This window comes from Natronococcus roseus (assembly GCF_043677095.1).
In the GTDB taxonomy this organism is placed as follows: Archaea; Halobacteriota; Halobacteria; order Halobacteriales; family Natrialbaceae; genus Natronococcus; species Natronococcus roseus.
In genome coordinates, this window is the sequence record NZ_JBHLJR010000003.1 from 1 (window position 1) to 110,550 (window position 110,550).

Below are 110,550 nucleotides of genomic sequence, written 5' to 3' on the forward strand. Positions count from 1 at the left end.
AATGCGTACGCGGAAACAGCTGACGAGTGGCTCAGATCGTTCGCCTTTGCGTGGAATCAGCTTATCTGAACACGATGTCGTCCTCACGGCTAACCTTTATATCGACTACCCATATGATGTGAATTGTTGGCATGTGCCAATAGATATGCTCCTATGCCAGAAACACGATTTAGCGTCGATACGGAACGAGACCCGGACGAACAGCCCGACAAGACACCGCACAATCGATGGCACCCGGACATTCCGGCAACTGTCTCGGTAAAACCGGGGGACACCTTCCGGCTGGAGATGCTCGACTGGACGGGTGGACAGATCCACAACGACGAGAACCCGAACGATATCCGAGACGTCGAACTGGAACAGGTCCACTATCTCAGCGGACCGGTCGAGGTAGACGGCGCCGAACCCGGCGACTTGCTCAAGGTCGAACTGCTCGATCTCGGACCGCTTCAGGAGATGGAGTGGGGGTTCAACGGTATCTTTTCCCAGCAGAACGGCGGCGGCTTTCTGACGGATCACTTCCCGGACGCCGCGAAAACGATCTGGGACGTCGACGGCACTGTCGTCTCATCCCGACACATCCCGGACGTTCAGTACGAAGGGAAAATCCATCCCGGACTGATCGGAACTGCCCCGTCACACGAGCTCCTCGAGGAATGGAATACGCGCGAACGGGAGCTGATAGAGAAACACGAGGAAGATCCGGAGTCGATTCAAAACCATCCGACCGGCGAGGAAGACCCACCGGTTGCGAATCCGCCGACCGAAACGGCCGCACTGATGGGTGAGATGGACCCCGACGAAGCCGAAGAAGCTGCGCGGGAGGGAGCCCGCACCGTTCCCGGCCGTGAAAACGGTGGCAACTGTGATATCAAGGACCTCTCGCTCGGAACGACCATCTACTTCCCGGTCTACGTCGAGGGTGCCAAGCTTTCGATGGGCGACATGCACGCATCACAGGGCGACGGCGAGATCTCGTTCTGCGGTGGTATCGAAATGGCAGGGTACGCCGATCTCCGCGTCGACGTCGTCAAAGACGGAATGGAGAAACACGGCGTCGATCATCCGATCTTCCAGCCGGGTCACCGCGGTCCCGACTTCTCGGATTGGGTCACGTTCGAGGGCTACTCCGTCACTGAAGACGGAGAGCAGCGGTACATGGACGCCCACGTCGCCTATCGAAGAGCCGCACTCGAGGCGATCGATTACCTCGCGAAATTCGGCTACAGTCGTGAGCAAGCGTACATGTTGCTAAGTACCGTCCCGGTCGAGGGACGGATCAGTGGAATCGTCGACGTTCCAAACGTCTGTGCGACGCTTTCGATTCCGAACGAGGCCTTCGAGTTCGATATTACTCCCGACTCGTTGGGCGAGTCGAAAAACCGAAGCAAGAGTGTCGTTACTGACGATCCCCTCTAGTCAACTTGATTTTTGAGAGTCGACTGAGAGTGCTGCGAAGTCGTCTATAGTAGCCACTGAAAATCAGTGCGCACCCGCTCGCACGGCGGCTGTACGATCGGTGTGCAAACCGTTTCAGTTGTTACTGTAGAGTTCGGAGCGGTATCGATACGTCCTTGCTCGAGATCACGTTCGCTCGAGACGGGATACTCTGACGTCTCGATAGACGGTACCGAATCGAGTATCAAACACCCCCTGTCGACACCAGTGAGTCGACGTGACGGAGAACTCTGTGCTTGCCTCTAGAGTAGCTTGCTCTTCGACCAGTAAAAATATTGGAACGCGGTCACTGTTTGCGGGCGCTGAGCGAGATGCTCTTGACGCCGTACTTCCCGCAGGCGTTCGCCGCCTGCTCCGAGACGAACTCGTACTGCGTGTTCTCCCGGAGTTCCAGTACCTCGAGGCCGGCGGCTTCGATCGCGCCCGTGTACTCGCCGGTCCGTTCGGCGCCGCCGATACACGCCGCCCAGAGATCCGCGTCGGTCTTGATGCTCTCGGGTAGCTGCCGTTCGCTGATGATGTCGGAGAGGGCCAGCCGTCCGCCCGGTTTGCGTCCTCACTATCGTTCACCCGGCTTCCGCAGTGATCGGACAGTTCTGGCGAAAGTCGCGTACGTCGCGCGCCAAACCATCTCTCCGCAGGTGTCTTTGTTCTCCTCCCAGCGCTCGAGAACCGACGGCTCCCTATATGGGCTGTGCAGTCGGACGATGTTGCATGAGGATTCTCGTTCCGCTCGACGACTCCGAACCGGCACGGGCAGCACTCGAGCACGCGTTCGAAACGTTTCCGGAGGCCGACGTCACGGCGTTGCACGTTGTCAACCCGTCCGTCTCCGCGTACCGAAACGACGCCCCCTACAACTTTCCGCGAGCCGTCGAGCTCGAGGAGGAGAAAGCCGAGACCCTGTTCGAGATAGCCCACGAAATCGCCGACGAGTACGATCGAACGGTCGAGACCGAAACCGTCGTCGGCTCGCCGCCTCGAGGGATCGTCGAGTTCGCCGAGGAACACGGCGTCGACGGCATCGTCCTCGGCAGCCACGGTCGGTCGGGCGTCTCGCGCGTCCTGCTGGGAAGCGTCGCGGAACAGGTCGTGCGACGCGCACAGGTTCCGGTGACGGTCGTCCGGTAGCGACGCGGCGAGCGATTGCGGCCGCTCGAGAACGCGTCGACCATCGCCACGAACGACGCGCCGATCGCCGTTCGTATCGGTATCGACGATTCCAGGGAATCGAGAATCGGGTTGCAGTTCACTACCGACGGTCCCCTCACTCTCGACCGATGGAAACGAACGAATTCCTCGACGGCGAGGCACTTACTGGAACGCACGCGGCGATCGTTTTCGGACTGTGGATCGGACTCGTGGTCGTCGGCGCCTTCGTCCTGACGTTCGTGGTGTAAGCGAACCGTCGCTCTCGGAGATACCGAGACGGCCCTTCTTACGGTGACGTGACGGAACAGCAGAGAAGTATCCGGTCCTGGCGCGGGACCGTTTCAGCAAACTCTACCCGAGATCGGTCGGAGTGAAAGGCGAGAATCTTGGGACGATCTCGAGACGGGGCGAGTTCAATCGTCGCCGGCCAGCCGCCTGAAGACGACGTAGAGGACGGCGAACATCACGAGGAACGTGAGTAGTCCCTGTGTGGCCTTCGCGAACGCGCTCTTCCCGTCGGCCTCGGTTTCGGCTTCGGTCTCGTCGTCCTCGTCAGCCGGACGCTCGTCCTCGCCGCCCTCGTCGATCTCGAACTCGTCCTCGCTGCCCTCGAGCGCTCCGTCGGTCGTCCCGGCCGGCTCGTCGATCGACCCCTCGACGGCCTCGAGGATCGGTTCCTGTAGCGGCGTCTCCATCGCGGCGCGGACCGCCTCGTGGGCGAGTAGCTGAACCAGTTCGTGCTCCAGGTCGAGTTCCTCCATCGTCGGTCTCATCGTGACGAAGGCTTGAACGTACAGTCGGATAACTGTTGCAACTTGCGAGACGACGGTCAGGCCTGCTCGAGAGCGTAGGCCGCGTTCAGCGCCGTGGCGTCGTCGAACCTCGAGGAGACGAGCATCAGTCCGACCGGAAGCCCGTCGACCTCGCCGGCGGGGACGCTGACGCCGGGGTGACCGGTTCGGTTGAACGGCGTCGCGTTGTGGACGATGTCGCTCTCCCGCAGGCGCTGGTGCTGATCTCGCTCGGGCTGGTGTTCGGGCGGTTTCGTCACCGCCGTCGGCATCGCCAGCAGGTCGTACTCCTCGAGGGCCGCGTCGTACCGTTCGGTGAGGTCGACGACGAGGTTCATCGCGCGGGCGTAGTACCGCGAGTGGTACTCGGTGTTGGTGTACGACCCCATGAGCAACAGGAGCTTGAGCCGCGGCGGGAAGTCGTCGCTCTGGGCCCGCCGGTACTTGCCGAAGGATTCGATCCACGAGCGGTTGTACCACGCCTTCCAGCCGTGGCCCAGTCCTTCCCCGGAGATGGCGTCGAGCAGCCCCTCGGAGGTACAGACGTCGTGGATGTCCTTCGCGTCGAGGTGCATCGGTATCGAGACCTCCTCGACGGAGGCGCCCTCGGCCTCGAGCCGGTCGATCGCATCCCGCGTGGTGTCGAGGATCTTCTCGTTGGCGCCCTCGCGGTCGAACCCTTCCTCGAGCACGCCGATCGAGAGCTCGGAGACGTCGCCGTCCAGTTGCTCCGCGTACTCTTCGACCGGGACGGTGCTGTGGTTCCGGAGGTCACGTTCGTTGCTCCCCGCGATCGTCGTGAGGGTGCGCGCGACGCTCTCGACGTCGGGACCCATCGGTCCCGGGTGGTCGATCGCGTGCTCGATCCCGATACAGCCGGTGTAGGGAACGAGACCGTACGTGGGCTTGTGGCCGACGATCCCGCAGAATGCCGCTGGGACGCGGACGCTGCCGCCCTGATCGGAGCCGATCGCGACGTCGACCTGGTTTCTCGCGACGGCGACCGCGCTCCCCCCGCTCGAGCCGCCAGCGAGGTAGTCGTCGTCGTCAGGGTGGAGAACGGGACCGAACGCGCTGTGACCGGTCGAGGTCATCGCCATGTCGTCCATATTCGTCTTCCCGACGATATCGGCCCCGGCCTCCAGCAGCCGCGTGGTGACCGTCGCGTCCCGGTTGGGGACGTAGCCCTCGACGACGTAGGAGCCACAGGTCATCTCGACGCCCGCGACGGAGACGTTGTCCTTGATACCGATCTCCCAGCCGTCGAGGTCGCCGCCGTCGTCGCCGCCGACGAAACACTGGGTCACCCAGGCGTTGTGTGGGTCCTCCTCGCTGGTCACGCGCCGACCCGCGTTTCGCGTCCGGTTCTCGTCGCCGCCCAGTCGCGGCTTCGGATCGTACGACATGACCGTCTCGTACGAACCCATCTTCTCCTCGGCCATCTCTACGAAGAACTCTAACTCCTCGTCGGTGAGATCGAGAAACAGGTCCTCCCCTAGCTCCGCGAAAACGTCTTCCGTCGGTACCCGCAGTGGCATACTCGAACAGTGGGCCGTCCGGTGGAAGTGAGCGGCGGTGGCACGCGCAAGCAGCAGGGTCCGAAGTCAGGAAGAGCGAGTGGCGGCGAAAGCGGTTCGTCGACCGATCGGATTCGGCGTCCGACCGGAACTAGGTTCGTTTCAGGCGGATCTCCCGATCGGTGACCGCCTTTACGTTGTTGTCGTCGATCGGATACGACTCCTCATCGTCGGCGTCACCCCAGCCAAGCTGGGATTTGAGCGTGTCGGTCATACCCGGATCCGGGTTCACGTAGGCGGTTCCCGCGTCGACCTCGCTGACGATGCCGATCTGGTCGCCGTTGGCGTTGACGACGTCCTTACCTTCGTCCTCCTCGGTGAACGTTGCACACATACATCGAAATCATCGGATGCCGCCTGGGAATAGCCACCGCAGGAGACTGCAGGGGACCGTGACCCTCTCGGATTAGCGAGTGTCTCGATCGTCGACCGGTTCGGGGGAACGCTTTCGTCGCTCGAGTTCGCATCGCTACCGATGACACGACTGGTCGAACTCGAGGCGATCGGGCCGCGAAAGCTCAAGCCGTCGGATATCGACGACGGGAAGGGCGACGTCGCGGTCTGTCAGTGCGGGCTCTCGAAATCGTTTCCGTTCTGTGACGGCAGCCATCGACGGACGGCCGACGAGGAAGAGGACACGACGTACGTCTACGACGACGACGGCGAGCGGTCGGTCGTCGAGCGGGTCGTGACTCGAGAAGACGTCGACGGAAGCGACGAGTAGTCAGAGCGAGCGAGCCGAGTTCAGCACGACGAGCAAGCTGCTCGTCGCCATCGCGACGGCCGCGAACAGCGGGTTGAGCAGTCCGGTGATCGCCAGGGGGATCGCGACGGCGTTGTAGACGAACGCCCAGCCGAGGTTCTGGCGAATTCGCCGGTTGGTGGCGGCCGCGACGTCGAACGTCTCCGCGACCAGTCCGAGGTCGTCACTCACGACGACGGCGTCTGCGGCGTCAGTCGCCAGTTCGGTACCGCTTCCCAGTGCGATGCCGACGTCGGCGGCGGCGAGCGCCGGTGCGTCGTTGCTGCCGTCGCCGACCATCGCGACCCGACCCCGCGATCGGAGCCGTCGAACCGTCTCGGCTTTCGCCTCGGGCGGGACGCCCGCGAAGACCTCGTCGACGCCGTCGACGTCCCGAAACCGGTCCGCCGCGGCGCCCTCGTCGCCGGTGAGGACGACGACCTCTCGGTCGTCGGCGAGGGTCGCGACCGCCTCCTGCCACTCCGCTCGAGGCGCGTCACCGACCTCGAGGACCAGCGGCGCGTCGGTGACGACGGTCCCCCCACGGAGGGAGTCGCCGGAGACCGTCCACCTCCTCGCGTTCGTCCTCGAGTCCCACGCGACGGAGGCACTCGAGTCGATCGCCTGGCTGGGGGTGAACCGGTAGTGCGGATCTCGAAGGCCGGGCTGTTAGTCGTCCTGGCGCTGCTCGCCCCGCTGCTCGTCGAGTTACGGACGGTGTTATCCTGGGTGAACGTTGAGCTGACCGTTCTCGAGACCGCGGTCGTCGGCGCCGTCCTCATCGTCGTGATCCTCGTCTGGGCGTTTCTTCCCGAGAACGGAGACGGGAAGACGGCCGAGGGGGACGCCTCGAGCGAAAACTGAACGGTTCTCCCCTACCAGGTTTCGATTCGACCCTCGCGAACGTCCTCGACGCAGCCCTCGCAGTCGGGATGGCCGGCCTCGTAGCAGGCCGGGCGGTACTCCTCGTCGAGTAGCGCGGCCCGTCGCTCGGCGTAGCGTCGACAGACGATCTTCGCGCGGTCCCGCTCGTCGGTCGGCAGCCCGCGGGCGTTTCTGGCCGACTGATAGGCCTCTCGGGCCTCCCCGAGCTGACCGTCCGTCGACTCCCGTAGCTCCTCGTACTGCTCGCCCGCCTCCCGGAGCTTCGTCCGGAGGAACCGCTCGAGCCGACGACGGTCCGACATCGTCGTTCGGTTAGGCGGGCGGACACATAGTCCCGTCGCCGGACCGGGCTACAGCTCCTGGCGGGTCGGCCGGAGCAACAGCTCGTTGACGTCGACGTGCGTCGGCTGGCTCACCGCGAAACGGATCGACCGGGCGACGTCCTCGGGCTCGAGCGGCGTTATCCCCTCGAGCATCTCGTCGACCATCTCCCGCTGGTCCTCGTCGGGGATGTGTTCGGGAAGTTCGGTGTCGACGAAGCCGGGCTCGATGCTCGTCACTCGGATGTCCGAATCGGCGACCTCCTCGCGAAGCGACTCCGAAAAGGCCGTCACGCCGAACTTCGAGGCATTGTACCCGCTCGAGCCGGCGTAGGCCTTCCGGCCCGCGACCGACGAGAGGTTGACGATGTCGCCCTCGCCCGACTCCCGCATAACGTCGAGGGCAGCCTGGGAAGCGACCATCACCGCCTGGACGTTCAGATCGAGCATCTGCTGCCAGTCGTCGGGATCCGCAGTCGCGACCGGCTCGAGTAGCATAACCCCGGCGTTGTTGACGAGCACGTCGAGTCCGCCCAGCTCCGAGACGGTGGTGTCGACCATCTCCCGGACCTGGGTCTCCTCGGTGACGTCGGTCGGGACGACGAGCGCCTCGCCGCCCGCCGTTTCGATCTCGTCGGCAAGGGACTCGAGGCGGTCCTCGCGGCGGGCGGCGAGCGCGACCGACGCGCCCGCGTCGGCGAGTTCGCGGGCCGTCGCCGCGCCGATTCCGGACGATGCGCCGGTTACGAGTGCGACCTGGTCGTCGAGTGGATCGGTCATCATCACCTCCCTCGAGGGACCTCCCACGGAAAGGCCGCCGGGAGCCAGCAATCCGCCCGGGGACCGGCAGACGGATCAGTGCGCGTACGGTGCGGGCAGGCGGGTCGGTACGTACGGACCGAGGGGACGGCTCAGTCCGTGCAAAGCGGGAGATCTGGGGGATTCCGTGACGAAATCGAGATCGACTCATGGAGAAACGTTTTTTCGATCCGTGTTGCACGGAACCCATGGGCACCGAAGAGCGCCGAGCGAGCCGTCACGACGAGATCGAAGCGATCCTCGAGCGGAAGGGCGGCGCCGAGGAAGCCAGAGACGACGCCGACAAGTACACCGTCGTCGGCGCGGCGAACAGGAAGACGTACGCGAACTGGCTGACGCCGATCGAGGAGCACTTCGTCTGCCACCGCAACGACATGCCGGAGGCCGACGGAGACGGCGAGTGGACGATATCGCTGACGGGGTATCTCGAGGACGCATACTCGGTCGCCGAGATCAGGGAGGAGTTCCCGACGGTCGCGGTCGCACACACGATGGAGTGTGCGGGCAACGGTCGGGGCCAGCACCGCCCGGAGACCGGCAGCGTCCAGTGGGGGTACGAGGCCGCCGGGACCGCGGTCTGGTCGGGAACACCGGTAAGCTCCGTACTGCGCGGGGAACTCGAGGACGTTCCCGACGACGCGTGGCTCACGGCGGTCGGCGGCGACCCATCGGACGGCGAGGATGTCTTCGCGCGTTCGATCCCGCTCTCGAAGGCGATCGACGACTGCATCCTCGCCTACGAGATGAACGGGCAGGTGCTGCCCCGCGAGCACGGCTTTCCGATTCGACTGATCGTTCCCGGCTGGTACGGCGTCAACAGCGTCAAGTGGCTCGACGAGCTCCGCGTGATGGACGAGATGGTCACCGCGGACTCGCTGGATCGCCCCGGCGAGCACGCCTACTGGCAACAGGAGGCCTACCGGATCCACCCCGAAGGGGTCGAGCCAGCGGTCAACGAGACCGTCGAGACCGTCGACACCTGGGACCAGCTCGAGGACGGCGAGCCCGCCCACCCCTACACCTTCGACCAGACGGTGATGTCGGTCATCGGCGAGCCCGACGGCGAGTCGGTCGTTACCGTCCCCGAGGACGGGACGATCGAGATCACGGGCGTCGCCTGGGCCGGCGACGACGACGTCGCGAGCGTCGAGGTGTCGACCGACGGCGGCGACAGCTGGACGGCGGCGGAGCTGTTCGGCCCCGACTACGCGGGCGCGTGGCGGCTGTTCCGGTACGACTGGGAAGCGACGCCCGGCGAGTACGTGCTAGCCTCCCGCGCGACCGACGAGCGGGGACGGCGCCAGCCGATGCGGATCTCGAACCCCGACGCGTGGCGCGACGCGCTCGACGACGACGAGTTCCCGTGGAACGAGGGCGGGTACGCCGCCAACTCCGTCCTGCCGAACGCCCTCGAGCTCGAGGTCCAATCGCCGTAATCGCCAGACGGGGACACTTTCGCTCCGGTGCCGGCAGTTTAAATACGATCGGGAGCGAACGTCGGTATGCCTCCCAGTGAAACAAAGAGGAGGCGTGACACAATGAGCGACGTACGACAGCATGCGGACGACATACACGACCAGTTTTCGGACCACATCGACGTCTCGGTCGACGACGTCGAGGATCGACTGACGACCCTCGTCGACGAGTACAAGGTGCCGATCGACGAGGCGCGCCGGAGCGTCACCAACCACTACCTCGAGGAGGCCGGCCTCGACCGCGAAGACCTCGCGGGCGGCTCGAGCGAGGCGGCCAACATCGAGGACGTCGACGAGCCGGAGCAGTGGATCGACATCACGGCCAAGGTCATCGAGCTGTGGGAGCCCCGCAGCGACTCGGTCGCGCAGGTCGGCCTGCTCGGCGACCCGACCGGGACGATCAAGTTCACCAAGTGGGCCAAATCCGAACTCCCGACGCTCGACGAGGGCGGCGTTTACGAACTTCGTAACGTCGTCACCGACGAGTACGAGGGACGCTACTCGGTCAAACTCAACAGCACAACCCTCATCGAGGAACTCGACGAGGAGCTCGAGGTCGGCGACGACACCAGCGTGATCGAAGGCGCCCTCGTGGACATGCAAAGCGGCAGCGGCTTGATCAAGCGCTGCCCGAAGGAGGACTGCACGCGCGTCCTTCAGAACGGCCGCTGTAACGAACACGGCGAGGTCGAAGGCGAGTTCGATCTCCGGATCAAGGCCGTCGTCGACGACGGGCTCGACGCCCACGAGGTCATCTTCGACAAGGACGCCACCGAGAACCTGACCGGGATCAGCCTCGAGGAGGCCAAGGACATGGCGATGGACGCGCTGGATACGACCGTCGTCGCCGACGAGATCCGCGACCTGGTCGTCGGCACCTACTACCGCATCGAGGGGCCGACGTTCGGCCGCTACGTCCTGGCCGACGACGTCGAGGAGCTCGACGGGCCAGCCGATGCCGAACAGCTGCTGATCAAAGCGAGGTCGATGTAAATGTCTCAGGCAGAACTCACCCGCGAAGTCGCACGTCGCGTCTTCGCCTCCGAATTCAACGACTCGACGTACACGTTCAAGGAAAGCGACGACGAGCGCGCCCCCAACTACGCCCTGCTGCCGACGGGCGACCGCGCGAACCGCGTGTTCGCCGTCGGCACGCTGACCGAGACCGAGGACGTCGGCGAGGACAGCGAGTACTGGCGCGGCCGCGTCGTCGATCCGACGGGAACGTTCTTCGTCTACGCCGGTCAGTACCAGCCCGAGGCCGCTTCGGTGCTGCGGGACACGGAGCCGCCGGCGTACGTCTCGGTCGTCGGCAAACCCCGAACGTACGAGACCGAGGACGGCACGGTCAACGTCTCGGTTCGCCCGGAGACGATTTCGATCGTCGACGAGGCGACCCGCGACCGCTGGGTCGTCGAGACCGCCGAGCGAACCCTCGATCGCATCGAGGAGTTCGAGGCCTGGCAGGACGAGCAGGAAGCCCCCGAAAGCGGCTCGACGGCGCCGACCAACGAGTACGCCCAGATGGCTCGCGAGCGCTACGACTCCCCCATCGAGAACTACCGCCGCGACGTGATCCAGGCCCTGGAGAGCCTCGAGAACGTCGAGGACGCCGAAGCGACGGCCTGAGCGGACCGTAGCCGTTTCGATTTTCGCTTGTTATTCCGCTCCGAGTGACTCGAGCAGCGCGCCGACCACCTCGAACTCGTCGTCTGTGACCTCGTGACCGACGCCGGGATAACGTCGTTCGGTAACGTCGGCTCCGGCGTCCTCGAGCGCTCGTGCCGTTTCGGCGACGTGCTCGAGGTCGATCCGAGAGTCGGCCGCGCCGTAGCCGACGAACGCGGGCGTTCCCTCGAGTTGGCCCGCCACCGCCAGCTCGTCCCCCGGGCCGCCCGGTATCCCACCCGAGAGGAGGAACACGCCGCCGTATCGTCCCGGCCGACGGCCGACGAACTCCGCGACGACCGAGGCCCCCTGAGAGAACCCGACGAGCACCGTCCGCTCGGCGGGGATTCCGATCTCCCGGGCCGACTCGAGCGCGGCCCCGATCGACTCGACGCTCGAGGAGAGCGCCGGCTCGTTGGCCGCTCGCGGCGCGGTCGCGGGCCGCGGATACCAGCTGTTGTGGCGAGCCTGCGGCGCAAGGAAGGCGACGCCGTGGCGGTAGACCGGCTCGAGCAGGTTCACCATCCCCTGTGCCGTCGCGCCGCGGCCGTGGCAGGCGACGACGGCGACGTCGGCAGCTGCGGCCGGTGCTCCCGCGGTGACCAGCGGCTGCTCCGCGTGCGGATCCAGCTCGTCAGGGTTTGGCACCGTCATCGCTCGCTCGAATCGGTCCCGTTCGGTTCCGGTTGGGCTCCCGTCAGCTCCGGCAGCTGACTCTCGATCAGATCGCGGTCCGGCTCGAACCACTCGGGCAGGTACAGCGACGGCTCCGAGGGAGAGTCTTCGACGGCGACGCCGTCGGTCTCCGTCGCCAGCTCGAACAGGATTCCGCCCGGTTCGCGGACGTACAGCGAGTGAAAGAGGTGTCTGTCCTTCACCCGGGAGACGTCGTGGTCCCGGTCGGCAAAGAGCTCGCGCCACTCGTGGAGCTGCTCCTCGTCGGGAACCCGAACCGCGACGTGGTGGATCGTCCCCGGTCCCTCGCGGCCGAACGGAGCGTCTCGAGCGAGCACGTCGACGACGGTCGCTCGCGACCCGGACGCGCGGTAGCGCACGCGGTCGCCTTCCTCGCCGATGGCGTCGAAGCCGAGCGTCTCGAGCGTGCCCGCCGTCGCGTACGGGTTGACCGACAGGAGCGAGACGCCGTGGAGTTCCCGGATCGCGGTAGCGCGGGGAATCGTCGCCTCGAGTCGCGAGGACTCGTCGGTCGACGCTATCGCTTTTCGGCCGTCGCCGTCGGAGGTGGCGACCAGCTCGAGCCGCGTTCCCGACGGATCCCGAAACTCGAGTGCCCGCTCGTCGAACCGTTCGGACGGTCCCTTGACCGCGACGCCGTAGCTCTCGAGTCTCCCCTGCCAGTACTCGAGGCTGCCGTCGGGAACGGCAAACGCGACCGAGGCGACCTGAGGCGTCCCGATCCGTCCCGGGTCGGCGTGGGGGTCGGGGAAGCAGGTAAACACCGTCCCCGGGGAGCCCCGCTCATCGCCGAAGTAGAGGTGGTGCTGGAGCACGTCCTCGAAGTTCACCGTCAGTGCGGAAATGTCGAGTCCGAGCACCCCGGCGTAGAAGTCGATCGCCGCCTGTCCGTCGCCGACGATTCCGGTCACGTGGTGGAGCCCGGGCGTGTCGGTGAGCATCGCTCGAGGGTTCGAGGGCGGCGCTGATAGCCCTCACGGTCGTTCGCCCCTGCGTCAGCGGTGCGTCGGCAGTACCGGCGAACCGATCGCTCGTCTGACGAATCGTTAAGTATCGCGGCCGAGGAGTATTGGGCGATGGGCAACAAGAACAAAACGATCTCGTTTCGCGTGAGCGAGGACGCCTTCGAGTCGCTCCAGGAGATCGCCGAGGAGCGCGACATCTCGTTGTCCGCCGTCTTCCGTGACTACGTCGACCAGCTCGTCGACCACGACGGCCAGGTCGCGGTCGTCCCCGAGGCCGATCTCGAGGACCGCGCCGAGGGAGACGAGGATCTCGCCTTTCCCCCGACCGTCGAGGTGCCCAAGAGCTTCATCCGCGAGCACGAACGCCTCGAGCTCGAGGCCGACCACCTCCGCGAACAGTTAGACGAGTACAAGTCCTACGTCACCGAGCTGCAGGACCGCCTCGAGGGCGAGGACGAGGTGCTCCTGCTGGACGATCTGGACGACGCCGACGAACCATCGCAGCTGCGCTGATACGGTCTACTGTAAGTCACGCAGGTGCAACCGCGACCGCCCTGGGTTACATCGGTACAGTGGTACAGCGAACCGTCTGACTACCTCGCGAGATCCCGCTTCGATTGTCGGATCTTCTCATGGGTTTCCCGCGTTCCCTCGACCTCAGCGAGCCCTTCCGCGGCCTCGAGAGTTCGGATCCCGCTGTCCAGAAACGAGAGGACGTCGCCGGAGTACGCATAGACCATGTAGTCGTCGGTCATCACGTCGACGATAGCGTCGGGGCCCAGCCCCTGGGCACGAAGCTCGAGCAGGTATCGGACGAACTTCCGCTCGGGACAGCCACAGTAGGGGTTGTTGTCGCAGCCGCAGTCGAGGAAGTCACTCGAGAAGTCGAGGACTCGTTCCTGGGTGGCCTCGTCGAGTTTCTCGAGACCTTCGCCCTGAAAGAGGATGTCCAGCGTCGCGCCCTTGAACGCCCCCTTCGGGATGTTCGTCTCGAGCTGGGAGGCGAGCTGGCGGTGGTTCTTGACGTAGATCTTGTCGGTGATAGCCACGGCGTTGCTCGAGGTAGGGGCGGTCGGCCAAAAAGCGTCTCGGTTGCGCAGTTTGAAGCGAGCGTAGCGAGCGAGAACTGCGTGCGGCGAGTAGCGCGGGACCAACGGTCCCGCGGACCGTGCGAGCGGGCGCTTGGCGCCCGCGAGCAGACGGGGAACGAAGTGACCCGCGAGCGTGCGCGGGGAGAACTGAGAAGACGAAGCCGAACAGGGCGAAGCCGAACCGCACTCGGAAGCGTGGCGGTCGAAAACGCACGACACGGAGTCGCACGCTCCCGTCCTCGAGTCGTAACGTATTTCAGGCCAACCGCGTGTAGGAATAGGTGTAAGCGTGTCCGGGTTGGGGTAGTGGTTATCCTTCAGCCTTGTGGAGGCTGAGACGCGGGTTCGATTCTCGCACCCGGACTTTCTGACGACGACTTCACGGAGGAGTCGAAAGTCCGATCGAAATCGAACTAGACGAGTCGCGCGCAGCGTAGCGAGCACGTCTCGGCGGAGTTCGATTCTCGCACCCAAATCTTCTGGCAACGAACCGAGCGAGAATCAAGACAAGCCCTCGGAGCTTCGATCGAACCTGGTGTCCGCCGTCGAGAGCAGCGGAAAACCACTGCTGGCCTCGTGCTTTCGGAAGAATATCGCTCGCTCTCTCCTCGAGCCGAACACACGGGATCGCCACGCCCTCCCCAGCCGACTCGTTCGTTCGCAGGTCTTCGACCGCTCACTCACTCGTCCCTCGCACGGTTTCGAACCGCAGTTCGCCGTCGGCTCACTGCAGTTCAGCACGCGCCGCCGCGACCACCGGCAAAACGGAATCTCATTCAGGGATCGGCCAGGCGGCCGTTTCACGACGTCACAGCGGCGCACCCGCCAGCACGAGCGTCGCCCGCTCGTCCCCGGCATTGCGGATCTGGCGCGACTCCCCGGGTTCGAGTCGGATCGCGTCGCCGCCCTCGAGCGACACCGTTTCCTCGCCGACGCTCACCTCGATGCTGCCCTCGACGACGTAGTACACCTCCTCCTGACCGGTGTCGGTCTCGTCGTGTTCTTTCCCTTCGACGCCGGGCTCGAGTTCGAGTACCGTGAATCCGAGCTCGTCGGTTTCGAGCGCATCCTTCAGGAACCACATTCCGCCGGCGTCCTCGGGGATGATCGACTCGACGTCGCTTCGCGAGGCGGTGTCGTAGCCCATATCCGAACCGTCTCGAGAAGCGACCAAAAGCGTACCGCCGCTTCAGTTCTCGAGGTCCGTAATCTGAGCGACCTCGTCGTCGGACAGCGAGAGCTGCGACGCCGCGAGGTTCGACTCGAGGTGGTCGGGATCGGAGGTCCCCGGAATCGGGAGGATCACGCCGGATCGCTCGAGCAGCCACGCCAGTGCGACCTGGCGACGGGTCGCGTCGTGGTCCTCGGCGATCTCGTCGAGGGCCTCGCCGTGGCTCTCGAGGTCGTCGCCGTCGATCGGTGCCCACGGGATGAAGCCGATGCCGTACTCCTCACAGGCCTCGAGGACGTCGGCTTCCGACCGGTCGCCGACGTTGTACCGGTTCTGGACCGTCGCCACGTCGACGTGCTCGCGGGCCGTCTCGAGTTGGTCGACCGAGACGTTGCTCAGCCCGACCTGCTCGACGAGCCCCTCGTCTTTCAGCTCGGCGAACGTCCGGACGGAGTCTTCGAACGGCGTGTCCGGGTCCGGACGGTGGTACTGGTAGAGGTCGATGGTGTCGGTCCGGAGCCGATCGAGCGAACACAGCACCTGGTTGCGGATGTAGTCGGGGTCGCCGTGGTGGAGCCACTCGCCCTCGCGGTTGCGCAGCAGGCCCGCTTTCGAGGCGACCAGCACGTCGTCGGGATCGTCGAGCGCTTCACCGATGAGCCGTTCGCTGACGCCCGGGCCGTAGGAGTCTGCGGTATCGATGAAATCGACCCCCTGCTCGACGGCGGTCCGAACCAGCTCCCGGGCGGCGTCCTCGTCCTCGGGCGGGCCGATAATCTCCTCGCCGCAGAGTCGCATCGCGCCGAAGCCGAGTCGGTGGACGGTTTTCGAACCGATCTCGAACGTGTCGCTTTTGTTCCGGGTCACGGTAGCAGTACCGGAACGGGGAGGTTAACTGTTGACCGCTCGCTTGCCGGCTGCGACCGTATGAGGCCGTCATCCGGTTTCTTCGACGTCCCCGTCGACCTCGGTCCGGGGATCGAGCGTTACCGTTCGGCCGACGACGTCGTCGTCGACGTAGCTTCGGGTACCGAGCTCGACGCTGCCGGTGGCCTCGACGCTGTCGTCGACGTACCCGTCGGCGCCGATCGAGACGTCGCCGCTACCCTCTACGTCGTCGTCGAAGGACGCGTTGTCGCCGACCTCGACGTTTCCGATGACGTCGACGCTGTCCTCGAACGAGACGTCGTCGTCGGCCAGCAACCCCCCAGTCGCTTCGACGCCGCCGACCGTCGATCCCGACCCGATCGAAACGGTCTCGACGGCGTCGACATCGCCGCTGACCTCGACGACATCGGCGAGTTCGATGCCGCGGGTCGTTTCCAGGTCGCCGTCGACGACGGTCCCGCGCTCGAGTCGTATCTCGCCGTCGCTCTCGAGGCTATCGTCGGCGTATCCGTGGGTTCCGATCTCGAGATCGCCGCCAGCAGCGGCGGAGTCGTCGAAGTAGACGCCGTCACCGACGGATAGCGCTCCGCCCGCGGAGACGTCGTCGTCGAAGGATACCCCGTCGCCAGCGGTCAGATCGCCGTCGACGGAGACGCTGTCGTCGAACGTGACGTTCGAGCCGGCGGTTACCGCGTCGGCGGTCAGTTCGCCGTCGACCACGGCCGCGGACTCGAGTTCGACTGCACCGGTCGCCTCGAGGTCGCCGTCGACCTCGACACCCCCGCGAACGACGACGTCACCGACGTGGTCGACGTCGTCGTCGGTGTCGGTAGCGATCTCGAGCGCGCTCGGATCGTCCGCTGCGGCGGAACCAGCGGCAGTTCCGATTCCGACGATGCTCGCTCCGAGTGCCGCCAGCGACTGTCTGCGGGATAGGTTTTGTTCCATAGGATACAACCATTCCCACACATAATCAAAATAGATTGTCCGGAGAGTGCAAGTCGGCCATGCGTTGCAATTTGTACGGACCGAGGGACCCGACCGGAGACATTGTCCGGTACTCGCTCGCCGCGAGAAAAGCGTCGGGAAAGCAACGATATCGTACGAGAGTCACGTACCGAACGTCTGACCGGGTTCTGTGTGCACCAATAACTTCGGTTGGTTGCGAGACGAGAAGCCGTTCGATTGCGCGGTTACGCGGATCCGCCGAGGCTCTACGTCACAGTTCGGGAAACTCCCGCTGATACTCCGTACCGTCGAGTCGGTCCTCCCGCAGCGGCCAGAACGCGAGCAGCGTCGCCGTCTCTCCCTCGAGCGCCCGCGAGGTATGGGGAATCTCGGGCGGGATTGCCAGCGTGTCGTAGGGCTCGAGTTCGACCCGCTCGCCGTCGACGAGGAAGTCGAGTCGGCCCTCGACGAGCATGTTCATCTGCTCGTAGGGATGAGTATGTGGCTCGCCGTCGGGCTTCTCGGGGCCGATCTGCGAGAAGCCGATCAGCTGGTCGATGCCGCGAAAGACCACCTGCTGGAAGCCGGGCTCGTCGCGGTAGGGTTCGACGCTCTCGAGATTGTACACCGACGGAATCTCCGATCGGTCGTAGTCGCGTGGCATGCGAAGGCGTCTCGTTCGTCCGGAGATAAACGTGTATGTTTTCGGTCGAGGTGGAACGGGAATCAGAACTCCGAGAGCTTCACGGACACCACCGCGATCCGGAACCCGGAAGCGACGGTCGCGGACGACGCTGGATTCCACCGGATCGTCACGGGCTCGAATCGGTGCCTCGAGTCAGAACTCCTCGGCGGTGTCGATGCTGACCACGACCCCGCGATCGCCGTCCGCGAAGCGCTCGTCGACGTCGACGGCGTCGGCAAAGACGAGCCGGGCCTGTTCGGTGTGAGCGAACGCGACCGCTGTGGCGATCTCGTCGTCGAACTCGAACTCCGCGAGCAGTTCGTCCCAGACGTCCGTCGGAACGCGGTACGCCCGCGTTCCGTCGACGGTGGCGTAATCGTGCTCTCGCTCGAGCTCGGCGTGGCGGCCGATCAGCGTCGAGTGGAGAACGACGAGGGCGTCGGCGATCGCCTCCGCATCCGCGTCCGAGCGGTCGGTGGCCCGCTCGAGGACGTCCTCGCTGATGGGCGCTTCGTCGGTTTCGAGCGACTGGTCGTCGGACATGGGTACGTCGACGTCCGCAGCTGTCACCAGCTTTGGGCTTGCAGCCCTACCAGCGTCCGAGCAAGACCGTTCTGCCGGACAGCCTCTGCCGTTGGAAGTAACACCTACCGTGGACGGGAGCGTAGTCGGTGTCGATGCCCGGTTCCGAGGACGGCCTCGAGTGTTCGACCTGTACCACCGTGGTCGACCGCGAGGACGCGATCCGAACGGAGACGATGGGCGGTCTCGATCCGACGCGGTGGCAGACGCTCTGCTGTCCGGACTGTGGAACCCGCCTGAAGACGGTGTTCGTCGGGGAGTAGCCAGCTCCGCCACGACCGGGGCTCGATCCAGGAGTCTGCACGAGATCGTCCTCGGATCGTCGACGTGACGACTGACGAGCGTTGCACGTCGATCGCGCGGATACGGGGACCGCTAGTGTGTGTGTGTGTGAACCGGCTCGTTTGCGTCGGACAGTCCTCGAGCGGAGAATCAAACGGGGCAAAGCTACTTGCACGAGTATTGCTAACGCGACTATCGTGAACGGTATCCACGACATGGGCGGGATGCACGGCTTCGGTCGCGTCCCCGTCGAGGACGACGCCCGGTTTCATTCGGAGTGGGAACGGATCGTCTTCGGGCTGGTTCGGACGGTACGCCCACAGGGTGTGTATAACATCGACGAGAGCCGATACGGAATCGAACGAATGCCTCCGGCGGAGTATCTATCGGCCTCGTACTTCGAGCGGTGGCTGGCCAGTCTCGAGCGCAATCTCGTCGAAGCGGAGGTCCTCACCGAGGCGGAGATCGAGGCCGCTTACGAGCGTGCCCGCGTCCTCGAGGACCCGGGCGACCTCGTCCCCGAACGCGAGGATCCCGAACTCGCCGCCCGCATCCGCGACGCGTTCGCGCAGCCGGCGTCGTTCGACCGGTCGGAAGGGGAGCCATCGTTCGCCGAGGGAGACCGCGTCCGGGTCCGGAACGCTCACTCGGAGGGGCACACGCGCTGTCCGCGGTACGTTCGGCGTACGTCCGGCGTGGTACGGGAGGTCCACGGCCGACACGTCTTCCCCGACGCGCGCGTCGACGGCGAGGACCGCGCCGAACCGCTGTACACCGTCGCGTTCGAGGCGACCGAGCTGTGGGGCCCCGACGCCGAGAGCCCCGACGACACGGTCCACGTCGACCTCTGGGAACCGTACCTGCGACCCGTCGGGGGTGGCGTCGATGAGTGACGGTCACGATCACGGCCACAACGACGAGACGGCCACGGACCCGCGTCCTCGTGTCCGAGCCATTCAGTCGTTGCTCGTCGAGAAGGGGATCGTCTCGACGGACGCGGTCGACGAGGCCATCGCCGCGTACGAGCGGGACGTCGGCCCACAGAACGGCGCTCGTGTCGTCGCCCGGGCCTGGGCCGACTCCGAGTTCAAGCGTCGCTTGCTCGCCGACGCGGAGGCCGCACTCGACTCGTTCGAGTTCGACGTCGGGATGCAACACATCGAGGTGAAAGAAAACACCGACGACGTACACAACGCGGTCGTCTGTACGCTCTGTTCCTGTTATCCGTGGTCGCTGCTCGGCCTGCCGCCGACGTGGTACAAGACGCCGTCGTACCGATCGCGGATGGTCCGGGAGCCGCGATCCGTCCTCGCCGAGTTCGGGCTCGAGCTCGACGAGGACGTCACCGTCGACGTCTGGGACTCGAGCTCGGAGATCCGGTACATGGTGCTCCCGCAACGTCCCGACGGGACGGCGGGGTACGACGAGGACGAGCTCACGGACCTCGTCACTCGCGACGCGATGATCGGCGTCGAGCGACTCGACGCGTCCTCGTCGGCGTCCGCCGAAACGGTGACCGACGGCGGCAGCGACGAGGACGACGCGCCGTTCGCGGAGCTGCTCGGCCTCGAGACGGAGCCGACGTTCGCCGCTCCGTGGCAGGCGCGCGCGTTCGGAGTGACGGTCGCGCTGTACGAGAACGGTTCGGGGTTCGACTGGTCGGCGTTTCAGGAGCGATTGATCGACGAGGTCGAGGCGACGCCCGCCGATGCCGACGGCGTCGACTGCGGGGACGCCGACGCGACCGAACGGACGTACTACGAGCAGTGGCAGGCAGCACTGGAGCGGCTGCTCGTCACCCAAACCGACCTCGACACGGAAACGGTCGACGCGCGAGCGACCGAGTTCGTGTCCGGCGAGCGAACCGCCGAGGAGTTCGTCGGCGGCAGCCGCGTGCACTGAGCGGAAGCGAACCGATCGGACCCTGCTCGCGGCAAAGAGTCTCTCTGGTCTGTGAAACGAAGAAAGCGGTCGTCTCGTTCCGGTCACGGATCGGGGACCGCTCGGTCGTCAGTCGAGGGCACTCGAGCCAGCCGACGGGACGTCACTCGACCGGGAATCGAAGGAGCGCACCGACGCCATCGAAGGCCTCCTGAAGCTGCTCGGCGCGATCGAGCCCCGTCGGGACGATGATCGTGCTCGCTCCCTCTTCTTCGGCCCGAGCCTCGAGAGTCTGGGCCTCCTCCGCGGAGAGTGACTCCGCGAGCAACAGCGTTTCGACGGCGCCGTACTCGAGGGCTTCCTCGACGTCTTCGACCCCGCCCGCCGCGTGCTCGTCCTCCTCGTCGAGCGCGTCGAAGAATCGGTCGAGCGCCTCGCGCGCGTCGGTCGCCTCGAGCGCACCCGCTGCCTCGGCCGCGTCCACGAGCTGACGAAGTCCCGTCTCGGCGGCGTACTCCACGTTGAACGGGCCGAGAACCTCGTCAGTGAGGGCCTCGGGCAGGTGATCGCCGTCGTGGAACCGTTCGGCGGTGACCTCGCTCCCGCCCAGCAACAGCCCTTCGAGGTCGTGACTGGCAGGCTCTTCCCCTTCGGGAGGGGAGTCGAGGAACACCCGTTCGACCGCGTCGCCGACCGAGTCGAAGAACTCCGTTCGGCGCTCTTCGCTCCGGCCCTGGAACCGATCCTCGTCGCGGCCCGTGGCATCCTGTTTGCTCGGAACGTCGCTTTCGATCGACTCGACCTGTTCGATCGTTTCCCCGTCGTAGCGACCGAGCGTCGCGCTCTCGCGTGCGACGATCAACAGTCCGTGAGTCGCCGTGCCGCTCGCACTGGGCTCGAGCGGCGTCGTATCGAACTCGTTAGCGTAGCCGTAGGTTCGGTCACCGATCGGAGCCGGCGGGTCGTCGAAGACGACCTCGACGAGGTCGTCGCCGACAGTACCGACGTAGACTGCGAGGCCGTTCTCGGGCGTCTCGTCGTACTCGTGGAGAATCCGCCGCGTCTCTTCGAGTGCCTGTTTGAGGGGCTTTCGGACCTCTTCCCGGTCGTTCAGGTACTCCGCCTCGGCGTGGTCCTCCTCGACTCGCTGGCGCATTTCGTCGACCGATTCCGTCGGCGGAACCGAAACCGAAACGAGCTGTTCGCCGTCGGCATCCGCATTGGATATCGTTTCGAAGCGCTCAGAAAACGTGGTATCGTCAGTCATCAAGGGACCCGATCCTACCCGTGGCCGGAGTAAGTATCTTGGCCATGAACGGGCTCACGAGGCTACAGCCCCACGGTTTGGTAGCAACGGACAGTCTCGATCGGATCGATGGTGGCGGATGGCTCGGTTGTTGTTAGAGTCGCAGCTATAGTAACGGTTGCTCGAGCAAGAAGCACGTGAAATCGGGATACCGCCTCCCGGATTTGAACCGGAGGAAGACGGTCGCTCACTTCGTTCGCGCTGCGACTTCCAGGGTTCAGAATCCGTTCGGCGCCAGTTTCCGCACCCGCTCGCTACGCTCGCGGGTTTGAAACATGCCGCCTCCCGGATTTGAACCGGGGACAGCTCGATCTTCAGTCGAGTGCTCTCCCAGTCTGAGCTAAGGCGGCTTACCCCTATCTCCGCCCATGATATAAAAAAGGATTTCGAATCGACTCGAGCGAGTTCGATCGTCGATCCCGTCTACCCGATTCCATCCGAGAGAAAAGAACAAACAGTAATGGAGAGAATAATACCGAGTATACCATCCGTTTACCACTGTGTATTGGTTTTTCAGATATTCAAGACACCCTTTTCCGCTCGGGCGGGTAACAGTGTGTTATGGAAGCGCTTGGCTCGGATCGGGACGCTCAAGAACTGTCAGCAGACACGATTCTCGAGTTGCTGGCAAACCGTCGGCGACGGTATCTCCTGTACGCGCTTCGCGGTCGAGAGGGACCGATCGAGCTCTCGAGGGTCGCCGAGCAGGTCGCCGGCTGGGAGCACGACGTTCCCCCGGACGAGGTCGCCAAAAACGAGTACAAGAGCGTGTACGTCTCCTCGGTCCAGTGTCACGTGCCGAAGCTGGCCGACTCGGGTGTCGTCGATCACGACGAGGATAACCACACCGTCGTCCTCTCGGACAACTTCGAACAGCTCGAGCCGTACCTCCGGGTCGTCGTCAAGGACGAACCCGAGGATTCGACGCTCTACGCGGCCCTCGACGCCGACTCCGGCGAGGGAATCCTGAATCAGATTCGGGAGAACGTCGCCCGGCTCAAGCACTGACTTCTCGATCCTATGCTCGCGCTACTCCGGCCAACCCTCGGCTACGGGCACCGGAGATCCAGTTCCGACCCCGCAGTCTGACTGTTTTCCCCGTTTCGGATCCGGCGTTCCCGCTCGAGTTTCGAGGATGGGGGGAGTCGGTTTCGACGCTCTCTTGGTAGCCGATAGTCGTTCGAGACGCTGGCTCGAGGAGAAACCACACGGTGGTTGGATTTCGTGCGATTCCAGCGCTAAGACAGAGTAAAACCCGATGCCTTGCTGGGAATCCAGAGCATCACTGCGGTAGTGGGCTCGGGCGGGTTCGAACTACGCCAAGACGTGCTCGCTTCGCTGCGCGCGTCTTGTCTCATTCGAACCGCCCTCGTATACATTTCTCTGTCTCACGGATTGTTCGCCAGAGAAATGGGCTCGGGCGGGTTCGAACCACCGACCTCGGCCTTGTAAAGGCCGCGTCATAACCAGCTAGACCACGAGCCCGTATCCGAAATCAGTGGCCCCGTCCGAATAACCTTTACTTTCTCGAGTCGGATCCCCAGTATGGCTCTCGAGCGAGTCTGGAAGGGGCTGCTCGTCGTTGCAGCAGTGGGCGTCGTCGCGCTGTTGCTCGTCCAGCTCGGCGTGGTCGGGACGCCCTGGAGCGACGACCGGACCGACGTCCGGGTCCTCGACGACGACGGCGAGCCGAAGGCGACGGTCGACGCCGAGATCGCGGATACGCCGGGCGAGCGCTACACCGGCCTGAGCGATCACGACTCGCTCGAGCCAGACGAGGGAATGCTGTTCGTCCACGACAGCGAGGGCGAGCGCACGTACGTGATGCGGGACATGGACTTCGGCATCGACATCGTCTTCATCGGCGCTGATCGCGAGATCACGACGATCCACAGCGCCCCCGAACCCGGCCCCGACGAGGACGGCGCGGATCAGGAGTACACCGGCGATGCGCAGTGGGTCCTCGAGGTCCCGATCGGGTACGCCGACGAGAACGGGATCGAACCCGGCGACGAGGTCGAGATCGGGTCCGACAACTGAGCGATGTATTTCGGTTCGTAGGGAACGCTTATTGGCGACGGTCCCGGAGACGAAGCAATGAGTAGCGTCGACTGGGAGAAAGACGACCCCTTCGAGGAACAACGGGAGCAAGTCGAGAGCCCGATGCGCCGGTTGATCTTCGATTTCGGTCGTCCCTACTGGTTCTCCGTGACGATCGGTCTCATCTCGAGCGTCTTCGCCCGGGCGCTGGATCTGCTGCCTGCCCTGATGCTGGCGGTCGCGATCGACGCGATCTTCAACGACGCCGTCTTCTCCGAGCAGGTTCCGCTGTCGGTGCTCCCGGACGCGTGGCTCCCCACGTCCCCCGAGGAGCAGTTCTGGTTCGTCGTCGCGGTCATCGCGGGCTCGTTTGCGCTGGGTGCGCTGTTTCACTGGCTGCGAAACTGGGGGTTCAACGCCTTCTCCCAGCACGTCCAACACGACGTCCGGACCGCGACCTACGACAAGATGCAGCGCCTGGACATGGAGTTCTTCGCGAACAAGCAGACTGGCGAGATGATGTCGGTACTGAGCAACGACGTCAACCAGCTCGAGCGGTTTCTCAACGAGGGGATGAACTCGGCGACCCGGCTGATCGTGATGGTCGTCGGAATCACGTTCCTGTTATTCTGGCTCAACCCGCAGCTGGCACTGGTCTCGCTGACCCCAGTTCCGTTGATCGCGATCTTTACCTACGTGTTCGTCAAGAAGATCCAGCCGAAGTACGCCGCGGTGCGATCGTCGGTCGGCAAGGTCAACTCCCGCCTGGAAAACAACCTCGGCGGGATTGGGGTCATCAAGTCCTCGAACACCGAGGAGTTCGAGTCCGACCGCGTCGAGGACGTCTCCGAGAAGTACTACGACACAAACTGGGAGGCGATCGACCTGCGGATCAAGTTCTTCCCCAGCCTGCAGCTGATCTCGGGGATCGGCTTCGTCCTTACCTTTCTCATCGGCGGCTACTGGGTCTTCACCGGAACTGGGCCCGGGCCGCTTACGGGGACGCTCCAGACTGGTACCTTCGTCGCCTTCATCCTCTACACCCAGCAGCTGGTCTGGCCGATGGCGCAGTTCGGCCAGGTGATCAACATGTACCAGCGCGCCGAGGCCTCGAGCGAGCGCATCTTCGGACTGATGGACGAGGAGGGACGCATCGAGCGCGACGAGGACGCCGACGAGCTCGAAGTACGGGAGGGCAACGTCGAGTACGACGACGTCGTCTTCGGATACGACGACAGCGAGCGCATCATCGACGAGATCAGCATCGACGTCGAGGGCGGCGAGACCGTCGCGCTGGTCGGACCGACGGGGGCCGGAAAGTCGACCGTCCTCAAACTGCTGCTCCGGCTGTACGACGTCGACGACGGCGCGATCCGGATCGACGATCAGGACGTCAGAGACGTCTCCCTGGCGAGTCTGCGCCGATCGATGGGGTATGTCGGTCAGGACTCGTTCCTCTTCTACGGGAGCGTCGAGGAGAACATCACCTACGGCACCTTCGAGGCCGACCGCGAGGAGATCGTTACGGCCGCGAAGGCCGCCGAGGCCCACGAGTTCATTCAGAACCTTCCCGACGGCTACGACACGATGGTCGGCGAGCGGGGCGTCAAGCTCTCGGGCGGGCAGCGCCAGCGGGTCGCCATCGCTCGCTCGATCCTGAAGGATCCGGAGATCCTGATCCTCGACGAGGCGACCAGCGACGTCGACACCGAGACCGAGATGCTCATCCAGCGCTCGCTCGACGAACTGACGGAAGAACGGACCACGTTCGCCATCGCCCACCGCCTCTCGACGATCAAGGACGCCGACCAGATCGTCGTCCTGGAGGACGGACAGATCGCCGAACGGGGCACTCACGAGGAGCTGCTCGCAAGCGACGGCCTGTACGCACACCTCTGGGGCGTCCAGGCCGGCGAGATCGACGAACTACCGCAAGAATTCATCGAGCGGGCCCAGCGTCGGCAGGCCCGAACCGAGGTCGACGTCGACGCGGACGACGATTAGAACGACTCCTGTTCGCTCTGCCCGTCCTGATCGGGGCCGCCTTCCTCCTGGCGCTGCTCGCCCGCCGCCGGAGGCGTTCGGTCGCTGTAGTTCTTCCGCCCGATCGCGTCGTCGCCGACCATGTTCATGATCGCCTGCTCGACCTCGTCGTAGGAGCCGTACTCGTCCTCGTTGAGCGGCTCGAGCAGTTCCTCGAGGGTCGCGGACTCCTCGCCCATGTCGATCTCCTCCTCGCCGTACTCCTCGAGGAGCTCGTCCTGTTCGATCGGGTAGTCGAGGTTCTCGAGGTCCTCCTCGACGTCGCTCAGGTCGACTCCGAGTTCGCGGCTTTCATCGGTCATACTCGAATAGTACGCCACGCGCTGCAAACAAGTTAACCCTGCGTACGCCACGACGGATCGGCCGCTGTCGTCACATCCGAGACGGCTCCGTCTCCGGGTACCGGGGGTACCGGGAGTTTCATGGCCGCACGCTCGGTTCGGTTCGGTATGCATCTCTCGGAGGCGACGTGGACGGAGGTACGGGAGCTCGAGACCGATCTCGCGGTCGTTCCCGTCGGCAGCACCGAACAGCACGGCCCGCACGCCCCGCTCGGAACCGACGTGCTGACCGCCGAAGCGGTCGCCGACGCGGCGCTCGAACGGGCCGATCGCGAGGTCGTCCGGGCGCCCGCGATTCCCGTGGGGATCGCCGAGGAACACCGGCAGTTTCCGGGAACGATGTGGGTCTCCGATGATACCTTTCGAAGCTACGTCCGGGAGTCGGTCGAGAGTCTCGCACACCACGGCTTCGATCGTGTCGTCCTCGTCAACGGGCACGGCGGAAACATCGACGCGCTCCGGGAGGTCGGCGGTCGGCTGACGCGAAGCGGCGAGGCCTACGCCGTTCCGTTCACCTGGTTCGAGGCCGTCGGCGACCACTCGGGCGATATGGGCCACGGTGGTCCCCTCGAGACAGCACTGGTCCGTCACATCGATCCGGATCTCGTTCACGAGGACCGACTCGAGGACGCCCGCGACGGTGGCGCCGACGGCTGGGGGGAGTGGACCAGCTACGCGAATCTGGCGTACGACTCGGCGGAGTTTACGGACAACGGTGTCGTCGGTGATCCGACCGACGGCGACGAGCGGCGGGGTGAAGAACTGCTCGAGCTAGCCGCCGACGCCCTGGATCGGCTCCTCGAGGCCGTCGCCGAGCGGGACGTCTCGCGACCGGAGCGGCGATAGGGTACCGACCGACGATATCGATTACTCCTCGCTTTCGTCGTCGTCCGCAGCCGTCTCGTCGGCATCGTCCTCACCGTCCGTCTCGTCGCTCGCCTCGTCCGCCTCCGCGTCGGACTCGGTTTCGGCCTCCTGGAGCGCGCCGCGAAGCGACGGGATCGTCGAGGCGAGATCTCCGACCTGCTCGCCGGCCGCAGAGACGTCGGCGATCGTCTCCTCGAGATCCTCGATCTCGGCCTCGAGGTCGTCGGCGTCCTCGAAGGCGTCGGCGCGCTGGCCCATCGTGTACCACTTCTTCGCGTCCCGGAGGTGGGCCTCGGCGTCGCCGGCATCGAGTGCAGACTTGAGCCCGTTGAGCACGCCGAGCGCGTTGTCGGCGTCGGTCTCCCAGACGTCGTCGGCTGCCGGCAGCTCGCTCCAGGCCTGCTCGAGCGAGGACTCGACGTCCTCGCGCATCTCGCTGGCCGCTTCGCCGAACAGTTCCTCGTCGTCACCGAGCGTCGCTTGACTCATGTCGTCCACTTCACCGGCGCCGGGTTTAAAAGGTAGCCCGAAAGTGAAAGTGAAAACGGGGGCTGGTAGGCCGGTACCGACGAAACGGCGGCCGAATTTCGAAAGGAAGGTCCTCCGAACGCGGCGGGATCAGGTGGTGTCGCGAACCGACTCGAGTTTCATCAGCGGATAGCCGTCTTCCATCGCCATCCGGGTGACGACCTCGCGGCCCTCGTAGTCGACGACGATCTCGACCTCGAGGAATCGTCCCGTCAGCTCCGTGTAGTCGGCGGACGATTCGGCGAGCTCGGCCTCGAGCTCCTCGCGCTGGATCTCGACGGTCACGCCTGCGCAGTGCGGTTGGTTCTCGATCGACTCCTCGATAGCCGTCTCGAGGCTGGCTGCGCTCTCGGGCGACACCGGCGTCCCCGCGAACTGGTGGTACAGCGAGCCGAACTTGATGCCGGCCTCGAAACACGCGGCCTCCGCGTCCGTCGGCGTCGAGTCTGCCATACGGGACGGGTCGAGCGCGGGCGAGAAGGGGGTTGCGGTCGGTCCGTCGGTGCGGTGTGAACCGCACGTTACTTATCGACGCTTTCCCTCACACCGAACGAATGGCACAGTCGGTCCTGCTGACGGGGGCTGCGGGGCGAGTCGGACAGGCCGTCCTGGGAGACCTCGCCGACGAGCACGAGTGGCGGCTGATGGATCGCGACCCGCCGACGGACGACCACCCCGGCGAGTTCGTCGTCGGCGACGTCACCGACGAGGGGACGGTCCGCGAGGCGATGGAGGGGATCGACGTCGTGATCCACCTCGCGGGCGACCCGCGCCCGGAGGCGCCGTGGGACAGCGTCCTGACGAACAACATCGACGGTACCCAGACCGTGTTCGAGGCCGCGGCGAACGCGGGCGTCGAGAAGGTCGCGTTCGCCTCGTCGAACCACGCCGTCGGGGCGTACGAAACCGAAGACCGCACGCCCGAGATGTACCAACCCCACGACGACTACCTGCTCGACGGCACCGAGCTGCCGCGGCCGGGTAACCTCTACGGCGTCTCGAAGGCTGCCGGCGAGTCCCTCGGTCGGTACTACCACGACGAGTACGGGCTCTCGGTCGTCTGCGTTCGGATCGGAAACCTCACCGAGGGCCACCCGCCGATCGACTACGAGCGCGGCCAGGCGATGTGGCTCTCCTACCGCGACTGTGCGCACCTGTTCGATCGCTGTATCCGGGCCGAGTACGACTACGAGATCGTCTACGGCATCTCCGACAACGACCGCAAGTACTACTCGATCGACCGCGCCCGCGAGGTCCTCGGCTACGAGCCGCGGGACAACTCCGCGCACCACGACGACGATCCGTCGGCGTAGCTACTCGAACAGTCCGTCGACGTCCGCCTCTCGAGCTTGCCGTCGCTCGGCGTGTTGGGACAATCGCCGGTAGACGAGTCCGCGGTGGTCGTCCTCGCGCACGAAGTCGAACAGCAGCGAAATAAATCGGCTGTCGTCGTCGCCCGCCTCCAGGTCCCGTCGTGCGTACGTCCGGGCGCGATCGACGGGTTCCGGATCGAAGCCGAGTTCTTCGGCGAGGACGACCGCGGCGAGCGCCGTCGTATCGAGATCCAGATCGGCCAGCCCCGGCGTTCGTCCCTCGTGTCCGATCGGCGGCGGCGACCGACGCTCAAGGACGGACGGATCGTCGGTGAGCATCTCCAGGGCGCGTCGAATCGGCTCGAGCCGAACGTCCCGGTAGTCGGCTGGCAGTCCGGACAGGTACTCGAGGGCGCTCTCGGCGAGCCCGGTCGCTCCCTCCCAGTTGCGGTTACGAGCGTGGTAGACGGCGGCGGTGAACTGGATCAGCCCGTGGAGCAGCAACTCGTCGTCGGTTCCGTCCTCGAGGTCGAGCCAGTGTTCCTCCCAGGCGTCGTGTGCCGCGTGGTAGTAGCCGTCGTTGTAGATCGCGACGCCGGCTCGGACCCGATCGCGCATAGCTCCAGTAGGGACTCGAGCGGTGTCAACGTCACGAAAGCGGTGAGTCGCCGGATACGTTCCGCCTCCGGCGGGGCGGGCAGACAACTGTGACAAACGGAGATCGGGACGTGCAGCGGTCGCCCCAACCGGTTACTGCCGCCACCGGTTATGGCGGTACTCGAATTGAACGACAGCGGAGGTATTTATTATGCAGTTGCTTCTGGCCCGATCTGACGGAAGTAACGATGCTAATGGATCCCTAACGGCCGATAACAGGGAGTTATACCCGCACTACCGACGCTCCTCGAATCCGTCCTCCCAGCGGAAGCTGCCGTTTCGCTGGACGACCTCGCCGTCGATCTCGAGTCGGGACTCCTCGCCGACGTCGGTGATCAGATCAGCGTGGACGGCCGAGTCGTTGCCCGACTCGCCGTCGGGAAGACAGGCGTCGTAAGCCCGCCCGACGGCGAGGTGGACCGTCTCGCCCATCTTCTCGTCGAAGAGGATGTTGTCCGTGTAGCGGTCGATTCCGCGGTTCATCCCGACGCCGAGTTCGCCTAGTCGCCGAGCGCCGTCGTCGGTCTCGAGAACCGCCTCGATAACCGACGCACCCTGCTCGGCGTCGTGGTCGACGACCTCCCCGTCGGCGAACTCGAGGCGGACGTTTCTGACCGGTTCCCCGCGGATCGTCATCGGAACGTCGAACGTGACCTTGCCCTCGGTGCCGTACGGCGCCGTAAAGACCTCCCCGCTGGGGAGGTTGTGGGAGTCGTAGGCGACGGAGGCCGCGCTGTTGACGGCGGTTCGGCCGTCGATCCGCATCGTGAGGTCGGTTCCCGACGAGACCAGCCGCACCTCCGAGCCCTCGTCGAGCAACTCCTTCAGTCGATCCATCTCCTCGGCCAGCGACTCCCAGTCCCGGAGGATCGCGTCGTAGGCGAATTCACGGTACTCCTCGTAGCTCATGTTGGCCTGCTGGGCGAGCGATCGGGTCGGGTGAACCGTCGACACCCAGCGTGTGTCGTATCGCGCCTCGCGAACGGCCGTCCGGGCGCTGCGGTAGGCCTGTCGGGTCTCGCCGGGAAGGTCCGCCGTCGCGCTCGTGTTGCGTCCGCCGCCCAGCGAGAGGTAGACGTCGGTCTCCTCGAGCAGCGCCTGTTCGTGGGTCGGCGCCTCGAACTCGTCGTCGTGAGCCCGAAGGTACGCCCGCGCCACCTCGCCGGAATCGTACGTCGCGAGCAGGTTCGCGCCGCGTTCGCCCAGCTCCTCGGCGACCGCGACCGCCAGCTCGTGGGCGTCCGGGCCGACCGAGAGCACGACGGCGTCGCCGGCCTCGACGCGGGCGCTCCACTCGACCAGCACCGCGGCGTGTTCGCGGGTGCGTTCGTCCATACTCGGAGGCTGGATCGCGGGCTACTAAATCCACCCGTTCCGGGCGATCAGGCTACGTATGAGTCTTCGGCCTCGTGGGGCTCCCGTGAGCGAACGAGCGCGACGACGGCGTAGACGATCGGCGTATCGAGCACCGCGATCGCGAGTTTGAGCAGATACTGACCGACCGCGAGCGCGGCCAAGACCTCCAGCGGGAGCACCTCGCCGACGCCGAGTGCGGCGGGCGCGATCGCGAAGGCGATCGAGACGAAGATGACGGTGTCGATCGCCTGGCTGGTCCCCGTCGACGCGAGGTTTCGGAGCCAGAGCTTCTCGCGTCCCGTCCGATCCCGAATGCGGTGGAAGAGCCAGACGTCCCAGTTCTGGCTGACGAGGTAGGCGAGCAGGCTGCCGAGCACGACGTTGGTCGAGGCGCCGAGGGCCGTCGCGAACGCGTCGGGGTCGACGCTCGTTTCGGCCGCCGGCGCCGCGATGGTCGACCAGACCAGCGCGAGCACGACGAAGTTGAGCGCGAACGCGACGTTGACGACGATCTGAGCCGCGCGGCGACCGTACAGCTCGGTGTAGCAGTCGCTCGCGAGAAAGGTGAGCGCGTAGGCGAGAGCCGCACCGGGGAGGACGAGTTCCGCACCCGTCACGGGAAGGGCGACGGGAAGGTCGAACGCGAGCACCTTCGACGCCGTCAGCTGAGCGGTAACGAGTGCTGCGACGAACAGCCCGATCAGCGAAACCTGGGCGATCGACGGCGCTCCACGACGGTCGTCCATGCATGACACCTCTCGAGTCGGAACGCTAAACGGTACCGTCTCGTCGTCCACGTTCCGCGGTTCGATCCCCGCCGGAGCCGAACATCCTCGCAATACCAAATATATTCGGTATCGTTCGATTTACGCAAACAGTCTCGCGTGTCGAACCATCTGCAACGGCGATAAAACATTACTAAGTGACTGTTTCGAAGTCCAAGGTGCCGTATTTGGGTGTGCTGATGGGTATATAGCATAATTCGTCGAAAGAGTGGACGTGACGGAAACGATCGGTGTATCATCCGATTACGGAGCGTATAGCCACCATCACGCCAGTTGCAAACGGCCTAGTGCATCACCAACCGCTGCAACGGACGTAATACGTGATTGATAACAAATAGAGTGTTTCTGGTAGGGGTTGATAGGTAACCTATGGACGATTTGACCGGCTTCCAGCGTGATCTCCTGTACGTCATCGCAGGGGCGGACCAGCCATCCGGCCAGGACATCAAAGAAGAGATCGAGACGTACTACAGTAGCGACATCAACCACGGGCGATTGTATCCGAACCTCGACACCCTCGTCAACAAGGAACTCGTCGAGAAGGGAGAACTCGATCGCCGGACGAACTACTACGCGATCAGCGACGAGGGCTACGAGGCGATCGAGGACCGGCGCGATTGGGAATCACAGTACGTCGATACCTGATCCGATCGGTACCGGCGGCTTTGGAGGGTCACAGAGGGGTCACTCTCTCGTCAACTGATAGCCGACCTCGAGCAGGCCCAGCGGTTGTAACGGCCGACGCTTGTAGCGTTCGCATCCTCGCTACGTCCGGAGAAGGACTCTACTGACCTCGAGGTGTTCTTCGAGACGCTCCCGAAAACGGGGAGAGAAAGCTACACGTCCGGAAGAAACCGGGCATTGTCGCGCTCGTGTCGGTGTGCAGCGTGGCGATGTCGAGTCGCGGCGGTAGCGGTGTCGGGTCGCGACCACGGTGAACGCGGGCGCGCCAGAAACCAAACCGCACCCAGAATAGCCTCACCTCGAGCTACTCGAGACCTCGGGCCGCACCGCCAGAGCTCGCCGTGTCGGGTGTTTCGAACGGTTTCCTCGAGAGTCCCGAACGGGCTTAGTCGCCGTTAGCGTCGCTACAGTCGTACTCCCCGCTTCCGATCACGGTGGAGCTCCCGCCGTCGATCGAAGCCGTAACGCTGACCGTCCCCGCTTCGTCGGCCCCCAACGCGTCGTCGTCATCGTTCCCACACTGGAGAGTGACGTTTTCGCCCACGCCGTCGATCCCGTCTACGTTGCCATCGTTGACGTCGCCGACGATCTCCCACTCATCGGCATTTCCTTCGGAAACGAGCGAGACCGTCATCACGCCCTCGTCCGCGTCGAAATCGAATGACGCTGCGCCGGTCGCTTCCAGCGAGTCCTCCATCCCGTCGCCCATCTCCATTACAAATCCCGCGATCACTGCCGAGAGGACGACCGTCACCGCGACCATGAGCACGACCCCGATGACCGGCGAGACCGCTCGTTCGTGTTCGGTACCCCGTTCGCTCCGTGTAGATGCGTTCGAATCCATAGCTGTATCCCGCGCCGGCGATCGCGGCGCGAGCAAACGCGGTGGAAGCGTTCCCACCCGTCGTCGCACCGTTGGCCATCGAACGCGGTCTCGCCGACATTACTGCCGTTATGAGTTATATAGTTCAGCGGTAGTGGCTACAGTGACGGCTTGCTTCGCTCGTCGTTGTCCGATTCGAACCGCTAGCGGTCCCGTACTCGCGGCTTACGGATTGTTCGCCGGGAGGTCCATGGGCCCTGACGGGGAACATCCCAAAATGTACTGGGGAGCCAGCTAGCTGTTATTGGGAGAAAGGAGCGCTCATACGCCCACTCACGTAATTGCTGTTTCGTGTCTTCGTAAGTGAGACAACTATGACAACCAACCTCGAACCACTTGCGCCGGAGACAGCCAAACAAATGTACCTCGACGAACGGCGACACGAACTCGCAGATGCAACCTTGCAGTCACACGACTACCGACTCGAGCAGTTTGTACAGTGGTGTGCAAGTGAGGAAATCGACAATCTAAACAACTTCTCCGCGTGAGACATCCATCACTTCCGAATTAAGCGGCGAAACGAGGACGAACTTGCCACGGCGTCGATGAAGGGACAGTTAGCAACGTTGCGTGTCTTTCTCCGGTTCTGTGTGAGTGTTGATGCTGTTCAATCAGGACTCGATGAGAAGATTATCCTGCCAACAACTACAGCAGCGGACGCACGCGACGAATTACTCAGTAAGGATCGGGCTCAGAAAATACTGGATCATTTGGAACGGTATCGCTACGCAAGACTCGAACACGCGCTGTTCGAAGTAGTCTGGCATACAGGTCTGCGCATCGGAGCTGCGACTGGAATTGACGTCGAAGATTACGATCCAGATGACCAGTACCTCGCTCTCGTACACCGACCGAATACTGGGACTTCTCTGAAGAACGGCTCGAAAAGCGAGCGACTAGTCGCACTGAACGAACGTGTTTGCCGGGTTCTGGACGACTGGCTCGCAGTTAATCACCCACGGGTCGTCGATGACTACGGTCGAACACCGCTATTCGCTACAAAGCGAAATCGTCTCAGCCGTAACCGTGGCCGAACAATTGCGTACCAGTATACGCGCCCGTGCGTATACGAAAATGATTGTCCGCACGACCGGGATATCGACGAGTGTGAAGCACGCCCAACAGAGTACGCACACAAGTGCCCCATCAGCGTTGAGTCCACATCCTGTTCGAAGGGGTTCGATTACACACCATCTTCAATCGGATACCCCCGAAAGAATTGTGAGCGATCGAATGGACGTTGGCATGGACGTACTGGAGCGACACTACGATCAGCGATCCGCTAGAGAAAAGCTTGAGCAACGCCGCCGATACCTTCCAGACAAATAGTCTCTATAGTTATTTCCGAAAGCCAAACATATATTAGATTTCTTGAAACCCTATTTTTGAGTAATGCTTTGCTGTGAAACACACGCTCACTACAGGACGCGTATCTTGCACGAAATGTTCTTCCGATTCAATTAGATTAAAATGTTGTTTTATTTATTGTTATAGCGAAGATCCAGACAACCCGTTACAGTGGGATTCCACTATGCTGGCTCAGTATCCTGTTGCAGATTCTTGCGCTTCCTCTCAAATTCTTCATCTGACATCTCACCCCGTGCATATACACGCCGAAGTTCCTCCAACGCCTCGTCCGTTTGCTCAATAGTCTCCGTGCCAAGTGACTGGTAGACAAGGTATCCGATTCCAATCACGACGAGTAGGGGAATACCCATCATCAGAACCATCACTAACCACCCGCCAGAACTGTCCCACATCCAGCCACCCATATGCGACCAGCCGAATGCCCCCATGGCTGGCATCATTACCAACGGGATGGCCAAGAGACCGAGCAGTGCCAGCAGTATCGTCCGTGTCAGAGTTTCTGTTTGACTCATGATGTATTCATTTCAGGTTTCAGCGTCTGTTGCTTCGTATCCGGCCTCTTCAATAGCAGCCGCGAGTTCATCGGCATTTGCCGATCCCTCAATAGTCGCCACCTCCGTTGTTCGGTCAACATCGACAGCCGTCACACCGGAAACAGCGGTTAGTGCTTCCTCGACATTCTCTTCACAGCCTTCACAGCTCATCCCGGACACCGTAATTCGTTGGCTCATACACGTGACTCTACGTGCTTCCCATTTTTGCCTATTTTCGTTAAAATTCCACAGCGAAGCGGAATCAAGTGTTGCGAAAATTAGCCTGTGATTTGAATACTTGATGGCGTCTACACCAGCACATGAGAGACAAACGTGATCTCGACCAGACCGACTTGGAACTTATCCGGTTGCTGGCTGAAGACGCTCGTCGTCCATATAACGAGCTTGCGGAGGCGGTGAATCTCTCTCCACCTGCCGTGTCTGATCGAATTGACCGACTACAAGAACAGGGCGTCATTAGACAATTTACGATCGATATCGACCGGCTCAAACTGCAGCAGCGAACCCCAATCATGATTGAGTTCGAGGCACATCCAAACGAGTCCGAGGAGATCTATCAGCGTCTGTGTTCACTCGCTGGTGTCGAACACGCGTTCAAACAATACGACGGCACAATCGTTGTCTATGGGAACGCCCCAAAGAGCAATCCAATCGAATGGCTTCGGGAGGAGGTAGACTTAGAGCACGTAACGGATATCGACTTTGAGATGATCGAGAAGTACGAGTGGACACAACAACTCGACAAAGCAGAGTTCTCGTTACCGTGCCAAGTGTGTGACAACACTGTAAAAAGTGACGGGATCACCGCTACAATCGGCGAACGAACTCTCGCATTCTGCTGTCCCTCTTGCAAAAGTACATACGAACGAGAATTTAAAGATTTTCAGACCAATTTCGATTGACTCGGGGGTTTCGATTCGAAGATTCACCCCATACGAACCTTTGCTTTCTTACTGAAAATGGGCATAAGACAGTAGCCCGTATATAGATATGAGGTGAACCCCAATGCCAGAAACCCCACATGAACGAACAGATCTCTCAGTAACGGGGATGTCGTGTGCAACCTGTGCGTCAACGATCGAAGAGCGTCTCGAGAGCGTCGATGGCGTCGACGACGTCTCGGTCAATTTCGCAACCGAACGTGCGGACGTCAGCCACGACTCGAGTGTCTCACAGGAGCAACTCGTCCAAGCCGTTGAGGATGTCGGATACGGAGTACGTGACGAGCTATTAGAAGATGAATTGGAAGGCGAGGAAGAGCTCCAGACGATCAAGCGAATGGCAATCCGGGCGTGGATTGTCACCTCACCGATTGTCCTTCTCATGGTGTTCATGTGGACCCCGCTTGATCTTCTAACTGGCCTCCAAATCGATGTCCTGCTGCTCATCTTCGCCACGCCGGTGGTCTTCTACTACGGGAGGACGACCCACGCATCTGCACTCAGAGCCATCAAAAACGGCACGTTCAACATGGACTCGTTGATCGCGTTGGGCACCATCGCGGCATGGGCGACTGGAGTGATGGTGTTCGCTATGCCAGTCGAGAACTACGCGGGCGTCGGTGCGATGATCATGGCATCCCACCTCGTCGGCACGTACCTCGAAGACCGAGCCAAAGGTCGAGCAAGTGCCGCGATCGAGGGACTGGTCTCAATGCAGGCGGAAACCGCCCGCGTCGAGCAGGATGGAGAAGAAGTCGAAGTCCCCGTCGAGGACGTTGCAGTCGGCGACGTGATGGTCGTCAGACCGGGTGAAAAAGTCCCAGTTGACGGCGTCGTCGTGGACGGACGCAGTAGCGTCGACGAATCGATGGTCACAGGCGAATCGGATCCCGTGAGCAAGGAGGAAGGAGACGAAGTCATCGGTGCGACGGTCAACGGCGCCGGTCTCCTCAAGGTCGAAGCACAGAAGGTCGGCGACGAAACGTTCCTCTCGCAGGTCGTCGAATTGGTGGAGGAAGCGCAAGGGACGAAAGTCCCGATTCAGGCGCTAACCGACCGTGTCACCAACGTGTTCGTGCCGGCGGTGCTGACGATTGCCGCGCTGTCGTTCGTGCTCTGGCTCGCGGTTCCGGGCGCGATGGAATCGGTGGCGAGTATGGGCGCGTGGTTGCCATGGGTCGATCTGGCACTTGAACCATTGACGCTCGCCATCTTCGCTTCGGTTGCTGTACTGGTGATTGCCTGTCCGTGCGCGCTCGGACTGGCAACGCCGACAGCATTAATGGCTGGTACCGGTAAGGCCGCCGAGAACGGCGTGCTGTTCCGCGATGGCGAGGCGATCCAGACGATGAAGGATATCGATACGGTCGTCCTCGACAAGACTGGGACGATCACCGAAGGGAACCACTCCGTGACTGATGTCGTTGTCGGTGACGACACCGGCGTTCGCGCAGACGGTGGAGTGTTAGAAGGTGAACAACGAGATGCGGAACGCGAAGTCCTACGGCTCGCAGCGTCGGCCGAGCGCGGGAGCGAACACCCGATCGGACAGGCTATCATCGACTACGCTGAAACGCAGGGAATTGAACTCGCTGAATTGAGTGACTTCGACAGTGTTCCCGGCAAAGGGATCGAAGCTGTCATCGACGATCGGACGGTCTACGTGGGGAACGTGAAGTTCTTCGACGAAGTCGGAGTCGAGATCCCACAGTTCTACGAGTCGAAGTTGAACGAACTCGAAGGGGAAGGAAAGACGACGGTTTTGGTCGGCATCAAAGACGAGATTGTCGGGGTGGTGAGCACTGCCGATACGATCAAGGACGATTCCTACGAGGCGATCGAAGCCCTCCACGATCGCGGTATCGAGACGTGGATGATTACGGGAGACAACGAGCGGACGGCCCGAGCGATTGCTGATACGATGAATATCGATCCCGCTCGGGTTATGGCAGGGGTGCTTCCGCAGGACAAGATCGACAAAGTACGCCAGTTGCAAGATGAGGGGAAGGAGGTAGCGATGATCGGTGATGGAATTAACGATGCACCAGCCCTGAAACAGGCGAACGTTGGTGTTGCCATCGGTACCGGGACAGATATCGCCATTCAATCGAGTGATGTGAGCCTCGTCCGCGGATCGCTCGGTGCGCTCGTGGACGCATTCACCCTCTCGGAGCGTATCTTCTCGAAAATCAAGCAGAATCTGTTCTGGGCGTTCATCTACAATACGCTCGCCATTCCGATCGCGTTCTTTGGGTTGTTACACCCAGTCATTGCGGTCGTGGCGATGTTCACCTCGAGTCTCTCGGTGATCACAAACTCTGCCCGACTCAGCAAAATCGAACTGTAGGAGACCGTACTCATCTTTTACAGTTAGAAAACATATTCGACAAACAAGATGGGAAGACACTCGTTGAACCCACACCGGGGAAGAGCTCCTGGAATATCACGCTTCGTTGAGTTAGAACTGATAACAATAGTCATGGTAGAACTGGGTTCAGGTAATACGAACAGATGATCGGAGCGATAGTGGAAACAGTCGGAGAAGGGCTCTACCTTGCCGGCGATTTCCTCTGGCAAGCGTTGTGGGCCTTGCTGCTGGGATTCATGATTTCGGGCGCGATTCAAGCGTTCGTCTCCAAGGAGGGGATGGTCAATTATATGGGAGAAGCCAGCCCGAAATCCGTTCTCTATGCGATGGGCTTCGGCACTGCCTCAACGTCTTGCTCGTTCGGGGACATCGCTGCGACGAAAACCCTGTTCAAGAAGGGCGCACACATCATCCCGACGATCGCCTTTAAGATCGCATCGACAAATTTCGTCATTGGGCTTACGTTTGTCATCTGGGCACTATTGGGGTGGGAGTTCGCCGTTGCACAAGCGGTCGGAGCGCCGATTTTCATTCTGATTGCGATCGTTCTCGTACATCTCTGGATTCCATACGATGAAACTCAACAAGCCAGAGAGCGGCTTCTCGAAGAGGAACAGCCGGTTGTCACAGATCCGGTCTGTAAGATGCGTCTCAACCGTGAAAACGGGATTCCCGTCGAACACAAAAACGAGACGGTCTACTTCTGCTCGGAGGGATGCAAGCGACTCTTTGAGCAGAACCCGGACACGCACACGACATCTTGGAAGGAAAAGATCACGTCGTGGAACGGATGGGTCGAAGCTGCAAATCAGACGAAGAAGGATCTCAAGATGCTCTGGAAGGAACTGGCGATCGGCTTCCTGTTGGCAGGACTCATCGCAGCCGCTGTTCCCCAGACTATCTGGACCCTCCTGTTCGAAGGCGGTGGAGCAGGCGTGACGCAGGTCGCCTACAACAGCGTTCTCGGACCACTTATCTCGGTGGCGACGTTCGTCGGATCGATGGGGAACGTCCCGCTCGCTGCGGTACTGTGGGGCTCGGGCTTCGCTTTCGCGGGCGTCATCGCGTTCCTGTACGCCGATCTGATCGTTCCGCAGTTGATCCGGATCTACCGGAAGATTTGGGGGAAGAAGATCGGGACGCGTATTTCGATCATCCTCTTCGTGTCGATGGCGACGACCGGATTTATTGTCTATTACCTGTTCGCAGCGGTCGGCCTCATCCCAGATATTGCATTAGAACCAACGGGCGAGGGCGTGACGATTCTTGGTTTCGATCCTGTGACAATTCTGAACGTGCTGTTTCTCCTGATTGGTGTCGGGTTCATCACTCTTCTCATAAGAGGGAAAAAAGGTGCCCCCGGCAATCGTGCCGTAGAAGATCCGGTCACCGGAACCGACATTACGGTTAAGAACGCGGACTACTGTACGGTACACGACGAATCGATCTACTACTTCGAAAGCGACGACTCACGGGCACAGTTCCGGGAGTCTCCAGAATCGTATCTGTGATTGTTTTGCTTTGTAACGGGGACCTCTTTTAAGCGCGCAAAAAGTTCCTGTGGTCGGTCTCATTCGGTTACTCGTCCTCAACGGGTGTTTTGACAATTGTCACTGGGTACTCAGTCATATTGGCGACTCGCTCGGCAACGCTTCCGAGTACCCACCGGATCGGTTCTTTGAGCCGATAACGGTCAAATCAATGTTCGCTTCTTCAATATAGTGAAGAATCTCGGCGTGCGGAACGCCGTGGCTAGCCACTGCAAGTCAATGCATACCTGATTACACGATACTGTGTGATCAGTGTACAAATGGTTACAGGGGATACAATATTATGGCCACTAGGATGAATCATCACTCCGGTCACGGTCTTGACGACAGGAATATCCCGACGCCTATCGGCAGTTGCACTCAGGGCGCTGGTGGAGGTATTCGCAGGAGTTATCGGTTTAGATCAAGAGGGACATCGTGATCAATCGTGGGATTACGATCGAACCATTCAGTTCGAAATTCTACCGAATACTTGGTTCATTGGTGTGAACGTGAATCAAATGTGGGAGTCATGCTGAATGCATGCTCTGGATGTTGCACGCTGTTTTTGCCAGTAGACGTATAGATTCAATTTCACGCAGTATATCGTATAGCTTTACTAACTGATTTGGTGCGCTGTATAGTGGCGATCAGCGATGAGTCATCGCTGCGAGTGCGCGCGTGGGATTGAGAGCCTGATCCGCCAAGCTAGAGCGTGTCAAACGAGTTAATCACGTCACTCGTCGAGTGCGTATCGACGAGGTCCTGTTCGTCGAAGTCAGAATCGTCGCTCCAGATGGCCCCATTGCTGGCGATCGCACACGCGAGGTACAGCACGTCGTCGGGGTCGGTGTCTCCGATTGCTTCGTCTGCCCTCTCGATAGCCGGATAGAAGTCATCGGCAGGAACGACCTCAATGTACTGAAACAGGAGGTCGATGAACTGTGCCACTCGGTCCGGCTCCATTCCGGACTTCTTCACAATCAGGTCTTCGTAGTTCTCAACTTCGTCGTGGACAAACACGGGCGTCAAAAGATCTGGTTCGAGTGTAACGATGAGTTCTCGCGTCTTCGAATCAGTAATAAGTGTAGAAATAACGACATTGGCGTCAATGACCAATTCATTCGTCGAGTCTACTCCGCTTCTTCTTCGACGCGCTTGCGTCCACGTTCGTTGATCTTGTCGGCGATTTCCTGAACGTCGCGCTCGGAGAGTTCGCTCTCGCTGGTGAGTTCGTTCATCATTTCGAGCGCCTCAATCTTCTCTTGGATGGCTTGTCGTGTGACCTCGCTCCAGTTGATCTCCGGGTGCTTTTCCATTCGCTGTTTGAGGTCGTCGTCCACGTTGACCGTGATACTGGGCATACAGAGATCTATGCGGACACAGAATACTGTGTCTTCCGGTGCACCCTATGTTGAATGCCATCGAGTTCATCGTACTAGATGGGACAGGAGAGTTCGAGTCGAGAGGGCTGCAAAGAGCCAAATTCCACTAGCTCAGACTCCGCAAATTTTGGATGATTCCCTCGCTCGGAAATGACCGAAATGCCAAATTTAGTCGCTTCAACGCCTCATCGCCAGTTTTACGGGTGGTATGGGCCCTGACGGATTCGTAACTACGCCGACGGCTCGCTGCACTCGCCGTCGTCTAGTTCGAACCGTCAGGCCGACATTCCGCGAGCCCCGAGCGGTGCTCGGCTCGCTCCATGGGCCCTGACGGATTCGAACCATCGACCACTCGGTTATGAGCCGAGCGCTCTAACCAGACTGAGCTAAGGGCCCTCGAGTCGAACGAACCCGGTCACAATAGTTAACGCTTGCTGTCTGTTTTGTCTGCGAAAAGGCAGCGGTTCGACTACGCGGTCAGCGCCTCGAGTTCGGCCTCGCTCAGCTCAGCCTCGAGCTCCTCGTCGGTGTGAGATTCGAGGACGTCCGTCCGTTCCTCGGCGTCGAGTTCGTCGACGGATTCGAAGTGATGGCACATAGCATTGAACACTGGGGTCCGAGCGCCAATAAGGGCTATTCAGGCGTTCCGACGGCTGCTAGTGAGCGTATCCGAAATAACAACACGGGAGGAGCGGCGTCACTCCTCGTAGTCGTCGAGCGTCTGCTCGGTCGTGCCCGCGCGGTGGCGCGTCGCCAGCCCCGCGAGGTGGGGCGTTTCGGGGACGATCAGCTCCTCGCAGGCTGTACTGCAGGCACCCGTGCTCCCGGGGAGACAAAAGACCGGCGTGTCGACGGCGATCCCCGCGGTCGCCCGCGAGGCCATCGCCCGGGTGCCGACCTCGTCCCAGGACAGCGAGCGGAACAGCTCGCCGAAGCCGGGGAGTTCGCGCTCGAACAGCGAGGACGTCGCCTCGGGGGAGACGTCGTCGGCCGTAACGCCGGTGCCGCCGGTCGTACAGACGACGTCGATGTCCCGGCGAGCGACGAGGCCCCGAACCGCGGTACGGATCGCGGAGTAGTCGTCGCGAACTAGTACGCGCTCTTGGACCTCGTGGCCCTCGTTCTCGAAACACTCCTGGATCGTGTCGCCGCCCGGGTCGTCGGGGTCGGCGTCGGCCTCTGCAGCGCGGGAACTCGAGACCGTGACGATCCCGACGTAGAGCGGGTCGATAATGTCGTGGCCGTGGTCGTCGGTGCTCCGCCGGTCTGCGCGGTCGGTCGTCATACGCGTACCTCCATACCGGAGGGCGATAACTCCTGTCCCCGAAGCGGTGCGGTCATCGGATCGGCGCCTCCGGGTCGTCGGCGCTCGAGATCGTCACCGTCTCGCCCATTCCCGTCGGGGCGGGGTTCTCGTACTCGCTCCAGTCCGTATCCATCTCCTCGTCGGTCAGCAGACAGTCGTCGAGCCGGGATTCGAGTGCGTCCCAGTCGACGCCGCGGCCGATGAGCGCCAGCCGGATCTCGCGGTCGCCGTGTTCCTCGTCCCACGCGAGATCGGGCTGGCCCTGTCGGTACGTTTCCTGCCGTTCTTCGGAGAAGCTGGCGATCCAGCGGCCGGTCACCTCGAGCGTGGTCTCGGCGCCAGCGGTGCTCGTCGTGATCGCCTGTTTCTCGCGGCCGGCGATCCACGTGAGCCCCTTCGCGCGAACCAGTCCGTCGGGGAGCGACCGCAGGAGTTCGGCGAACCGCTCGGGGTGGAACGGCCGACGTCGGTGGTAGCCCTCGACCTCGATCCCGTACCGTTCTGGGTGGTGGGCGTGGTCGTGAGCGTCTTCGTCACCGTGGTCGTCGTGACCGTGCTCGTCCGCCTCCGCGTCGGCCTCGATCTGGCGCTTCCAGCCCGCCGAATCCCGGACCGTCTCGAGCTCGAAGCGTTCGCTGCCGAGCAACGTTTCGGGCTCGAGATCGCCGTACTCGGTCGTCACGATCTCGGCACGCGGCTGGAGGGTCTCGAGCAGGGCGACGACCCGCTCGCGTTCCTCGTCGTCGACGAGGTCGCACTTGTTCACCACGAGCAGGTCACAGAACTCCACCTGCTCGAGGACCAGATCCGCGAGAGGGCGTGTCCCCTCCTCGTCGGCTCCCTGCTGGACCGGTACCTGATCGCCGTCGGCGAAGCGGTCGTGGAACCGCCTGGCGTCGACGACGGTGACGACGGCCTCGAGATCGTAGGGTCCGCCCGCGGGACCGCGAACGAACTGTCGGGCGATCGGTTCGGGCTCGCCGACGCCCGACGCCTCGACGACGAGGTGGTCGAACTCGTGTTCCTTCCAGAGCCGGATCACGGCTCGGGAGAGCTCACCACCGAGGCTACAGCAGATGCAGCCGTTCTCGAGGGCGACGACTTCGTCGCCGGTTTCGAGATCGGTGCGCGCTTCCACGAGATCGGCGTCGACGTTGACCTCGCCGACGTCGTTGACCAGGACGGCGATCTCGCTGTCCGCGGTCTCGAGCAGCCTCGAGAGCAGCGTCGTCTTCCCGGCGCCGAGCTCGCCACAGAGGATGGTAACCGGAACGGCCATTACTCGTTCGCGAGCGCGAGTTCACGTCGTTCTTCCGGTTCGAACGGATCGGCGTACGTCGACCAGTCGTCGTCCATCTCCGAATCGGTGAGCACGCAGTCGTCGAGTCGCTCGATCAGCGCGTCCTCGTCGAACTCGCGACCGATGAACACGAGGCGGGTCATGCGGTCGCCCCACTCCTCGTCCCAGTCCTCCTCGAGGCCGGGTCGGGCTGCGAAGTACTGTTCGCGTTCGGCCTCGGGGAGGGTCGCGAGCCACTGTCCCGACGGACCCGCGCGAACGGAGCTGCCGGCCTTGTCGACACCCATCGCGACGCCCTCTCGGCCGGCGCTCCAGAAAAAGCCCTTCGCGCGGATCAGCTCGTCGGGCAGCTCCGAGAGCAGCTGTGCGATCCGTTCGGGGTGGAACGGTCGATCGCGCTCGTAGACGAAGGAGGTGACGCCGTGTTCCTCCTGGGGGTCGTGGTGGTGGTCGTGCTGGAGTTCGTGTTTCCAGCCCGCCGAGTTCGAGGCGTCCTGAAAGTCGAACCGCTCGGTGCCGAGAATCTCGTCGGGGTCGACGTTTCCGAACTCGGTACGGACGATCTTCGCGCGCGGCTGGAGCCGCTCGAGGACGGCCTCGATCTCCTCGAGCGCGTCGTCAGGGACGAGATCGCACTTGTTCAACAGGAGGACGTCGCAGAACTCGATCTGATCGAGAAGCACGGTCTCCGGAACCCGACCCGACTCGCCGGTGGGGACCTCCGCCGCCAGCGCCTCCCCGGAGTCGAACGACTCCCAGAAGCTGTGGGCGTTCGCGACCGTCACCATCGTATCGAGTTCGTACGTGTCGGTCGGATCGAACGCCGCCTCCTCGAACCCCATGGCGAACGTCTGGGCAACCGGGATCGGCTCCGAGATTCCCGAGGACTCGACCAGCAGGTAGTCGAACTCCCGTCGGTCCGCGAGCCGCCCGACCTCGTCGAGCATGTCGCCCCGGAGCCGACAGCAGATACAGCCGTTGGACATCTCGATGATCTCCTCCTCGCCGCCCAGATCCGACTGCTGGGTGACGTGCTCGGCGTCGACGTTGACGTCGCCCATATCGTTGACGACGACGGCGACCTCGAGGCCGTGGTCCGCGGTTAGCACGCGGTTGAGTACGGTCGTCTTGCCGGCCCCGAGGCTGCCGCCCAGCACGGTCACCGGGATGCGTTCGTTGCTCATAGACAGTTGTGAATACAGGACGTGGTCTTGTTAATGTTAGTTATTATATCTTGTCCCGAAACTGAATAACAAATCCTATTAATTCACTCCCGAGCTTTATCATATGGCAGTCGTCAGCCTCTCGATGCCCAGGGAACTGCTCGAGCGACTCGACGCCCGCGTGTCGGCCCACGAGTACACGGTCGAAGCGAGGTCGTCAGGGAGAGCACGCGGTCGTTACTCGAGGCGTTCGAAGACGACCGATTCGAGGAGGGACCCCTCGCGGGAACCGTCGCCGTGCGCTACGACTTCGGAACCCAGCGTGTCGAGCGCCGTGTCGCAGAGCTTCGTCACGAGTTCGACGACGCGATCGCGGCCAACGATCACAGCCACGTCGCCGACTGCTGTCTCGATCCGTTCGTACTCGAGACCGAGATCGACGCGATCCCCTCCTTCGTCGAGAAGATACGGGCGATCGAGGGCGTCGAACACGTCGACTACTCGCTCGTTCCGCTGGACGGACACGATCGGTCGACCGACGGATGAGGACGGACCGGGAGGAGCACGGCTTCGGCGAACGCGAGCGGTCAACGTGGCTCGGTCGCCGACCGAGAGGTGTTTCGGCTCCGGTTTCTTTCCCCGCCGGCGCGTGGGTTCATGTAGGAAACCGAGGAATCGAACCTATGTCAACGTCCACTCCCCCATCCGCCGACGCCGATCCGGAGCTTCCCGGCCCTTCCTCCGCGATCGGGACCTACAATACGCAGGACGACGAGACCGTCATCTACGACGAGAACCGCTCCGAGGCGTGGATCAGTTCGACGTACGCCCTCTCGCTCGGCGAGGTCGAGTGACGATCCGGACCTCGGATACCGGCTTCGGCGGTAGAGTTGCATCTCCGAGCCTCGCTCGATACCTGACGTATCGGACGGACTCAGAGCCGTACTTCGTCCATCGCAAACGTGACCATCCCGCCCTCGACGTAGTACGTACAGCTTCGACAGTACCCCTCGAGGAGGAGCCGAGCGCTCAGCTCGTCGTCGTAGCGAACCTTGAGTCGACTCTCGAGTCGTTCCCGACAGCGAGGGCAGCGTCCCCCGAGGTTCCTCGAGCCCGTCGGCGGCTCGCTCGCGTCTCCGGTTCGGCCCCGGGAGAGCGACGGGTCCGCCGCGTCGGTCGCGGATCGACGGGATCGAGCCGACGTACCGGGGTCCGCCTCCCCGACTTGACGGCTCTCGGTTCCGGCTCGACCGTCAGCGCTCACACTGACCCTCCTCCCGAGATCGGAATCGATGGGAACGGGAGTCGGCACTCGAGCCGTCCGGTCGGCACTGCGTCTCGGCCGTACCCTCGTCCACCCCAGTGATCGTGTCGTCGAGTCGGATCATCTACTCCTTCTACTCGCTCCGGCCGCTTTAGCCCCCCACCGACGCCGTTCGATCGGCCGAACCGACGGATGTCGGTCGTAGTCGATCGGAGCCGTTCCAGTACGGTATCGTCTCCGCCACCGCATCACTCGTCGAGCGTCACCCGCTTGGTCTCGGTCGTGGTCTGCTCGAAGTAGTCGGTAACCGTGATCGTGACCTCGTGCTCCCGGCCCGCACCGTCGTCGGCCCCGGTGAGGCGGTGGTCTCCGGCGTCTTCATCCCCCCTGGCCATCGAACTCGCATCGTCGAGCACCTCGTCGTCGTCCGCGAGGCGCAACTCCAGCTCGAGATCCCAGAGCTCGCCGCCCTCGTCCGAGACGGTCCACTCGACGTCCGCGGCGGGCGTCCCGAGGAAGTCCGTCGCCTCGACCTCGAAGGAATCGATCGAGGGCGCCGGGGACCGCTCGTCGAGCGTGACTTCCTCGCTCGCGTCGGCCGCGTTGTCCTCGTGATCGGTCGCCCTGATCGTGATCTCGTACTCCTCGCCGGCCCCCTCGATCCGATCGGCGTTTCTGAGCGTGTGCGTTCCGCTCTCCTCGCCGCCCTCGAGCTCCGAGGTCGCGCTGTGGAGCACCTCCTCGTCGTCGGCGTACCGGAGCTCGGAGGTGATCTCCGCCAGGTCACTGTCCCGGTCGGTGACCGTCCACTGGACCGACGCGCCGACGGAATTTTGCGAGCTGTTGTCCGACACCTCGAACGCCTCGAGTTCGGGGACGCCGGGCTCGGGATCCGTCTCGACGGAGACGGCGTCGCCCGTCGCGGTCTCGTCGCCGTCCGTCACGACCGCCCGAACCTCGTAGGCGGTCTCGGGCTCGAGTCCCGATAGCTCCTCCTCGAACTCGCCGATACCGGCCCGTTCGGTCCCCTCGGTGTCCGTCCAGGAGTCGTCGTCGGCCGCCCGCCACTGGAACCCCGCCTCGACGGCGTCGGCGTCCGCGACCCCCTCGAGGGAGCCGACGCAGTGCAGCGAGCCGTGGTCGAGGGGGGTCGCGTCGTCGGTTTCGACCGCCAGCGAGTCGGCGCCGGTGGTAAACGCCGTGGTCTCTCCGGCTTCGTTCCCGGAGCCCGACTCGACGACCGCCCGGAACTCGTAGGCGGTCTCGGGCTCGAGCCCGTCGGCGGTCGCCTCGAACGTCTCGTCCTCGACGACGGTCTGCGAATCGGTCTCCGACCAGCCGTCCCCGTCCGCCGGTCGCCACTCGAAGAACCCGTCGGCGGTCCCGTCGTCCTCGAGCGACCGGACCGCGCCGGTGAGCGTTGCCCTCGACGCCCGTACCGCCGTCGCCCCCTCCGTGGCGACGGCCTCGATCGCCTCGGCCGCGCTCTCGGCGTCGACCAGTCCGTACCCCTGTTCGGTCTCGTCGACGCCCAGGTCCTCGGCGGTCTCCCGGAGGATTCCGCGGACGCCGCCCGGATCGTCCGGGTCCGTCGTATCCTCGGCGTGGGGAACGCCGGCGTCGAGCAGCCGCGCCGCGAGCCCCGCGACGTGCGGGACGGCCATCGACGTTCCATCCATCGTCTCGTAGTCGTCGCCCGGGGCCGTCGACACGACGTCGACGCCGGGGGCGACCAGTTCGAGGCCCTCTCCGCGGGCGGAAAACTCCGCGACCTCGTCCCGCGAATCGGTCGCCCCGACGGCGATGCAGGCGTCGTACGCGGCGGGGTAGTCGACGGTGCCCTCGTCGGGCCCGGCGTTGCCGGCGGCCGCGAAGACGAGGGTCCCGTTCTCGTAGGCGTAGGCGATGGCGTCCTCGAGGATCGGTCCCGGTTCGGGGCCGCCAAGGCTCAGCGTGAGGACCTCGAGCCCCTCGTCGGCACACCACTCGATGGCCGCGGCGATCTCGGAGTCGCGCCCGCCGCCGTCCCCGTCGAGTACCTTGACGGCGCACAGTTCGGCGTCGGGCGTGACCCCGACGACGCCGACGTCGTTGTCCGCGGCCGCCGCCGTTCCGGCGATGTGAGTGCCGTGGGTGCCGTTGTCCTCCCAGTCGTCGTCGCAACCGTCCTCGCAGTCGACGAACGAGGCGCCGTCGTCGACCTCGAGGCTCTCGTGATCCGGGTCGATCCCGGTGTCCAGAACGGCGATGGTCGCCTCGCGGCTCGAGTCGGTTTTCGCCGGCAGCGAGTCGACGCCGAGCCGTTCGATCCCCCAGGGGACGACCTGGTCGTCGCCCGGATCGGGCTCGAGTGCGGTACTCGCTGGCCCGCTCGAGACGGCGGCAGGACCGATCGCACGTCGACGGTGGTCGGGAACGACGTACCGCACGTCGCTTCGCGTCTCGTACTTAGCGGCCACGTTGTCGGTACACGTACAGACCGTCGCGCCCCCGACCGAACCGAACGAGAGCATTCGGTGGACCGCGACGGCGTCGCTCGAGATCGATCTGGTCGAGGCGTCCGGCGACGTTCCGACGACGTACCGGCGGCAGTCGTTGTCGGAGTCGTCTCCCGCGGCCGCTCCGATACCGGAGCCGGCGACGGGGGTGCTTGCCATCGTTCTGAGGACGTCTCGACGCGAAAAGTTGGTGGGAATCATCGTTCACTGTGGAGTGGAGTGGAAACGGAGCCGGTCCGGAGACGCCTCGGGACCGCGGCGATACAGACGGCCGCGGTCGGGACCGTGCCGCTCGAGGCCGTCGACCCCGACGCGAGCGCGGCGAGGCGGGACATGGACGCCGGAGGCGACCGCCACTCGGCGGTCGCGAGGCCGACGCGTCGCTTGGTTCGATAGTCTCATGGACGCTGGTCTCCGTCGATCGCTCCCGGCGATCGAACCGTCGGTCGATCCGACGGGCCCGCTCGCACGGAGCGATCGTCGTCGTTTCTTCGCCATCCGACCCGATTCGTCGCTACTCGGTGCATTTGGAGCGACCCACAAAGCGGTGGTAGCTGTTTGGATAGCCCCTGCTCGAGGGCGGGGCTATCCGTATCGGTCCCGGGCTCGAGCAACCGGGGGTTATCGAGCGGAAACACTCCGTTTCGATCAGGTGGCGCCGTGAGGTGGCGGTTGTCGGTCGCACTCGAGCGGGGTGAGTGGAGGCGTATCGAGGGGTACTCTGATCGTAGACGGGGGAGTGAAGCGTCCTCCGTTTCGTCAGAGTCGGGTTCCGCTGGACGGTGACTCCGAGCGGATCACGTGTCGCGGAGAGACTGACGCGCAACCGATCGAGCGGTGGATAGTTCGATCTCGTCGAATACGTCGTCGGCCTCGAGCGTCTCGAGAACGGCATCGACCGGTTCGGTGAACGCGAACACGAGATGAACCCCGCTTTTGAAGCCGTCGCTCGTTCGCTCGCTCTCGAGAACGCCGTACGTTCCCGCTTTGTTGATGTGGCTGTTGACAGTTTCCTGCGTGTAAACGTCCCGGTCGGTGCGTTGGCAGATCTCTCGGTACAGCGTATAGACCGCCGGACTCGGTGCCGTCCCGTCGCTTACGTCTGCGACGACGGCCGCGGCGTACAGCGAGAGTTTCTTCTGGAGGGACATTCCGCCGACGATCTCCAGCACGCGGTTTTTGACGACCGAGTCGTTGGCCGCGTGCACGTGTTGCTCCGTGACGACCGTCTCTCCGTTCCTGTTCGCGATCTCTCCCGCGTCGCGAAGCAGGTCGATCGCTCGTCGCGCATCGCCCTCGTTTTTCGCTCCGTACGCAGCGACGAGTTCGATAACGCCCTCTTCGAGGGCGTCGTCTTTGAACGCATCACGTCGGCGGTTGAGAATCTCGATTAACTCGTTTGCATCGTAGTCGGAGAAGTGGATACCGGTCGGGTTGTACGAGCTGTCGGTCCGACTATCCAGGTTCTCGCGGAATTTGGGATGGTTCGTAATAACGACCGTCGAGACGAGCGTATCGACGTGTTGCTCGGCCATAACTCGGCTCAGACTGTACAGCAACCGGGAGTACGCAGGTTCGTCGTCGCCGGCGTGACCGGTGAGGGTATCGATCTCGTCGAGGACGAACACGAGCGCGTCGAAGTGTCGATCGACGATCTCGTACAATCGGACGTACTTCGCGTCGGTAGAGACGCCTTTTCGAGGAATGTCCCACGCGATTCCGGCTTTTTTGGCGGTTTGGTGGCCGAGCTTCCAGACGGCGCGGTCCAGCGAGTGTGACTCCATCGTTTTGAAGTTGACTGCGACGAAGTCGAACTCGATACTGTTCTGGACGGCGCGGTCTTTGACTTTCTCGGCGACCGCTTTCACAGTGAGGCTCTTTCCGGTGCCGCTCGGACCGTAAAGCAGGAGATCCGGGGGACGTTCACCGTCGAGCGTGTCACGAAACGCGCGGGCCTCGGCCGCAAGTTGTTCGTCTCGACCGTAGATTCGATTATGATCGACGATCGTATTCGAGTCGACGAGCTGTTTGTTCTCGAAAACCGTCTTCTGCTCCCCATCCAGGATGTCGTCGACGATAGAGGGCTCGGAAGCGGGATCTGATCCATCATCGTTCCCGTCGCACGTCTCTGATGGATTGTGATTCACGGCTCGTGATGCACACTGGTTCGTAATACCTATTTCGAAATGAAGGGGCCGTGGTCGAATTGAAACGGGCGTCTCCGAAATGAGGACACCGATTTCGAAATGACCTGGACTCGGACCGGTATCGAAGTGAGGGGGTCATCATCGAGATGAGAACACCATAATCGAAATGAAAAGTCGGTATCGCACCTCCGTCGAAATGAGGGGACCAGCATCGAAATGAAATACGTGGACTGACCCACACACACCGTTGTCGAAATGAAATAGGGGAATGGAAGGGGAGGAAGTCGTTCCGTCGCCGCTCGAGGGTACGATGTCTGACCGTAACCAGTCGAGCGAGACACCAGTATCGGAATGATTTCCGAACGGAGACACACAGCGGCGAGGTATTCCGCTCCACCACCGGTGAACCGCTGCATCTGTATTTAGTCGGGAGATTTCATTTCGACAACGGTGTGTGAGGGAAATCCCTCTAGACCTTCCAAAGTGGATTTCATTTCGACAGTGGTGTGTGAGAGAATCTGCTTTAGACGGTAGCTGATCTTTCCATTATACACACGCATACACACATACACACACATACACACATATTATATTATATATACATCTATCCTATCTATCTATATTGTTTCATCAGTAGAACTACTGACGTAGTTCACGAGTGAACACGAGATCGGTTAGGGCTCGTGCTGGTTCTCCTGTCTGCGTTGGCTATTTTACAGCGGTGACAGCGCGAAATCCCACAGCTTCAGTCGTGGGAGAAAGTCACTCGCGGGTAGCTGACGACGAGTCGTCGCTCCGGACCGGCTTCTCGACCTCGAGGATCTCCAGTTCGAAGTCGGGAAACGGCTCCTCGGTCCGCAGCGACCAGCTCCCGCGGACGTCGACGCCGTTCCGACATGCCTCGGAGACGAGTCGCTGGGCCGACGCGGCGAACGCCGAGCGCGAGCGCACCACCGCCTCGTTTCGGACCAGGGCCGAGAGCGAGTCCACGGAACAGAGGAAGACGACGCCGGGTACGGCCTCCGAGAGCGGAACCGCCTCCTCGAGACGGAGCGCCCTTCCGTTGAGATCCGATAGCTGGTCGACGGCGTCGACGGGAACCGGGAACTCGTCCGAGCCGCCCGATTTGACGGCTCGTCGCTCGGCGAACTCCCGGATCGCGTCGGCGATCACGGTCGGAAGTTCGTCCGCTCCCGCGGACGGGTTCGCGTCGGTGTGGCGGTCTGTCGTCATCGTCGGGCTCTACTCGGTAGTAGCGCCGCGGGCGGGAAAGCGGGATAACTGAATGAGTAGCCACCAGCCTGCGGCGCCATCGACCAGTAGTACGGCACGTACGTCGGTAGCGCGTCGGCGACGGTAGCTGCCGTCGCGACTGTCGAGTGTTCCCGTCCGGCTCGACCCACGCAGGTCCGACGGGGCCGACAACTGATCCCGGGCGTCGAACGACAGCGGTCGGGCTAGCCACGTCGGTCCAGCCGTTCAACGATCGAAGGCCCTCCTTTCTCGAGCCTGCCCGTGAAATCCACGTCTAGTACAGACTCCGTTCCGACGGAGTTCGGACGGTTCCGGCTCGAGCCAGCGTCCGCGGATCGTCGTTCGCTCGCGGGGAACGGCGGTCCCGTTCTCGCGAAACGGCCGATCGCGCCGAGAGTCCTCGAGCGAGGAGCGTCCGCGCCACGAAAGAAACAATGGTACCGCACACGAGCCCGCAGTCGACTCGCCCCGTTCGGTTGCTCTACGTCGATCCGGACCGCGAGACGGCCGCCACGACGGCGAGCGCGCTCGAGGCGAGCGGGCCGATAGACGTGACGATGGCGACGGGGGCGGGCGACGCGCTCGAGCGGCTCACCGACGGCGGGTTCGACTGTCTCGTGACCGACGCCGACCTCCCCGGACGGGACGGCGTCGACCTGCTCGAGGCCGTCCGCGAGCGTCAGTCCGACCTCCCCGTCGTCTTGCTCGTCTGCACGGCGGACGACGCGACCGTCGACCGGGCGCGGGCGGCGGGCGCGACCGACGTCCTGCGAAAGGAGGACGCGACGCGGGGACGATGGCTCGCGTCGCGTATCGCGTCGCTGGTCGACGAGCGGGACCTTGGAATCGCACCCGGTGACGACGCGAGCGAAGGGTCCCTTCCGGCGGCGGGCGGGAGCTGTCTGTTCGACGACCGACTTCGCGTGATCGAGGTCAGCGAGCTGTTTGCGAACCTGTACGGCTACGAGCCGGACGCGCTGCTCGGCGAACCCTGGACCGTCCTGTTTCCGGCCGATCGGGGCCCGCAGACGGCCGAAACCGTCCGCGCGACGATCGATCGCCGGGGGTCGACGATCGACGACGCGCTCGGCGTACGGACGGACGGATGCGCGATCCCCGTACAGCGGTCGGTGACGGCGACCGACTCGGAAACGTACCTGTGTAGTGTGCTGGATCTCAGCGGAACCGACAGGGGGAGCGTCCCGATCGAACGGGACGCGCGCCGACAGCGCGCGCTCGCGGCGCTCTCGAGGGAACTCCGCGAGGAGTCCGATTCGGACGCGTTCTTCGAGAGCGTCGCGGCCGCGGTCGCGGACGCGGTCGGCGCCGACTGCTGTGGGCTGTTCGAGTCGCGCCCGGACGCGGTCGTCCTCCGGGCTGGCGCGGGCTGGCGGGACGGTATCGGCCGACTCGTCGGTCGGTCAACGACCCCATCTCATCCGAACCGAAAGGCTCGATCCGGCGACTCCGTGACGTTCCTCGATCGGGAAGCCGACGACCGCTCCGCGCTGTCCTCGCTGTTGCGCGAGCACGGGATCGAGGACGGTTTCGAGGCTCCCGTTGGAACCACCACCGATCGACCGTGGGGGTTCCTCGGGGTCTACACGGCGGTGCGCCGGGACTTCTCGGCAGCCGAAATCGCGTTCGTCCGGGGCGTAACGTCGCTGTTCGGCGCCCGCCTCGAGCGCGACCGGGCGGACGCGGCGTGGACGACCGTCGTCGCGCTCCGGACCGAGGTTCGTCGCGGCGAGTCGCCCCGCGACGTCACCCGCCGAACCGTCGACGCGCTCGTCGGGATTCCCGGCGCCTCGGCCGTGACGGGCTACCTGTACGACGAGCGCGGGGACGCGCTCGAGCGCTCCGCTCGAGCCGGAACGTTAGCCGAGACCGACGGGTGGCCGGCGTCGACGCTCGAGGGAGAAACGGCCTGGCGAGCGTTCGTCGACCGCGAGCGGACGCTCGTCCGCGAGGTCGCACCGGAGCCCGACGAGGTGGTCTCGGAGCCGGGACTCGCTCGCGGCGTCGTCCTCCCGCTCGGGGAACACGGGGTCCTCGTCGCGGCGGTCGACGGCGTCGACGAGCTTCTCGAGCCGCTCGCAACCGCCACCTCGATCGCACGGGCGGCGCTGGAACGGCACGGGGGCGAGCGGTTGCTGGCGGCTCGCGAGGAGACGATCAACGCTCAGGCGAAACGCCTCGAGCGGCTCGGGGCGAGCGCCGCCCTCGGGCGCCGGATCGACGGGGCGATCGCCACCGCTGCCTCGAGAGCGGAGCTCGAAGCGGCAGCGTGCGATCGACTGGTCAACCACGAGCGGATTGCGTTCGCCTGGATCGGCGCGTACGACATCGTCGGCGAGACGATCGAACCCCGGGCGTGGGCCGGCGCCGAGCGAAGCTACCTCAACACCGTCTCGATCGACACGACCGCTCCGCCGGACGAACAGGAGCCGACTGGTGCCGCAGTTCGGACGGGGAAGCCGCAGTGCCGCGAGCGGCTCCTGGCCGGCGACCGTCCGGAACGCTGGCGACGCGAGGCAGCCAGACGGGGCTACCGGTCGGCTCTGAGCGTGCCGATCGGCTACGCGGAGCTTCGGTACGGCGGGCTGACGGTTTATGCCGACCGTCACGACGCGTTCGGCGACGAGGAGCGACGCGCGCTCGAGGCGATCGGCGAGCGGCTCGGCCACGCGATTCACGCCCTCGAAGTCACCCGTTCGTTACTGGAGACGACCGACGTCGTCGAGCTGGAGTTCCAACTGCGGGACGCCGATCTCGCCTTCGTTCGGTGGGCTTCCGAGGCGGACGCCCGGGTCGAACTCGAGAGCGTCGTCACCCGGAGCGACGGCTCGATCCGTGGGCTGTTCACGGTCGAGGGGACGTCGGCCGAGCGCGTCCTCGAACTCGCGGGCCGGGCACCGGAAGTAACCGAGACGTCGTTCGTCACCGAGCGCAACGATACGCGACTGTTCGCGTGTCTGTTTACCCGGGACAGCGTCGTCTCTCGACTGCTCGAGTACGGCGCCGTCGTCCGGTCACTGGAGAGCGCTCCGGACGGCGCGACGGTCGTCGCCGAGCTGCCGGGCGATGCCGACGTCCGACGGGTCGTCGACGCGGTTTCGGCGTCGTTTCCCGGCGCGAAGCTCGTCCGTCGTCGCCACGAGGATCGCCGCTCACGGACGCGGTTCGAGTTCCTGGCGGAGGTCGAGCGCCGGCTCACGGACAGACAGTACGAGGTGTTGCGAACCGCGTACGCCAGCGGCTACTACGAGACGCCCCGCGAGAGCAGCGGCGCGGAAGTCGCCGCGCTGCTGGACATCGCCCAGCCGACGTTCAACCACCACCTCCACGCCGCACAGCGGAAGCTCCTGACGGTGCTGTTCGCCGACGACTGACCGGCGCTCCGAGCGGTCACGGATGCCGACGACGGGTAGAGGGCGACGACCGACAACGGATGGGAACGCCGACCGACAACAGTACCGAAGGGCGTCGGTTGGGGAACGTCCGACTACATAGGCCGCCCGTTCTTTGCCATTCGGGGCGTTCGAATACTCGGTGATCGGACGAGCGGGCACTCCCGACCGCCCCGTTCCGAGCCACCGACCGAGGCGGCTCGGCGGTCAGTCGACCAACCGATCGAACGCGAAAGGAGAGACCGATGACATCACACATCAAACTGTACGGATCGAAGAGCGACCGATTCGAGGAGATCAAACACCGAATGGAAGAACAGCTCGGCTACGAGCCATCGAACCCGGAGGTCGTCGGGCTAATGATGGCAACGTACGAGTCCGACGGCACGGACGGACTGCAGGTGAACAGGCACAGTCCCCGGATGTAGCGAGCAGGTTTTTCGGTCGCGGTTCGATCGAGGAGTTCCGGCTAGCGGAGCCGCCAGAACTCCTTTTCACCCTCCCACTCCGGCGGCTCGAGCAGCCAGTAGAGCTCCTCCCGGTCGCGCTCGAGGTGGTAGGCCATCGACCCGTCGTACTGCTCGCCGTCGGCGAGGGTGACCGTCTCGTCGAAGCGCTCGAGCGACGACAGCGCGTCGGGCTCCGACGGATAGCTCCGGCCGGTTTCGTCCTTCAGTCGCGTCCGATCGCCGAGTTCGAACTCCCGATCCCCATCGGTGTCGTTCGTCACGGTGACGCCGACGACGACGTACTCGTGGTCCGCCTCGGGTTCGAAGAACGGGCCGAGATCGTTCCCGGACCCCAGTCGATCGACGCTGATTTCGAGCCCGTCGCGTTCGATCCCGGTCCCGAACTCGGAGGTCGGCACCCGAAGCTCCTGCTCGAGGGTCACGACCTCGTCGGCCTCGGCTTCGAGGTCGACGACGACGCCGTCGGCTCCGAACACCTCCGGAGTCTCGGCGCCGACCGCCAGCGACGAGACCGCCCGGCCGCGCGGGAGTTCGTAGGCGAACTCGCCGCGTTCGACCTCGCCGGGCGCCAGCGAGCCGTCCGCGAGTGCGGTCTCGCTCACCGACCGAGCCTGCGGGTACGTGCGTTCTCGGGCGTCCTCGAGCACCGGCTCGAACGCGTCGCCCGTGGAGACGAGCTCGTCGCCCGCGTTCTTGAGGGCGAACTCAACGACGAGGAACTCCTCGTCCGCGCTCGCCTGTCGTCGGTCGTCGTCGTCCAGGAGCGGTCGATCCGCCTCGTCCACGACGAGTCCGTCGAAGGAGCGCCGACGGCTGACGTCGCTGACGACGAACTCCAGGTCCTCGCCCTCGACGAGTTCGCCGACCGCGGCCGTCCGCTCGCCCGTTTCGTCGTCACTGTCCCCGTCGTCATCGTCGTTCGTGTCATCACTGTCGTCACTCGCGTCGTCGGCTTCCGAGCCGTCGCGTTCGTCCGTCCCTGGCGTCGAGTCGGTCGTCCGACTCGAGTCGTCGCTTCCGTCGGCATCCGAACCCGTCTCCGTGCGGGTCCCCGTACAGCCCGCGAACGCGAGGAGGCTTCCTCCGGCGAGGCCGACGAACGTCCGTCGTTTCATTGGCCGTACGGACGGCTGCGAGGAGCCTATAGGGTCGGTGAAAGATGGGGTCGAATCGGGGTTCGCCGACCCGAGACGGCGGCGGCGAACCTGCTCGCCGATCCGGGCGCTCGCTGGCGGTGTGGTCGGTCCGAAGAAAGGGGCAAACGGGTGGTCGGTTCGCGTCCGTTCCGGGACGGTGTCAGTTCGCCGCTGCAGCCACAAGCGCTCCGGTGGCCGTCGCGGGCATCATCGAGGAGTTGAGACTCGAGCCGAACGAGTCGCAGTCGTCCTCGGAGCCCGAGGAGGAACTCGATTCCTCGCTCGTCGATTGGGAGCTCTCCCGGTCGCTGTCGACGTCGCTGCTGCTTCTGGTCGTCTCGCTCTCGTCGCGGTCGGCGTCGCTCTCGCTCTCGTCGAGTTCGCTCTCGGAGTCGCTCGAGTCGTCGCTCTCGCTTTCGGTCCGGTCGCTGGCGCTCGAGTCGCTCTCGCTGTCCGAGCTGCTCTCGCTGTCCGAGCTGGAGCGTTCGCTCTCGTCGAGGCCGGTGTCGCTCTCGCTGTCGGTGTCGAGTTCGGACTCGGAGCTCTCGCTGCGGTCGCTCTCGCTCGTGTCGTTGTCGACGGTGTGGGTGCTGCCGTCGCGCTCAGTGGTGACACTCGAGCTACCGCGCTCGCTCTCGTCGGATTCGCTCGAGTCGCGCTCGGCGTCGCTGTCCGACGTCTCGAGTTCGCTCTCGGCGTTGTCGTTGTTCGTCTCGCTCACGCTGCGGTCGCTCTCGTCGCTGCTGGTCGAGGCGCTGTCGCGCTCGTTGTCGCTCTCGCTGGCGTCGCGCTCGCTCTCGTCCGACTCGCTCTCGGCGCCCTGATCGCTGGATTCGGTGACGTCGCGCTCGCTCTCGTCGCTCGAGCTGCTGTCGCGCTCGCTGTCGCTCTCGCGGTCGTCGAGTTCGCTTTCCTCGCGGTCGCTCTCGTCGCTCGCGACGTCGATCGAGTCGGTGTCACTGGAGCTGCTGTCGCTGGCGCTCTCCGTGCGGTCGCTCGAGCTGGATTCGGTCTCCTCGCTGTCGCTCTCGCTGTCGATGACGTCGAAGCTGTCGCGGTCGGCGTCGTTGCGCTCGACGAGGTCGCGCTCGTCGTGTTCGGCGTCGCTCTCGCTTTCCTCGCGGTCGCTCTCCTCGCTCTCGGTCAGCTCGGAGTCGCTCTCGTCGCTCTCGGAGTCGCTTTCCGTGGACTCGCTGTCGCTGGCGTCGCGCTCGCTCTCCTCGCGGTCGAGGGAGCTCGAGGCGGCGTCGCGCTCGGAGTCGCTCTCGTCGCTGGCGTCGCGCTCGCTCTCCTCGCGGTCGAGGCTGTCGTTGTCGACGTCGCGGTCGGAGCTGTCGCGCTCGCTCTCGCTCGAGTCGCGGTCGCTCGAGCTCGCGCTTTCGTCGCTGTCGCTCGCCGTGACCTCGGTCTCGTCGAGGCTGCTATCGTTGTTGGAGCTGTCGCGCTCGCTGTGCGTGCTGTCGCTCTCGCTCTCGCTGTCGGAAGCGTCGCTCGAGTCGCGCTCGCTGTCGCGGTCGTCCTGGACGTTCTCGACGTCGGTGTCGTCGATCTCGTTCTCGCTCGAGTCGCGGTCGCTCTCGTCGATCTCGCTGACGTCACGCTCGCTCGAGCTGTCGCGCTGTTCGTCGCGGTCGTTCAGCTCGGAGTCGGTCTCCTCGCTGTCGCTGTCGCTGTCGCTGTCGCTCGCGCTGTCGCTCGAGTCGCTCTCGCTGACCTCGCGGTCGCTCGAACTGTCGCTCGAGCTGTCGCGCTCGGAGACGTCTCGCGTACTATCGCTCTCGCTACTATCGCTACTGGAGCGATCGGACTCGCTCTCGCTGTCGCTCTCGCTCTCGTCCGATTCGTCGGCGGAGCTGCTCTCTTCGTCGTCGTGTTCGCTCGAATCACATCGGTCGGTGTCCTGTGCGCTGAGTGCGGCCGGGCTGGCGTCGCCGCCGAGGACGCCTCCCGCTCCGACTGCACCGGCTAACACGAGAAGACCGACGAGTGTGATAACAATGATTTTTCGACTCATCTGTGCGGTCTCTGTACCTAGCTGTCCATCCCGACTGATCGGCCGCTAGGCTACTCGAACATCCGCGCAACGGCTACAAAAACCGGCGACGAAGGGCGACGAAGGATCGGGCCGATCGACGCCGTATGGGTTCGCTCCGACACCGACGGAGCCGCCGACCCGGTGGCCGGAACGGCCGCAACGATCCGAGGTCCTCTCCGGTGACCCGTGGCGTTTCGCCGACGATCGACCCGATTCCGCGCCGTTGGCGGTGGGCGCCCACCCACGGCTCAAGACCGCGCTCCGCCTTCGGTTCGCTCGATGAACCGACGCGAGTTTCTCGGGACGACGGTAGCGCTCGGAGTAGCGGGGCTCTCGGGCGGCGCGCTCTCGACGGCGGCGAACCAGGACCAGGACCAGGACCAAGACCAGGATTCGGCCTCGGACGACGAAGCGGTCCTCGAGGTCACCGACCACGAACTCGTCGCCGCGGACGACGCGACCTACCTCGCGGCGACCGTCGAGAACGTCGGCGACGTCGCCGCGGGCTGGATCACCCTCGAGGTCGACTGGATCGACGCCCGCGACGAGCGCCTCGAGACCGACCTCGCCCACCTCGGTACCCTCGGTCCGGGGCAGAGTTGGCAGGCGCGCGCGTACTACAGCGGGGAAGAACCGGAGCTGATCGCGGACTACACCCTCGAGGGGCGGGCCGACCTCGAGCCGCTCCCCGTCCCGTCCGGCCTCGAGGTCCTCGAGAGCGACGTCGACCTCGAGGGCGAGGAGGTCGTCGTGACGGGCCGCTTCGGGAACGGAACCGGCGAGGAACAGCCGAACGTCGACGTGATCGCGCTGCTGTCCGACGACGACGGGGTCGTCCTGGGCGACGTCTGGACGAACGAGACGGACGTCCCGGACGGGGAGTCGCGCTCGTTCGAGGGCCGCTGGAACGGACGCGACCGGGCGGACGACGTCGCCGATCACGAGGTGATCGTGACGAGTTCGGCGTTCTGAGACGGAAACGTGAGTCCGAGAATCCGATCCGAACTCCGCTTCGACCGTGCCCCCTCTTCCACGGACGTTTCCGCGCGAACTGCGACGTAAACGCGGTTTGCTCGACCCTCTCGAGGATCAGTGCTACGTTCCACGCAGGAAGGCGATGGATCGCAACAGCGTATGACGATATGGCAGCCGAAAGGCGGCCTGTAGCGGTCAGGGGCAGTATGTAGCACGACACTGGAAGCGGAAAACAGCGTCAGCATGTTTTGCGAGATTTCGATAGAAATTGGCCGTTCGACGGTTCGAGAAACCTATTTGGTATTTAGTGGCATACAGCATTCGATGGAGTACTTTGTCACCGGTTCGACCGGATTGATCGGATCGCACGTAACGACGAAACTTCTCGCCGCCGGTCACGACGTGGTTGCGCTGACCCGTTCGCGGTCGAACGCGAATCATCTGCCCGAGACGGTCACGGTGGTCGAAGGTGACATCACCGACAAAGAGAGCATGCAGGATGCGATGGCCGGTGTGGACGGCGTGTTCCACATCGCTGCGTGGTTTTACGTCGGTCCGGGCCCTCGCAACGCCGAAAAAGCCGAGCGGATCAACGTGGAGGGGACCCGGAACGTTCTCGAGTTGATGGACGAACTGGACATTCCGAAGGGCGTATACACCAGCACGCTCGGCGTGTATCCGCTCCGGGGATTCGAGCATATCGACGAAACGGTTGAGCCGGCGTGCCCGAAATCGGCCGTGTACTATCGGACGAAGTGGGAGGCTCACTACGAAGTCGCCAACCCCCTGATCGACGATGGACTGCCACTCGTCATCGTTCAGCCGGGTATCGTCTACGGTCCGGGAGACAAGTCCTACGGATCGATTCGAGGAATGTTTCGGAGCTACCTTCAGGGCGATCTTCCGATGGTTCCACGTGGCCACTACGCACCGTGGGACCACGTCGGAGATATCGCCGACGGGCACCTTCGCGCGATGGAACGTGGGGCACCCGGAGAGACGTACATCATTTCGGGGAACCCCCGCGATGCCGTCGACGTGCTCGAGTGTGCCGAGGAGATAACGGGCGTTTCGGTCCCCCGAGTCGTCTCCCCGAAGGTATTCGCAGGGCTCGCCAGCGTAATGGAAATAGCGGAGCGGATCGTTACGCCTCCGGAAGGATTCGAAGCCGAGTCCCTCCGGTTTTTCACCGACGTACGGTGGCCGGTGGACAACAGCAAGGCGTCGGAGGAACTGGGAATTACACATCGGCCGCTCGAGGAAGGCCTTCGGGATTATCTGGAGTGGGAGCTGGCTCAGTTGAACACGCGGGGCGACGCGAAAGGCGAGCCCCGGGAAGTTGCTCCCTAGCAATGCCGACGTTCAGCAGGACGACAGAAAGGAAAAAGACCGCAAAAGAGGCGACGCTCAGAGCTTGGAGACGTCGACGTCGAACGTCCCGTCGTCGTTCTCCTCGATGGCGCCCTTCTCCCGCAGCTCGTCGTAGCTGTCGTCGGTCACGAGCAGGCGCTCGGAGACCGTCTCGCAGTCCTCGTCGGACTGCTGTTCGCGGGTCGTGTCCTCCGTTTCGCTCTGTGAGGTGCGCGTGTCGCTGTCGCGGTCGCTGTCGTTCCGGGTCGTCTCGCGCGTGTCGAGGTCGCTGTCGGCCTCGCTGAGGTCGCGCTCACTCTCCTCGGCGCTGTCGCGCTCGCTCTCGCTCAGATCGCGGTCGCTCGAGTCGTGGGCGCTGTCCCGGTCGCTCGCCTCGTCGCTCGCGGATTCGGACTGGTAGCGCTCGTCGGTGCCGGTGTCGCTCTCGTTGTCGGTTTCGCGTTCGGAGGCGCTCTCCTCGCTGACGTCGCGGTCGCTCTCCTCGAGTTCGTCGGTGGCGGTGCTGCCGTCGCGCTCGGCCTCGCTGCTCGAGCTGGCGCGCTCGCGCTCGTCGGACTCGCTGGCGTCGCGCTCGGCCTCGCTGTCCGCCGTCTCGAGGTCGCGCTCGGCGGAGTCGTTGTCGGTCTCGCTCACGCTGCGGTCGCTCTCGTCGCTGCCGGAAGCGGCGCGCTCACGCTCGGACTCGCCCTCGCTGGCGTCGCGCTCGCTCACGTCGCGGTCGCTCTCGGCGCCCTGGTCGCTGGACTCGCTGCGCTCGGCGTCCCGTTCGGTGCCTTCCTCGGCCTCCCGGTCGGACTCGGCCTCGCGTTGGTCGTTCGCGCGTTCGTCGCGCTCGCTCTCGTCGGACGTGCGCTCGGCACTGTCGCTGTCGTTCTCGCTGAGTTCCGACTCGGCCTCCTCGCGGTCGATTTCGTCGCGGACCGTGCGATCGCCGACGTCCTCGCTCTCGACGCTGTCGAAGCGCTCGCGGTCGCCGTCGTCGATCCGATCGCGCTCGTCGGTTTCGGCGCTGCTCTCGCTTTCATCGCGCTCCTGGGATTCGCTCTCGCTCGAGTCGCTCTCACTGGCGTCGGTGCCGGTGTCGCTCTCGGCCGATTGGGTCTCGGCGGCGTCACGCTCGCTCTCCGCGCGGTCCCTCGAGTCCGACGTCCGCTCGCCCTCGCTCTGGCTCGAGTCGCCCCGTTCGGACTCGCTCACCTCGAGGTCGGCGCGGTCGGCGTCGACCTCGCTCTCGCTGGCGTCGCGCTCGGACTCGGACGACTCGCTGTCGCTCGCACCCGCGCGCTCGTCGTGTTCGCTCCGGGTGGTCTCGTCCTCGTCGTACGTGCTGTCCCCGTCGCGGCTGTCGTGCTCGCTGTGGGTGCTGTCGCGCTCGCGCTCGCCCTCGCTGGCGTCGCTCGCGTCGCGCTCGTGCTCGCGATCGTCCCGCTCGTTCTCGACGTCGGTGTCGTCGACCGTCCGCTCGGAACGGTCACTGTCGCTCTCGTCGACAGTACTGGCGTCGCGCTCGCTCGAGCCCTCGCGCTGTTCGTCGCGGTCGTTCAGCTCGGAATCGATTCGTTCGTCCTCGCTTGCGCTGTCACTGGCGCTGGCGCGGTCGCTGCGCTCGCTCTCGGAGAGATCCCTGTCGCTGGCGCTGTCACTGGCGCTGTCGCGTTCGCTCAGGTCGCGCTCGCTATCGCTCTCGCTGTGATCGAGATTACCACGCTCCCGGTCGCTCTGGCTCTCACTCTCCCGTTCGTCGAGGTCCGTCTCGGTGGCGGTTTGCTCGTCCGTCTGTTCACTCACGTCGCATCGTTCGTCGTCCAGTGTGTAGACGACGACGTGGTCGTCGGGACCGACGACGCTGCCGGCGCCGATGGCGCCGGCGAGCACGATGAGCCCGATGGCCGTGAGTACGCTGAGTTCCTGAATCATGTTCCTGTTCGTCGCCTCGTCTGATAGGCTGCGCCGTCGAGCAGCTCACCACCATCTCCGCACGGCACGCTCAAGAACGGGCGGCGAAGCTTCGGGAAGAACGGCGGCGATCTGCGGTTCTTGACGCCGATCGGCGCCGTCGATACCGGATAACGGCCGCCCCGTTCCGAACGAACGTGACCGCTGTCGAAGAATCCGCCCGGATCTTCCTCTCCGGTTCATGTCGGTTCGAGGAGTGACCGTTCGTATCGAACGGCGATGACGAAACGATGCCCCTACTGCGGCGAGTCGGTTGCCGACGAGGAGTACGTCTCACACCTCGAGCGGGCCCACGACGGCGAGCTCGAGGGACTGGACCGCCGGCTCGTCGACGAACACGGTCGCACCGCGTCCAGAAACGTCAAGCCGTACGTCCTCGGCGTCGCCGTCGTCGTCCTGTTCGTCGTCGCGTACCTGGCGATCTTCCTGATGCCCGCGCCGGTCGAAACCGCGGCGGTCCAGCAACCCGACGCGGACAGCCCGACCCACCTTCACGGCGATATCCTCCTCGAGTACGACGGGACGGTCGTCGACTTCGACGATCCGCAGTACATCGAGCAGGACGGCTGCTTCCACTTCCACGACTACGACAACGCCGAGGTCTGGCACGTCCACTGCGAGGGCGTCACCCTCGAGTACGCCGTGGCGACGCTCGGGATGGAGCTCGCCGAGGACTCCCTCGTCGTCGAGGGCGAGGCGTACGACGAGGACGACGCCGGAACCGCCGTCTCGGCGACCGTAAACGGCGATCCCGTCGATCCGGAACGGTACGTCCTCGAGGACGGTGACGACGTTCGCATCGTCGCCGAAACGGATCGGGAGGGAGATTCGTGACGACAGCACCGACTCCTCACGAACGGAGAACGTCTCACAAGCGGAGAACGTCCACTGAAGTTACCCAGCAGCATCGGAGTGTACGGAAAATATGTCTATTGGTGTACAGTTATGCGCAATGGCGACCTTCTATAGACACATGACAACACACTTTCCCTCATCCGTCGACGATCCGCTGTTCAGGGACGTAGCGGAGACCGGTGCCGACGGGCTGGTCGTCCTCGATACCGACGGGACGATCGTCTTTACGAGTTCGCACGTACCCGACCTCCTCGGTTACGACGCCGAGGAACTCCTCGAAGGCCCGGTCGATCGTCTCCTTCCCGACGGCGACACGAACCCGCTCGAGCCCGTTCTCGATCGGGCGCCGGCGGCCGACGCCAACCGAACGCGCGACCGGATCGACTGCGAACTCGCCCACCGCACCGGGCGTTCGATCCCCGTAGAGTTGGCCGCGGCGACGGTCGACATCGACGGTGAGCGCTACCGCACGGTCGTCGTTCGGACGGACCCCGAACCGACCCCGAACCGGCGACCGAGCCGCGATCGTCCGCCGACGAGGATCGAGATCGACGGCCGCCGTTCGGACTCCGGACCCCAAGCGCGAACCGAACGCGACGTCGACGAGAACCGGCTCGAGGCGCTCTACGACGCGAGCCGGAAGCTCCACGCGGCCGAGACGAGAGGTGACGTCGGGCGGATCGCGGTCGAGCTCATTCAGACGGTACTCGGTCGATCCTACGCCGCGGTGTGGCGGTTCGACGCCGACGGCGAGGTGCTCGAGCCCCTGGCCGCCAGCAGATCGGTTCGCTCGTCGGCCGTCGACGACGGCGCCGCAGCAGACATCGCGCCGATCCCGACGGGGACGGTCGAGATGGAGGTCTTCCGCGAGGGAGACGCCAGACTCGTCGAGACGTACCACACCGTCGACCGGTCGGCACATCCCGAGATCGGGCTCGAGGAGCGACTCGTCGTGCCCCTCGGCGAGACCGGGCTCCTGACTGTCGGCTCGACCGACGGCGAGGCGATCGACGACTCGCTGCGAAACCTGATCGGAATCCTGGCGTCGACGATCAGGGCCGCGTTCGACCGCCTCGACGCCGAGGACGCGATCCGACACCGGTCGGCGGCGATGGAGTCGGCGATGGACGGGATGGCGATCTCGGACGAGTCCGGCGAGCTCCGGTACGTAAACCGCGCGCTCGCCGACCTGCACGGCTACGACGTGGACGAACTCGTCGGCTCGTCGTGGCAGATCCTCTTTCCGAGCGAAGAGGTCGATCGACTCGAGCGGGACGCCATTCCCGCCGTACTGGAGGCAGGCTACTGGCGCGGGGAGGCGGTGGGACGGCAGTCGGACGGCACTCGCTTCTACCAGGAACACTCCCTCACCGCGCTCGAGGACGGGATCGTCTGCGTCGTGCGCGACGTTACCGACCGGAAGTCCTGGGAGCAGCGACTCGAGGCGCTCAACGTCGTCGCCCGCGAGCTGATGTGCGCCGAGACCGCAGCGGACATCGCTCGAACCGGTGCCGAGGCCGTCGAGACCGTCCTCGAGTTCGAGACCGCCTGCGTTCGACTGTTCGAGCCGGAGACGAACCAACTCGAGTGCGTCGCGATGACCGACGGGGCCAGGGAGCTCCTGGAGATGCGAACCGCCTACGACCTCGAGGCGACGCTGGCCGGGCGCGCGTTCAGAAACCGGGAGCCGGTACGGAACGCAATCGTCGAGCAGGAACGGACCGATCCGGAGCTGTTCGAACACTCGAGCATCCACGTTCCGATCGGAGCCCACGGCGTTCTTACGGTGCTCGCACGGGAGGACGAGAGCCTCGACGGCAGCGACCTGCATCTCACGAAGATGCTGGCGATGGGCATCGGCGCGGCGCTGACCCGGGCCGAGCGGACCCAGCTCCTGCGCACCCAGGAGCGAGAGCTCCGCCAGCAGCGCGATCAGCTCGAGACGCTGAACCGGATCAACGCAGTCAACAACGACCTCGTCACCGGACTGGTGGCAGCGACGACCCGCGAGGAACTCGACCGAATGATCTGCGAGCAGCTGGTCGCGTCGGATCTCTACCGAAGCGCCTGGATCGGCCGCGTCGAGGGAGTCGACGATCGGATCGGATCGCCCGTCGCTGCCGGCGTCGAGGACGGCTACCTCGAGACCGTGACGAAAACCCGACTGGGTTCGATCGCCGGCGGCACCGTCGAGCGGGCGGTCGAAACCGGTGGCGTTCACGTCGTCCGGCAGTACCAGATCACGGAGAGCCACGAGGCCGACGACGAGCCCATCAAGGACGTCGAAGCAATCGCCGCGGTCCCGCTACTGTACGGCGAACAGACCGTCGGTGTGCTCGTCCTCAACAGCGTTCGCGACGACGTCTTCACCGAGGACGCCATCGCGGGGTTCGAGTCGCTCGGCAGGATCGTCGGCTTCGCCAAAAACGCCCTCAAGAGCCGGGAGCTGCTGCTGGCCGACTCCATCGTCGAACTCGAGTTCTCGCTTCGCGACCGGGCCGTCTTCTACGTCCGGCTCACGGCCGAGTACGACTGTCGCTGCGAGTTCCGGCGCGCGATCCCCCTCGAGAACGGCCGCGTGATGCTCTACCACCGGGTTTCGGGCGTGGAACCGGCGACCGTCCTCGAGGCCGCCGAGGCGGCCTCGGAGATCGAAAGCGCCCGCGCGGTCTCGGAGCGCCACGACGGGTTCGTCCTCCAGACCGTGACCGAGAACTCGATGATCCAGCTCGCCCTCGAGTCCGGGACCGCGGTCCGCTCGGCGGTCGCCGAGGGCGGCGAGGGAACGGTCGTCATCGAAGCCCCCCAGAGCGCCGACGTCCGCGACGTCGTCGCGACGTTCGACGGCGAGTTCGACGGCCTCGAGCTCGTCGCCAAACGCGAGCGCGAGCGCTCGGTGACGACCGCCGACACCTTCCGGGAATCCGTCGGCGACCAGCTGACCGACAAGCAACGCGCGGCCCTCGAGTCGGCGTACTTCGCCGGCTACTACGACTGGCCCCGGAAGATCACGGCCGAGGAGCTGGCCGACTCGATCGGGATCTCCTCCTCGACGCTCCACCAGCACCTCCGCCGCGGGAACTGGTGTCTGCTGTCGGCGTTTTTCGGCACCGGCGAGGACGACTCGGATGTGGAGGCGCCTCACTCGAGGTGAGCGATCGTCCGAGGACTCCTCACGAATTGAACCTCAAAACCCAGCACGACCGGAACGCTTTGCGTTCCAGTCAACCCAGACATCTCGAAGAAATGTGTCGGACGCCGAAGCCAGGACTCGAACGGGTGCGAGACGGTCGGCCTCACTCCGTTCGGCCGCATGCGACTCGCGTGCTCGAGTCCTGCTTGTATCGCGTTTGCGAAACCTGCATTCGCTCGGAGCTACTGCTCCTCGCGAGCGATTAGTTTCGCAAAAGCGCCGAAGCCAGGACTCGAACCTGGGACAACCTCGTTAACAGCGAGGTGCTCTACCATCTGAGCTACTTCGGCTCATCATCTGGTAATCGGGTAGGTTTGATAGGGCTTTCGTTTTTCCCTCCCCGAGTTCGACACGCTTTCACGCGGCGCTGCAGTACTCCGACGCAATGAGCGAGGACGAGGCCGACCGCGACGGCGGGCCGGACGGGGCGAACGACGATTTCGAGTCGGTGCTATCCCGAGTCCGAGATCGGATCGATCCGGACGCCGACGAACGAGCGCGGCTGCGCGCGGTCGCGGAGACGCTCACCGAGCGGGCCGAGGACGCAGCGACCGACCTGGCTCCCGGCGCGGACGTCCTGCAGGTCGGCTCGTCGGCACGAGGAACCTGGATCAGCGGCGACCGGGATATCGACGTCTTCGTCCGCTTTCCGCCGGAACTCGACCGCGAGACGCTCGAGGAGTACGGTCTCGAGGTCGGCCACGAAACGGTGCCCGACGGCCACGAGGAGTACGCCGAACACCCCTACGTCAAGGGCGAGGTCGAGGGGTTCGACGTCGACGTCGTCCCCTGCTTTCGTCTCGAGTCGGCGACCGAGATCCGCTCGGCCGTCGACCGGACCCCGTTTCACAACCGCTACCTCGAGGAGCGCCTCGACGAGGAGCTGGCGGCCGACGTGCGCCTCGCCAAACAGTTCCTGAAGGGGATCGGCGCCTACGGGAGCGACCTTCGGACCAGCGGGTTCAGCGGCTACCTCACCGAGTTGCTCGTCGTCGAGTACGGCGGGTTCCGATCGCTGCTCGAGGCCGCAGCCGACTGGCAGCCGCCGGTCGAACTCGATCCCGAGGATCACGGACGAGCGTCGTTTTCGGATCCGCTGATCGTTATCGACCCGACCGATCCCGAGCGCAACGTCGCCGCCGTCTGCGCCGCCGAAAACGTCGCCCGGCTCCAGCACTACGCCCGCGAGTTCCTCGCCGCACCTTCGACCAGCTTCTTCGAACCCCGCGAGCCCGAGCCGCTGACGGCCGCGGCGCTTCGCGACCGACTCGCGGATCGGGAGGCGACCGCCGTGGCGGTCCGATTCGAGGCCCCCGACCTCGTCGACGATCAGCTCTACCCGCAGCTCCGGAAGTCCCTCGAGGGGATCGTCGGCGGCCTCGACGACCGCGGATTCGACGTTCTCAGAGCGGACACGTTCGCCGACGAGACGGCCGTCGTCTTCGCGGAACTGGCCGTCGCCGAACGACCAGCGATCGAACGCCACCTCGGGCCGCCGATCCACGTCCGCGACCACGCCGAGGGGTTCTACGACGCCTACGCCGACGACCCCGACGTCTACGGTCCGTTCATCGACGGCGACCGCTACGTCGCGGAGCGAAAGCGGGACTGCACGACCGCTCGAGGGTACCTCGAGAGCGACCGCCTGTTCGACGTCGGGCTCGGCGCACACGTCGAGACGGCCCTCGAAGAGAGGTACGACGTGCTCGTCGGGGACGAGACGACGGCGCTGCTCCCCGAGTTCGAACGCCAGCTGGGCGCGTACTTCGATCCGCGACCCTGAGAAATCGATCCGCGCGAGCGCTCAGTCCAGTTCGAGGTCGTGTGCGTCGGCGACCTTCTCGAGCAGTTCCACCGCGTCGGGGCTGCAGTCGTCGTCGGGTTCGATCGGCTCCCGCCCGTCGAACGTCTCGTGGACGAGCGCAACGCTGTCGGCGAGCACGTCGAGGCCGTACCCGCCCTCGAGGACGAACGCCAGTGCCGCGTCGGTGCGGTCGGCGACGCTCCGGAATCGATCGGTCAACAGGGCATAGGCCTCCGTCGAGAGCCTGATTCGCGAGATCGGGTCGTGGCGGTGGGCGTCGAAGCCGGCGCTGATCAACAGGAGGTCCGGATCGTACGCCTCGAGCGCGCTCGAGACGGGACCCTCGACCGCCTCGAGGTAGTCCCGATCGTCCGTGCCCGCGGGCATCGGGACGTTCATCGTCGCTCCCTCGCCGTCGCCCTCGCCCGCCTCCTCGACCTGTCCGGTACCGGGGTAAAGCCCCTCCTCGTGGATGGAGGCGAAGAAGACGTCCTCGCGGTCGTAAAAGATGTCCTGCGTGCCGTTGCCGTGGTGGACGTCCCAGTCGACGATCGCGACTCGATCGACGTCCCGGGTGTCGAGGGCGTGCTGGGCGGCGACGGCGACGTTGTTGGCGAAACAGAAGCCCATCGCGTCGTCGTAGACGGCGTGATGGCCCGGCGGTCGGCCGATCGAAAACGGCGTCTTTCTGCCGTCGGCGCCGTCCAGGGCCGCCTCCGCGGCCCAGCAGGCCTGCCCGGCGCTGTACCTGACCGCGTCCCAGGTCTCCTCGACGGCGGTGGTGTCGGGGTCCCAGTTCCCTCCGCCGTCGGCACAGAACTCCCTGACCGACTCGAGGTAGTCGCGGTCGTGGACCCCCTCCATGACGTCGACGCCGACGGGATCGGCCTCGACGTACTCGACGCCGTGCTTTCGCTTCAGCCGTTCGCGGATCGCACGCAGTCGGTCCGGCGACTCGGGGTGGCGCGCGCCGGGATCGTGTGCGAGACAGACCTCGCTGTAACCAAACTGCATCTCACTCGAACAGCGAGAAGTACGTCTCGATGTCGTCGTCGGTGATCGTTCGCCGGTCGGCGTGGCGAGCGAGAACCGCCGCGGCCTGGGCGACGTTGTCGGCGTAGTCCTCGAGGATGTCCGCCAGCGCGATCCGGGCGTCCATCGAGACCCGGTACCGGGAGTCGATCTCGAGGCGTGCGATGCGGTCGACGGGTGCGACCGGCAGCTCGAGGGCGGCCTTGTCGACGACGGTTCCGACCTCGAAGTCCTGGGCCATCAGCGTCTTGCGCCCCTCGGCGTTCGCCCGCTCGGCGGCCTCGGTCGCGAGTTCGCTCCCGCGCTCCTGGATGCGCTTTGCGAGCTCCTCCGATGCGTCGGCGCTCACCCGAAGTTCACCCGCGTTCCGCCGGATGATCGTATCGACCGGCGCGAACGGGAGTTCGACGTTCATATCATGATAGCCGGAGTTAACTCCCTTAACGCTTTTCCTCACGATTCGGCGTTTTTCGCCGCCTCAGAACACGTCACTCGCCTCGAGCCGACCGTCCCGGACGACGCCGCGGGCGGTGATCTCCTCGCCGAGCCCGACGGTGGCCTCGGTGGTGACGCTCATCGTCGTCTCGCCGTCGTCGAGCACGACCGGGTCGCCGGCCTGGACGACGACGCCGGTGAACTCGATCTCCTCGCCGGGTTCGGGCTCGTCCGAGCCCGCGTCGTCACCGTCGTCGGCCGTCGATGCCGCCTCGTTCGTCGATGCTCCGTCGTCACCCTCCGCGAACGACGACAGGCCCGCGTTCCCGTCGCTGTCCGCGCTATCGTCGGCCGTCTCTGCGCTCGAGCCAGTCTCCGAATCCAGAACCGTTACCGTCGACTGCCAGCCCGCGCTCGCCTCGAGGTCATCCTGCCAGCCGTCCTGGATCTCGACGTCGGCCAGCGCGACCTCGTCGCCCGGTCCGAGATCGGTGTCGGCCTTCGAGCCCCAGAGCGCGACCCGGATGTCGCCGGTCGCGTCCTGCACCCGAATGTTCCGGACCTGGCCCTCCGAGCCGTCGTCGCGGTCGAACGTCCGCTTGGGGTCGGCCGATCGAACGACGCCCGCGATGTCGACCGTCTGGCCGATCTCGACGTCCTCGATCGGCACGCTCTCGGGGACGTACTCGACGTCGGCGTCGACGGCCTCGAGCGCACCTCGGTTGCCGACGTGAAGCTCGAGCGAGCCGTCTCGCTCGCGGACGTAGCCGTCGACGACCTCGAGGGTGTCGCCGGCCTCGAACTCCGTCACCTGCTCGGCGCGCTCGTCCCACATCGTCACCCGGATTCGACCGGTCGAGTCGCCGACGACGAGGTTCGCGACCTTCCCCTCGGAGCCGTCGTCGCGGTCGAACGTTCGCACGCTGTCGGTGTCGAGGACGACGCCGACGAGGTTCACGCTCGAGAGGCCGAGCGACAGCGCCTCGACGGTGTGAACGTCGGATACCTGGACGTCGACCTCGGTGTCGGGGTCGGGTTCGACCTCGTCGACGCTGACTTCGACGCCCGAAAACCCCTCCTTCGGTCGACCCTTGATCCGCAACACCTGGCCCTCCTCGAGCTCTTCGAGGGTCGCCTCGGCGTGTTCGTCCCAGAACGCCGCCCGGATCGAGCCCGTCTCGTCGGCGACCTCGACGTTGACGACGCGGCCGTCTTCGTCCTCGCCGTCGCGCTCGAAGGTCCGCATCTCGCCGATGTCGATCACCTTCGCGACGAACTTGGCCTCCTCCATCCCGGGTTCGACGTCGGCGACCCCGCCGACCTCGCTCTCGCCGATCTCGTGGGCGATGAGCATCGCCGCCGTCTCCTCGTCGGCGAGCCCGCCCATCTGCTCGACTTTCTCCTCGACGGCCTCGCGAAACTCCTCGAGAGAAACGTCCGCCTCGAGGTCCTCGTACACGCCCTCGATGTCGCTCATTCTATGTTCGTTCATGAGTAGCCCGCGCATAAGAATTGCTCATTCGACGGCTCCGGGAGCGAATGACGAACACGGCAGGGCGAGGCGGTGACGGTAACTCGAGGCTGGTTCGACGGTCGGAGTGCATACGATCGTTGGCCGCCCCTTCCGGGATAAACGTATGCGGTTCGCGTGACACTCCCTCCCGAAATCGGCGGCCAGCGGCCGGATACTTTCGAAAGGGCTTTAATGTCGACGGCGGTACGTAGAGATGAGTCCTGATAGGGTAGTGGACTATCCTCTTGGCTTGCGGAGCCAGGGACCGGAGTTCAAATCTCCGTCAGGACGCTCACTTATCGCGGGCGCTTCACGTTGTTCAGCGCCCGCTCTTGTGTTCGGTCCTGACGTGCCCAACGCTCGTTTCACTCGCGTTGGACTCCGTCAGGACGTTTCTGTCGACACCAAACCGCGAGCGAAGCGAGCGACTGGTGTCGGCGAAACTCCGATACGGAGATTTGAGCAGGAAAGTCGCAGCGGCCGACCGGAGCGAGGCCGACCATCTTTCCGTGTTCAAATCCCCTGAGCGTCTCCGACGCTCCGTGCCCAACGCTCGTTTCATCACCGGCGGCTTCGCCGCCGGTTTCCAGCGGGACCTTCGGTCCCGCACGACTCGCGTTGGACTCCGTCAGGACGCTTTCTGTCAGGTGTCCTCGAGCGAGCGCTCCGACTGCCGACGGGCAGGAGGAGCGACTCGAGTGCGCTCGAGCCGACGGCCCGTCGAATCCTCCTGTCGGGGCACAAAACTCATTCCGGGACGGCGGCGAGTCGAACCGAATGCGATCCAGACGCGACGTCCTTCTGGGGATCGGTACTGTCGGCACCGCGGCGCTCGCGGGCTGTCTCGGGAGCACCGATGCCGAGCCCGGCAGCGACGACGACTATACGTGGTCGACGCCCGGCGCCGACATCGGGAACTCGAGGGCTGTCGCCGACGGCGCGGCGCCCCGCGAGGAACCCTCGCTCGAGTGGCGCCTCGAGTTCGACTCGGCGTTCGTTACCGCCGAGCCGATCGTGACCGACGATACCGTGCTGGTCACGGCGGGGACCAACGTCGTCGCCGTCGACCGCGAGACGGGCGAGCGACGGTGGTCGATCGACCCCGACAACGACGCCTACACGTACAACGGCGCGCCGACCGTCGTCGGCGACAGGGCCTACCTCCAGGAGGTGGACACGCTGACCGCCCGCGACCTCGAGACGGGCGAGGTGGAGTGGGCCTACGAGTTCGAGTCCGTGATCGGCGCCGGGTCGGTGACGGTCTCGGAGACGGACGACGGACGCATCTACGCCGCTGGCGGCAACGCCGTCCACGCGCTCGAGGTCGAAACCGGTGACCACCTCTGGGAGCAGGAGCTGCTCGGGGCCCCGCGGTACGCCCTCGGGAAGTACGCCGACTCCCTGTACGTGGCGACGAGAGGCGGCGAGCTGTACGACGTCAAGCGGTGGGGTGCCGTCGAGTGGCGGCGAACGATCGAGTCCGGAATCGCGAGCGCGCCGGTCGTGTTGACCTCGAGGGACCGCCGTACCGGACACGGCGTCGCCGTCGCCGGGGGCGACGGCACGATTACGTACTTCGATATCGGCGGGAACCGGGAGTGGGAGACCGAACTCGGCGGTTCCGGGACCGACGGGCTCGCGATCGGCCACCGCACGCTGCTGGCGCGGTCGGGATCGACGCTGTACGCGCTCGACGCGAACGAGGGCGGCGAACGGTGGCGCGTCTCCCTCGAGCGGGGCGGCTCCGGCCCGCCGATCGTCGTCGGTGACACGGTCTACGTCGGGGACGACCGTCTCCGCGCGATCGATATCGGCGGCGGAGTCGGGATTCGCTCGTTCCGGGTCGGCGAACGGCGGTTCGAGCGGGAGACCGACGGCAACGTCAGCTTCGTCACCGCGGCCGACGGAAAGCTGTTCGCGACCACGGACGCCGGCTGGGAGGGCGACGGCTCGACGAAGCTGCTGGTCCTCTCGTGAGATCGTCCGTCCCGGAGCGTGCCTGCACGGAACGTACCCGCGCTCGTCGAGAACGTCCCCTCGAGTCGCGATCCGAACGACGAGGTATTCATGAACGACCGACACTCGAGAGCCGACGACGACAGCGGGGGAGACGAACAGGGGCCGACACCCGTCAGCCGACGGCAGCTCCTCGGCGCCACGGCGGGCGCGGCCGCGGGAGCGACTGGACTGGGCGCCGCGTCGAGGCCGGCCGCCGCGAGCGAACTTACGGGCTGTGACGACTGGCTCGAGGCGCCCCCCGACTACCCGGAGATCGACCTCACCGACGCGGAGCCGACGGCCGAGAACCTCGAGGGGATCGGCGAGGAGTTCGTCGTCTTCGTCCACGGCTGGCTCGGCCTCGAGACAAGCACGGACCAGGCCTACACTCTCCGAGAGGCCCTCGAGGGAAACGACTCCGACCGACCCGTCGTCGCGGCGTCGTGGGAGGCCGATAGCCGCATCTACTGGCGCGCCGAGCGCACCACCGAGACAGCCGGCGAGCGCCTGGCTGCCTGGCTCGAGGACGAGACTGACGACGCGACGGTCCACCTGGTCGGCCACTCACTGGGCGGTCGCGCGTGTCTCGAGACGCTGGCCGCCCTCGAGAGCCGCGTCGAGACCGTGTCGCTGCTCGGCACCGCGGCCGACGACGATGCGATCTGTACGGCCGGCGCGTACGGCTGCGGGATCGAACGCGGGGCCGAGGCGGTGTACAACTACCACTCCGGGAACGACGCCAGCGTCTGTTACGGCTACGACGTCCAGTCGTTCTCGAGCGGGCTGGGATGTGCCGGCAGCGACTGCGGCGACGGCTGGTTCCGAAGCGGAAGCTCTCGTCCCGAGAACTACGTCGACGTGGACGTCACCGACGACGTCGGCGACCACTGCGCCTACACGAAACCCGACGTCGGCTGCGCGGACCGGATCGCCGACACGCTCGAGTGAGGGCTCGAGGAAATCGGAGCGAGACTCGCTCGGCTCGAATCAGCGGTATAGATTAGAGGCTCAACGAGTTCGATACGACTGAACAGTTCGTGCGGTGGCGCGTGCTGGTGGGCAGTTCGAGCAATAGCGAGAACTGTGCACTGAAGCCGCGCGAGGGATGAGTGAACGAGCAGAGCGCGGCGCTACGCGCCGCGGACGGGCGAACGGCCAGCGGCCGTGAGCCCGCAAGCGAGTGAGCGTAGCGCGGAACCGCAGGTTCCGCGGACCATGCGAATAGTGCGAGACCTCCGGTCTCGCATACCGTGCGAACGGACGCGTAGCGTCCGTGAGCAGAGGGCGCTGCGCGCCCGTGAGCAGAAATCGGCTGGGGAGGGCGTGGCAATCCACTGTGTTCGCGCGAGCAGGACTGCTATCGTCGTACGTATCTCAGTACCGCGAAAGCCCCTGGCCCTTTCAGTCCCACCCAGCGATGGGGGAGTTGAGGCTGCAGACTCGACACCGGACGTTCCACCCGCTTTCACCGGCAACGCCGAGAATCACTCGAGCCTCGAAAGTTCGCCGGTCCGTTCCTTGCGGATCAGATCACGGACGAACAGCCGGATCTGGCGCTCGAGTTCGTCCCGATCCTCGTAGGCGTAAACTCGGGCCTCCCAGCGGTCCCGAACGGCCGCGATCATCGCGCTGCGGACGCCCGACTCGTGGACGAACGCGACCCGTTCTCGGTGGTGCGCCGGGGTTTCGCCGTCGAACAGCGCCTCGAGTACGGAGCCGACCTCGATACCGACACCGAGGTTGTCGTCGACGGCGGGAACGACGTAGACGACCGCGTTGCTCGCCTCCGCGAAGGCGATGCTCTGGCTGGCCGCGTCGAGTTCCTCGAGCGGCACGTCGATATCGATCGCCAGGAACGCGTTGACGCCGGCGTCGGTCCGCAGGCGGTCCCGAACGTCGAGCAGAAGGTCGAGTGCGGCCTCGTCACGCGCCAGGTCGTGGTCGGATCCGACGAGCGTCCCGAAATCGACCGAGTCGGGGATCGAATCGGGGTTGGCGTGCTCGAGTGCCCGTTCCACGTCGAACGCCTCGTAAGGCCCCATCAGGTAGACCAGAAACCGCGATCGGGGCAGGTCGCCCAGTTCGTCGATGATTCGATCGCGCATACGGGTACTGCTCGCCGCCATCATATAAATCAAAATGTTTTCAACAGTTACTGACTCAGCGAACGCTTAAGCGGTCCGGCGAAAAACGAGACGTATGGCCGAGTCCGAACGAGCGGGACGACGAACGGGGGAAGCGTTGCTGCCCGAGCACAGCGTCCTCTCACTCGAGGAGTACCTCGCAATGCAGCGCTCGATCGGTAACGAGACGCGGTTTCGCGTGCTGAACGCGCTGGTCGAGGACGGGGGACAGAGCGCCAGCGAGCTACGGGATCGGCTCGACGTGCAGTCGAACGTGCTTCACTACCATCTCGACGAACTCGTTGCTGTCGGCCTCGTCGAGAACCGGAAACGTAAGGAGCCGGACGCGGAGGGCCTCTACTCGTTCTACCGAGCGACGTCGCTGGGCGAGGGGATCCTCCAACACGGCGTCCGCGAACTGATCGCTCGAGAGTGGGATTCCCTCGAGGAGTACGGACAATAGACGTAGTTGACGCGTTCCTGGATTCGATCGCACGGTCGCCCGGAGAATCGCTCAAGGCGATCGTACGGCGTCGTCACTCGAGGACGAAAACTGGGTGAGAGGAGTAAGCCCCCTTCTGTTCGATCCGGCATTCGGCTGAGCGTCCGCGCCGTCCGCGAAATCGCGGGGCGTTCGGGCTACCACGGCGCGGACTTGCACCGGTGAGGGTTCGCCGTTCCATCGATCCTCGGCCGTCTGTGTGTAGTCAGCGACGCCGAGCGTCGCTTGCGGTCTCGAACCGCGAACGTCGACTACACGCGGCTCGCGGCATACGCCGCTCGCACGTTTCGCGGTCCGTCGGACCGCGCATCCCTCGGCGGGTCAGCTCCCCTTCCTCGCGGTCGGGTTCGCGCGCCTCATCGGTCGGGCCGAGACGTGTCGTTTCTGTTCCAGAGCCGGCGGTCTCCCGCCCCGGACTTGCGTCCGGTCACCCGCCCGAACGGGTGGGGGGACTTTCCTCGCGAGCGTTGGGCACCTCGGAGAGGTGGCCAACGTAGGAGCACGACGCGACGTCGAGTCGCCTCGTGCCATGGTGACCCCGCCGTCGCCGGCGAGGTCATCGCGGCAGCCGGGCTCTCTCTCCCAGCGTGATGTAGGGGGGGCAGGCGAATAAGTCCCGCGGTCGGCCCCCAGCCGGGCCTCGAGCCGAATGGAAGCGTTTTAGGACGTCAATTCCCATGTACATTCGTATGTCCCAGCGACAGGGCGTTGACCTTTCCTACGAGGACGGCGTGCGCGCCGTCGAGCTCGCGCGCGAATCCGTCGAATCCTACGTGCAACACGGACAGCGAGAGCAACCGGGCAGCATGCGGGAGGCCTTTTACGAGCGAACGGGGGCGTTCGTCCGGCTCGAGTCGACCCGCGGACGGGGGAGCCTGCGGGGCTGTGCCGGGGGGTACCGATCGGGCGACCAGCTCGGCCACGTCATCGTCGACGCGGCGATCGAGGCCGCAAGCGAGGACTCCTGTGGCTCGGAGGTGAGCCCCTCGGAGCTGCCGAACCTCACCGTCTCGGTCTGTACGGTCAAAAACGTCGTCCTCACCGACGACCCGCTTGCGGATCTCGAGCTGGGAACCCACGGCGTCGCCGTCGACGCCGGCGAGGGCGGTTGGCTCTACCCGACCGTTCCCGTCGAGAACGGCTGGAGCGAACACGAGTACCTCGATCGAACCTGTCGGAAGGCCAGACTCGCACCGGGTGCCTGGCAGGACGACGACGTCCTCGTCACTCTGTTCGAGGGGCAGGTCTTCCGTGAGCGGGAGGCCGACGGCAGCATCGAGGAGCTGTAGTCGCGTCGGTGAGTCGCCGCGAAGACCGGATGGCCATCGATCGCTACCGACGCCATATATAAACTTTTCTCGCGGGTGTCGAGCCGACAGCCGTGACTCCGGTTATACGATCGTTCCGGACGATCCGTGAGTCGTGATGGCCGCAACCGACACCGAACCGATCGAACCGCCGACGGAACGCCCGCCGCATCCGGAGGTGAGTCGATGACGGCGATCGAGACGAGGGGGCTGGCGAAGCGCTACGGAGAGCAGACCGCCCTCGAGAACCTCTCGCTGACCGTCGAGTCCGGAGAGGTGTTCGGCTTCCTCGGGCCGAACGGCGCGGGCAAGACGACGACGATCGACCTCCTGCTCGATTTCGTTCGGCCGACCGACGGCTCCGCGACGGTGCTCGGCTACGACGCCCACGCGGAGACCGACGCCGTCCGCGACCGCGTCGGCATCCTCCCGGACGGGTTCGACCTCTGGGAGCGCTCGACGGGGTATCGCCACCTCGAGTTCGCCCTCGAGTCGAAGGGCGGAACGGAATCGCCGGAGGACCTGCTCGAGCGCGTCGGGCTCGATCGGGACGACGCAGAGCGGCCCGTCGGTGACTATTCGAAGGGAATGTGCCAGCGCCTTGCGATGGCGATGGCGCTAGCGTGGCGGCGCCGCCGCCACGTTATAGGCGGTCGGCGGAGCCGACCGCCCGGCCGGCGATCCCGACCTGCTGATCCTGGACGAGCCCTCGAGCGGTCTCGACCCCCACGGCATCCGGATGTTCCAGGAGATCGTCCGCGAGGAGGCAGCCGACGGAACGACCGTCTTCTTCTCGAGTCACGTCCTCGGGCAGGTGGCGGCCGTCTGCGACCGCGTCGGCATTCTGGACGACGGCGAGCTCGTCACCATCGACACCATCGCGGGCCTGCGGAAGCGGTCGGGCGTCGGCTCGAGCCTGGTCGTCGACGTCGTCGACGGCTCGGCGATCGAACGCGACCGACTCGCCGAAATCGACGGCGTCACCGACGCGGGCCGCGCGGACGGACGGCTCCGGGTCACCCACGCCGATCCAGCCGCGAAGGCACCCGCGATCCACCGGCTCGTCGAGTCGGGCGTCTCCGTCCTCGACTTCGAGGTCGAGGAGGCGACGCTCGAGGACCTCTTCGCCGCGTTCACGGGATCGGACCGAGGTTCGAATCGAAACCGGGCCGAGGCGACCGCCGAGACCGAACGGGTCCGAACGCCCGCGATCGACGGCGGAGCCGCGGCTCCCGAAGCGATCGAGAGCGACGCGGAGGTGGGACGATGAGCGCGACCGCGATCGCCCGCAAGGACTTCGAGGACGCGGTCCGCTCGCGGATGGTCTGGTCGGTGATGGGTGTGTTCGCCTTTCTGATGGGGCTGGTCGCGGTCAGCGCGGCCACGGACGACCTCTCGGGGACGGAGCCGACCGAGATCATCGCTACCGTCACCAACATCGGCGGGCTGTTGTTCGTGCCGATCGTCGCCCTGCTGGTCGGCTACATGGCGATCGTCGGCGAGCGCGAGTCGGGCAGCCTCCGAGTACTGTTCGGCCTCTCGCACGGCCGTCGGGACGTCTTCGTCGGGAAGTTCGTGAGTCGGCTCGGCGTCATCAGCCTCGCGACCGTCCTGGTCGGTGCGATCGCCATCGGCACGGGACTGGCGCTGTTCGACGACGTGCCGCTGGGTACCTTCTTCGCCTACGCCGGCCTGACGGTGCTGCTGGGAATGGCGTTTACCGCGATCGCCGTCGGCGTCTCCGGGATCGCGACCTCGCGGATGCAGGCGATGGCGGGCGCGATCGGCAGCTACGTCGTCTTCACCCTGGTGTGGCACCCGATCGTCGCCGGCGTCCACTACCTCCTCGAGGGGAGCCTGCCCGGACTCGAGGCGCCCGAGTGGTACTTCCTGCTGTTGCGGCTGAACCCCATCGAGGCGTACCTGCAGGTTTCGAGCGAGCTGGCCGGCCAGTTCATCTGGGGGATCGTCGGCATGCAGGGGATCGTCGAGGACGTCCCCGAGGAGTCGCTCCAGGATCCCGACGCGCTCATGCTCTCGAACCGCGTGAGCGGGGAGCTCCCGTTCTACCTCCAGGACTGGTTCGCCGCGGTCGTCCTGGTCGCCTGGATCGCAGTGCCGCTTCTGGTCGGCTACTGGTGGTTCGAGCGGGCGGATCTGAACTGAGATCGAGCTATCGCATCCCGAATCCGACGGCGTTTGCATCCTCGAGACAGCGCTCGCTGGCGACCGCGAGGTCGAACTCCCGAACCACCTCGCCGTCGCGGATCAGCGGCTCGAGCAAAGACTCGCCGTCGTCGGGCCCGTCCCGGTCGGCCAGCGCGACGTGGTGGCCGCCGTCGGCGGTCCGATAGACCTCCTTCACGCCCGAGAGCTTACCCCGTTTGGAGATCGTCTCGCCCCCGATCGAAACGATGTCCAGGCTGAAGTCGACCGAATCGGCTTCGGTGATGTGGCTGCCGACGCCGAAGCCGTCGGCGACGTCCCGCAGCTCGCGGATGTTCCCGGGACCGAGCCCGCCGCTGCAGAAGATCTCGACGTCCTCGTGACCCCGCGCGTCGAGCTCCCAGCGCACCTCGCGGATGATGTGTCGAAAATCGCCCCGGCGGGAACCGGTGGTGTCGATACGGACGCCGTCGAGGTCCTCGCCGAGCGTTTCGGCGGCCAGCAGGCTCTCGCTCTTCTCGTCCCAGAAGGTGTCCGCGAGCGCGATCCGGGGCGTCTCGTCGGGGACGGCCTCGTCGAAGGCTCGCCAGGCGTCGGCCTGATTGCCCTCGCCGAAACAGAACATGAGCGCGTGGGGCATCGTGCCGCCGGCCTCCCGACCGAGGATCTCGCCCGCGGCGACGTGGGAGAAGCCGTCCAGCCCGGCCAGCAGGGCGGCCCGTTCGACCGTCGCCGTGATCGATGGGTGAACGTGGCGCGCGCCGAAAGAGAGCACCGTCGCGTCGGGTGCGGCGAGCCGAGCCTCGAGCGCGGCCGTGGCGAAGCCGCTCGGCTGGGACAGAAAGCCGAGCAGGGAGGTCTCGAGCTCTGCGAACTCGAGGTACGGCCCTTCGACCCGCAGGACGGGACCGCCGTCGAACAGCCGGCCGTCGGGGAGCGCGTCGACGTCGACGTCCCGACCCTCGAACAGCGCGGCGACGTCTTTCACGCCTGTAAAGACCTCGAAGGAGTCGGTCGGGAACTGGTCTGCGGTCACCTCGGCGACGACGTGGGGGTCCTTCCCCGCGTGCTCGAGGGTCGTCCGCGTTCGCTCGAAGTAGGCGTCCGTCGCGGTGCCCTCGAGGATCGCCTCCGAGGACACGATTCCGAACGGATTCGTCATACGGTCGGTTTCAGGCGGCGATCAAATAAGCTACCCGTCTGCCGGCGCGGTCGCGGTCGGCGGTCCGGAACCCGCCGACGGCGAGTTCCCCGCCGTCGCCGAGACGGGCGTCGCGGGCGCTGGAGCCGTCCGGTCGGCGCGCTCGAGGGTCGGCGCCGCCGGCTCCCCCTCGACAGGATGGATCGACTCAAAGTCGTCGACCGCGGGCGCGCCGACGATCTCGACCCGATCTCCGTCGACCGCGATGCGATAGGCGCCGGCGAAGGGGTCCTCGTCGTCGATCAGGTAGGTGTCAGTGTCGGCCCCGTCGACGGTCGCGTCGGGACCGTCGACCGGTTCGGCGCCGTTGGCCGCGAGCAGGTCGCGGTAGGCGTCGGCGAACGCCTCCGCGTCGGCGTCGCTCCCCCAGGCGAGCGACCAGACGTGTGCCGTTTCGTTGTCCGGCCCCTCGTACACCCGGAACTCGTCGCCGGCCCAGCCGTCGGTTGCGGGATCGGAGTAGTTGTACGTCACCGGCTCGGTCCCGCCCTCGTCGATCGGGCGGTCGATCACGCCGTCGGCCCAGAGACTCCCGAAGAGGGTCGCCTCGCCGACCGTCTCGGTTCGGGGCTCGCCGTCGCCGTCCGTCTCGAGCTCCCACTCCTCCGAGGAGCGATCCTCGAGGGCGATCTCGACGGGGTCGTGGGGATAGCGCTCCGGGTGGATCAGCTCGGAGGTAGTGGTCGGTCGCTCGTCGTGGGCGCGGTCGACGGCCTCCCAGCCGCCGGTCTCGTGGAGGTGAGAGACGAACGACGGCCCCTCGGCGTAGGGGACGTAGATCGAGAGGAAGAGGCCGACGTTGAACGGCTGCTCGGCGATCTCGGTCGCCGGTTCGGGCGGGTCGGCGAGACAGTCCCACTCCGCCTCGCAGCGCTGATCGTACAGGTACGGCACGTAGTTCGCCTCGCCCTCGAGGACCCCGTTCTCGGCCCGTCGCTCGTCGATCGTCTCGCCGTGGCGCTCGAGGCCGAAGCGCTGGTCCTGCAGGGCGTGGACGAGTTCGTGAACGAGCGTCCCGCGGTCGATCCGGAGTTCGTCGCTCTCGTCGGTGACGAGCACGACGCGGTCGCTCGAGTAGTAGCCCTGCACCGAGTCGCCGTACAGGTCGTCGAGTTCGTGGTTGACGTCCGTCTCGCCGTCGACGACGAACGCGCCGCGCCAGAGCTCGTTTTGGAACGCGGAGGCGTTCGAGAGCTCCCCGCGCTGCTCGCGATACTCCTCGCGGCTGATCACCTCGAGTTCGACGTCGTGGTCGAAGGGCAGTCCCCGGATGACCTCGATCCGGGCCATCGATCGGTAGGTCGCGGCCTCGAGCTGCGCTTTCGTAAGTCGGTCCTCGCCGTCGAACGCGAAGCTGTCGTCGTACGCGTAGTCGCCGATCTGCCCGAGTTCGCGGTCGTCGTCGAACCGGTCCGGCGAGTACGGGAGCGTACACCCCGACAGCACGACGAGCGCGACCACGGCCAGCAGTGTCCCCCGACGCATCGATGGCCCATTCGGCGGGAGGGGGAAAGCTCCGTCGCTCGGAACGGCGGGAAACCTGCCTGTGACTCAGCCGCGAACTACCGACCCGAGCGGACTCGAGCGACAGTCGCGACCGCGACGACGATTGCCGCCGCGACGACCGCGTCGGGGGCGCCGAAGCCGGGGATCGAGTCGTCCTCGTCGCCGTCCGCCTCGGCACCGTCGTCCGCCTCGGGCTCCGGAGCGTCGTCGATCTCGATCGTATCCTCACCCTCGGGTGCGGCGCCGTCGTCGACGGCCGCGAGCTCCTCGACGGCGGGCGCGTTGACGATCGTCACCGTCTCGCCGTCGTGATCGACGTAGTAGGCGCCCGGGTACGAGTCGTCGATCACGTACGTGTCCTGACGGTCGTCGACGGCCTCGGCGTCCTGTAGCTCGAGTTGCTGCTCGTAGCCCGCGAGGAACTGTTCGGCCTCCTCGCTCGAGGTCCACTCGGTCTCCCAGACGTAGCCGGCCCGATCGGCGGCCGCGGCCGGGTCGTCGGTCTCGGCGTCGTCGGCGACGTAGGTGACGAGTTCGTCGCCGGCCCAGCCGTCGGTGTAGAGCTGGTCGTAGTCGTACCCGCCGAGATCCGCCTCGAAGAACGCGTCGGGGCCGATCACCGACGGCTCGTCCGAGTCGTGGGCGTCGCCGGCGAACATCGAGACCAGCCCCGCCTCGCCGTACGTCTCGGTCGCGGGCTCGCCGTCGATCTCGAGCTGGCTCCAGCTCTCGTTCGATCGGTCCTCGACGTCGATATCGGCGGGCTCGCGGTCCTCACCCGGGCGGATCACCTCGGAGGTGCTGGCCGGCGGCTCGTCGTAGGCCGCGTCGACGGCGTCCCAGTCCTCGCGCTGCTCGCGCAGGTGGTCGACGTAGTCGGGACCGTCGCTGTAGGGCTGGAAGATCGCCGCGTACAGCACCCAGTTCACGTCGGGCGGATCGCTCGTGGCGTCGCCCGGCTCGAGGCAGTCCCACTCCTCGCCGCAGCGCTGTTCGTACGCGGTTTCGACCCAGACGGCGTCGCCCTCGATCAGTCCGTTCTTGGCGTTGTCCTGGTCGACCGTCTCGCGGTCGTAACTCGAGAGGTCGAACTGCTGGTCCTGCAGGGCGTGGAGGAGCTCGTGACCGAGGATGGCCTCGTCGACCTCCGGCGTCTCGGCGCTGTCGGAGACGAGCACGACCTGATCCGTCGCGGGCTCGTAGTAGCCGCCGACGGTGCCGCCGTACAGCGCCTCCTGGGCCTCGGTCGCGTCGGTCTCGCGGTCGACGGCGAACAGCGCCTCGGCGTTGACGTTCAGCTGGATCCGCTCGTCGCCCGCTGTGTCGGCGAAGAGGTCGTCGTTGTCCGCCTCGAACTCCTCGCGGGAGATGACTTCGACGGGAACGTCGTCCTCGAACGTCAGTCCCCGAATCTCCTCGACGCGGGCCATCGACCGGTAGACGACCGCCTCGAGTTCGTCGTCCTCGACGACCGCACCGTCATCGTCGTCGACTGCGAGTTCGTCGTCGTACCAGTAGCCCTCGACGTAGCCGACGGTTCCGTCGGTCGTCGGATCGTCCGCTCGGTCGGCCTCCGTCGTCTCGCCGATCGGTCCGAGCGAGAGCGCTCCGGGGACCGCACCGCCGACGGCCGCAACCAACAGCAGCGCCGACACCGCGAGGAGGACGGCGGCCGTCCGCGTTCGCCTCGAGTTCATTTCAGGATACGAACCCGTAAGCGAGGGCGGATAAAAAGACCGACGGTCGGGCGAACGTTTAGTTGGTCGATCGCCTACGCTCGCGTATGCACCTCGATCCAGCGACCACCGCCGTCGTGGCGGTCGACATGCAAAACGCCTTCTGTCACCCCGAGGGGTCGCTGTACGCCCCGGGGAGCGAGGAGGCGATCGAACCGATCGCCGATCTCGTCGAGCGGGCCCGCGAGGCCGACGCGCAGGTGATCTATACGCGGGACGTCCACCCGCCCGAGCAGTTCGAGGAGAGCTACTACTACGACGAGTTCGACCAGTGGGGCGAACACGTCCTCGAGGACTCCTGGGACGCCGAACTCGTCGACGACCTCGAGGTCCGCGAGGGCGACCACGTCGTCGAAAAGCACACCTACGACGCCTTCTACAACACCGAACTCGAGGGCTGGCTCTCGGCCCGAGGGATCCGGGACCTGATCATCTGTGGCACGCTCGCCAACGTCTGTGTGCTCCACACCGGCGGCAGCGCCGGCCTGCGGGATTTCCGCCCGATCATGGTCGAAGACTGCATCGGCTGTATCGAGCCCGACCACCGCGAGTACGCCCTGGAACACGCCGAGTGGCTGTTCGGGGAGGTCGTCGAGCGCGACGCCCTCGAGTTCGACGCCGCATAGGTGGCTCCCGCACCGAACCGTGAGCCGTCGCCGGACGACGGCTCGAGGAGAGCGCTTTTGGTCTCTCCTTCGAACGATCCAGTATGACCGTTTTTCGGCGATGCGTCAGGACGCAAGCGATCGACCGACCCGGAGCGGCGACGCCGACCGCGATCGTCACCCCCCAGAGGTGCTCCGGATGAAGCGCCGCAACCTCCAGTTGCTGTACGCCGGCGGGATCGCGCTCAACGCGGTCGCGCTCATCGCCGCAGCCACCACCGGATCGACGCTGTACGCCGCGACGTTCGGCCTCGTGATCGTCTATCTCAGCGTTCGGTACTGGATGGTCAGCACGGACTGAGATAAAGCGACAATCCGTACAGCCGGACTCGTACCTCGCTCGAGCGACGACGGGGACGTATGGAGCCGGTTCCCGCCCACCTCGAGACCGCAATCTACGGCTACTTCCTGTTCGTCGCGGCCGTCGGCTGTTACCTCCACCTTCGGATCCTGGCGAACGACCGCGGGCGAGGCGACGAGAACGCGCGAGACGCCGAACGGTCCGACGGCTCGCCGCCCTAATCGTCCCGGAAGATGCGGTACGAGCCCTGCCCGGTCGCGACGGCCTTCGTTTCGCCGTCGGGGGTCGTGCTCTCGACGGTGACCTCGCTGACCCCCACGGTCGACCCCGCGCGGACGACCTCCGCTGTCGCCTCGAGGTCGCCCGTCGCCGGGCGGAGGTAGTTGACGTTCAGGTTGATCGTCGCGACGCCCGTCGAGAGCGGCTCCTCGAGCTGGGTCTGGATCGCGAAGCCGCCGACGGTGTCGATCAGCGTCGCGGCGATCCCGCCGTGGATGTCGGGGCGCTGGTCCGGACCCGCGTTCGGTCGGATGTTGGTCAGCTTCTCGTCGTAGGGGATCGACAGCGTCATCGTCCCGTTGTCGACGTCCTCGACGCTGGTGCCGATCCAGGAGAGGAACTCGTGGTTCTCGTCGATGTAGTTCTGGAGGAACCGGGCGAGGTCGTCGATCTCCGCGGCCGAGTTCGGTGGCTCGTCGGTCATGTCACCTCGTGCACGTGCGACGCTCTTTACGCCTGCGCTTCGCGGGTTCTCCGGGTGCAGGGTGAGCGTTCATCCGGCTCGAGGGCGTCTCGAGGATGTGAACGACCGCTCGAGCGAACGACCCGGCGGTGGTCCGCGTGGCTGACGGCTCCGGCGACGAGGACGACGGCCCAGAGTACGACGTCGACTTCCGCGAGAATCCCGACGAGTACGAGATCGGTCGCGGCGAGGAGGGCGTCTTGCAACCACCTTTTTTCCGTTCGGGTTCGTTCCCTACGGTCCCTCACCCATCACGCAAAAAATCTGGACCAAAAAAAGCCGCGACCTCGCGTTGCTCGGCCGCGGTGATGACGAAAACGTGCGGTGGTGATCACCGTGCCTGACGACTCCGACGGTCCCGAGTACGACACGGACTTCCGTGTGTATCCGGAGAAGTACGAGATCGGCCGCGGCGAGGAGGGCGTCTTCAAGGTCGAACCCTACAAGAGCGAACTGCTGCCGCTGTGGTCGTACAAAGACGAGGAGAGCGCTCGAGAGTCCGCGGAGGCGATCTACGAACGCTACGAGGAGTACCGCGGGGACGACGAGTTCCCGGGGATGGACATGGCCCGGAAGTACCTCCGGATGGGGTACACGCGGGCGATGCGCTACGCGAAGTACCCCGGCGGGACGAAGTACGGCGAAGATGGGGAGGAGCTCGAGCCCGAGCGGTGGGCCGACGAGGACAAACGCGAGGCCGCGCTGGTCTTCGAGGAGTACTGGGAGCGCGTTCGCGAGGACGAGTTCTACCGGGAGGCGAAGGAGCGCCACCGCGAGCGATAGCCTCCCGACCGCAGCCCGCCTCTGCCGAGTCGGTTCGCGAGGGGATGCACCAAGGTCGAGCATGAACTCGAAGAGAGGAGGACCGTCGACGAGGGGACGGACGAACCGTCTGAGCCCGCCGCGTCGATGGGCGAACCGATCGCTACGGACCTAATTCGGAGCGGACGGCGACGGCGACGCGGTCGCCGACCTCGAGGTCCACCTCCGGACAGATCAGCTTCGCGCCGAACTCGGCGTCGCGGGCGCAGAACAGGGACAATCCCGTGATCGGCTCGCCGTTCGCGAGGACGACCACGTCGTCCCAGTCGATCGTTCGCCCGCCGAGGACGCCGAGACGGTCACCGTTCAGGGAGACGGCTCCCGACGACGGCTCCTCGAGCCCGAGCAGGCCGCCGCCGTCGTAGTGGGGGAGGCCGCCGTCGAGGACGCCGCCGGCGCGTCGAGAGGCCGGATCTCTTCGCTCGCCGCTCGACGCAGCGCCGTCGGCCGCGACGCCGACGAACCTCGAGCCGGGATCGGGGTGTCTCGGCGCGTCCAGTACGGCGTAGGTCTCGTCCGCCGCGACGACGTTACCGGTGCCGTCCCAGGCGAGGGGTTCGATCTCGACGCCGGGCTCGAGCGGAAGCGAGCCCGACGCCCGGTACGGGTTCTGATCCGGCTCTCGGAAGCCGACGTGGAGGTGGTTGTCGACCCAGGGTGCGAAGAAGCCGGCGCGAACCAGGGTGCCAAGCGACTCCCCGACCGCGACACGGTCTCCGCTCGAGACGGACGGCTCGACGTGGAGGATACGGGCGCTCAGTCCCTCGAGTTCGTCGGGGCCGTCGCAGTCGATCACGATCAGGTGGTCGTGTTCGGGGGCGTACGGCTTCGGCGGCGCGCGAACGGTGCGGGTCTCGCGGACGATGCCGGAGACGGGACTGGGTGCGGCGGTCGTCCGACCGTCCCGCAGGGTGCCGGGGTACAGATCGACCGCACAGCCGCCGTCGTGGGCGCGGTACGGCGAGTTGTACAGCGAGAACCGCTTGTAGCGGGCGAGCAGCGCGTCGGGGAGGGTGACGGCCATCTGTCGCCTGCGAGTCGGGAGCGGGAGCGTTTAGACCCATCGACCCGAACGCCGGGACATGCGCGTGTTCCGGGGCCGAGCGGGGACGATCGAAGCCGACCGCGAGGCGAGCGAGCGCCTGCTCGAGGTCGCCGCGGACGGCGAGTCAGCCGTGCGGGTCTGGACGCCCCATCGGCAGGTCGCCTTCGGCCGCCGGGATAGCCGACTCGAGGGGTACGATCGGGCCCGCGAGGTCGCCCGCGAGCGGGAGTTCGCCCCGATCGAGCGCAGCGTGGGCGGACGGGCGGTCGCCTACGACGGCGAGACGACGCTGGCGTTCGCCCGCGCCGAGCCGATCGCGGACTTTCGGCGCGGCACCGACGAGCGCTACGAGCTGCTGACGGCGGACGTGGCGAACGCGCTCGAGGAGCTCGACGTCGACCTCGAGCGCGGCGAACCCGACGACTCGTTCTGTCCGGGCGCCCACTCGCTGTCGACGGCGGACGAGAACGGGGTTCGGAAGGTCGCCGGCATCGCCCAGCGGGTCCGCCAGGACGCGGCGCTGGTCTCGGGGATTCTCGTGGTCGGCAACCGCGAGGAACTGGCGACGCTCCTCGAGGAGGTTTACGGCACGCTCGAGGTGCCCCTCGATCCCGAGAGCGTCGGCAGCGTGGCGGCCGCGGGGGGGCCGAGCGAACCCGAACGGATCGCGCGGGCGCTCGAGAACCGGCTCACCGGCGACCGCGAGTGGGACGTCGTCGAGCTCTCGGGGTAGCGCTCTCGCGATCGTCCGTTCGACCCGTCGGTGGAGGGGATCCACGAGACGGAGAGGGTCGTCGCGGCTTCGAGGCACGGCCAGCACCGGCTCGAGCGGTGACAACGCTTTTCCGGTCGGCAGTGGGGAACTCGAGTATGGCTACCCGACGTCCGGAGGATTCGCGATGAACGACGGGCCGAACCCGACCGCGACCCCCGAGTGGGAGGAGCTGATCGCCGACGCCGGCGAGATCGCCGCCGAGTACCGCGAGAACGGCTGGGACGCGGTCGTCCTCGAGCCGATCGATGTGACACCGGTCGAACAAAGCGACCGCACGGGGCTCGACGTCACGATCGCAGAATCGGCCTACGACCGCGTCGCGGACCTCGTCGGCAGCGACGACGTCTCGTTCGGTGACGCCGAGGTGTACTACCGACCCGCCGAGGGCGAGGACCAGCGGTTCGCCCTGGTCGTCGAGCGCGACGAGCGCAGCGAGAGTGCCGTCCTCGTGCCGGTGACCTATGCGCTCTCGGAATCCCGTGCAGTCTTCGAGCGCGCGCTACACGAGGAAGAACTCCATATTCACGTCCGCCCCGAGGTCGCCGACGAGTGGGTCATTTTCTCCCACGACGATCCGTCGCTGTTCCTCGAGGAGTCGGACGTTCGCGAGTGGGCCGACGGGTAGGCCGTTACTCCTCGTCGGTCTCCCGGTCGCGAAGCTCCTCGCTCGCCTCTCGGACCTCGCGCATCACCGTCGAAATCCGTTCCTCGGCCTCGAGTTCGTCGTCGACCGAGAGGTCGACGCCCTCGACCTCGAGGAGGAATTTCGCGACCTCCGTGGACTCGTACATCACGTCGTCGAGCTCCTCGGCGGTGAAGAAGTCACACATCGCGCCGTAGAGGAAGGTCGCGCCGGCCATGCGGACCTTCTCCTCGAAGGAGGCTCGAGCCTGGTTGACCGCCTGGGGCGTGTAGGTGTCGGTCATGAACGGAACCAGTTCGGGCAGGTTCTCGCCGATCTTGGTCATCTCGACGCCCGTCTCGGTCCGGAAGTCAGAACAGAGCCGCGCGATAGCCCACTCGCGAGCGGTGATGTACGTTCGGTCGCGCAGGAACTCGTTGACCCGCTCGTACTGGGCGCCGTCCATCTTCTTGAAGCGGGCGTACTTCTGTACGTCCGCCGGGACATCCGACTCCTCGGGTTCGGGGTCGGGAACGTTCGGCATCGGGTTCTCACCGGCGGAGTCGTCGGCGGCTGCCGCGTCGCCGGTGTCGGCTGGGTCGCGCTCGTCGCCATCGGAGTCGTCGATCCGGGCGTCCTCGGCCTCGAGCCCGGCGTCCGCACCGTCGTCGTTCATGGCCGCGTATTGCCAGCTACTCGGGATAAGCGTTGTTCTCGAGGCGCCTCGATATCCTCCCTGGATTAAAAGCGGGTTATCGTAAACTCCGCTCGCGTCCTCGAGAGTTCTGTCGAATTTAAGTTCGTGAGGAATGTTCGATACGGTATGTCACAGACTCCGGTCGTCGCCAAGGCGGTACGAACCCCACAGGGGAAAGAGGACGGCGTCTTCGCCGACGTACGAAGCGAGGACCTCTCCGTCGCACTGATCGACGAGATCCTCGCCGAAACCGGTCTCTCCGGCGAGGACGTCGACGACCTGATGTGGGGCTGCGCCCAGCAACGCGGCGAGCAGGGGAACAACCTGGCCCGCGTCATCGCCCTCCTCTCGGAGCTGGGCGAGGACGTCCCCGGGACGACGATCAACCGCTGGTGTGCGTCCTCGATGCAGGCCGTGATCTCGGCGTCGGACGCGATCGCCGCGGGCAACCGCGACGCGATCATCGCCGGCGGCGTCGAGAACATGTCCCGCGTGCCGATGGGCGAGAACACCCACAACGTCCACCCGAGGATGGCCGAGTACTACAACATCGGCGAGCTCCAGATGGGGATGACCGCCGAGAAGGTCGCCGAGGAGTACGGCGTCAGCCGCGAGGAGCAAGACGAGTACGCCGCCAGAAGCCAGCAGCGGGCCGAGGAGGCGACCGAGGAGGGCCGCTTCGACGACGAGATCGTCCCCATAGAAACCGAGGACGGCACCGTCGACGAAGACGAGGGCATTCGGCCGGGAACGACGGCCGAAAAGCTCGCCGAGCTGCCGACCGTCTTCAAGTCCGACGGCACCGTCACGCCGGGCAACGCCTCCCAGATCTCCGACGGCGCCTCCGCCCTGCTGATCACCAGCGAGGCCTTCGCCGAGGAGCACGATCTCGAGATCCTCGCCGAGGTCGGACAGAACAACGTCGCCGGCGTCGATCCCACGGTGATGGGGATCGGTCCGGTGCCCGCGACGGAGGGGCTGCTCGAGCGAAACGGCCGCGACATCGAGGAGTACGACCTCGTCGAACTCAACGAGGCGTTTGCCAGCCAGTCGATCTACTCCCGCGACGAGCTCGGGATCGATCCCGAGAAGTTCAACGTCAACGGCGGGGCGATCGCGATCGGGCACCCACTGGGGGCCTCCGGCGCGCGCCTGCCGGTGACGCTGATCCACGAACTCGGAAAGCGCGGCGGCGGCAGCGGCCTGGCGACGCTGTGTGTCGGCTTCGGCCAGGGTGCGGCAATCGAGTTCGAGGTTAACTAAGCCGAGCAGTCTAGGCCTTTTGGTCCAGATTTTGCGAGGCCGCTCGCACCGCGAGCGGCCGAGACAAAAGGTGGTCGCGTCAGGGTGCGGCGATCGAGTTCGAGGTCAACTGAGGCGCGGTTCGGAGCGAGCGCGGTTCGGAGCGAGCGCGGTTCGGAGCGAGCGCGGTTCGGAGCGAGCGCGGTTCGGAGCGAACGAAGTGAGCGAGAACCGCGGAACGCGAACGGGGAGCGAAGGCGACCCGTGAGCGAGTAGGTGAGACTACACGTCCGAACCGGACGGACGGAGCAGAGGAACAGCGATTCCCGGCGCTCGTCGAAGGCGGATCGTGTAGCAGCCGCCGAGACGGTCGGCGGCACCACCAGAACGTATTTGTTTTCTTACCCATCTACTGCAGGTATGGTCGCACCGTACTCGTTACCGCCCTCTGCCCCGTCCTCGCTTTCCACCCGTCGATGACGGCGGTGGATCGGCGAACGCTCCGGTGGCGGATGCTCGCGTCGCTCGCGCTGCTCGCGCTCGTCACGATCGGCTTCGTCGTCGGCGTCTGGGGCGCGTTCTACCTCGTTCTCGTCTCGTTCGAGGCCGACGGGGCGGCACTGATCGCGTCGGTAGCGAGCGGCGTTCTCCTGGCCTCTCTCGTCGGCCTCGAGTTCCTACAGGTGTCGACGGTCGAGCGGTTCGCGGGCGCCACGCCGGTCGATCGCGACGAGAGGCCGGAGCTGTACCGGACGACGACGCGCGTCGCCTCCCAGCTCGACGTCCCCGTTCCGACGATCGCGATCTCCGACAGTCCCGCGCCCGAAGCGCTGGTCGTCGGCTTCCAGCGCGACGGGATCCACCTGGTGCTCTCCGAGGGGACAATCGACGCGCTCGACGACGTCGAGCTCGAAGCGGTGATCGCACACGAACTCGCACACGTACGGAACAGGGACGCGACGGTGATGACGGCGGTTTCGGCACCGGTGGTGCTCGCGGCGGGATTGCGGTCGCGCCTTCCCGATCCGAACGACGCCGGGATGGCCGCGGTCGTGGTGCTCCCGCTGGCGCTCGTCTCGAACGTCGCGTGGATCGCCGGTCGAACGATCACCGCCGTGCTCGCTCGCGTTCGCGAACACGCCGCCGACCGGGCGGCCGCCGAGGTAACCGGGTCGCCCGCGGCGCTCGCGAGCGCGCTCGAGACCCTCGACGAGCGGATCGAGGCGACGCCGACCCGGGACCTCAGGTCCGTCGAGGGAGTCTCCGCGCTGTCGATCCTCCCGCTCGAGCGCGATCCGGACAGTCGAGCGGTCCGGCTCGGCCCAGACGGCGAGACCGAGCCCTCGCACCTGTGGTTCGATCGCCTCAAGTGGCGGCTGTTCGTGACGCATCCGCCGACGGCCGACAGACTCGAGTCGCTGCGAGCGCTCGAGCGCGAGCACCATCGGGGCGACGAACGGGAGCCGACGACGGCGTAGCTCGCCCGCCGCCGCAGGGCGATCCGGACAGGCGATTTACATCGGTCGAGCCCCTACGGTATCCAATGAGCACCATCCTGCTGGCGGCGATCATCGGCATTCCGCTCGCCTGGCACCTCGGAATCACCGCGTTCGTCTACTACGATTCCGGCCGCGTCGGTCTCGAGCCGACGCGGAAGTGGGTCGCGATCACCTTTGCGATTCCGATCTTCGGCTTTTTCATCTACCTGTTCGAGCGCAGCGAACTCGACTACGATCCCGAGGAGGACCCCTACAAGGATCACAACTACAACATCCACCCCTCGAGGGCTGACGACGCGCCGCTGCCCTCGCGGGGCGACGACCGGGAGGGGCCGGACGATCTCGAGGGACCGACCGGGTCGGACTCCGAGCGGGAGCGGTAGCGCCGTCAGAACGCGAGCGTCTTGACGACGACGGGAACGCTGTCGTGGCCAGCGATCGGCGTGCCGACGTCGAGGTAATCGCCGTCCCGGGCTGCGAGTTCGTCGAGCGCGACGAGGGGACGATCGCTGCGGCGCTCGAGGAGCTGTCCCAGCGCCTTCGCACAGTTCTGGCGAACCACGACGACGATCGGGAGCGAGGGCGGCAACGGCTCGAGCGCCGACGCGAGCGCGTCCGCCACCGAGCCCAACCGCTCGTACTCGAGCGGGCCGACGTCCGCGATCGCAAGGGCAACGGCGTCGACGGCCGAGGGATCGTGGAGCTCCCGGAGCCGCCCGACCGCAGCCTCGAGGTGGTCGCGAAGACAGCGGTCCTCGAGGTCCGCGAGGTCGCCGACGTCGACGACCGGAACGTCCCGAAGCGGCAGCAGGTCGGGCTCGATCGAGATCGTCCGCCCGCTGAGCGTCGTCGACTCCGTCCCGGCGCCGACGACGGTCGCCCGAAGATCCTCCGCGGACTCGAGAACGGGCCAGGATCGAACCCGCTCGTGCTCGCGGAGCGCGGCCGCGAGTAGCCCTCCGAGGTCGCCGTGGGCGAACGGGTCGATCGGCGGCGAGTCGACGAGCAGGCCGACGCCGCCGCTGAAGACGACGCCGTCGAGTTCGACCGGCTCGGTCGGCAGCTCGCCGATGGCCAGCTCGCGCGTGAGAGGGTCGAACGGCGGCCCCTCGAGCAGGTCGACGATCCGGTCGGCCATCGCCTCCGCGAGCGCAGCGAGCAGTTCGCCATCGGGTTCGTCGCCGACCGCGATCGGGAGCTCGAGCGCCTCGGCGAGCGCCCCGGCGGGCGGCGAGATCGAGCCGATGCGTCCGTCGTCGTCGAACCGGACGAGTCGTCCGCCGACGTCGAGACAGCGTGTCTCCCGAATCCGGCTTCCGCCTCGCTTGCGGCCGTCCGATCGCCCCTCGAAGATCGCGACGTTTGTCGTTCCGCCGCCGACGTCGACGTTGGCGACGGTTCCGCCCGTTTCGGCGGCGTGGGCTGCTGCACCGGAGCCCCGACCCGCGAGCACCGCCTCGAGGTCGGCGCCGGCCGTCGCGGCCACGAACCGGCCCGCGTCGGCGGCGACCTGATGGACGAGCGGTTCGGCGTTCTTCCGGCGCGCCGTCTCGCCGGTGACGATCACGGCGCCCGTATCGACGGCCGCGGGCTCGAGCCCGGCCGCCTCGAGGTCGCGTTCGATGAACGCGGCGACGCCCTCGACGTCGATCGTTTCGCGATCGAGCAGCGGCGTCTCGCGGACCGGGCCCCGAAAGACGATCTCGCGGTCGACGATCTCGGGACTCGCCGCCCCGCCGGGTGGCGTCTCGACCCGCAGACGGCTGACGACGGTGTGTGTCGTGGTCGTCCCGACGTCGATGCCGACGCTCGTCAGCGACTTCGGGTCGGCGTTCACGATCGGTCAGGACTCCGTCCGGAACTCGCGGTCGTCCTCGCGGAGGTCGACTCCGCTGGCCTCGGCGTCGAGCATCTCCCCGATCAGGTCGACGAGCTCGGCGCCAGCCTCGACCGGCGGGAGCCCGCCGTCGTGGATGTTCGAGACGACCGACTTTTTGGCCGTCGCCGAGCCGCGCTCGGGGCCGTACACCAGATAGGCACTCAGGCTCTCGGCGGTCCGGAGTCCGGGTCGTTCGCCGATGAGGTTCACACAGCAGTCGGCTTCGAGCACCTCGCCGACGGCGTCCATTACGTCGACGCGACCGAACTCGACGAAGACGGGCGTGCCGACCGAGACACCGCGAGCCTCGAGCCCGTCGAGCAAGGCCGGCAGGAGCTGCGGGACGTTCGCCTCGACGGCGGACGAGGAGAGCCCGTCGCTGACCACGATCTGAACCTCGGGGCCGCGCTCGCAGTCGCGCTCGAGTCGCTCGAGGCTCTCGGCGTCGAGTTCCCGCCCGAGGTCGGGGCGGGCGAGATACTGGTCCGTGTCCGCGACCGTCGTTCGAAGTTCGATCAGTCCGAGGTCGTCGATCAGGTCGTCGCTCACCCGCGAGTGGACCGCGTCGCGGGCGACGCCGTGGTCGGCCCGAAACTCGAGTAACGCGTCGGTGGTCGGCCGCGGACCGGATCGGCCGACGCCGAGTCTGGTGGGGTTGCGGTCGGCGATGCGCCGGAGCACGTCCTCGTCTCCGCGATCGGCGTCGGCGTCGCGGCCGGCGTCGCGGCTGGCGGTCGGTTCGGGCGAGTCCGTATCGGAGTCTGGGTTCGAGTCGGAGGCCATGATTACGTGAAGATCGTCGGATCGCCCGCGCGTTCGGTGAGCCGGCCCTCGCGCCAGAGGTCCATCTCGTCGAGCCAGTCGCGAAAGGCGGGAGCCGGCTCGAGGTCGAACAGCTCCCAGAGCGCGGCCGCGTCGTGGTAGCTGTTGGACTGGTAGTTCAACATGACGTCGTCGCCCATCGGCACGGTAATAAAGTAGTTCGCCCCCGCCGCGGCCAGCAGGACGGCGAGGTTCTCGATATCGTTCTGATCGGCCCCCATGTGGTTCGTGTAGCAGGCGTCGATCCCCATCGGGATCCCGTGGAGCTGGCCCATGAACACGTCCTCGAGGCCGGCGCGGATCACCTGTCGGCCGTCGTAGAGGTACTCCGGACCGATGAAGCCGACGACCGTGTTGACCAGGAAGGGGTCGTAGCGCTTCGCGAGGCCGTAGCAGCGCGCCTCGAGGGTGAGCTGGTCGACGCCGTGATGGGCGTCGCCGGACAGTTCGGCGCCCTGGCCCGTCTCGAAGTACATGACGTTCGGTCCCGAGGAGACACAGCGACGTCCCGCGAGGTCGTGGGCCTCGTCGAGCAGGTCGACGTCGACGCCGAACTCGTCGTTGCCGGCCTCCGTGCCGGCGAGGCTCTGGAAGACGAGATCTGCGGGGGCGCCCTCCCGGATGGCGTCCATCTGAGTGGTAACGTGAGAGAGACAGCAGTTCTGGGTCGGCACGTCCCACTCTTCGATGAACTCGTGGGTCGCCTCAAGGATTCGCGTCGTGGTCTCGACGCTGTCCTGAACCGGGTTGATGCCGATAACGGCGTCGCCGACGCCGTAGGAGAGCCCCTCCCGCGTCGCGTCGATGATGTTCGAGACGTCGTCGGCGGGATCGTTGGGCTGCAGTCGAAACGAGAGGGTGCCGCGTTCGCCGACGGTCGCGTTGCAGCGTGCGGTAACCTCCATCCGCGAGGTAACCAGCGCCAGGTCGAGGTTCGACATGAGCTTCGTCACCGCGGCGATCATCTCGCTGGTCAGGCCGGGTCGGATCGCCGCAATCTCGCGTTCGCCCGTTCCGGTGGCGACGAGGTACTCCCGCAGGTCGGCGACGGTCCAGTCCTTGATCTCGTCGTAGATCGGCTCCCGGATCGCCTCCTGGATCACCCGCGTCACCTCGTCCTCGTCCGCGGGAACGACGGGGTTCTCCCGGAGCGTCTCGAGTCGCATTCCTGCGAGGGCTCGCTTGGCGGCGACCCGTTCGGCGTCCGAGTCGGCCGCGATTCCCGCCAGCTCGTCGCCGGTCTTGGGTTCGTTCGCCTTGGCCAGTACCTCGACGACGGAGTCGAATCGATCCCCCTCGTCGGGCGTCGTAGTTTTGACTGCCATCTGCTGTCGGACGGTAGGACGGGGAAGCTCTTCACCATTCGTCAAACGTTACCAAACTACGCTTGCTGCAATGAAAGCGACGGCGCGTTCGGCGCCCGACGATAGCCACGGTTTTCTTCGACGAACCGACACCACCGGTATGAAACGAGCGACGGTCTGGACGGTCGCGATCTTTCTGTTCGTCCTCGGGGACGCGATGGCGTTGCAGGCGAGGGGGCCGATCCTCTCGAGTCTGGAAGCGACGTTCGCGGTTTCGGAGGCCGAGCTCGGGCTGGTGGCGCCGGCCGGAACCGCGGGCTTCGCCGTCGCCGCCGTCGCGACGGGACTGCTCGCGGGGCGGCTCCGAATGCGGTGGGCACTGTTCGCGGGCGCCGCGGGCGTGATCTGTGCCCTGGTCGCGATGGCAGCCGCGCCCGTCTACGCCGTCTTCCTGCTCGCGTTGCTCGCTCAGGGCGGCGCCGCGGGCGTGTTCCGCGGCGTCGATCGAGCGGCCCTGAGCCACATCCACTCGGCCAACCGCGGGCGGGTGTACATCGCCTACGCGCTCGCCTGGGCCGTCGGCGCCGTGCTCGGACCGCAGCTGGTCACCGGCGTCCTCGCGGTCGCGGACTGGCGCGCCGTCTTCCTCGTTCTCGCGGCACTCTTCGTTCCGGTCGCGGTCGTCGCCGCCCGGACCGAACTTCCCTCGATGGAGGCCGAACGGTCGATCTCGATCGACGCGCTCCGCGCGCTGCTCGGCCGACCCGCCGTCGTCGGCGCCACCGTCGGAATCCTGTTTACCGGCGCCGTCGAGGGGATCGTCTTCACGTGGCTCGTCTACTACGCCGAGGGGTTCTACGGGACTGGAACGGCCAGCCTGCTGCTGTCGACGTACCTGCTCGCGTACATCCCCGCCCGGACGGGCTACACGCTGCTCGTGGATCGAGTCCCATACCTCCTGCTCATGCTGGTCGCGACCGTTCCGGCGATCCCGGCCTTCGCGATCGCGTTCTCCGGGATCACCGGTCCCGTCCTCTTCGCGGCCGTCTTCGTCGCCGGCGCCGGGCTCTCGAGTTGCTTCCCCGCGCTGTCGGCCTACGCCGTCGAGGCGGCACCCGAGTACAGCGGCCCGATCAACGCCCTCACGACCGGGGCAACGTACGTGGGAATCGCAATCTCGCCGGCCGTCGTCGGCGTCCTGGCCGAGGCGTACGGGCTGAGCCGGGCGATCTGGCTCGTAATCGGCTTTGCGGTACTGCTCTCGTCGACGATCGCGGCGACGTGGCTCTGGACGGGAACGCCGGAGGCGCCGACCGTCGACGCCGCCACCTGATAGCAGAAATGAGGCTCAGTCGTCTGCGGGTGGGGCACTCAGCTGGTCGTCGGCGACCGTCCCGTCGTCGTTCCAGCCCCGTTCTGCGTAGTACTCGTCGAGTGCGGCGTCGAAGTCCGGCAGCTCGTAGGGTAGGCTGTCGTCGTCCCGGTCGAAGCCGCGCTGGTTGTTGAAGTGGCGCTCGAGCGCGACGACCCGGCCGCCGACCTCCAGTAAGTCCTCGTAGTCGGCGTCGAGCAGGGTCGAAAGTCGATCCTCGTCGACGAAGTCCCGCGAGAACTTACAGAGGACGGCGCTGTCCTTGATCGCGTTGACGTTCTCGAGCTCGATCACCTTCGGCGGCTTGTCGTCGAGGCCCTCCTTCTCGAAGGCCTTCTCGGAGTCGACCAGCGGGTACTCGTAGGGGTAGAACTCGGCGTACATGTGGTCGGCGCCGCGGTTCGAGGTGGCGAAGGCGAGCCCCTGCCCGTTCAGCGTCCGGCCGTCGTGGGCGGGGAACTCGAGACCCTTGACCGACCAGTTCTCGACGCCGAGGTCCTCGTGGACGCGGTCGATCCCCTCCGCGAGGTCGTCGCCGACGCCCTCGCGATGGGCGATCTTCTCGACGAGGTCGTGGATCAGGTCGACGTTGCCGAACTCGTCCTCGCTCGCGAGGTACGCGGCGATCGTATCCCCACAGGAGATCGTGTCCAGTCCGTACTCGTCACAGAGCTTGTTCGACTGCATGACGTCGACGATGTCGTCGACCCCGGAGTTCGGTCCGAACGCCATCACGGTCTCGTACTCCGGTCCCTCGGTCTCGAGACCCGACTCCTCGTCTCTGGTGGGGAGCTTGCAGGCGAACGCACACGCCGAACAGGTCCCCTTCTTGTACTTCTTCTCCTCGACGCGGTCGCCGCTGACGCCCTCGGCGCCCTCGAAGGAGAGCTCCGAGAAGTACCGCGTCGGCAGCGCTTCGACGGTGTTCGCGAACTCCGTCATGGAGGAGGTCCCCTGTCGCTTCATGATGTGATCCGACTGGGCGGCCTCGCCGTGGACCTCCATCTGGATTGGGGGAATCTCGACCTCGTGGGTCGAGTCGCCGTCGAACGTCATCGCCTTGACGTTCTTCGATCCCAGGACGGCACCCAGTCCGCCGCGACCGAAGGCTCGCTCCTCGGAGGTCATGATCGAGGCGAACCGAACCTCGTTCTCGCCGCCGGGGCCGACGACGACGGTGTGGTCGGACTCGAGGCCGTGCTCGTCCTCGATGTACTCGCAGGTCTCGGAGACTTTCGCCTCCTCGAGCTCCGGTACGTCCTCGAACTCCACACCCTCGTCGGTGACGTGGACGATCACGAGCTCGTCGCTGGCGCCGGTGACCTCGACGGCGCTGTAGCCGGTGCCCGTGAAGTTCCGCGAGAGGAAGCCACCGGCGTTCGAGGAGAGCAATCCGCCGGTGAGCGGCGAGACGGCGGTCGCCGACATCCGCCCCGTGAAGCTCATCTGGGAGTGCTGAAGCGGCCCCGTCGCGAGGTAGAGCCGGTTGTCGGCGCCGAGAGGGTCGGCGTCGAAGGGGACCCGATCGTGGGCGAGTTTCGTCGCGAGCGCGCGCCCGCCGATGAACGACTCGAGGTCGTCGTCGACGTCCTCGATCGTCGAGGAACGCTCCTCGAGATCGATCGAGCACAGCGGTCCGTGAACGTGTTTCATACTGCGTAGGGTATCATCGATCACCACAAAACAGTTCGGTTCTCGTTCGCGGAGGGACGGGCGGCTGTACCGATATCGAGGCGCGGCTTCGATCGCGGAGGAGGCATCTACCGTTCCAGCGAGGTGCCGTCGGGGAGGTGTAGCTCGTCGTCCAGAACGACCTGCAGGCGATCCGTCGCGAACAGGCGATCGATCTGGTCGTGCGTGAACGTGCCGTCGCAGTCGTCGCCGACGAAGGTCACCCGTTCGGGCGTCCGTTCGACGACGGTCGCGAGCGCGCTGCCGTTCCGGTAGTGGTATCTGATCGTCGTTCCGAGGTGGAGGGTCTCGGCGGTCACGCCGAGGGAGGTTCCGTGTGGGACCATGTTCTGTTCAGATTCGAGTGAAACATAATTCTTGTGTACTAGTAGTTGCAATTATAATACTAGCTCGGGGTCAGATTCCCTCTTCGAAGTAACCGTCAGTGAAACAGTCCTCTCAGCCGTCCTCTACCCTAATATTCGGTAACAATACAGTCAACTGTATAGATACGATTCGGGCGAATTAGCTAAAGAGGCCGGTACCGAACCCACTGCTCGAGTTGTTTGAGGCGTTGGTCGGGCCCGAGGCGTTCTCGTCGCGGCCGTCGTCGGACGCATTCGGCGTCACCCCGTCGGCAGTCCCGTTGGACTCGTTCGCAGTGTCGTTATCCTCGTTCTCGAGGACCCCGTCGTCACTGGTTTCGTTGGGAGCCACGTCGTCGGTCTCGTTAGCGGAGACGTTCTGATCGGGTTCATCGCCAGCGGTTTCGTTTTCCGGGCCGCCGTCGTCACCGTTAGTGATCGTCTCGTTATCGTCGTCCCCGTTGACCACTGTGTCATCCTCACCGTTCTCGTCATCCGCGTCGTCCTCGTCGTCTATCTCGTCCTCATCGTCATCCGTGCCGTCGTCATCATCCTCGTCGTCCGCGTCGTCATCATTTCCCTCGTCGTCATCATCCTCGTCGTCCGCGTCGTCATCATTTCCCTCTTCGTCCTCCTCGCCGTCTTCGTCGTCTTCTCCATTTTCGTCACCTACGTCGTCGTCATCCTCTTCCTCGCCGCCTTCGTCATTTCCCTCTTCGTCCTCCTCGTCTTCGTCGTCTACGCCTTCACCGTCGTCCGCCTCGTCCTCATTTCCCTCTTCGTCCTCCTCGTCGGTGTCCTCCTCGTCTTCGTCGGCCTCTTCGTCCTCGTCTTCGTCGTCTACGCCCTCATCGTCGTCCGCCCCTCCATCATTTCCCGAATCGTCCTCCTCGTCGGTGTCATCGTCGTCATCTCCGTTTTCGTCGTCAGCCGGATCATCATCGTCGTCGGCTGATTCGCCGTCATCGATCGGCTCGTCGTCATCGTCGTCGTCAACTGGATCCTCGTCATCGTCGTCAACCGGCTCGTCGTCATCGTCGTCAACCGGCTCGTCGTCATCGTCGTCGTCAACTGGATCCTCGTCATCGTCGTCAACCGGCTCGTCGTCATCGTCGTCAACCGGCTCGTCGTCATCGTCGTCGTCAACTGGATCCTCGTCATCGTCGTCAACCGGCTCGTCGTCATCGTCGTCAACCGGCTCGTCGTCATCATCGTCAACCGGCTCGTCGTCATCGTCATCGTCGTCAACCGGCTCATCGTCATCATCGTCAGCTGGATCCTCGGCATCGTCGTCGTCAACTGGATCCTCGTCGTCATCGTCGTCAACCGGTTCGTCGTCATCGTCAATCGGATCGTCGTCGTCATCAACTGGATCCTCGTCATCGTCCGGCTCACCAGCATCGTCGTCCTCCTCTTCGGGCTCGTAGGACTCCTCGCCCGGATCGCCGATCTCGAGTTCGTACGACGCCGTTCCCTCGCAGTTGCTCAGCGGGAACGAGTAGACGGCGCTCTCGCCCGGTTCGGGGCTCGGCTCGTCGGCGAAGTGGATGCTCGCGAGTTCGTCGCCGTCCTCGTCGTAGACCCGCGCCTCCATGTCGACGGTGAGCTCCTCGTCGCCGACGTTCTCGAGTTCGACGTGGACGTTGCACTCGTCGCTCGGCGGCTCGTTCGCCCAGGTAAAGGTGTGACGCAGGGCCTCGAGGGAGTCGCTGGCGGCGCCGGAAATGATGACCTCGCCCTCGACCGACTGGTCCTCGTACTGGTCCTGTTCGTCCTCGGCCTCTTCGTCGTCGGCATCGTCGGCATCGTCACCGTCGTCGGCGTCGTCCCACTCCTCCGGTCCGTCGCCGTCTCTGGCCGACTCGTTGTCCGATTCGTCGTCCTCGTCGTCCTCGATGGCGCTACAGCCCGCCAGGATAGCCGAAAGTGATACCCCCGCAGCCGTACTGAACTCGCGCCGGTTTAGATCCATGTGACTCTCGTAGTGACCGCCCGCTGATTGGCTCTCGATACGCGTCCTCTGGGCAGAAGTTCGGAGCTCCCCCGTGTTTAGCTCGTCGGATCCGCCCGGAAGGGTTCAGCGTACTGATGTCACCGAGAGGTACTATTCCTTCTGCAAGCACTGTCAGCCGCTCAGGAAGAAACCGGACCGATCCGGTCCTCGCGGTCTGCCTCGTAGATCCGCTCGATCCGATCCTCGAAGCGGTCGAGGATGACCCGACGCTTCTTTTTCATCGTCGGCGTCAGCATGTCGTTCTCCTCGGTGAACTCCCGCGGGACGAGCTCGAACTGCTTGATCGTCTCGTGTTTCTCAAAGTTCTCGTTGACCTCGGCGACCGTCTCGCCGACGTACTCTCGGACGCGCTCGTCGTCGCACATCGCCTGCGGGTCCTCGGGGAGGTCGATCCCCTGCTCGTCGGCCCACTCGCGGACGTGGTCCGTGTTGGGGACGAGCAACGCGCCGACGAACTTCTCGCCGTCGCCGACGACCATACACTGCTCGACGACCTCGCTGGCCGCGAACGCGTCCTCGATCGGGCCGGGCGCGACGTTCTTGCCGGTCGAGAGGACGAGGATCTGCTTGACTCGATCGCGGAACTCGATGTAGTCGTCGGGACGGAGGTGGACGATGTCGCCGGTGCGGAACCAGCGGCTGCCGTCGTCGTCTTCGAGGAACGACTCCGTCGTCGCGCCCGGCTTGTTCCAGTACCCCTGGGTGACGTTCGGGCCGCTGACGAGCAGTTCGCCGACCTCGCCGGGATCGTCGAACGTCTCCCCCTCGACGAGCGAGTCGTCGATCCGGACGTCGACGCCGGGAAGCGGCGGCCCGATGGTTCCGATTTCGGGCGCCTCTGGCGGGTTGACCGAGACGACCGGAGCGGTCTCGGTGAGTCCGTACCCCTCGTAGATCGGCAGTCCCATCGCGTGGTACAGCGTACAGAGCTCCTTCGAGAGGCTCCCGCCGCCGCTGATCAGGAGCTCGATCTCGCCGCCCAGCGCCTCGCGGACGTTCGAGAAGACCAGTTTGTCCGCGAGCGACTGCTTCGCGCTGAGAACTGGGCCGGGGTCGTCGGTTTCCTGGTACTCGACGCCGACGTCGGTCGCCCACTCGAAGATCCGCTTTTTCGCCCCCGACTCGCTGGCCTGCTCGCGGATCGTGTCGTAGATCTTCTCGTAGACGCGGGGGACGCTGGTTGCCGTGTCCGGCTGTACCGTCCCGAAGTCCTCCTTGAGCGTGTCGGTGCTCTCCGCGTAGGCGACGCAGGCGCCGCTTGCAAACAGCAGGAAGTGTCCCGACGTGCGCTCGAAGACGTGTGCCAGCGGGAGATAGGAGACGGACTGAACGGTCTCGTCGATGACCGGTAATTCGTCGTCCTTGTCCGGCCGCGGGCCGTAGCGCTTGCGGACCTGGTTGACGTTCGACCGGAAGTTACCGTGGGTGAGCTGGACGCCCTTGGGCTGGCCCGTCGTCCCGCTCGTGTAGATCAGGCTGGCCAGGTCGTCCGTGTCGGGCGCGTCGAGCCACTCCTCGTAGCGCTCGAGGTCGAAGATATCCTCGCCGCGATCGTGAACCTCAGCGAGGGTTAGGACGTCGTCGCGATCGTCGTACCCCTCGAGGCGATCCATCGAGACGATGAACTCGAGGTCGAGGTCGTCCTCGACCTCGAGGACGCGCTCGACCAGCCGTTCGTTCTCGACGACGACGGCGGTGGCGTCGGGATCGTCGAGCAGGTACCGAACCTGGTCGGGCGAGGAGCTCTCGTAGACGGTCGTGATAACCGCGCCGGTAGAGAGCAGCGCGAAGTCGGTCTGGGCCCACTCCATGCGGGTGTCGGCGAAGATGCCGACGCGATCACCCTGCTCGACGCCGAGATCGCGAAACCCCGCCGCGAGGTTGCGGACGACGTTTCGCATCTGCGTGTAGGAGATCGCCCGGAACGCGTCGGGATCGGCAGGCTCGAGGACCGACTCGGTCAGCGATCGGTCGTAGATTCCGCCTTTGTACCGCTGTGCCGGCCGGTTCGGGTGGCGCTCGACGGCGTCGTCGAACAGCCGCCCGAGCGTCGTTTCACCGATGACCTCGTCCTCGTACTCTCGTTCGGCGTCCCGCCAGTGCATACACGTGAGACAGTACCTCCCGAGCGATAAAACGTGATGAAACTGAACGCATCTGTCACCGCGTTTATTCGTGAGCTGCAACGGTGATCGCGTCGAAAACGGGCAATCGGACGGTCCCGGTGATTAGTCCCGGTGGTCCAGGTAGCCGACGACGCCGCGAACGTTCATGCCGGCCTCGGCGCCGGCCTTGTGTTCGCCCCAGGCGTCGCCCAGATCCGACCTGGAGGCGAAGTGCTCGACGAGGGCCTCGTCGTCCTCGAGCTCCCCGCGCTTCGCTTCGACGGATCGGACCCACTCCTCGAGAACGCTCGCGTACTCCTCGAGGGCCGCCTCGGCGTCGTCGCCGACGTAGCGCGGCCCGAAGTGGGCGTAACAGAGAACGTCGGGATCGATCTCCTGGAGGGTTGCGACGTCCTCGAGACAGCGCTCGAGGTGGAAGTTCGACGGCGGCGAGGTCTCCCTGATCTCCTCGCGTTCGGGCACCCAGATCCCGGCCGCATCGGCGGTGAACACCGCGTTGTTCTCGGGATCCTCGAAGACGACCTGGTGGGGGGCGTGGCCGGGGGCCTCGTGGACTCGGAGCTCGTGGGTTCCGAGATCGATCGCGTCCCCGTCCTCGATCTCGACGATCCGATCCTCGGGGACCGGCTTCGGCTCGACGTAGTACTGCCACTGGTCGCCGACCGCGGCCTTCGTCCCCGCAACCAGCTTCGAGGGATCCGCGAGGTGGGAGGTGCCGATCGGGTGGACGTAGACGTCGGCGTTCGGGCACGCTTCGGCGAGGTAGCCCGCGCCGCCGGCGTGATCGAGGTGGATGTGCGTCACCGCGATCACCTCGAGGTCCTCGGGCGCGATGCCGATCTCCTCGAGGGCCGCGAGGATCCGCTCGTAGTTCGTCCCGATCCCCGTGTCGACGATCGCGGGTCGGTCGTCGTCTACGACGTAGACGGCGCCGTACCCGCTGGTCTCGTACATCCCCGTATCGACGTAGTAGAGGTCCGAACAGTCGCCGGCCGTGACCTGACGGACGTCACCGATTTCCATACCGGTAGGCCGTCGGCAGACGAAATAAAAGCTGGCGTCCCGGCCAGGCTACCGGTCGCGGCGATCCTTCCACTCGCCGATCCCCGAGGGATCGAGGTGGACGTGGGCGTCGCCGACGTCCTCGAGCCCGCGGAGGCTGGCGACTAGCTCCGACTCGACGTCGTGAGCCTGCCGGAACGGCATGTTGCCGTCGACCTCGACGTGGACCTCGACCTCGAGGACGGGGCCGTCGTAGAAGACGGTGAGGTCGTGGATCCCCTCGACGGCGGGGTGGTCCCGGAGGATCTCGGTCACCTCCGCCCGCTTCGTCGGGCCGGGCGAGGCGCCGACGAGGTAGCCGACGTTCTCGCGGCCGATCTCGACGCCCTGGTAGATGACGAGCAGGCTGACGAGCCCGCCGGCGATCGGATCGAGCAGCGGGAAGCCGAGCAGGACGCCGAGCACACCGACGACCGCGGCGAAGGAGGTGTAGATGTCGTTGAGGCAGTCCGTCGCCAGCGCCTCGAGGGCGGTCGAGCCGATCGCCTCGTTGATGTACTCGGTGTAGCGGTAGACCAGGTACATGTCCACGATCGCGAATGCGAGCGCGCCGAGCAACAGCGGGTGGAAGACGACGTCGACGCCGTGGACGACTCCCTGTGCGGACTCGTACAGTAGATTCAGGCCCAACAGGGCGATCACCGCACCGACGAACAGCGCCGTCAGCGGCTCGATGCGCTCGTGGCCGTGTGGGTGGGTGTCGTCGGGTTCGTCGAAGGAACTCCGGCCCCAGACGAGCACAACGACGCTTGCGACGAGATCCGCGATCGAGTGGGCCGCGTCGGCCACGAGCGCGACGCTCCCGAAGGCCAGTCCCACGGCGCCCTCGATGACGATCTTGACGGCGTTGCCGAGGACGTTCGCCCACGACGCACGCGTGAATCCGTCGCGGCCCGCCTCGTCGACCATACGCTGTTTAGAGACAGTCTAAACTTGGGTCTTTTCCTTCCCGACGGCATCGGTCGGGCTTTCGCAATCCTCATTTGGGTGGTGTGAGAACGGTCCGCTATCCGGGCGATGGGGCCCGCCTGCCACAACCGCCGGCGACTCGCTCACCGCGTTCGCGGTCGCGCGCTGCCCGCAGCCGCGTACCGCTTGCGCAACCGCTCGGTCCATCCGCGGGACCGACCGTACGACCGGCTGACGGTCCCTGCTATCAGTCAGCCATGAGAGATCACCCGCTCGTCCGACTCGAGACGCTCGCACTGATCGCGATCGGCGGATTCGCCGGCGCGAACCTCCGACTTTTCACGCTCGGAGTCCTCTCCGACGTCCTCGCCGTACTCGTCGTCAACGTCGTCGGGAGCTTCCTGCTCGGCTTCGTCGTCTACGAGGCCCAGTATACCGGCGTCGTCGACCGAAAGGCCAGGCTGGTGTTTACCACCGGCTTTCTCTCCTCGCTGACGACCTACAGCACGTTCGCGGTCCAGACCGCGATCGCCGCCGAGCCGTGGCTGCTCGTCGGCATCGTCGTCGCCAACTACGGGCTCGGCTTCACCGGCGTGCTCGTAGGACGGGAGCTCGCCCGCAAGGTCCGCGACTGGCGGCCGGCGGCAGCCGGCGGTGAGACGGCGTGATCGTGCTCGAGTTGCCGGCGTCGGCCCTCGCCGCCGTCCACATCATCGAGGACGGCGCCCTCGAGTTCGAGGCCGCCCACCTCGTCGGTATCGGCGGTGCGATCGGTGCCGTGCTGCGCTACGCCGTCTACGAGCAGCTCTCCGACGAGCGCTACCCGTGGCCGACGCTGGTCGTCAACGTCGTCGGGAGCTTCGTCTTCGGTGCGGCGACGTTCGCGGGTGCGGGCGAGTCGGTGATCCAGCTGGTCGGGATCGGCATCTGTGGCGCGTTCACTACGTTCTCGTCGTTCTCGGTCGAGACGGTCCAGCTCTACGAGCGCGGGGATCGAAAGCTCGCGGTTGCGAACGCTGTAGGGAACCTCGCACTCTCGCTCGCGGCGATCGGGTTCGCCTGGGTGCTCGTGACTGCGCTCTAGGCCTCGCGGTCGTTGATGACCGTGACCGGGACGGCGGCCCGCCGAACGACCGTCTCAGCTACGCTCCCCAGGAGGTACCTCGCGACGCCCTCGCGTCCGTGGCTGCCGACGACGATCCCGTCGACGCCGTGGTCGTCGGCGTACCGGACGATGGTCCGGGCCGGATCGCCCGCCTCGACGGCCGTTCCGACCGAGACGTCGTCCGGCAGCGCTTCCTCGAGGAACTCGAGGACGGTCTCGGCCCTCTCGCGCTCGGAGTTGTACTCGTCGCCGGCCGTGTAGCCCGGGTAGGCGCGCTGGCGGCTGTAGTCGGTCATCGGGTCGACGACGTACAGCAACGTTATAGTAACAACTGAAACTGTTTGCACACCGATCGCACAGCAGTCGTGCGATCGGATGCGCACTGACTTTCAGTGGCTACTATAGCTCGGCGTCGAGGAACTGCTCACTGGCGTCCTCGAGGGCGGCACGGGACGGACGGGAGCCGTCGGCGGGGACGAGAACGTGCTGGCTCACACGGAGAGTATTCGGTTCGGACTCCAAAGATGGGACCGACGGCAAAAGAACGCAGACGGTCCGCGTTCAGAGCAGTTCGGCCAGCAACACCGCCGCGAGCCCGAAGTAGATCAGGAGCGCGGTGATGTCCTTGACCGTCGTAATCAGTGGGTCCGACGCCGCAGCGGGGTCGAAGCCGAGCTTGTTCATGATCCAGGGGATCACGTAGCCGACGACCGAGGCGACGACACAGACCGAGACGAGGCCGACGAAGACGACCGTCGCCAGCTCGAGGGCGTACGGCTCGTCGATCTGCCAGACGTAGGCCGCACCGGCGCCGATAGTGCCGATAATGACGCCTATCAGCAGTCCGATCAGCCCCTCGCGGGCGAAGTGTCGCATGGCGTTCCGATCGTCGATGTGCCCCAGCGCGAGCCCGCGAACGAAGATCGTCGACGCCTGCGTGCCGACGTTGCCGCCCATGTCCATGATGACGGGAACGAAGAAGGCGAGCGCGACGACGGCCTCGAGGGTGTCCTCGTAGGCCTCGATCACGCCGCCGGCGAGCAACCCGCCCGCGAGCGCGACGATCAGCCACGGCAGTCGCAGCCTGAGGATACGGGGGATCGACGACTCGAGGATCGCCGAGCTGCGGGAGGTCTCGACGTCGGCGAACGAGAAGCCCGCGCTCTTGAGGATGTCCTCGGTCGCCTCCTCCTCGACGACCTCGATCATGTCCTCGGTTCGGAGGACGCCGACCAGGAAGCCGCCGTCGTCGATGACGGGCAACGCGGGGAAGTCCCGCTCGGCGATCTCGTCGGCCGCCATCTCGGGATCGGCGTCGGCGTTGATGGTTACCAGATCGGTCACCATGTGATCCTCGACGACGTCGTCTTCGGGCGCATTGAGCAGCTCTCGGAGGGACATGACGCCGACGAGCCGACCCGCGTTGTCGGTGACGTACAGGTAGTAAACGGTGGTTTCGTCGGAAACCGGTTCGAAATCGCGGAAGTCGTCGATGGCGTGGCCGACGAACGTCTCCTGGGTGACGGCCACGTACTCGTCGTCGGTCACCTCGCCCACGCGGTCGGCGTGGAACTCGAGGTTCTCAGCGGCCTCCATACACCTCACCCCGGACGTGGGAGCGAAGGACTCCCGCGAACTCGCCCTCGAGCAGGTCGACTACGAGTTCCTCGAGCGTGCGGCCACGCTCGCGGACGGTGTCGTCGATCGTCGTCTCGGCGCCGAACGGATTGCTGTGGTTGGTGTTCAGCATACGCCACCGTATCGTTAGAGGTGTCTAAAAGAGGTTTCGGGCTAGGTCTAAGGTTGAAATATATTCCCACGAGATCCGAACGCATACCCGCCCCGTGGATATTTCACACACCGATACCCCGGACGGCGGATCGCCGTCGAACCCCGCCTGCTTGCTATTACTTCCCGATACGTTTAACAGTCGACTACGAAAGATACTGCTATGAGCGTACGGGAGGAGTTCTGGTCGATCTACCGCGAGGCGCTGCCCATCCTGCTGGTCGCCCTCGGCGGCGGCCTGTTCGCCGGGCTGGTGCTCGAAGGGATGGTCGAAAGCGTCGAACGGTTTCCGGGACTGCTGGTGATGATTCCCGTCTTCCTGGCCACGCGGGGCAACGTCTACGGCGCGCTGGGCGGACGGATCTCGAGCGGGCTCCATCAGGGGCTGATCGAACCAAAGTTCGAACGCGATCAGCGACTCGTCAACGCCGTCACAGCCTCCTTCATCAACGGGATCGGAATCTCGCTCGTGATCGGCGTCATCACCTGGATCGCACTACTGATCCTGGGCTGGGAGGTCGCCGCGCTGTACGAGCTGGTCGGGATCATGCTGATCGCCGGTGTGCTGACCTCGGTCGTGCTCATCTTCGGCCTGCTGGCGTTGATCTTCGCGGGCTTCAAGTACGGCTACGACCCCGACAACCTCGTCGGCCCAATCGTGACGACGCTCGGTGATATCTTCGGGATGCTGTTCATGCTGTTCGCGATCGGGCTCGTGGAGGTGCTCGTCTGATGGTCGTTCCGCAGGGCTCGCTCGGAAGCTGGGAGGTTCGCAGCATCGTCGGTAACATGTTCCCGCTTTTGATCGTCCTCTGCGTGATCGTCCTCTGGGCGGGGATCACCCTCGAGGAGGCCGAAGAGATGCTCGAGCAGTACGGCATCCTCGCGATCATGGTGCCGACGATGGTCGACATGGGCGGCAACCTCGGCGCGATCCTGAGCTCGCGGCTCTCGACGCGACTCCACCTGGGGACGACCGAGTTCGACCCCAGGGATCGGGAGCTGTGGGCGAACGTCGGTGCGGTGCTCGCGCTCGCGGCGAC

At 65.3% G+C, this 110,550-nt stretch carries 107 protein-coding genes, 6 tRNA genes, 1 other RNA gene and 6 pseudogenes (1 of these 120 only partly in view); 54 read left to right on the forward strand and 66 right to left on the reverse strand.

Annotation, left to right across the window (positions count from 1 at the left end; translation table 11 throughout):
• The 3 genes and pseudogenes from ACFEMD_RS07920 to ACFEMD_RS07930 all read left to right on the forward strand — a co-directional run.
• Window positions 1–69 (forward strand): annotated as a pseudogene (locus ACFEMD_RS07920) (IS6 family transposase); the annotation flags it as partial.
• 84 nt (window positions 70–153) lie between these two features.
• A complete protein-coding gene (fmdA, locus tag ACFEMD_RS07925; protein ID WP_394740510.1) occupies window positions 154–1,419 on the forward strand; it encodes a formamidase in 1,266 nt (421 codons plus the stop codon).
• A 753-nt stretch (window positions 1,420–2,172) separates the two neighbouring features.
• A complete protein-coding gene (locus tag ACFEMD_RS07930) occupies window positions 2,173–2,589 on the forward strand; it encodes a universal stress protein (RefSeq protein ID WP_394740511.1) in 417 nt (138 codons plus the stop codon).
• 434 nt (window positions 2,590–3,023) lie between these two features.
• Here ACFEMD_RS07930 and ACFEMD_RS07935 read toward each other — a convergent pair whose 3' ends face one another.
• The 3 genes from ACFEMD_RS07935 to ACFEMD_RS07945 form a co-directional block, all read right to left on the reverse strand.
• Window positions 3,024–3,383: a hypothetical protein gene (locus ACFEMD_RS07935; RefSeq protein WP_394740512.1), complete on the reverse strand. Its 360-nt coding sequence runs from the start codon at window positions 3,381–3,383 to the stop codon at window positions 3,024–3,026.
• 56 nt (window positions 3,384–3,439) lie between these two features.
• A complete protein-coding gene (locus ACFEMD_RS07940) occupies window positions 3,440–4,939 on the reverse strand; it encodes an amidase family protein (RefSeq protein WP_394740513.1) in 1,500 nt (499 codons plus the stop codon).
• 130 nt (window positions 4,940–5,069) lie between these two features.
• Entirely contained in the window at window positions 5,070–5,312 is a 243-nt protein-coding gene (locus ACFEMD_RS07945) for a PRC-barrel domain-containing protein (protein WP_005554374.1), read from the reverse strand.
• A gap of 141 nt (window positions 5,313–5,453) precedes the next feature.
• Between ACFEMD_RS07945 and ACFEMD_RS07950 the strand changes: the two genes are divergently transcribed.
• A complete protein-coding gene (locus ACFEMD_RS07950; RefSeq protein ID WP_394740514.1) occupies window positions 5,454–5,702 on the forward strand; it encodes a CDGSH iron-sulfur domain-containing protein in 249 nt (82 codons plus the stop codon).
• Here the strand turns inward: ACFEMD_RS07950 and ACFEMD_RS07955 are convergent.
• Window positions 5,703–6,233 (reverse strand): annotated as a pseudogene (locus ACFEMD_RS07955) (HAD-IC family P-type ATPase); the annotation flags it as partial.
• Between the two features lie 132 nt (window positions 6,234–6,365).
• On the opposite strand from ACFEMD_RS07955, the gene ACFEMD_RS07960 reads away from it, so the two are divergent.
• Window positions 6,366–6,584 (forward strand): CbaC protein, encoded by a 219-nt coding sequence (locus ACFEMD_RS07960; protein ID WP_394740515.1) that lies wholly within the window; start codon window positions 6,366–6,368, stop codon window positions 6,582–6,584.
• 11 nt (window positions 6,585–6,595) lie between these two features.
• Here the strand turns inward: ACFEMD_RS07960 and ACFEMD_RS07965 are convergent, their stop codons facing one another.
• A complete protein-coding gene (locus tag ACFEMD_RS07965; protein WP_394740516.1) occupies window positions 6,596–6,907 on the reverse strand; it encodes a DUF7091 family protein in 312 nt (103 codons plus the stop codon).
• 48 nt (window positions 6,908–6,955) lie between these two features.
• Window positions 6,956–7,708 (reverse strand): SDR family oxidoreductase, encoded by a 753-nt coding sequence (locus ACFEMD_RS07970; protein ID WP_394740517.1) that lies wholly within the window; start codon window positions 7,706–7,708, stop codon window positions 6,956–6,958.
• A gap of 224 nt (window positions 7,709–7,932) precedes the next feature.
• Between ACFEMD_RS07970 and ACFEMD_RS07975 the strand changes: the two genes are divergently transcribed.
• The 3 genes from ACFEMD_RS07975 (at window position 7,933) to ACFEMD_RS07985 (ending at window position 10,848) form a co-directional block, all read left to right on the forward strand.
• Complete coding sequence (locus ACFEMD_RS07975) at window positions 7,933–9,180, forward strand: sulfite oxidase (protein ID WP_394740518.1); 1,248 nt, start codon at window positions 7,933–7,935, stop codon at window positions 9,178–9,180.
• A gap of 102 nt (window positions 9,181–9,282) precedes the next feature.
• Window positions 9,283–10,212, forward strand: coding sequence for a replication factor A (locus ACFEMD_RS07980; RefSeq protein WP_394740519.1), 930 nt, complete (start codon window positions 9,283–9,285; stop codon window positions 10,210–10,212).
• Window positions 10,213–10,848, forward strand: coding sequence for an RPA family protein (locus ACFEMD_RS07985; protein ID WP_394740520.1), 636 nt, complete (start codon window positions 10,213–10,215; stop codon window positions 10,846–10,848). It begins immediately after the preceding gene.
• Window positions 10,849–10,878: 30 nt separating this feature from the next.
• Here ACFEMD_RS07985 and ACFEMD_RS07990 read toward each other — a convergent pair whose 3' ends face one another.
• Window positions 10,879–11,535 carry an alpha/beta hydrolase gene (locus ACFEMD_RS07990; RefSeq protein WP_394740521.1) on the reverse strand — a complete coding sequence of 219 codons (657 nt, stop codon included), beginning with the start codon at window positions 11,533–11,535 and terminating at the stop codon, window positions 10,879–10,881.
• 2 nt (window positions 11,536–11,537) lie between these two features.
• A complete protein-coding gene (locus tag ACFEMD_RS07995; protein ID WP_394740522.1) occupies window positions 11,538–12,524 on the reverse strand; it encodes a VOC family protein in 987 nt (328 codons plus the stop codon).
• 135 nt (window positions 12,525–12,659) lie between these two features.
• On the opposite strand from ACFEMD_RS07995, the gene ACFEMD_RS08000 reads away from it, so the two are divergent.
• Window positions 12,660–13,061: a ribbon-helix-helix protein, CopG family gene (locus ACFEMD_RS08000; protein ID WP_394740523.1), complete on the forward strand. Its 402-nt coding sequence runs from the start codon at window positions 12,660–12,662 to the stop codon at window positions 13,059–13,061.
• Between the two features lie 80 nt (window positions 13,062–13,141).
• Here the strand turns inward: ACFEMD_RS08000 and ACFEMD_RS08005 are convergent, their stop codons facing one another.
• Window positions 13,142–13,597, reverse strand: coding sequence for a DUF5814 domain-containing protein (locus ACFEMD_RS08005; RefSeq protein ID WP_394740524.1), 456 nt, complete (start codon window positions 13,595–13,597; stop codon window positions 13,142–13,144).
• Window positions 13,598–13,931: 334 nt separating this feature from the next.
• Here ACFEMD_RS08005 and ACFEMD_RS08010 point away from each other — a divergent pair.
• Window positions 13,932–14,003: transfer RNA gene (locus ACFEMD_RS08010), tRNA-His, on the forward strand.
• A gap of 444 nt (window positions 14,004–14,447) precedes the next feature.
• On the opposite strand, the gene ACFEMD_RS08015 is transcribed toward ACFEMD_RS08010, so the two are convergent.
• The 5 genes from ACFEMD_RS08015 to ACFEMD_RS08035 all read right to left on the reverse strand — a co-directional run bounded on the left by ACFEMD_RS08015 (window position 14,448) and on the right by ACFEMD_RS08035 (window position 17,874).
• Window positions 14,448–14,786: a cupin domain-containing protein gene (locus ACFEMD_RS08015; RefSeq protein WP_394740525.1), complete on the reverse strand. Its 339-nt coding sequence runs from the start codon at window positions 14,784–14,786 to the stop codon at window positions 14,448–14,450.
• A gap of 42 nt (window positions 14,787–14,828) precedes the next feature.
• Window positions 14,829–15,677 (reverse strand): aldo/keto reductase, encoded by an 849-nt coding sequence (locus ACFEMD_RS08020; RefSeq protein WP_394740526.1) that lies wholly within the window; start codon window positions 15,675–15,677, stop codon window positions 14,829–14,831.
• 69 nt (window positions 15,678–15,746) lie between these two features.
• Window positions 15,747–16,646: a hypothetical protein gene (locus ACFEMD_RS08025; RefSeq protein ID WP_394740527.1), complete on the reverse strand. Its 900-nt coding sequence runs from the start codon at window positions 16,644–16,646 to the stop codon at window positions 15,747–15,749.
• A gap of 271 nt (window positions 16,647–16,917) precedes the next feature.
• Window positions 16,918–17,310, reverse strand: a complete 393-nt coding sequence (locus tag ACFEMD_RS08030; protein ID WP_005554405.1) for a cupin domain-containing protein — start codon at window positions 17,308–17,310, stop codon at window positions 16,918–16,920.
• A gap of 174 nt (window positions 17,311–17,484) precedes the next feature.
• On the reverse strand, window positions 17,485–17,874 hold the full coding sequence (locus tag ACFEMD_RS08035) for a hypothetical protein (protein ID WP_394740528.1): 390 nt from the start codon (window positions 17,872–17,874) through the stop codon (window positions 17,485–17,487).
• 134 nt (window positions 17,875–18,008) lie between these two features.
• Between ACFEMD_RS08035 and ACFEMD_RS08040 the strand changes: the two genes are divergently transcribed.
• The 3 genes from ACFEMD_RS08040 (at window position 18,009) to nthA (ending at window position 20,097) form a co-directional block, all read left to right on the forward strand.
• Window positions 18,009–18,176, forward strand: coding sequence for a hypothetical protein (locus ACFEMD_RS08040; RefSeq protein ID WP_394740529.1), 168 nt, complete (start codon window positions 18,009–18,011; stop codon window positions 18,174–18,176).
• 216 nt (window positions 18,177–18,392) lie between these two features.
• Window positions 18,393–19,088, forward strand: a complete 696-nt coding sequence (gene nthB / locus ACFEMD_RS08045; protein WP_394740530.1) for a nitrile hydratase subunit beta — start codon at window positions 18,393–18,395, stop codon at window positions 19,086–19,088.
• Window positions 19,081–20,097, forward strand: coding sequence for a nitrile hydratase subunit alpha (gene nthA, locus ACFEMD_RS08050; RefSeq protein WP_394740531.1), 1,017 nt, complete (start codon window positions 19,081–19,083; stop codon window positions 20,095–20,097). Before nthB ends, nthA begins: the two co-directional genes overlap by 8 nt.
• Before the next feature lie 142 nt (window positions 20,098–20,239).
• Here the strand turns inward: nthA and ACFEMD_RS08055 are convergent, their stop codons facing one another.
• A complete protein-coding gene (locus ACFEMD_RS08055; RefSeq protein ID WP_394740532.1) occupies window positions 20,240–21,343 on the reverse strand; it encodes a baeRF10 domain-containing protein in 1,104 nt (367 codons plus the stop codon).
• A gap of 315 nt (window positions 21,344–21,658) precedes the next feature.
• Window positions 21,659–21,732, reverse strand: a tRNA-Phe gene (locus ACFEMD_RS08060).
• Between the two features lie 211 nt (window positions 21,733–21,943).
• Between ACFEMD_RS08060 and ACFEMD_RS08065 the strand changes: the two genes are divergently transcribed.
• Complete coding sequence (locus tag ACFEMD_RS08065) at window positions 21,944–22,390, forward strand: DUF7344 domain-containing protein (protein WP_005554411.1); 447 nt, start codon at window positions 21,944–21,946, stop codon at window positions 22,388–22,390.
• Window positions 22,391–22,793: 403 nt separating this feature from the next.
• Here ACFEMD_RS08065 and ACFEMD_RS08070 read toward each other — a convergent pair.
• Window positions 22,794–22,867: transfer RNA gene (locus ACFEMD_RS08070), tRNA-Val, on the reverse strand.
• A gap of 60 nt (window positions 22,868–22,927) precedes the next feature.
• Here ACFEMD_RS08070 and ACFEMD_RS08075 point away from each other — a divergent pair.
• The gene (locus ACFEMD_RS08075; RefSeq protein ID WP_394740533.1) at window positions 22,928–23,422 is read left to right on the forward strand and encodes a DUF192 domain-containing protein; all 495 of its coding nucleotides are present in this window, start codon (window positions 22,928–22,930) and stop codon (window positions 23,420–23,422) included.
• Between the two features lie 57 nt (window positions 23,423–23,479).
• A complete protein-coding gene (locus ACFEMD_RS08080; protein ID WP_394740534.1) occupies window positions 23,480–25,426 on the forward strand; it encodes an ABC transporter ATP-binding protein in 1,947 nt (648 codons plus the stop codon).
• Here ACFEMD_RS08080 and ACFEMD_RS08085 read toward each other — a convergent pair.
• Complete coding sequence (locus ACFEMD_RS08085; RefSeq protein WP_394740535.1) at window positions 25,423–25,767, reverse strand: DUF5789 family protein; 345 nt, start codon at window positions 25,765–25,767, stop codon at window positions 25,423–25,425. The genes ACFEMD_RS08080 and ACFEMD_RS08085 overlap by 4 nt on opposite strands.
• Window positions 25,768–25,914: 147 nt before the next feature.
• On the opposite strand from ACFEMD_RS08085, the gene ACFEMD_RS08090 reads away from it, so the two are divergent.
• On the forward strand, window positions 25,915–26,652 hold the full coding sequence (locus tag ACFEMD_RS08090; RefSeq protein WP_394740536.1) for a creatininase family protein: 738 nt from the start codon (window positions 25,915–25,917) through the stop codon (window positions 26,650–26,652).
• A 21-nt stretch (window positions 26,653–26,673) separates the two neighbouring features.
• On the opposite strand, the gene ACFEMD_RS08095 is transcribed toward ACFEMD_RS08090, so the two are convergent.
• Entirely contained in the window at window positions 26,674–27,162 is a 489-nt protein-coding gene (locus ACFEMD_RS08095; protein ID WP_394740537.1) for a DUF5790 family protein, read from the reverse strand.
• A gap of 129 nt (window positions 27,163–27,291) precedes the next feature.
• Entirely contained in the window at window positions 27,292–27,654 is a 363-nt protein-coding gene (locus ACFEMD_RS08100; RefSeq protein ID WP_394740538.1) for a dihydroneopterin aldolase family protein, read from the reverse strand.
• 101 nt (window positions 27,655–27,755) lie between these two features.
• Between ACFEMD_RS08100 and azf the strand changes: the two genes are divergently transcribed.
• On the forward strand, window positions 27,756–28,514 hold the full coding sequence (azf, locus tag ACFEMD_RS08105) for an NAD-dependent glucose-6-phosphate dehydrogenase Azf (protein ID WP_394740539.1): 759 nt from the start codon (window positions 27,756–27,758) through the stop codon (window positions 28,512–28,514).
• Here azf and ACFEMD_RS08110 read toward each other — a convergent pair whose 3' ends face one another.
• The 3 genes from ACFEMD_RS08110 to ACFEMD_RS08120 all read right to left on the reverse strand — a co-directional run bounded on the left by ACFEMD_RS08110 (window position 28,515) and on the right by ACFEMD_RS08120 (window position 31,273).
• The gene (locus ACFEMD_RS08110) at window positions 28,515–29,132 is read right to left on the reverse strand and encodes a DUF309 domain-containing protein (protein WP_394740540.1); all 618 of its coding nucleotides are present in this window, start codon (window positions 29,130–29,132) and stop codon (window positions 28,515–28,517) included. It abuts the gene before it with no gap.
• A gap of 273 nt (window positions 29,133–29,405) precedes the next feature.
• The gene (locus ACFEMD_RS08115) at window positions 29,406–30,506 is read right to left on the reverse strand and encodes an aminopeptidase (RefSeq protein ID WP_394740541.1); all 1,101 of its coding nucleotides are present in this window, start codon (window positions 30,504–30,506) and stop codon (window positions 29,406–29,408) included.
• Between the two features lie 47 nt (window positions 30,507–30,553).
• Window positions 30,554–31,273: a queuosine precursor transporter gene (locus tag ACFEMD_RS08120; RefSeq protein WP_394740542.1), complete on the reverse strand. Its 720-nt coding sequence runs from the start codon at window positions 31,271–31,273 to the stop codon at window positions 30,554–30,556.
• 408 nt (window positions 31,274–31,681) lie between these two features.
• Between ACFEMD_RS08120 and ACFEMD_RS08125 the strand changes: the two genes are divergently transcribed.
• Window positions 31,682–31,957 carry a PadR family transcriptional regulator gene (locus tag ACFEMD_RS08125; RefSeq protein WP_394740543.1) on the forward strand — a complete coding sequence of 92 codons (276 nt, stop codon included), beginning with the start codon at window positions 31,682–31,684 and terminating at the stop codon, window positions 31,955–31,957.
• A gap of 424 nt (window positions 31,958–32,381) precedes the next feature.
• Here ACFEMD_RS08125 and ACFEMD_RS08130 read toward each other — a convergent pair whose 3' ends face one another.
• Window positions 32,382–32,840 carry a type IV pilin gene (locus tag ACFEMD_RS08130; RefSeq protein ID WP_394740544.1) on the reverse strand — a complete coding sequence of 153 codons (459 nt, stop codon included), beginning with the start codon at window positions 32,838–32,840 and terminating at the stop codon, window positions 32,382–32,384.
• A 353-nt stretch (window positions 32,841–33,193) separates the two neighbouring features.
• On the opposite strand from ACFEMD_RS08130, the pseudogene ACFEMD_RS08135 reads away from it, so the two are divergent.
• Window positions 33,194–34,208, forward strand: a pseudogene (locus ACFEMD_RS08135) (tyrosine-type recombinase/integrase).
• Between the two features lie 200 nt (window positions 34,209–34,408).
• Here ACFEMD_RS08135 and ACFEMD_RS08140 read toward each other — a convergent pair.
• Complete coding sequence (locus ACFEMD_RS08140; RefSeq protein ID WP_394740545.1) at window positions 34,409–34,759, reverse strand: SHOCT domain-containing protein; 351 nt, start codon at window positions 34,757–34,759, stop codon at window positions 34,409–34,411.
• 12 nt (window positions 34,760–34,771) lie between these two features.
• Window positions 34,772–34,978: a heavy-metal-associated domain-containing protein gene (locus ACFEMD_RS08145; RefSeq protein ID WP_394740546.1), complete on the reverse strand. Its 207-nt coding sequence runs from the start codon at window positions 34,976–34,978 to the stop codon at window positions 34,772–34,774.
• A gap of 122 nt (window positions 34,979–35,100) precedes the next feature.
• Between ACFEMD_RS08145 and ACFEMD_RS08150 the strand changes: the two genes are divergently transcribed.
• The 3 genes from ACFEMD_RS08150 to ACFEMD_RS08160 all read left to right on the forward strand — a co-directional run bounded on the left by ACFEMD_RS08150 (window position 35,101) and on the right by ACFEMD_RS08160 (window position 39,621).
• On the forward strand, window positions 35,101–35,703 hold the full coding sequence (locus tag ACFEMD_RS08150) for an AsnC family transcriptional regulator (protein ID WP_394740547.1): 603 nt from the start codon (window positions 35,101–35,103) through the stop codon (window positions 35,701–35,703).
• 103 nt (window positions 35,704–35,806) lie between these two features.
• The gene (locus tag ACFEMD_RS08155; protein ID WP_394740548.1) at window positions 35,807–38,089 is read left to right on the forward strand and encodes a heavy metal translocating P-type ATPase; all 2,283 of its coding nucleotides are present in this window, start codon (window positions 35,807–35,809) and stop codon (window positions 38,087–38,089) included.
• Between the two features lie 164 nt (window positions 38,090–38,253).
• Window positions 38,254–39,621, forward strand: a complete 1,368-nt coding sequence (locus ACFEMD_RS08160) for a permease (protein ID WP_394740549.1) — start codon at window positions 38,254–38,256, stop codon at window positions 39,619–39,621.
• Window positions 39,622–39,688: 67 nt separating this feature from the next.
• On the opposite strand, the pseudogene ACFEMD_RS08165 reads toward ACFEMD_RS08160, so the two are convergent.
• The 8 genes and pseudogenes from ACFEMD_RS08165 to ACFEMD_RS08200 form a co-directional block, all read right to left on the reverse strand.
• Window positions 39,689–39,861: pseudogene (locus ACFEMD_RS08165) on the reverse strand (universal stress protein); the annotation flags it as partial.
• A 486-nt stretch (window positions 39,862–40,347) separates the two neighbouring features.
• Window positions 40,348–40,758, reverse strand: coding sequence for a PIN domain-containing protein (locus tag ACFEMD_RS08170; protein WP_394740550.1), 411 nt, complete (start codon window positions 40,756–40,758; stop codon window positions 40,348–40,350).
• Window positions 40,759–40,772: 14 nt separating this feature from the next.
• On the reverse strand, window positions 40,773–41,003 hold the full coding sequence (locus ACFEMD_RS08175) for a hypothetical protein (protein ID WP_394740551.1): 231 nt from the start codon (window positions 41,001–41,003) through the stop codon (window positions 40,773–40,775).
• Window positions 41,004–41,345: 342 nt separating this feature from the next.
• Window positions 41,346–41,420, reverse strand: a tRNA-Ile gene (locus ACFEMD_RS08180).
• Window positions 41,421–41,493: 73 nt separating this feature from the next.
• Complete coding sequence (locus ACFEMD_RS08185) at window positions 41,494–41,622, reverse strand: hypothetical protein (protein WP_278290120.1); 129 nt, start codon at window positions 41,620–41,622, stop codon at window positions 41,494–41,496.
• 99 nt (window positions 41,623–41,721) lie between these two features.
• Window positions 41,722–42,309 (reverse strand): MogA/MoaB family molybdenum cofactor biosynthesis protein, encoded by a 588-nt coding sequence (locus ACFEMD_RS08190; protein WP_394740552.1) that lies wholly within the window; start codon window positions 42,307–42,309, stop codon window positions 41,722–41,724.
• Window positions 42,310–42,361: 52 nt separating this feature from the next.
• Window positions 42,362–43,609: a CobW family GTP-binding protein gene (locus ACFEMD_RS08195; protein ID WP_394740553.1), complete on the reverse strand. Its 1,248-nt coding sequence runs from the start codon at window positions 43,607–43,609 to the stop codon at window positions 42,362–42,364.
• Window positions 43,609–44,814 carry a GTP-binding protein gene (locus ACFEMD_RS08200; RefSeq protein ID WP_394740554.1) on the reverse strand — a complete coding sequence of 402 codons (1,206 nt, stop codon included), beginning with the start codon at window positions 44,812–44,814 and terminating at the stop codon, window positions 43,609–43,611. Before ACFEMD_RS08200 ends, ACFEMD_RS08195 begins: the two co-directional genes overlap by 1 nt.
• A 276-nt stretch (window positions 44,815–45,090) precedes the next feature.
• Here ACFEMD_RS08200 and ACFEMD_RS08205 point away from each other — a divergent pair, with 276 nt between their 5' ends.
• Both ACFEMD_RS08205 and ACFEMD_RS08210 read left to right on the forward strand, forming a co-directional pair.
• On the forward strand, window positions 45,091–45,339 hold the full coding sequence (locus ACFEMD_RS08205; RefSeq protein WP_394740555.1) for a CopG family ribbon-helix-helix protein: 249 nt from the start codon (window positions 45,091–45,093) through the stop codon (window positions 45,337–45,339).
• A gap of 137 nt (window positions 45,340–45,476) precedes the next feature.
• On the forward strand, window positions 45,477–45,647 hold the full coding sequence (locus tag ACFEMD_RS08210) for a DUF7331 family protein (RefSeq protein WP_160167142.1): 171 nt from the start codon (window positions 45,477–45,479) through the stop codon (window positions 45,645–45,647).
• Between the two features lie 80 nt (window positions 45,648–45,727).
• Here the strand turns inward: ACFEMD_RS08210 and ACFEMD_RS08215 are convergent, their stop codons facing one another.
• Window positions 45,728–46,057 carry a hypothetical protein gene (locus ACFEMD_RS08215; protein WP_394740556.1) on the reverse strand — a complete coding sequence of 110 codons (330 nt, stop codon included), beginning with the start codon at window positions 46,055–46,057 and terminating at the stop codon, window positions 45,728–45,730.
• 248 nt (window positions 46,058–46,305) lie between these two features.
• Window positions 46,306–48,714 (reverse strand): S8 family serine peptidase, encoded by a 2,409-nt coding sequence (locus ACFEMD_RS08220; protein WP_394740557.1) that lies wholly within the window; start codon window positions 48,712–48,714, stop codon window positions 46,306–46,308.
• 60 nt (window positions 48,715–48,774) lie between these two features.
• Here ACFEMD_RS08220 and ACFEMD_RS08225 point away from each other — a divergent pair, with 60 nt between their 5' ends.
• Window positions 48,775–48,951, forward strand: coding sequence for a hypothetical protein (locus tag ACFEMD_RS08225; RefSeq protein ID WP_394740558.1), 177 nt, complete (start codon window positions 48,775–48,777; stop codon window positions 48,949–48,951).
• A gap of 401 nt (window positions 48,952–49,352) precedes the next feature.
• Here ACFEMD_RS08225 and ACFEMD_RS08230 read toward each other — a convergent pair whose 3' ends face one another.
• Both ACFEMD_RS08230 and ACFEMD_RS08235 read right to left on the reverse strand, forming a co-directional pair.
• Entirely contained in the window at window positions 49,353–50,702 is a 1,350-nt protein-coding gene (locus ACFEMD_RS08230; RefSeq protein ID WP_394740559.1) for a Cdc6/Cdc18 family protein, read from the reverse strand.
• 762 nt (window positions 50,703–51,464) lie between these two features.
• Window positions 51,465–51,935, reverse strand: a complete 471-nt coding sequence (locus ACFEMD_RS08235) for a hypothetical protein (protein WP_394740560.1) — start codon at window positions 51,933–51,935, stop codon at window positions 51,465–51,467.
• 455 nt (window positions 51,936–52,390) lie between these two features.
• Between ACFEMD_RS08235 and ACFEMD_RS08240 the strand changes: the two genes are divergently transcribed.
• On the forward strand, window positions 52,391–55,348 hold the full coding sequence (locus tag ACFEMD_RS08240; protein ID WP_394740561.1) for a bacterio-opsin activator domain-containing protein: 2,958 nt from the start codon (window positions 52,391–52,393) through the stop codon (window positions 55,346–55,348).
• A 263-nt stretch (window positions 55,349–55,611) separates the two neighbouring features.
• Window positions 55,612–55,794 (forward strand): hypothetical protein, encoded by a 183-nt coding sequence (locus tag ACFEMD_RS08245; protein WP_005554448.1) that lies wholly within the window; start codon window positions 55,612–55,614, stop codon window positions 55,792–55,794.
• Between the two features lie 41 nt (window positions 55,795–55,835).
• Here the strand turns inward: ACFEMD_RS08245 and ACFEMD_RS08250 are convergent, their stop codons facing one another.
• Both ACFEMD_RS08250 and ACFEMD_RS08255 read right to left on the reverse strand, forming a co-directional pair.
• Window positions 55,836–56,951, reverse strand: a complete 1,116-nt coding sequence (locus ACFEMD_RS08250; RefSeq protein ID WP_394740562.1) for a DUF4352 domain-containing protein — start codon at window positions 56,949–56,951, stop codon at window positions 55,836–55,838.
• Between the two features lie 181 nt (window positions 56,952–57,132).
• The gene (locus ACFEMD_RS08255; protein ID WP_394740563.1) at window positions 57,133–58,944 is read right to left on the reverse strand and encodes a hypothetical protein; all 1,812 of its coding nucleotides are present in this window, start codon (window positions 58,942–58,944) and stop codon (window positions 57,133–57,135) included.
• Window positions 58,945–59,286: 342 nt separating this feature from the next.
• Between ACFEMD_RS08255 and ACFEMD_RS08260 the strand changes: the two genes are divergently transcribed.
• Both ACFEMD_RS08260 and ACFEMD_RS08265 read left to right on the forward strand, forming a co-directional pair.
• Window positions 59,287–59,979, forward strand: coding sequence for an FxLYD domain-containing protein (locus tag ACFEMD_RS08260; protein ID WP_394740564.1), 693 nt, complete (start codon window positions 59,287–59,289; stop codon window positions 59,977–59,979).
• 246 nt (window positions 59,980–60,225) lie between these two features.
• Window positions 60,226–61,332, forward strand: a complete 1,107-nt coding sequence (locus ACFEMD_RS08265; RefSeq protein WP_394740565.1) for an NAD-dependent epimerase/dehydratase family protein — start codon at window positions 60,226–60,228, stop codon at window positions 61,330–61,332.
• A gap of 57 nt (window positions 61,333–61,389) precedes the next feature.
• Here the strand turns inward: ACFEMD_RS08265 and ACFEMD_RS08270 are convergent, their stop codons facing one another.
• Entirely contained in the window at window positions 61,390–63,270 is a 1,881-nt protein-coding gene (locus tag ACFEMD_RS08270; RefSeq protein ID WP_394740566.1) for a midas domain-containing protein, read from the reverse strand.
• Window positions 63,271–63,528: 258 nt separating this feature from the next.
• Between ACFEMD_RS08270 and ACFEMD_RS08275 the strand changes: the two genes are divergently transcribed.
• Window positions 63,529–64,143 carry a hypothetical protein gene (locus tag ACFEMD_RS08275; protein ID WP_394740567.1) on the forward strand — a complete coding sequence of 205 codons (615 nt, stop codon included), beginning with the start codon at window positions 63,529–63,531 and terminating at the stop codon, window positions 64,141–64,143.
• A 139-nt stretch (window positions 64,144–64,282) separates the two neighbouring features.
• Window positions 64,283–67,318: a bacterio-opsin activator domain-containing protein gene (locus ACFEMD_RS08280; protein WP_394740568.1), complete on the forward strand. Its 3,036-nt coding sequence runs from the start codon at window positions 64,283–64,285 to the stop codon at window positions 67,316–67,318.
• 256 nt (window positions 67,319–67,574) lie between these two features.
• On the opposite strand, the gene ACFEMD_RS08285 is transcribed toward ACFEMD_RS08280, so the two are convergent.
• Window positions 67,575–67,647, reverse strand: a tRNA-Asn gene (locus ACFEMD_RS08285).
• A gap of 95 nt (window positions 67,648–67,742) precedes the next feature.
• Between ACFEMD_RS08285 and cca the strand changes: the two genes are divergently transcribed.
• On the forward strand, window positions 67,743–69,140 hold the full coding sequence (cca, locus tag ACFEMD_RS08290; RefSeq protein WP_394740569.1) for a CCA tRNA nucleotidyltransferase: 1,398 nt from the start codon (window positions 67,743–67,745) through the stop codon (window positions 69,138–69,140).
• A 21-nt stretch (window positions 69,141–69,161) separates the two neighbouring features.
• Here cca and ACFEMD_RS08295 read toward each other — a convergent pair whose 3' ends face one another.
• The 3 genes from ACFEMD_RS08295 to ACFEMD_RS08305 all read right to left on the reverse strand — a co-directional run bounded on the left by ACFEMD_RS08295 (window position 69,162) and on the right by ACFEMD_RS08305 (window position 72,105).
• Window positions 69,162–70,175 (reverse strand): histone deacetylase family protein, encoded by a 1,014-nt coding sequence (locus ACFEMD_RS08295; protein ID WP_394740570.1) that lies wholly within the window; start codon window positions 70,173–70,175, stop codon window positions 69,162–69,164.
• A gap of 1 nt (window position 70,176) precedes the next feature.
• Window positions 70,177–70,608, reverse strand: a complete 432-nt coding sequence (locus tag ACFEMD_RS08300) for a histone (protein ID WP_394740571.1) — start codon at window positions 70,606–70,608, stop codon at window positions 70,177–70,179.
• 63 nt (window positions 70,609–70,671) lie between these two features.
• Complete coding sequence (locus ACFEMD_RS08305; RefSeq protein ID WP_394740572.1) at window positions 70,672–72,105, reverse strand: single-stranded DNA binding protein; 1,434 nt, start codon at window positions 72,103–72,105, stop codon at window positions 70,672–70,674.
• Between the two features lie 254 nt (window positions 72,106–72,359).
• On the opposite strand from ACFEMD_RS08305, the gene ACFEMD_RS08310 reads away from it, so the two are divergent.
• From ACFEMD_RS08310 to ACFEMD_RS08320, 3 genes are all read left to right on the forward strand, one after another.
• Window positions 72,360–72,432 (forward strand) — tRNA-Arg (locus ACFEMD_RS08310).
• 486 nt (window positions 72,433–72,918) lie between these two features.
• Window positions 72,919–74,118, forward strand: a complete 1,200-nt coding sequence (locus ACFEMD_RS08315; protein WP_394740573.1) for an outer membrane protein assembly factor BamB family protein — start codon at window positions 72,919–72,921, stop codon at window positions 74,116–74,118.
• Between the two features lie 90 nt (window positions 74,119–74,208).
• Window positions 74,209–75,087, forward strand: coding sequence for an esterase/lipase family protein (locus ACFEMD_RS08320; RefSeq protein WP_394740574.1), 879 nt, complete (start codon window positions 74,209–74,211; stop codon window positions 75,085–75,087).
• A gap of 536 nt (window positions 75,088–75,623) precedes the next feature.
• Here ACFEMD_RS08320 and ACFEMD_RS08325 read toward each other — a convergent pair.
• Window positions 75,624–76,244 carry a DUF7509 family protein gene (locus ACFEMD_RS08325; RefSeq protein WP_394740575.1) on the reverse strand — a complete coding sequence of 207 codons (621 nt, stop codon included), beginning with the start codon at window positions 76,242–76,244 and terminating at the stop codon, window positions 75,624–75,626.
• 94 nt (window positions 76,245–76,338) lie between these two features.
• Between ACFEMD_RS08325 and ACFEMD_RS08330 the strand changes: the two genes are divergently transcribed.
• Window positions 76,339–76,725, forward strand: coding sequence for a helix-turn-helix domain-containing protein (locus ACFEMD_RS08330; RefSeq protein WP_394740576.1), 387 nt, complete (start codon window positions 76,339–76,341; stop codon window positions 76,723–76,725).
• Between the two features lie 93 nt (window positions 76,726–76,818).
• Here the strand turns inward: ACFEMD_RS08330 and rnpB are convergent.
• Window positions 76,819–77,293: RNase P RNA component (gene rnpB, locus ACFEMD_RS08335), an RNA gene on the reverse strand.
• A gap of 160 nt (window positions 77,294–77,453) precedes the next feature.
• On the opposite strand from rnpB, the gene ACFEMD_RS08340 reads away from it, so the two are divergent.
• From ACFEMD_RS08340 to ACFEMD_RS08350, 3 genes and pseudogenes are all read left to right on the forward strand, one after another.
• Window positions 77,454–78,053, forward strand: coding sequence for a TIGR00296 family protein (locus ACFEMD_RS08340; RefSeq protein WP_394740577.1), 600 nt, complete (start codon window positions 77,454–77,456; stop codon window positions 78,051–78,053).
• A 204-nt stretch (window positions 78,054–78,257) separates the two neighbouring features.
• A pseudogene (locus ACFEMD_RS08345) lies at window positions 78,258–79,341 on the forward strand (ATP-binding cassette domain-containing protein).
• Complete coding sequence (locus tag ACFEMD_RS08350; RefSeq protein WP_394740578.1) at window positions 79,338–80,237, forward strand: ABC transporter permease; 900 nt, start codon at window positions 79,338–79,340, stop codon at window positions 80,235–80,237. The pseudogene ACFEMD_RS08345 and the gene ACFEMD_RS08350 overlap by 4 nt, the downstream one beginning before the upstream one ends.
• A 7-nt stretch (window positions 80,238–80,244) precedes the next feature.
• Here the strand turns inward: ACFEMD_RS08350 and ACFEMD_RS08355 are convergent, their stop codons facing one another.
• The 3 genes from ACFEMD_RS08355 to ACFEMD_RS08365 all read right to left on the reverse strand — a co-directional run bounded on the left by ACFEMD_RS08355 (window position 80,245) and on the right by ACFEMD_RS08365 (window position 84,641).
• A complete protein-coding gene (locus ACFEMD_RS08355) occupies window positions 80,245–81,399 on the reverse strand; it encodes a nicotinate phosphoribosyltransferase (RefSeq protein ID WP_394740579.1) in 1,155 nt (384 codons plus the stop codon).
• A 30-nt stretch (window positions 81,400–81,429) separates the two neighbouring features.
• The gene (locus ACFEMD_RS08360) at window positions 81,430–82,923 is read right to left on the reverse strand and encodes an Hvo_1808 family surface protein (RefSeq protein WP_394740580.1); all 1,494 of its coding nucleotides are present in this window, start codon (window positions 82,921–82,923) and stop codon (window positions 81,430–81,432) included.
• A gap of 77 nt (window positions 82,924–83,000) precedes the next feature.
• Window positions 83,001–84,641: an Hvo_1808 family surface protein gene (locus ACFEMD_RS08365; RefSeq protein ID WP_394740581.1), complete on the reverse strand. Its 1,641-nt coding sequence runs from the start codon at window positions 84,639–84,641 to the stop codon at window positions 83,001–83,003.
• Window positions 84,642–84,727: 86 nt separating this feature from the next.
• Here ACFEMD_RS08365 and ACFEMD_RS08370 point away from each other — a divergent pair, with 86 nt between their 5' ends.
• The 3 genes from ACFEMD_RS08370 (at window position 84,728) to ACFEMD_RS08380 (ending at window position 85,867) form a co-directional block, all read left to right on the forward strand.
• Window positions 84,728–85,306, forward strand: a complete 579-nt coding sequence (locus tag ACFEMD_RS08370; protein WP_394740582.1) for a cysteine hydrolase family protein — start codon at window positions 84,728–84,730, stop codon at window positions 85,304–85,306.
• A 100-nt stretch (window positions 85,307–85,406) separates the two neighbouring features.
• Window positions 85,407–85,646 carry a hypothetical protein gene (locus tag ACFEMD_RS08375; protein WP_394740583.1) on the forward strand — a complete coding sequence of 80 codons (240 nt, stop codon included), beginning with the start codon at window positions 85,407–85,409 and terminating at the stop codon, window positions 85,644–85,646.
• Window positions 85,647–85,705: 59 nt separating this feature from the next.
• Window positions 85,706–85,867, forward strand: coding sequence for a hypothetical protein (locus tag ACFEMD_RS08380; RefSeq protein WP_394740584.1), 162 nt, complete (start codon window positions 85,706–85,708; stop codon window positions 85,865–85,867).
• Here the strand turns inward: ACFEMD_RS08380 and ACFEMD_RS08385 are convergent.
• The gene (locus ACFEMD_RS08385) at window positions 85,864–86,349 is read right to left on the reverse strand and encodes a PaaI family thioesterase (protein ID WP_394740585.1); all 486 of its coding nucleotides are present in this window, start codon (window positions 86,347–86,349) and stop codon (window positions 85,864–85,866) included. The two genes, ACFEMD_RS08380 and ACFEMD_RS08385, sit on opposite strands and share 4 nt — an antisense overlap.
• Before the next feature lie 26 nt (window positions 86,350–86,375).
• Window positions 86,376–86,594: a hypothetical protein gene (locus tag ACFEMD_RS08390; protein WP_394740586.1), complete on the reverse strand. Its 219-nt coding sequence runs from the start codon at window positions 86,592–86,594 to the stop codon at window positions 86,376–86,378.
• 124 nt (window positions 86,595–86,718) lie between these two features.
• Between ACFEMD_RS08390 and ACFEMD_RS08395 the strand changes: the two genes are divergently transcribed.
• Window positions 86,719–87,171, forward strand: a complete 453-nt coding sequence (locus ACFEMD_RS08395; RefSeq protein WP_394741046.1) for a DUF4385 domain-containing protein — start codon at window positions 86,719–86,721, stop codon at window positions 87,169–87,171.
• Between the two features lie 142 nt (window positions 87,172–87,313).
• On the opposite strand, the gene ACFEMD_RS08400 is transcribed toward ACFEMD_RS08395, so the two are convergent.
• Window positions 87,314–88,234, reverse strand: a complete 921-nt coding sequence (locus ACFEMD_RS08400) for a hypothetical protein (RefSeq protein WP_394740587.1) — start codon at window positions 88,232–88,234, stop codon at window positions 87,314–87,316.
• Window positions 88,235–88,292: 58 nt separating this feature from the next.
• Between ACFEMD_RS08400 and ACFEMD_RS08405 the strand changes: the two genes are divergently transcribed.
• Entirely contained in the window at window positions 88,293–88,988 is a 696-nt protein-coding gene (locus tag ACFEMD_RS08405; RefSeq protein WP_394740588.1) for a lipoyl protein ligase domain-containing protein, read from the forward strand.
• A 166-nt stretch (window positions 88,989–89,154) separates the two neighbouring features.
• The gene (locus ACFEMD_RS08410; protein ID WP_394740589.1) at window positions 89,155–89,655 is read left to right on the forward strand and encodes a DUF7529 family protein; all 501 of its coding nucleotides are present in this window, start codon (window positions 89,155–89,157) and stop codon (window positions 89,653–89,655) included.
• Between the two features lie 4 nt (window positions 89,656–89,659).
• Here ACFEMD_RS08410 and ACFEMD_RS08415 read toward each other — a convergent pair whose 3' ends face one another.
• Complete coding sequence (locus ACFEMD_RS08415) at window positions 89,660–90,328, reverse strand: DUF5806 family protein (RefSeq protein ID WP_394740590.1); 669 nt, start codon at window positions 90,326–90,328, stop codon at window positions 89,660–89,662.
• Between the two features lie 147 nt (window positions 90,329–90,475).
• On the opposite strand from ACFEMD_RS08415, the gene ACFEMD_RS08420 reads away from it, so the two are divergent.
• From ACFEMD_RS08420 to ACFEMD_RS08430, 3 genes are all read left to right on the forward strand, one after another.
• Complete coding sequence (locus tag ACFEMD_RS08420) at window positions 90,476–91,612, forward strand: thiolase family protein (RefSeq protein WP_394740591.1); 1,137 nt, start codon at window positions 90,476–90,478, stop codon at window positions 91,610–91,612.
• Between the two features lie 455 nt (window positions 91,613–92,067).
• Entirely contained in the window at window positions 92,068–93,069 is a 1,002-nt protein-coding gene (locus ACFEMD_RS08425) for a M48 family metalloprotease (RefSeq protein ID WP_394740592.1), read from the forward strand.
• A 65-nt stretch (window positions 93,070–93,134) separates the two neighbouring features.
• Window positions 93,135–93,473, forward strand: a complete 339-nt coding sequence (locus ACFEMD_RS08430) for a hypothetical protein (RefSeq protein WP_394740593.1) — start codon at window positions 93,135–93,137, stop codon at window positions 93,471–93,473.
• A gap of 5 nt (window positions 93,474–93,478) precedes the next feature.
• Here ACFEMD_RS08430 and ACFEMD_RS08435 read toward each other — a convergent pair whose 3' ends face one another.
• From ACFEMD_RS08435 to ACFEMD_RS08445, 3 genes are read right to left on the reverse strand one after another with little or no spacing between them, the layout of a single operon-like run.
• A complete protein-coding gene (locus tag ACFEMD_RS08435; RefSeq protein ID WP_394740594.1) occupies window positions 93,479–94,927 on the reverse strand; it encodes an ethanolamine ammonia-lyase reactivating factor EutA in 1,449 nt (482 codons plus the stop codon).
• A gap of 6 nt (window positions 94,928–94,933) precedes the next feature.
• Window positions 94,934–95,752: an ethanolamine ammonia-lyase subunit EutC gene (gene eutC / locus ACFEMD_RS08440; RefSeq protein WP_394740595.1), complete on the reverse strand. Its 819-nt coding sequence runs from the start codon at window positions 95,750–95,752 to the stop codon at window positions 94,934–94,936.
• Window positions 95,753–95,754: 2 nt separating this feature from the next.
• A complete protein-coding gene (locus tag ACFEMD_RS08445) occupies window positions 95,755–97,116 on the reverse strand; it encodes an ethanolamine ammonia-lyase subunit EutB (RefSeq protein WP_394740596.1) in 1,362 nt (453 codons plus the stop codon).
• Window positions 97,117–97,255: 139 nt separating this feature from the next.
• Here ACFEMD_RS08445 and ACFEMD_RS08450 point away from each other — a divergent pair, with 139 nt between their 5' ends.
• Window positions 97,256–98,428 (forward strand): MFS transporter, encoded by a 1,173-nt coding sequence (locus ACFEMD_RS08450; protein WP_394740597.1) that lies wholly within the window; start codon window positions 97,256–97,258, stop codon window positions 98,426–98,428.
• 15 nt (window positions 98,429–98,443) lie between these two features.
• Here the strand turns inward: ACFEMD_RS08450 and ACFEMD_RS08455 are convergent, their stop codons facing one another.
• The 6 genes from ACFEMD_RS08455 to ACFEMD_RS08480 form a co-directional block, all read right to left on the reverse strand.
• Window positions 98,444–100,120: an aldehyde ferredoxin oxidoreductase family protein gene (locus ACFEMD_RS08455; protein ID WP_394740598.1), complete on the reverse strand. Its 1,677-nt coding sequence runs from the start codon at window positions 100,118–100,120 to the stop codon at window positions 98,444–98,446.
• A 107-nt stretch (window positions 100,121–100,227) separates the two neighbouring features.
• The gene (locus tag ACFEMD_RS08460; RefSeq protein WP_005554509.1) at window positions 100,228–100,485 is read right to left on the reverse strand and encodes a hypothetical protein; all 258 of its coding nucleotides are present in this window, start codon (window positions 100,483–100,485) and stop codon (window positions 100,228–100,230) included.
• Window positions 100,486–100,663: 178 nt separating this feature from the next.
• Complete coding sequence (locus tag ACFEMD_RS08465) at window positions 100,664–102,475, reverse strand: hypothetical protein (protein ID WP_394740599.1); 1,812 nt, start codon at window positions 102,473–102,475, stop codon at window positions 100,664–100,666.
• 161 nt (window positions 102,476–102,636) lie between these two features.
• Complete coding sequence (locus tag ACFEMD_RS08470; protein WP_394740600.1) at window positions 102,637–104,622, reverse strand: AMP-dependent synthetase/ligase; 1,986 nt, start codon at window positions 104,620–104,622, stop codon at window positions 102,637–102,639.
• 123 nt (window positions 104,623–104,745) lie between these two features.
• Window positions 104,746–105,666: an MBL fold metallo-hydrolase gene (locus ACFEMD_RS08475; RefSeq protein ID WP_394740601.1), complete on the reverse strand. Its 921-nt coding sequence runs from the start codon at window positions 105,664–105,666 to the stop codon at window positions 104,746–104,748.
• Window positions 105,667–105,714: 48 nt separating this feature from the next.
• Entirely contained in the window at window positions 105,715–106,614 is a 900-nt protein-coding gene (locus ACFEMD_RS08480) for a cation diffusion facilitator family transporter (protein ID WP_394740602.1), read from the reverse strand.
• A gap of 257 nt (window positions 106,615–106,871) precedes the next feature.
• On the opposite strand from ACFEMD_RS08480, the gene ACFEMD_RS08485 reads away from it, so the two are divergent.
• Both ACFEMD_RS08485 and crcB read left to right on the forward strand, forming a co-directional pair.
• Complete coding sequence (locus ACFEMD_RS08485; RefSeq protein ID WP_394740603.1) at window positions 106,872–107,282, forward strand: CrcB family protein; 411 nt, start codon at window positions 106,872–106,874, stop codon at window positions 107,280–107,282.
• An 11-nt stretch (window positions 107,283–107,293) separates the two neighbouring features.
• Entirely contained in the window at window positions 107,294–107,698 is a 405-nt protein-coding gene (gene crcB, locus ACFEMD_RS08490) for a fluoride efflux transporter CrcB (protein ID WP_394741047.1), read from the forward strand.
• On the opposite strand, the pseudogene ACFEMD_RS08495 reads toward crcB, so the two are convergent.
• The 3 genes and pseudogenes from ACFEMD_RS08495 to ACFEMD_RS08505 form a co-directional block, all read right to left on the reverse strand.
• Window positions 107,695–108,214 (reverse strand): annotated as a pseudogene (locus ACFEMD_RS08495) (universal stress protein). The gene crcB and the pseudogene ACFEMD_RS08495 sit on opposite strands and share 4 nt — an antisense overlap.
• 66 nt (window positions 108,215–108,280) lie before the next feature.
• Window positions 108,281–109,315: a magnesium transporter gene (gene mgtE, locus ACFEMD_RS08500; RefSeq protein WP_394740604.1), complete on the reverse strand. Its 1,035-nt coding sequence runs from the start codon at window positions 109,313–109,315 to the stop codon at window positions 108,281–108,283.
• Window positions 109,302–109,469, reverse strand: a complete 168-nt coding sequence (locus ACFEMD_RS08505; RefSeq protein WP_394740605.1) for a hypothetical protein — start codon at window positions 109,467–109,469, stop codon at window positions 109,302–109,304. Before ACFEMD_RS08505 ends, mgtE begins: the two co-directional genes overlap by 14 nt.
• A 201-nt stretch (window positions 109,470–109,670) precedes the next feature.
• On the opposite strand from ACFEMD_RS08505, the gene ACFEMD_RS08510 reads away from it, so the two are divergent.
• Together ACFEMD_RS08510 and ACFEMD_RS08515 are read left to right on the forward strand one after the other, a co-directional pair.
• The gene (locus tag ACFEMD_RS08510) at window positions 109,671–110,240 is read left to right on the forward strand and encodes a magnesium transporter (protein ID WP_394740606.1); all 570 of its coding nucleotides are present in this window, start codon (window positions 109,671–109,673) and stop codon (window positions 110,238–110,240) included.
• A protein-coding gene (locus ACFEMD_RS08515) for a magnesium transporter (RefSeq protein ID WP_394740607.1) crosses the window boundary here: on the forward strand, window positions 110,240–110,550 show its 5' portion. 268 nt of this gene lie beyond the right edge of the window; only the first 311 of its 579 coding nucleotides appear in the window; the start codon lies at window positions 110,240–110,242; its stop codon lies off the right edge, out of view. The genes ACFEMD_RS08510 and ACFEMD_RS08515 overlap by 1 nt, the downstream gene beginning before the upstream one ends.

Bases quoted from the DNA above. Each gene is read 5' to 3' on its own strand.
- ACFEMD_RS08425 (WP_394740592.1), top strand. From the start codon at position 92,068: ATGACGGCGGTGGATCGGCGAACGCTCCGGTGGCGGATGCTCGCGTCG.
- ACFEMD_RS08505 (WP_394740605.1), bottom strand. From the start codon at position 109,469: ATGCTGAACACCAACCACAGCAATCCGTTCGGCGCCGAGACGACGATC.
- ACFEMD_RS08195 (WP_394740553.1), bottom strand. From the start codon at position 43,609: ATGGCCGTTCCGGTTACCATCCTCTGTGGCGAGCTCGGCGCCGGGAAG.
- ACFEMD_RS08025 (WP_394740527.1), bottom strand. From the start codon at position 16,646: ATGGAACAAAACCTATCCCGCAGACAGTCGCTGGCGGCACTCGGAGCG.
- ACFEMD_RS08315 (WP_394740573.1), top strand. From the start codon at position 72,919: ATGCGATCCAGACGCGACGTCCTTCTGGGGATCGGTACTGTCGGCACC.
- ACFEMD_RS08055 (WP_394740532.1), bottom strand. From the start codon at position 21,343: ATGACTGACGATACCACGTTTTCTGAGCGCTTCGAAACGATATCCAAT.
- ACFEMD_RS08125 (WP_394740543.1), top strand. From the start codon at position 31,682: ATGGACGATTTGACCGGCTTCCAGCGTGATCTCCTGTACGTCATCGCA.
- ACFEMD_RS08465 (WP_394740599.1), bottom strand. From the start codon at position 102,475: ATGGATCTAAACCGGCGCGAGTTCAGTACGGCTGCGGGGGTATCACTT.
- ACFEMD_RS08270 (WP_394740566.1), bottom strand. From the start codon at position 63,270: ATGATTCAGGAACTCAGCGTACTCACGGCCATCGGGCTCATCGTGCTC.
- ACFEMD_RS08245 (WP_005554448.1), top strand. From the start codon at position 55,612: ATGACATCACACATCAAACTGTACGGATCGAAGAGCGACCGATTCGAG.
- cca (WP_394740569.1), top strand. From the start codon at position 67,743: ATGAGCGAGGACGAGGCCGACCGCGACGGCGGGCCGGACGGGGCGAAC.
- ACFEMD_RS07985 (WP_394740520.1), top strand. From the start codon at position 10,213: ATGTCTCAGGCAGAACTCACCCGCGAAGTCGCACGTCGCGTCTTCGCC.
- ACFEMD_RS08460 (WP_005554509.1), bottom strand. From the start codon at position 100,485: ATGGTCCCACACGGAACCTCCCTCGGCGTGACCGCCGAGACCCTCCAC.
- ACFEMD_RS08015 (WP_394740525.1), bottom strand. From the start codon at position 14,786: ATGGGCTACGACACCGCCTCGCGAAGCGACGTCGAGTCGATCATCCCC.
- ACFEMD_RS08235 (WP_394740560.1), bottom strand. From the start codon at position 51,935: ATGACGACAGACCGCCACACCGACGCGAACCCGTCCGCGGGAGCGGAC.
- ACFEMD_RS08455 (WP_394740598.1), bottom strand. From the start codon at position 100,120: ATGAAACACGTTCACGGACCGCTGTGCTCGATCGATCTCGAGGAGCGT.
- ACFEMD_RS08375 (WP_394740583.1), top strand. From the start codon at position 85,407: ATGCGTCAGGACGCAAGCGATCGACCGACCCGGAGCGGCGACGCCGAC.
- ACFEMD_RS08075 (WP_394740533.1), top strand. From the start codon at position 22,928: ATGGCTCTCGAGCGAGTCTGGAAGGGGCTGCTCGTCGTTGCAGCAGTG.
- ACFEMD_RS08360 (WP_394740580.1), bottom strand. From the start codon at position 82,923: ATGCGTCGGGGGACACTGCTGGCCGTGGTCGCGCTCGTCGTGCTGTCG.
- ACFEMD_RS07930 (WP_394740511.1), top strand. From the start codon at position 2,173: ATGAGGATTCTCGTTCCGCTCGACGACTCCGAACCGGCACGGGCAGCA.
- ACFEMD_RS08095 (WP_394740537.1), bottom strand. From the start codon at position 27,162: ATGAGTCAAGCGACGCTCGGTGACGACGAGGAACTGTTCGGCGAAGCG.
- nthA (WP_394740531.1), top strand. From the start codon at position 19,081: ATGAGTGACGGTCACGATCACGGCCACAACGACGAGACGGCCACGGAC.
- ACFEMD_RS08150 (WP_394740547.1), top strand. From the start codon at position 35,101: ATGAGAGACAAACGTGATCTCGACCAGACCGACTTGGAACTTATCCGG.
- ACFEMD_RS08040 (WP_394740529.1), top strand. From the start codon at position 18,009: ATGCCCGGTTCCGAGGACGGCCTCGAGTGTTCGACCTGTACCACCGTG.
- ACFEMD_RS08350 (WP_394740578.1), top strand. From the start codon at position 79,338: ATGAGCGCGACCGCGATCGCCCGCAAGGACTTCGAGGACGCGGTCCGC.
- ACFEMD_RS08160 (WP_394740549.1), top strand. From the start codon at position 38,254: ATGATCGGAGCGATAGTGGAAACAGTCGGAGAAGGGCTCTACCTTGCC.
- mgtE (WP_394740604.1), bottom strand. From the start codon at position 109,315: ATGGAGGCCGCTGAGAACCTCGAGTTCCACGCCGACCGCGTGGGCGAG.
- ACFEMD_RS08030 (WP_005554405.1), bottom strand. From the start codon at position 17,310: ATGCCACGCGACTACGACCGATCGGAGATTCCGTCGGTGTACAATCTC.
- ACFEMD_RS08100 (WP_394740538.1), bottom strand. From the start codon at position 27,654: ATGGCAGACTCGACGCCGACGGACGCGGAGGCCGCGTGTTTCGAGGCC.
- ACFEMD_RS08415 (WP_394740590.1), bottom strand. From the start codon at position 90,328: ATGAACGACGACGGTGCGGACGCCGGGCTCGAGGCCGAGGACGCCCGG.
- ACFEMD_RS07935 (WP_394740512.1), bottom strand. From the start codon at position 3,383: ATGAGACCGACGATGGAGGAACTCGACCTGGAGCACGAACTGGTTCAG.
- ACFEMD_RS08035 (WP_394740528.1), bottom strand. From the start codon at position 17,874: ATGTCCGACGACCAGTCGCTCGAAACCGACGAAGCGCCCATCAGCGAG.
- ACFEMD_RS08185 (WP_278290120.1), bottom strand. From the start codon at position 41,622: ATGTGCCATCACTTCGAATCCGTCGACGAACTCGACGCCGAGGAACGG.
- ACFEMD_RS08140 (WP_394740545.1), bottom strand. From the start codon at position 34,759: ATGAGTCAAACAGAAACTCTGACACGGACGATACTGCTGGCACTGCTC.
- ACFEMD_RS08410 (WP_394740589.1), top strand. From the start codon at position 89,155: ATGAACGACGGGCCGAACCCGACCGCGACCCCCGAGTGGGAGGAGCTG.
- ACFEMD_RS08480 (WP_394740602.1), bottom strand. From the start codon at position 106,614: ATGGTCGACGAGGCGGGCCGCGACGGATTCACGCGTGCGTCGTGGGCG.
- ACFEMD_RS08265 (WP_394740565.1), top strand. From the start codon at position 60,226: ATGTTTTGCGAGATTTCGATAGAAATTGGCCGTTCGACGGTTCGAGAA.
- ACFEMD_RS07940 (WP_394740513.1), bottom strand. From the start codon at position 4,939: ATGCCACTGCGGGTACCGACGGAAGACGTTTTCGCGGAGCTAGGGGAG.
- ACFEMD_RS08340 (WP_394740577.1), top strand. From the start codon at position 77,454: ATGTCCCAGCGACAGGGCGTTGACCTTTCCTACGAGGACGGCGTGCGC.
- ACFEMD_RS08145 (WP_394740546.1), bottom strand. From the start codon at position 34,978: ATGAGCCAACGAATTACGGTGTCCGGGATGAGCTGTGAAGGCTGTGAA.
- ACFEMD_RS08300 (WP_394740571.1), bottom strand. From the start codon at position 70,608: ATGAACGTCGAACTCCCGTTCGCGCCGGTCGATACGATCATCCGGCGG.
- ACFEMD_RS08090 (WP_394740536.1), top strand. From the start codon at position 25,915: ATGCATCTCTCGGAGGCGACGTGGACGGAGGTACGGGAGCTCGAGACC.
- ACFEMD_RS08355 (WP_394740579.1), bottom strand. From the start codon at position 81,399: ATGACGAATCCGTTCGGAATCGTGTCCTCGGAGGCGATCCTCGAGGGC.
- ACFEMD_RS08305 (WP_394740572.1), bottom strand. From the start codon at position 72,105: ATGAGCGACATCGAGGGCGTGTACGAGGACCTCGAGGCGGACGTTTCT.
- ACFEMD_RS08155 (WP_394740548.1), top strand. From the start codon at position 35,807: ATGCCAGAAACCCCACATGAACGAACAGATCTCTCAGTAACGGGGATG.
- ACFEMD_RS08470 (WP_394740600.1), bottom strand. From the start codon at position 104,622: ATGCACTGGCGGGACGCCGAACGAGAGTACGAGGACGAGGTCATCGGT.
- ACFEMD_RS08420 (WP_394740591.1), top strand. From the start codon at position 90,476: ATGTCACAGACTCCGGTCGTCGCCAAGGCGGTACGAACCCCACAGGGG.
- ACFEMD_RS08240 (WP_394740561.1), top strand. From the start codon at position 52,391: ATGGTACCGCACACGAGCCCGCAGTCGACTCGCCCCGTTCGGTTGCTC.
- ACFEMD_RS07950 (WP_394740514.1), top strand. From the start codon at position 5,454: ATGACACGACTGGTCGAACTCGAGGCGATCGGGCCGCGAAAGCTCAAG.
- ACFEMD_RS08085 (WP_394740535.1), bottom strand. From the start codon at position 25,767: ATGACCGATGAAAGCCGCGAACTCGGAGTCGACCTGAGCGACGTCGAG.
- ACFEMD_RS08445 (WP_394740596.1), bottom strand. From the start codon at position 97,116: ATGGCAGTCAAAACTACGACGCCCGACGAGGGGGATCGATTCGACTCC.
- ACFEMD_RS08080 (WP_394740534.1), top strand. From the start codon at position 23,480: ATGAGTAGCGTCGACTGGGAGAAAGACGACCCCTTCGAGGAACAACGG.
- ACFEMD_RS08325 (WP_394740575.1), bottom strand. From the start codon at position 76,244: ATGCGCGATCGAATCATCGACGAACTGGGCGACCTGCCCCGATCGCGG.
- ACFEMD_RS08400 (WP_394740587.1), bottom strand. From the start codon at position 88,234: ATGGCCGTCACCCTCCCCGACGCGCTGCTCGCCCGCTACAAGCGGTTC.
- ACFEMD_RS08065 (WP_005554411.1), top strand. From the start codon at position 21,944: ATGGAAGCGCTTGGCTCGGATCGGGACGCTCAAGAACTGTCAGCAGAC.
- eutC (WP_394740595.1), bottom strand. From the start codon at position 95,752: ATGGCCTCCGACTCGAACCCAGACTCCGATACGGACTCGCCCGAACCG.
- ACFEMD_RS08210 (WP_160167142.1), top strand. From the start codon at position 45,477: ATGTCAACGTCCACTCCCCCATCCGCCGACGCCGATCCGGAGCTTCCC.
- ACFEMD_RS07980 (WP_394740519.1), top strand. From the start codon at position 9,283: ATGAGCGACGTACGACAGCATGCGGACGACATACACGACCAGTTTTCG.
- ACFEMD_RS08380 (WP_394740584.1), top strand. From the start codon at position 85,706: ATGGAGCCGGTTCCCGCCCACCTCGAGACCGCAATCTACGGCTACTTC.
- ACFEMD_RS08330 (WP_394740576.1), top strand. From the start codon at position 76,339: ATGGCCGAGTCCGAACGAGCGGGACGACGAACGGGGGAAGCGTTGCTG.
- ACFEMD_RS08385 (WP_394740585.1), bottom strand. From the start codon at position 86,349: ATGACCGACGAGCCACCGAACTCGGCCGCGGAGATCGACGACCTCGCC.
- azf (WP_394740539.1), top strand. From the start codon at position 27,756: ATGGCACAGTCGGTCCTGCTGACGGGGGCTGCGGGGCGAGTCGGACAG.
- ACFEMD_RS08120 (WP_394740542.1), bottom strand. From the start codon at position 31,273: ATGGACGACCGTCGTGGAGCGCCGTCGATCGCCCAGGTTTCGCTGATC.
- ACFEMD_RS08430 (WP_394740593.1), top strand. From the start codon at position 93,135: ATGAGCACCATCCTGCTGGCGGCGATCATCGGCATTCCGCTCGCCTGG.
- ACFEMD_RS08260 (WP_394740564.1), top strand. From the start codon at position 59,287: ATGAACCGACGCGAGTTTCTCGGGACGACGGTAGCGCTCGGAGTAGCG.
- ACFEMD_RS08200 (WP_394740554.1), bottom strand. From the start codon at position 44,814: ATGAGCAACGAACGCATCCCGGTGACCGTGCTGGGCGGCAGCCTCGGG.
- ACFEMD_RS08295 (WP_394740570.1), bottom strand. From the start codon at position 70,175: ATGCAGTTTGGTTACAGCGAGGTCTGTCTCGCACACGATCCCGGCGCG.
- ACFEMD_RS08475 (WP_394740601.1), bottom strand. From the start codon at position 105,666: ATGGAAATCGGTGACGTCCGTCAGGTCACGGCCGGCGACTGTTCGGAC.
- ACFEMD_RS08130 (WP_394740544.1), bottom strand. From the start codon at position 32,840: ATGGATTCGAACGCATCTACACGGAGCGAACGGGGTACCGAACACGAA.
- ACFEMD_RS07965 (WP_394740516.1), bottom strand. From the start codon at position 6,907: ATGTCGGACCGTCGTCGGCTCGAGCGGTTCCTCCGGACGAAGCTCCGG.
- ACFEMD_RS08220 (WP_394740557.1), bottom strand. From the start codon at position 48,714: ATGGCAAGCACCCCCGTCGCCGGCTCCGGTATCGGAGCGGCCGCGGGA.
- ACFEMD_RS08405 (WP_394740588.1), top strand. From the start codon at position 88,293: ATGCGCGTGTTCCGGGGCCGAGCGGGGACGATCGAAGCCGACCGCGAG.
- ACFEMD_RS08485 (WP_394740603.1), top strand. From the start codon at position 106,872: ATGAGAGATCACCCGCTCGTCCGACTCGAGACGCTCGCACTGATCGCG.
- ACFEMD_RS08370 (WP_394740582.1), top strand. From the start codon at position 84,728: ATGCACCTCGATCCAGCGACCACCGCCGTCGTGGCGGTCGACATGCAA.
- ACFEMD_RS08115 (WP_394740541.1), bottom strand. From the start codon at position 30,506: ATGGACGAACGCACCCGCGAACACGCCGCGGTGCTGGTCGAGTGGAGC.
- fmdA (WP_394740510.1), top strand. From the start codon at position 154: ATGCCAGAAACACGATTTAGCGTCGATACGGAACGAGACCCGGACGAA.
- ACFEMD_RS08280 (WP_394740568.1), top strand. From the start codon at position 64,283: ATGACAACACACTTTCCCTCATCCGTCGACGATCCGCTGTTCAGGGAC.
- ACFEMD_RS08275 (WP_394740567.1), top strand. From the start codon at position 63,529: ATGACGAAACGATGCCCCTACTGCGGCGAGTCGGTTGCCGACGAGGAG.
- ACFEMD_RS08110 (WP_394740540.1), bottom strand. From the start codon at position 29,132: ATGCGCGATCGGGTCCGAGCCGGCGTCGCGATCTACAACGACGGCTAC.
- ACFEMD_RS08250 (WP_394740562.1), bottom strand. From the start codon at position 56,951: ATGAAACGACGGACGTTCGTCGGCCTCGCCGGAGGAAGCCTCCTCGCG.
- ACFEMD_RS08190 (WP_394740552.1), bottom strand. From the start codon at position 42,309: ATGACGACCGACCGCGCAGACCGGCGGAGCACCGACGACCACGGCCAC.
- ACFEMD_RS07970 (WP_394740517.1), bottom strand. From the start codon at position 7,708: ATGATGACCGATCCACTCGACGACCAGGTCGCACTCGTAACCGGCGCA.
- ACFEMD_RS08510 (WP_394740606.1), top strand. From the start codon at position 109,671: ATGAGCGTACGGGAGGAGTTCTGGTCGATCTACCGCGAGGCGCTGCCC.
- ACFEMD_RS08365 (WP_394740581.1), bottom strand. From the start codon at position 84,641: ATGAACTCGAGGCGAACGCGGACGGCCGCCGTCCTCCTCGCGGTGTCG.
- ACFEMD_RS08320 (WP_394740574.1), top strand. From the start codon at position 74,209: ATGAACGACCGACACTCGAGAGCCGACGACGACAGCGGGGGAGACGAA.
- ACFEMD_RS07995 (WP_394740522.1), bottom strand. From the start codon at position 12,524: ATGCTCACCGACACGCCCGGGCTCCACCACGTGACCGGAATCGTCGGC.
- ACFEMD_RS08175 (WP_394740551.1), bottom strand. From the start codon at position 41,003: ATGCCCAGTATCACGGTCAACGTGGACGACGACCTCAAACAGCGAATG.
- ACFEMD_RS08450 (WP_394740597.1), top strand. From the start codon at position 97,256: ATGAAACGAGCGACGGTCTGGACGGTCGCGATCTTTCTGTTCGTCCTC.
- ACFEMD_RS07945 (WP_005554374.1), bottom strand. From the start codon at position 5,312: ATGTGTGCAACGTTCACCGAGGAGGACGAAGGTAAGGACGTCGTCAAC.
- ACFEMD_RS07975 (WP_394740518.1), top strand. From the start codon at position 7,933: ATGGGCACCGAAGAGCGCCGAGCGAGCCGTCACGACGAGATCGAAGCG.
- ACFEMD_RS08000 (WP_394740523.1), top strand. From the start codon at position 12,660: ATGGGCAACAAGAACAAAACGATCTCGTTTCGCGTGAGCGAGGACGCC.